Raw genomic sequence first — 115343 nt, 5'->3', positions numbered from 1 at the left:
GCCCTTGCCGATGAAGGGATAGACAATGGCGACGATGAAATCCTCGAGCCCGTCAGGTAGGAAAGCAAACCAGCTGTGCAGGATGTCGCTGTTGATCTTGGAAATGATGTTTTCCATGTATTTGATCATACCAGCGCCCAGGACCGGGCCGATCAGTGTACCTGCACCGCCAAGGATGGTCATCAGAACAACCTCACCAGACGCGGTCCAGAACATGCGCTCGGCGCCGGCGAGTGGATCCATGGAGGCCATCAGACCACCGGCCAGACCGGCATACATGCCCGAGATTACAAAGGCCGCAAGCGTATAAGGACGCGGATTGAGGCCCGTATAGTTCAGGCGGGTTTGGTTCGATTTGATCGCACGCAGCATCATGCCAAAGGGCGAGCGGAAGATGCGGATCGCCAGATAAAAGGCAGCAATCAGGATCAGCGCACAAAAGTAGTAGCCGACATTGAAAGTGAACACCCAGGAACTGATTGCCAGATCAAAGCTGTTGCGCATCTCCATCCCAAACAGGCCGGGCACCGGAATGTTGCCGCCTGCGGTCTGGCTCGCGCCGAGGACACGCGGATCGTCGAGCGCCAGTTGCAAGCCGGTTTCACCGCCTGTGATCGGTGTCAGAACCGAATAGGCCAGCGCAAACATCATCTGCGCAAAGGCGAGCGTCAGGATCGAGAAGTAGATACCTGAGCGGCGCAACGAGATAAAGCCGATCAACAGGGCGAACAGGCCCGACATGACCATGGCCAAAAGGATGGCTGGTATGACGTTCATGCTGAGCAGTTTGAACATCCACACGGCAGAGTACGAGCCAATCCCGAGGAAGGCGGCGTGACCGAATGACAGGTAGCCGGTCAAACCAAACAGGATGTTAAAGCCAATGGCAAAGATGCCAAAGATCACAAATCGCTGCATCAGGTCGGGATAGCCCGCGTTAAACTGCGCCATGGCCGATCCGTCAGGGAACGGGTTCAGGATGAACGGGGCAAACATGGTTAGCCCGATTACGATCAGCAGGAGGGTGGCGTCTTTTTTCTTGAGACCCAGCATGATTAGTCCTCCATCACGCCTTTGCGACCCATAAGGCCACGGGGACGTGTCAGCAGAATGATAATGGCGACCAGATAGATGATGATCTGGTTGATGCCCGGAATAAGGTCGATGACCTGGCGCATAGAGGCAAAGCTCTCAAGGATGCCCAGCAGGAAGCCCGCCAGAACCGCACCCGGAAGGCTGCCCATGCCGCCAACAACCACCACGACGAAGGACAATACGAGGAAATCCATACCCATGTGATAATTTGGCGGGTTGATTGGCACGTACATCACCCCGGCAAGCCCCGCCACCGCGGCGGCGATGCCGAACATGATGGTGAACCGCTTGTCGATGTTGATACCCAACAGGCCAACGGTTTCGCGATCCGCCATTCCGGCGCGCACAACCATGCCAAAAGTGGTGAATTGCAAAAAGGCAAACACGGCCCCGATGATCAGCGCGGCAAACATGAAGTAGACCAGACGCCAGTAGGGGTAGATGATGGTGTTTTCCGCAAAGCCAATCATCGCTCCGAAATCAAACGAGCCTTTGAAGGCTTCGGGTGCGGGGGTCGGGATCGGGTTGGCACCATAGTAATATTTGATGATTTCCTGAAGCACGATGGCCAGACCAAAGGTCACGAGGATCTGGTCGGCGTGGGGGCGCTTGTAGAAATGCTTGATCAGGCCACGCTCCATGATGACGCCAACGGCGATCATGATTGGTATGGCAAACAGGATCGACAGCGGCACGGACCAGTCAATGATCGCGGCACCTGTTGCCTCGCCGAACCAGTCGTAGATATAGGGCACATCCACCTTGAGCGGATTGCCGAGAAAATCGGTGCGGGTTTCGTCGATCACTTCGTGGCTGAAGGAAATGATACGGCTCAGCGTGACCGCGCAGAAGGCGCCGATCATAAACAGGGCGCCGTGCGCAAAGTTTACAACACCCAGCGTGCCGAAGATGAGTGTAAGACCCAGCGCAATCAGCGCATAGGCAGAGCCCTTGTCGAGCCCGTTCAGAATTTGGAGAATGATTGCGTCCATGGTTCCCACCCGTAGGGTTTGTCAGCGGTCGCTCCGCATGTGTGGCGGAATGAATATATCGGTGCCGGTTTGCGCCTGTCTGAATGCGGGCCGAGTGCGGGGAGCAATCGTGTGCAAAATGCGCGCAAGTGACGGGCCGAAAAGCGTGGCCGCGCGCGGGATGCACGCGCGGCCTTGGTGCCTAAATTAGGCGCCCGGGTTACAGGTACCCAGATCGCCGCCAAAGATGGAGGCGTCATACGTGACCTGATCAACCGGAGTGACTTCGACGATTTCCAGAAGGTCGAACTCGGAGGTCGGGTTCTCTTTCCCGCGCACAACAAGTACGTCCTTGAAGCACTGGTGGTCTTCGGCGCGATAGAGCGTCTTGCCGTTGCCCATGCCGTCGAACTCAAACCCTTCGAGCGCTTCTGCAACACCACAGGGGTTGAACGTGCCAGCACGCTCACACGCATCTGCATAAAGCAGCGCCTGTACATAAGTGGTGTGTGCCGCCTGGCTTGGCGGGAAGCCGTATTTGGTGCCGAAGGATTTCACAAAGGCTTTGGTGCCTTCATCCTGCAGCGACCAGTGCCAGTTGGTCGAACCGTAGATGCCCTTAACGTTTGCGCCAGCACCACGTGCCATCAGGCGCGAGTAGAGCGGAACAACGATTTCGAAGTTCTTGTTGTTGACCAGCTTGTCACGCAGGCCGAACTGAACCGCGTTGGTCAGCGAGTTCACCATGTTACCGCCGTAGTGGTTCAGAACCAGAACGTCCGCACCCGATTGCAGAACCGGTGCGATGTAGGATGAGAAGTCGGTCTGTGTCAGCGGTGTGCGCACAGCGGCAACTGTTTCCCAACCCATGGCTTCGGTCGATGTCTTGACCGCTTCTTCGGTGGTGTAACCCCAGTTATAGTCTGCGGTCAGGTGGTAAGCTTTACGATCCGTGCCATAGTTTGCGGCGAGGATCGGCGCGAGGGCTGCACCGGACATATACGAGTTGAAGAAGTGGCGGAAACCGTTGGCCCGCTTGTCCTTACCCGTGGTGTCGTTGGAGTGGGTCAGACCGGCCATGAAGATCACGCCTGCTTCCTGACACAGGGCCTGAACGGCCACGGCCACACCAGAAGACGAACCGCCAGTGATCATCACTGCGCCGTCTTTTTCGATCATCGACTTGGCAGATGCGCGCGCTGCGTCAGACTTGGTCTGCGTATCGCCCGTGACATACTCAACCTTCTTGCCAAGGATACCGTTCCCCTTGAGCGCCTTGGAGCTGAATGTGTTCATCATGCCGCCGTCGCCGCCACCGTTCAGGTGCTCAACTGCCAGCTCATAGGCGCGCAGTTCGTCCGCACCCTCGTCAGCATAGGGGCCGGTTTGCGGTACGTTGAAGCCCAGTGTCACGCTCGAACCGGTGGGCTCGTTGGTGTAGGCCGCTGCGGACGACGCCGTAAAGATAGTTGGTAGTGCAACGCCAGCACCGGCAACTGCGCCAGACTTAAGCACGCCACGACGTGTCAGATTGGTTTTGGACATGTAATCCTCCCGTTTTTTGAAAGGCGTGAAAGGTCTCCTCTTACCCCGCACGCAATGCACCATTGTGCAAAACCATTATCGGGGCGTTATGTAAAAACCCGCAACAACTGCTTTCATTGAAACGATTTTTTTGTAAAGTAATTGGCAGTGCAATTGCAACATTTGTAAAGAAGTTTTTCCGCAGTGCAGAAAGGCTTTGAAATTGGGGGAGAATTGCCCATGGCGCGCGACACTTTAACAGGTAGCCGAATCCGCGAACGGCGGGTGATTGTCGGTATGCGTCAAGCCGAGCTTGCACGCGAGGTGGGTATTTCCGCTTCGTATCTCAACCTGATCGAACATAACCGGCGTAGAATCGGCGGTAAGTTGCTTGTTGATATAGCGCAGGTTCTCAATGTCGAAGCCTCGCTGCTTTCGGAAGGCGCTGAGGCAGCGCTGATAGCCACACTGCGCGAGGCGGCGGCGGACGCAAATGCAAGCGGGCAGGAGCTGGACCGGATTGACGAATTTGCCGGGCGCTTTCCCGGCTGGGCGGCATTGATTGCCGACCAGCATCGCCGTTTGCAAAGTCTAGAGCACACCGCTGCAACGTTGACCGATCGCTTGACGCATGATCCGCATCTGGCTACGTCGATGCACGAAATGCTGACCATGGTCACGGCAATCCGTTCGACTGCGGGTATTTTGGCCGACACCAAAGAGATTGAGCCGGAATGGCGCAACAGGTTTCACCGCAATATCAACGAAGACAGCCAGCGCCTTGCCGAAAGTTCACAGCGCCTTGTGGCGTATCTGGACGGGGCCGGTGATGCAGGTGCCAGCCTGACCTTGCCGCAAGAAGAGGTCGAAGCAATGCTCACGGCGAACGCGTTCCGTTTTGAGGCGTTGGAAGCCGCGTCAGATGACGGCGTACGGGACTTTGTCGAGGCGCAAGAGGCGCTGACGTCAAATGCATCGCGTGATTTGGCCAGCTCTGCGTTGCGCCAGTTTCGCGATGATGCACAAGTGATGCCAGTCAATGCCTTGCGTGCGGCGCTGGGCGCTGGACCATTGGATCCGGTGGCGTTGTCGCGCAGCTTTGGCGCCAGCCTGCCGGCAGTGTTGCGCCGTCTTGCGGTGGTCTCGGACGAGGTGATGCCAATGCCATTCGGGTTGGTAATGTGCGACGGGTCGGGCACCCTGATGTTGCGCAAACCGGTCGAAGGGTTCCCGGTGCCAAGGTTTTCGGCGGCCTGTCCGAAATGGCCTTTGTTTCAGGCTCTGTCTCGCCCCATGCGCCCTCTGCATCAGCGGGTGACGGTTACCGGTCGGGATGCGCGCCAGTTTGACTGCTTTGCCGTGACTGAGGCGGTGGGGATGATCGAAGTCAATGTGGATCCGCTCTATCACAGCTACATGTTGATCGTGCCGGTTGACGGGCCATCCGCACCGGGCCGCGAGGTTGGGTCAAGTTGCCGGGTCTGTCCAAGTTTGAGTTGCGAGGGGCGGCGAGAGCCATCCCTGTTGGTCGACGGTATTTGACCTTGGCATTTCGCAGCGCGGCGCTAAGAATAGCACAAGTCGAATATGACGGGCGTGCAGGAAAGGGAGACTGCATGGAGAAGAACGTTCTTCTGATAGAAGACGAACCAAACATTATCGAAGCGATCAGTTTTATTCTGTCGCGCGATGGATGGTCGGTTGCGACACATTCAAATGGGCACGACGCGGTTGGCGTGGTGCAGACCCAATTGCCGGATCTGGTGATCCTTGATGTAATGCTGCCTGGCAAAAGCGGGTATGACATTCTGCGTGAACTGCGCGAAGGTGATCAGACCCGGTCATTGCCGGTTCTAATGCTGACCGCGCGAGGGCAGGTAAAAGATCGCGAAATGGCCGAACGGGCGGGCGCAAGCCGGTTCATGACCAAGCCTTTCTCGAATGCCGAAGTGCTGGAGGTGGTGCGAGAGCTGGTGACAGAGTGAACGAACGCCGCACCTCTTTATTCCTTGAGCGCCAGAGCTATCGCCGGCGCCGTTTGGTGGACGTGGTTCGCGTACTGCCCCTGATTGGTGCGGTGCTTTGGGCGGTGCCGCTCTTGTGGCCCAGCGGCACGGAAGACGTGGTTTCAACGTCAAATGCTATCGTCTATGTGTTTACCGTATGGCTGGTCATGGTTGTACTGGGCGCTGTTTTGGCACGCATCCTGTCGCGGGCGGGTTTGGGTGAGGAACAGGAGGACCGGTAATGGCCACGTTCAACGTGCTTGTCGCGGTCTGTCTGATTTACGTGGCTTTTCTGTTTGTTGTCGCCTTTGCGGCAGAGCGGGCCGCAATCCGTGGACGATCAAACTGGCTGCGATCGCCCCTGATCTACACCTTGTCACTGTCTATCTATTGCACCGCGTGGACGTTTTACGGCGCGGTTGGCTATGCCGCGCGCTCAGGGCTTGAGTATCTGACGATCTATCTTGGCCCTTCGCTGGTGATGGTGGGCTGGTGGTGGATATTACGCAAACTGGTTCGTATCGGGCGCAGCCAGCGGGTGACATCCATTGCTGACCTAATTTCCTCGCGTTATGGAAAATCCAACTTGCTGGCAATTGGTGTCACCATCCTCGCCGTGATCGGAACCACGCCCTATATCGCGCTTCAGTTGCAATCGGTCACGGTCAGTTTTAGTGTGTTTTCAGATGCTTATGATGTGAACTCTCATGTGCAAAGTCATGAGAGCAATGCGCTGTTGATCGCGGCAGGGCTGGCCTTGTTCACCATTGTGTTTGGTACACGAAATCTGGACGCAAACGAACGCCATCACGGGGTGGTCATGGCCATCGCCGTTGAGGCCGTGGTCAAATTGTTCGCGCTGCTCGCGGTTGGTGCGTTTGTGGTCTGGGGGCTGGGTGGCGGTGTTTCCGACATCCTGAACCGTATTGATTCATCCGAGATTGGCGACTGGGAAATGCGCGGGGACCGCTGGGCCGGGCTGATCTTTTTGTCAGCGGCGGCCTTTTTGTGCCTGCCAAGGATGTTTCAGGTGATGGTGGTCGAGAATGAAGACGAAGGCCATTTGCGCACAGCGGCGTGGGCCTTTCCAGCGTATCTGATGTTGATCAGCCTGTTTGTCGTGCCGATTGCGGTGGTTGGTCTTGATCTGTTGCCCGCCGGGTCGAACCCGGACTTTTTTGTGCTGACCATCCCCTTGGCGACCGGTAATGATGGGTTGGCGATGCTGTCCTTCATCGGCGGCTTTTCCAGTGCCACATCAATGGTGATTGTTGCGGCGCTGGCGTTGTCGACGATGGTGTCCAACCATATCGTTATGCCGATCTGGCTGAGCGCATCCGGGGGCGGGGCCAGCGTGTCGGGCGATGTACGCCATGTCGTGCTGCTTTCACGCCGGATTTCCATCGCGGGTGTCGTTACGCTGGGCTATCTCTATTACCGACTGTCGGGTGGAGGAACGGCGCTGGCCTCGATCGGGTTGATCTCGTTTGCTGGGGTGGCACAGTTCCTTCCGGTGTTGCTGGGCGGTATCTTCTGGCGCGGGGCGACCCGGCTGGGGGCATTTGCGGGATTGACCGTCGGGTTTGTCATTTGGGCGTACGCGTTGCTTCTGCCCAGTTTTGGCACTGGGGTTTTCATTTCCGAAAGCGTCATGGCACAGGGGCCTTTGGGCTTGTCATGGCTGCGTCCGCAGGCGTTTTTCGGGATTGATGGGATGGACCCGCTTGTGCATGCGATCTTGTGGTCGATCTCGCTCAATGCGCTGGCGTTTTTTGTTGCCTCACTAATCGGCTTTCCGTCTCCGCTGGAACGGTTGCAGGGCGCTCAGTTTGTGAATGTCTACGAACACAGCTCGACCCCGCAAAGCTGGAGCGGGAGCCTTGCACAGAGCGAAGATCTGATGGTGATGGCCCAGCGTATTCTGGGCGCACGTGAGGCACAGCGATTGTTTGAGCGCGAGGCGCGCCGGCAAGGTGTCAGTGGGCTGTTGCCTGAGCCAAGCCCGGATTTCCTGCAAGTGCTGGAGCGCGAATTGGCCGGTTCGGTGGGGGCGGCAACTGCGCATGCCATGATCGGGCAGATCGTCGGCGGTGCATCTGTGTCGGTCGAAGACCTGATGGCGGTGGCCGATGAAACCGCGCAGATGATGGAATATTCCTCACAGCTTGAGGCACAGTCAGACGAACTAAGCCGCACCGCGCGCCAGTTGCGACAGGCCAACGAAAAACTGACCCGGATATCGGAGCAGAAAGACGCATTTCTGAGCCAGATCAGTCACGAGCTGCGCACACCCATGACATCTATCCGCGCGTTTTCGGAAATCCTGCGGGATAGTGAAAAGCTGAGTGAAGATGACAAGATCAAGTATTCTTCGATCATTCATAACGAAGCTATACGTCTGACACGCCTGTTGGATGACCTGTTGGATCTGAGCGTGTTGGAAAATGGTCAAGTGACGCTGAATGTGCAAACCGGGCAATTGGCTGCGATTTTGGATCATGCGCTGGCGGCGGCACTGACGGGCAATGGCAGCGAGCGTCTCCATGTGACGCGACACCGCACGCAAGAGCATATCGCACTCACAACCGATCTGGATCGCCTGAGCCAGGTTTTTATCAACCTGATTGGAAACGCGCAAAAATATTGCGATGCAGATTATCCGTCGTTGACCATTGATGTTGGTGTGCACGAAGGCGCTTTGGTCGTGGATTTCGTTGATAATGGCACCGGGATTTCCAAAGATGATCAGGCAGTGATATTTGAGAAATTCTCGCGTGTTGGCGAACAGCGTGCCAATGGGGCCGGTTTGGGCTTGGCGATCTGTCGCGAGATTATGTCGCGCCTTGGCGGGGACATCGCCTATTTACCGGGGCAGGGCGGGGGTGCGTTCCGCGTGACACTGCCCGAGACTCGCGTCACTTTGGCCTCGTAATCGCTCCACATAAATCCTCTGGTAACCTTCTGCTTGATAAAGTGAGAGGGACGGGCCGTGGTGATTGCGGTGCGCACAATGGTGACGCGAAGAATGAGCGATACAGGACAGGGTTCTATTCTCAGGCGCAAGGCCAGCGACTGGCGCCAGGACTATATGGCGCGCACAATGCCGCCTGAAAAGGCGTTGCGCCTTGCGATTGAGAAGGCCGGTGAAACCGGTTTGGGCATGGTGCTCGACGTACGCGAAGTGCGCCGTCGCGTGGTTCAGCACGAAAACCTGTCGCAGAACCTGAACGCTGAGGCGCTGTTGGCCGTGTTGGAGGGCGACGACGGAGAGCCAAGCGCGCTTTCGGTTGACGCACAGGTGCTGGCGGGCATGGTCGAGTTCCAGACCATCGGCAAGGTGGTCGCGCGTGAAGCGACGGGCAGGTTGCCAACGCGTGTGGATGCGGCGCTGATTACCCCATTTATCAACGATCTTCTCAGCCGGTTTCGCGCGGCGTTGCTGGACCAGCCCGATACGCCGGATTGGTTGCAGACATATCGGATGGGCGCCATGACGGCCGGGCCGCGCACGTTGTCATTGTCGCTGACATCCCATGAATATCACCTGTTTGAGCTGCATATCGCACTTGAGGGCGGGGCTAAGTCCGGGGTCATGCTGTTTGGGTTTCCGGAATGCAAAGTCGCCCCGGAAGAGGCTGCGGACGGGCGGAGCGTTGAAGCCGATCCCAAGGCTTTTGCCGACAACCTGAAACTGGCAACTTCGGATCTAAAGGCCATATTGGCGCGTGTGAATGTGCCGATAACCACGCTTCAGACTCTGGCTGTGGGGGACGTGTTGCACATCCCCAAAGGGGCGCTGCATGACACACGGCTGGAAACCGCATCGGGCCACGAAATCGCGCGTGCTCAGGTTGGGCAGGTCGACGGGACGCGCGCGATCCGTTTGCGTGGTAAGGGGCTGCCCAAGGCGCGCGTGACAGAAGAAGAGCCAAATTTTGTCGAAGAAACACTTACTGTCTCGAGTGAACAGGAACTGGAGGAGTTGCTGGCGGCTGAAACTGCGCTAGATGCGGTGTTGCCACCCGTCGAAGAAATGGATGACCCGACCGGCTTGGCCGACGATGATTTCAGCGATCTCGATGATCTCATTCAGCTGAGCGCCGACGACATTGGCGACCCAACTGCTTTGGCCAATCTGGGTGCGCCCCCATCCGAGGAGGCGCCGCCAAATTCAGTCGCGCTCGGCGATGGCGCGTAGGGTGGGGGCAAGACCGTTCAGGTCATACCCACCATTGGCCGCCGCCTCGACAATATCATTGGTGTCCATGTCAGGTGCCACGGACAACGCCCAGCAGATTGTGCTGCGCGTGCCAGAGCGGCAATAAGCCAGGACCTTGTCCTCGCACGTGTCCAGCGTCTCGCGCTGAAGTGCCTGTCGGTCGGGGGTCATGGAGTCCATGGTCAGCGGGTTGACGACGTATTTCAAGCCGGCGGCTTCGGCGGCCTGACGCATGACATCACTGTGATGGTCCGGCCCAATCTCGGTGTCGGGGCGGTTGTTGATGACCGCAGTGAAACCGGCTTCGGCTAGGGCGGACATGTCCGACGCCTCGATCTGAGGCGCGACGAAATAGCGGGGGGTGATCTGGCGAATATCCATAGGTATTGATTACTCGGCGGGCACGGCGCTGTCCAGTTGTGTCCGCACGAAAGGCGCGGCGGCGAACCCTAGTAGCATTGCCGCCAGAAATAACCAATGCGGCCAGCCCCCATAGCTGAGAGACGCGACCGCCGGACCGGGACACAAGCCCGCAAGCCCCCATCCCATGCCAAACAGGATCGATCCAAGCACAAGGTTGCGGCCAACTTTTGGTTCGGCCGGCGCGGGAAATGTACCGCCCATGATGGGTTTGCGCCCACGTGCGTAGGCCCAGGCCGCCGCCATCGGCATGATGCCCCCCCCCATCACAAAGGCGAGCGTTGGATCCCAATTGCCAAACACATCCAACCAACCCTGAACCTTGCTGGTGTCGGTCATACCCGAAATCATCAAGCCTGCGCCAAATAAGCCACCAGCGAGAAAGGCAAAAAACAGGCGCTTCATCAGATCACCCCCAGAATATGACGGAACAATACGACAGTCAGACCACCCGCCATGATGTAAAAAATTGTAGCCACAAAACCGCGCAGCGACAGGCGCGACATGCCGCACACGCCATGCCCGGATGTACATCCATTGGCCAGCCGCGTGCCCACGCCAACGAGCAGACCGGCAGCGATCAGCACAATCACGTTTTGGCTGGCATGGGTGGTGTCAATGCGAAAGACTGGCGTCAGCAAAACGGGCAGCAGAAAGACACCCAAAAGAAAAACCACGCGCTCGGCAGTGTTCCCGCGCCCGGTGCCATCCACCAGCCCGCCAATTAGGCCGCTGGCGCCCATGATGCGCCCATTGGCCAACAGAAAAACCGCGCCGCCCAGGCCAATCATCAGCCCGCCGCACAGCCCCAGGATCCAATCAATCGGGATTGCATTCATATTCGTGTTTCCTTGTGGTTTTTTGAGACGACGCGCGCCTTCAGAGCTTGTTGAGAGGCACCTTAAGAAAGACATCGCCTTCGTCGTCCGGTTCCGGCATCTGACCCGCGCGCATATTGACCTGAAGGGATGGGATGATCAGCTTGGGCATGGCCAGCGTCGCGTCACGCGCATCGCGCATTTCAACAAACTCATCCTTGTTCGCACCGCCACCCACATGCACATTGCGCGCCTTTTGCTCGCCAACGGTGGTTTCCCATGCGTATTCATCGCGTCCGGGCGCCTTGTAATCATGTCCCACAAAAATGCGGGTTTCGTCGGGCAGTGAAAGGATCTTCTGGATCGAAATGTACAGCATTTCAGACGAGCCACCGGGAAAGTCACAGCGCGCTGTGCCAAAATCAGGCATGAACAGTGTGTCACCTACAAAGGCCGCATCCCCGATGACATAAGTCAGGCAGGCTGGTGTATGGCCCGGCGTGTGCAGTACATCGCAACGCATTTGCCCAATCATCAGGCTGTCCCCTTCGGTAAACAGCTGGTCAAATTGCGAGCCGTCACGCTGAAATTCGGTGCCTTCGTTAAAGACCTTGCCAAATGTGTCCTGAATGACGGTGATTTTTTCTCCGATACCGATCTTGCCACCTAGTCGCTCTTGCAGATAGGGGGCCGCCGACAGGTGATCAGCATGCACGTGGCTTTCGAGCAGCCATTCTACCTTGAGCTCCTTGGCGCGTACAAATTCGACGACTTCGTCGGCGGATTTTGTATCTGTACGTCCGGATGCATAGTCAAAGTCCAGTACCGAGTCGATGATCGCACAGGACGATCCGCCCGGATCCTGAACCACAAAAGAGATCGTGTTCGTAGAACTGTCAAAAAAGGCGGTTACAACTGGTGTCATGGCAAGTGCTCCTCGTATGGGAAACATATATTGAAAATCGCATATGTTTCAAGACCCTCATTTTCAGCCGTGCGTCACGGTCGATTGATATGCGTCAAAGCAGATTTGCTGTGTTTGTGACACTATATCGACACAGAGCATGGAGCACATGATGACCGATTTCAGCGTTGAGAAAAGAGCTTTGTTAAAACGGCTCGGTGAGTTGGACAGGCGTTTGCACGACATCGAGGCCGAGTTGGATCAGCCGCGGTCGAAAGACTGGGAAGAGTCCGCGGTTGAACGAGAGGGCGACGAGGTATTGGAGACGCTTGGGCAAAGCGGGCAGAACGAGATTGTGCGTATTCAAGCGGCACTAGCTCGGTTGCGTGCGTCAGAATACGGCATTTGCACCATTTGCGCGGAACCGATAGCGCGTGAAAGGTTGCGGGTTCTGCCAGATACACCGTTTTGTAAAAAGTGCGCGGCGCACCATTGAGTGGTCGCAGAAGCGTTGCGTCGGGTGTTTTGCACCATTTAGGGAGGAGAAATCATGACTGTTGAGCAACTTTTGGAAAAGGCGGAAACGCTGGCGAAATCCATTGAAGGGGCTAGCGGCGATGCGCGTTATGAGTTGCATCAGCAATTGCATCGCACACTAGAGATGATCCGTGTGTTTGGCGGCGCCATTCCGGCGCAGCTCAAGAGGCTGGACCTTGATTTGTTGGATGAAGAGATCGAGGACAGCTTTGACAACATGCCGATTTAGGCGTTCCTTCAGCGCGAGGTGATAAGAGGGCCCTGACAATCTGTTGGGGCTCTTATGATATGTGGGCTTGTTTCACTACGAGGGGGCGTTACAGTTAACAGGGAGTAAATGCTTTTCTTTTGAACGATGTAAGAGACCTTAATGAGCAACACGGTCGGTTTTCAGACTGAGCAGGGTATTGCAGTCTTGACCATGGGGCAGGCGCCCACCAACGCATTGACCGCTGAAATGCGTGGCAATTTGCTGAGTTGTTTTTCGCGCGCCCTTGCTGACAGCGACATTCACGCGATTGTTGTGACGGGGTCAGGCAAGGTGTTTTCCACCGGGTTGAACCTTACAGAAATTGAGGCCGAAGCGACGGCCCCTTCCATTACAGAACTTTTTCGAACCATTGAGAACAGCCCAAAACCGGTGATTGCGGTTTTGAACGGCGGCGCGCTGGGTCCGGGGTTTGGTCTGGCGCTGGCGTGTCATTACCGGGTGGCGCGCGCGGGCGTGCATGTTGGGTTTCCGGAAGTGACCATCGGGTTGTTGCCTGAAGGCGGCACGATACAACGTGTCGCGCGCATCGGTGGTGCGCAAACCGCAATGGATCTTGTGGCGACAGGGCGCAGAATTGCCGTCGAGGCCGACGTGTTGCAGCCGTTTGTCGATCAGGCCACAACGTCTGATGAGATTGATGTGGCGCGGAAATTTGCCAGCCATTTGGTTAAGGCAGGCAAAACTCCGCGCCGGTCTTGTGATCGCATTGAGGGCGTGGTCGATGGCACAGCCTTTCAGGGCGCGCTGGGCGGCTGGCGTTCCAAGGTTGGCGTGCGCGCCGAAGTTGCGCCGCGCGAAATTCTGCGCTGTGTCGAGGCGGCGGGGCTGTTGCCGTTTGATGTAGGGATCGAATTTGAAGCAGCCGCGTTGGATGTGTTGCGCGCATCGGATCAGTCAAAGGCACTGCGCCATTTGTTCAAGGCAGAGCGTCGGGCGGTGCGGTTTCCGGAACTTGCCACCGGGAAAGTCAAACGGTTGGATCACGTCGGGATCATTGGTGCAGACGTTCGTGGGTGCGGGATGGCGCTCATGTGCCTGTTGTCGGGACGCAAAGTAACGCTTGTCGACAAGGACACGGCCCATGCCGAGCAAGCCGCGGCCCGCGTTGCAAGCATGCTGCGGCGCGCTATCTCGCAGGCGCAACTTCCGGATGACAGGCTCGCCCCTGTCTTGGCCAATCTAACCACCTCGTCCGAGTTGGCCGCGCTCGCGCATGCGGATTTGGTTATTGAAATGGCAGGGCAGGACGCGATTGTCAGAGCGGATCTGTTCAAGGCACTTGCGGATCACCTGTCGCCCGACGCGATTATGACAACGGCGTCTTCGCTGGCTGATATTACCCATTTGGCCTCTGGAACGCAGCACCCCGAGCGTGTGGCGGGCATTCACATACCTTTGCCCATCCGCACGACAAGGCTGGCCGAAATTGCCGTGCATCGGGGGTGCGACGGTGACGTTGTGGCCTCGCTTCATGGCTTTGTGCAGTCGCTGGGAAAGGTGCCGGTGCGGTCCGGCGCCGTGCCGGGTTTGATAGGGGATCGGGTCGCGGCGGCTTGTCTATATGCGGCCGATGAGTTGGTTGTGTCTGGTATCACCCCCGACAGGGTGGACCGAGCGATGCGCATGTGGGGCATGGCGCGCGGGCCATTTCAGGCGGCGGATGCCATTGGGCTTGACCGGATCAAAGTGCGCCAACAGATGTTTGGATATACGGCGGGACAGCCGGTTTTGGACAAGCTGTTGCAGCTGGGCCGACTGGGGCGCAAAGCCCGCGCCGGGTTTTTCGAATACGCCCCGGATCAGGCAAATAACATGGCACCGCCCGAATTGCAGAATGTTCTGGCCGAAATTTGGCAGTCAAACGATATTCAGCCGCGCGAGTTGGACGCCGCAACCATCCAGACACGTTGTCTGGCGGCGATGGCCAATGAGGGCGCGCGATTGCTCAAGCTGGGAGTGGCGCAGCGCCCGTCTGACATTGACGTTGTCATGACACTTGGCCATGGATTTCCAAACTGGCGGGGTGGGCCGATGCAGGCCGCCGACGCATTTGGCTTATTGGCCTTGCGGGGCAAACTGCGCGACTATACGGAGCACGACGCCGAATTCTGGGCGCCGGAAACGCATTTTGATCTGTTGATCAAAAACGGGGCAGGGTTCGCATCTTTGAACGACTGAACACGCCTGAGTGCATGTTAGCTTAGCGAAATGCCAACGATCACAACCATCAGCCCGATCACTGACAGAAACAGCGCGCCCATGTTCAGGGGCATGATTTTCTGAATCGCCGCGCGCAGTTCTTCGTCACTCAATCCGGCACGGCGCGCCTTGTTGGCCTTGATGATCGACGCTACCAGACCAACCAGCCCGATTACCGACAAAAGGGCGCCCGCCCAGACCAACCATTCCATGGTGCACCTCGAATTCAACGTTGCGCACTGCCCGTAACCGAAGCGGCGGCGCATCGCAAGGGGACAAGCTGCGCGAAATCACGCAACAGCGCTTCAAGAGCGCTTGCGGGGCGCGAAAAGCGGCGCTAGTTTGCGGCTCCAGATTTCTTTGATCCCCTCAGGAGCCCCCATGAACGACGAGACCTCGATCGATTCCAGCTACCGTGTCACGGCCAATGAACTGCGCCAGTTCGTTGAGCGTTATGAGCGCCTTGAGCAGGAGAAAAAGGACATTGCCGAGCAGCAAAAAGAGGTCATGGGAGAGGCCAAGTCGCGTGGCTATGACACTAAGGTGCTGCGCAAGATAGTGGCTTTGCGCAAGCGTGACAAAGACGATATCGCCGAAGAAGAAGCGGTGTTGGAAATGTACAAAGAAGCTCTGGGCATGTCCTGAGCTATTTCAGGTAGCTCAGACGCTCAGGTTCTCTTTGATCAGGATTTCAATCCTGATCACTTCCTGAGATTTCACCACAGACCGGTTGTCGCAATGCGCCCTGAGAAGCCTCACGGCGCTGCGCACCAGATGGCCGGGGTTTTGCGCAATCAGGGCATCAGCCTCGCCCGACATTAATGCATCGCGGGTGCGCGACGTGAGTTCATGGGCCACAACAATAAGCGATTGTGGATCGCTTTCTGCGGCCAACGCGTCAAGCGCGGGCTTGGCCTCAGAACTCATGATATAGACGCCCACAACATCGGCATTATTGCGCAACACGTTGGCGATTACGTCGCGCGTGCGCCGAGGATCACCGTAGGTCTCAAGCGAGGGCAGGGCGGACAGGTGCGGGTAATCCCTGGTCAGAACCATGTCGAAACCCTTGCGCCGTTCAAGGCTGTCTCGCGCGTTCATGGTTTCGGCAATGACGACAACTTTGCCCTCCTTTCTACAATTGAACCGCCCCAACAAGCGCGCCGCAGTTGCGCCCGCCGATTGGTTGTCGATCCCGACAAAATCGAAATCCCCGGCCTGCTGTTTGCCCGAAATCAGGTGAACAACATGCACACCGCGCTCTTTCAGGCGCAGGGCTGCGTCGCGTACCTGAGGTGATTCCGGCGCCATCAGGGCCACCCCATCCACCTTGTCCGGGCCAATCTGGCTTAGCGTTTCGGCGATCAGGTGCGGGTCGGAATGTGAAACCTCCTGATGGGACAGGACCATGCCCTCAACACCCAGCCCTTGGTTGGCCTCGTCAATACGGGCGCGCAGCTCTCCGAGAAACTGATCACCATGAGCGGGCAGCATGAATCGAAAGCGATATTGTTTGCCCTTGGCCAGATTGGCGGCAGATAGGTTTCGCACGAACCCGATCTTTTCAATGGCGGCGTTCACGGCCTCGACCGTCTTATTTCTGACGCCGGGGCGGCCGTTCAAAACACGGTCAACCGTGGCAAGGCTGACCCCTGCTTCTTTGGCTAAGTCTTTGGTGGTTGGGCGCATTTTGCCTCGGCTTTGGTCGTTAGTTAAGTTGCGGTCTTTTGGAACTATTGCATATATTTCAATCGGTTGCAATCAAAATGAGGTACGTACCTCAGAAATGTCTTGAAATGAGGTACGTGCCTCATTTATCAATCTTGCAGTCAAGCGAGTCGACGGCAAGCAGGCCGCGACCAACAGATGGGAGGAACTTTCTGATGAAAAACAGTCTCAAATATAGCGTGGCGGCGGCGGCCCTCATGACGATGGCAGGCACGGCCAGCGCCGATGACCTGACCCTATGCTGGGCGTCCTGGGATCCGGCAAATGCGCTGATCGAGCTGAGCAAGGATTTTGAGGCGGCGTCCGGCCACTCGATGAACTTCGAATTTGTGCCATGGCCAAACTTTGCCGACCGGATGCTGAACGAGCTGAACTCGGGTGGAAAGCTGTGCGACCTGATGATTGGTGACAGCCAGTGGATCGGCGGCGGTGCCGAGAATGGCCACTACGTTAAGCTGAACGACTTTTTTGATGCCGAGGGCATCACCATGGACGATTTCATTCCCGCGACCGTGACGGGCTATGCCGAATGGCCCAAGAACACGCCAAACTATTGGGCATTGCCCGCCTTTGGCGATGTGGTGGGGTGGACCTATCGCAAGGATTGGTTTGACCGCCCGGACCTTCAGGCTGAGTTCAAGGAAACCTATGGGCGCGATCTGGGTGTGCCGGCGTCATTGGACGAACTGAAAGACATCGCTCAGTTCTTTCAGGGCCGCGACATTGATGGCACCACCGTTTATGGCGCCGCGATCTATACCGAGCGTGGCTCGGAAGGGATCACCATGGGTGTGACCAACGCGCTTTATAACTATGGCTTTGAGTACAATAATCCAGACACCCCATATGAGCTGGAAGGGTTTGTGAACTCAGAGAGCGCTGTTGCCGGGCTTGAGTTCTACAAAGAGCTGTATGACACCGCGACACCTCCGGGGTCGTCAAACTGGTACATGGGCGAGAATATCGACGCCTACAAGTCAGGGCAGGTGGCGTTGCAGATGAACTTTGCGTTTATCTGGCCGGGCGTTGAGGCCGACCCCAATGTGGGCGGCGGCAAATCCGGGTACTTCCCGAACCCTGCTGGTCCGAATGGCCATTTTGCCCAGCTGGGCGGTCAAGGGATTTCGGTTGTTTCATACTCAGACAAACAGGACGCGGCGCTTGAGTATATCAAGTGGTTCGCCCAGCCCGAAATTCAGGCCCGTTGGTGGGAGCTTGGCGGCTATTCGGCGCTCAAGGCGGTGGTCGAAGACCCCGGTTTTGCAACCAGCCAGCCTTATGCGCAAACCTTCCTCGACTCGATGGCAATCGTAAAAGATTTCTGGGCGGAACCGGCCTATGCTGAGCTGCTTTTGGCAATGCAGCAGCGGGTGCATGATTACGTCATCGCAGGAAATGGCACGGCGCAGCAGGCGCTGGATGGGCTTGTTAAAGACTGGACAGAAACCTTCGAAGACGAAGGAAAGATCTAAGCCTCTCTCCCCGTCGGGCGCTAAATAAGTGCCTGACATATTCCGTCCCGGCGGGTCTGGCCATTGGCTCGGGCGCGCCGGGATTTTTCGAACACCTTCGGACCCTTCGGGTGAAACCCTTGTCCGACTGCGCTCCGACGAAGGACTAAGTATATGTCACATACTCCGATGGAAAGGATAGCGCGGGCAACCCCGGCGCCCATGGCCCGAAAGGTACGCGGGCTGTCGGACCGGGCCATCGCCTGGATATTCGTTGCCCCCTCCATTTTCCTGCTTCTGGCCGTTAATATCTTTCCGCTGATCTGGACGATCCGGTTGAGCTTTACCAACTACAAGGTCAACCGGCCAAATCGCGATGTCGAATTTATTGGCCTGCGCAACTATGAACGCATCCTGACTGATCCCGATGTTTGGGCCACGATGCAGGCCACCGCGCATTTCCTGATCTGGACCATCGTGTTTCAGGTGCTGATCGGGTTCACGCTGGCGTTTCTGATCAACAAGAAATTCAAGGGCAATGATATGTGGACCACGATCATCGTGTTTCCCATGATGCTAAGCCCGGCTGTGGTGGGGAATTTCTGGACCTTTCTTTATCAGCCGCAAATCGGTTTGTTCAATTACGCGATTGGGTTCCTGACCGGCGCCGATCCGTCCAGCTTTTCAATGATCGGGGATGTGAACCTTGCCCCATGGGCCATTGTGATTGCCGACACTTGGATGTGGACGCCGTTTGTGATGCTGATCTGTTTGGCTGGGCTGAGATCGATCCCCGACAGCATCTATGAGGCCGCAGAATGTGATCGTGCCAGTAAATGGCGCCAGTTCTGGACCATCACAATCCCCATGGCGCTGCCGTTTTTGATGCTGGCTGTGCTGTTCCGCGGCATTGAGAACTTTAAGATGTTTGACCTGGTCGTGCAGCTGACTGGCGGCGGGCCGGGCAACACAACCACTTTGACCTCGATCGACCTCAAACGCGAGGCGTTTGAAAAATGGCGCACCGGGTATTCGTCGGCCTATGCGGTCATCCTGTTTGTCACTGTCTTTGGCCTTGCCTCGATCTACGTCAAAGCCCTGAACAAGGTAAAAGAAAGATGAGCTTTTCCGTTACAGAACCGTCCAACCGGACGAAGTGGTTCGCGGGCACGGCTGTTGTGCTCTATGCCATCATAACCCTGCTGCCGTTGATGTGGATTATCGCCACGGGGTTCAAGTCACCGGCGGATTCAATCTCTTACCCGCCCAAGGTGGTGTTTGAACCAACGCTGGAAGGGTATGTAAACTTGTTTACCCAACGCACGCGGATGAGCGAGGACGATTTGGCTGCACTGCCACCTGCCCAAACCTGGTACGAAGAAATGGTGCGCGAACAGGGGCAGGTGATTTCGGGGCCGTCACGCTATGGCGAACGTTTCCTGAACTCGGTCATTATCGGTTTTGGCTCAACGATCCTGTGTATGGTACTGGGCACCGCTGCGGCTTATGCGTTCAGCCGGTTTCGGGTGCCGCTGAAAGACGATCTGCTGTTCTTTATCCTGTCAACGCGGATGATGCCGCCGATTGCCGTGGCGATCCCGATTTTCCTGATGTTTCGCCAGCTGGGTCTGAACGACACGCATCTGGGTATGATCCTGCTGTATACGGCGGTGAACCTGTCATTGTCGGTTTGGCTGCTCAAAGGGTTCATCGACGAGATCCCGATTGAGTATGAAGAGGCCGCGCTGATTGATGGCTACACCCGGTTTCAGGCGTTTTACAAAGTGGTGCTGCCGCAGGCAGCCACCGGCATCGCCTCAACCGCGATCTTTTGCCTGATCTTTGCGTGGAACGAGTACGCCTTTGCGGTGTTGCTGACCTCTGGAACGGCCCAGACGGCGCCGCCCTTTATCCCCACCATTATCGGGGTGGGCGGCAAGGACTGGCCTGCGGTTGCGGCTGGCGCGACCATCTTTCTGGTGCCGGTCATGGTGTTCACAATCCTGCTGCGCAAGCACCTGTTGCGCGGGATCACATTCGGAGCGGTTCGCAAATGAGTATGTTTATCAATGGCTTGTTGCGGCTACGCCGCGGTCCATGGGAAATGGTCGCCTCGATCCTTATCGCGTTGGGTGTGGTCATGCTGATGCAGCCGTTCCTGCTGGGAATGTTCACCTATTCCTTCATTGTCACCCTGATTGGCACGGTGATGTTTATCATCGTCAGCCACTTTCCGGAGTAATCCCAAATGGCACAGATATGTATTGAAAACGTGCGCAAGGACTTCGGGTCGTTTACGGCAGTGCAGTCTTCGAGTTTCACAATTGAGGATGGTGAGTTCTTTATGCTACTGGGCCCGTCGGGCTGTGGTAAAACCACCACCTTGCGCATGATGGCGGGGTTGGAGCTGCCGACAAGCGGCGAGATCTTTATCGACGGCGAGGAAGTGGGCATGAAGCCCGCCAGCCAGCGCGATATCGCCTTTGTGTTCCAAATGTTTGCGCTTTATCCGCATATGAATGTGGGCAAGAACATCAGTTATCCTTTGCTCAGCCAGGGGATGCCAAAACCTCAGGTAAAACGGAAGGTTGACGAGGTGGCCCAGATCCTTGGGATCACCGATATCCTGAAGAAACCGGTGGGTGGTTTGTCCGGAGGGGATCGTCAACGCGTGGCGCTGGGGCGCGCGATTGTGCGCGATCCCAAGGCGTTCTTCATGGATGAACCGCTGGGCGCGCTGGACGCAGAGTTTCGCGAACACATGTCCGAAGAACTGCGCGCGTTGCACGACCGGATGGGCGCAACCACGGTTTATGTGACCCATGATCAGCTTGAGGCGATGCAGATGGGCGACAAGATCGTGGTGATGAACCACGGGGTGGTCGAACAGTTTGGCGTGCCACAGGATATCTATGACTGGCCCGCAACCATGTTTGTCGCCAGCTTTATTGGATCCCCTTCAATGAACTTCCTTAATTTCCACGGGATCGTGGGCAGCGGGACCACCTCGGTGGCGCTTGGCGAGAGTGAGATAAGAGTGCCCGAACAACACGCAGGCGGGCGGGGCGATCTGGCGCTGGGTGTGCGGCCCGAGCATGTGCATCTTGATGACGCCTCTGATTATCGCGCAGAGGTCGTCGCCACCGAGTATCTGGGCACAACCCAGATCGTGACGCTGAACACCCCCCACGGAGATATCAAGGCGCGGATCGCGTCCAGCGACCGTGCGGTTGTGGGCGAAAAAACCGGGCTGCGTTTTGATGAACGCACGATCACCGTGTTTGAAACAGAAAAGGGCAGGGCGTTGCTCTCTGCCGGAAATGAGGGGGTTCTGAACCATGGCTGAGGTTGAGCTTCGCAATGTAACGAAACGCTATGGCGACACAGTTGCGTTGGACAATGTGTCAATGACAGTGCCTGATGGTGCCTTTGTTGTTCTCTTGGGGCCGACAGGTGCTGGCAAAACAACGACACTGCGCATGGTGTCTGGGTTGGATCAGCCAGATGATGGCGAGGTGCTGATGAATGGTCAGTTGCTTAACGGGCTGACCCCCGCACAACGCAATGTGACAATGGTGTTCCAGCAGTACTCGCTTTATCCACATCTGACCGTCTATGAGAACCTTGCCTTTCCGCTGCGCTCACCGCTGTTGAAAACACATGAGGATCAGATCAAGCAGACGGTCCACCGTGTGGCCGAAACGCTCCAGATCAGCCACAAGCTTGAGAATAAGGCCACCGCCCTGTCGGGCGGAGAGATGCAGCGCGTCTCGATTGGGCGGGCCTTGGTGCGCAATCCCGAAGTGTACCTTATGGATGAACCACTCAGCTCGCTGGATGCCAAGCTGCGCGCTGATCTGCGGGTCGAACTTAAGAGCATTCAGGCCGATAGCGGTGCCACGCTGCTTTACGTGACCCATGATCAGATCGAAGCCATGACCATGGCCACCCATGTGGGTGTTCTGGATCAGGGCAAATTGGTTCAGTTTGGCGCACCGCGTGAAATCTACGAGGATCCGGTGAGCATCTATGCCGCCAGCCGCCTTGGGCAACCTCGGATCAACATCCTACCTGCGGACCTGTTTGGTCATGCGCCCAGCGGTGCCAAGTCAATTGGCCTGCGCCCCGAACAAATCGGGCAGGGTGATGGTCAGGACAGCCTCGTGACCCGTGTCGAGCATCTGGGCGATCAGACCCGATTACACTTGTCTTTTCGTGACCATGACCTGATCACTGTTACAGATGCCCACACCCCGCTGAAATCAGGCGATATCGTCAAAATCGCCCCAAATAACCCGTTTTTCTTTGACGCCGCTGGCGCTCGGATTCAGTGAAAGAGACCAATATGACCCATTTCATAAACAAGAAAGAAGACATCGTGGCCGAAGCGGTGGACGGTGTGATTGCAACGTCGGGCGGGCGGCTGGCGCGGTTGGATGGCTATCCACATATCCGTGTCGTGGTGCGTACTGATTGGGACAAGTCCAAGGTGGCGCTGGTGTCGGGCGGTGGTTCAGGACATGAACCGGCCCATGCCGGGTTCGTGGGCGAAGGGATGCTGACGGCGGCGGTTTGCGGTGATGTGTTCGCCTCTCCTTCGGTGGACGGCGTGCTGGCCGGCATTCTGGCGGTCACGGGCCCTGCGGGCTGTCTGTTGATCGTCAAGAACTACACAGGTGATCGGCTCAACTTTGGACTTGCAGCCGAGCGCGCGCGGGCCTTTGGGCTGAACGTGAACATTGTGATCGTCGATGATGACGTGGCCTTGCCGGATCTGCCTCAGGCGCGTGGGGTGGCGGGCACGTTGTTCGTGCACAAGGTCGTTGGTGCAATGGCTGAAAATGGCGCGGATCTGTCAGCTGTTACAAAAGCGGCCGAGCGTGTGATTGCTGGGACCGCGTCAATTGGCATGTCGCTGGATACCTGCACCGTACCGGGGGCGCCAAAGGAAGAACGCATCCCGGCGGGCAAGGCCGAGCTGGGGCTGGGCATTCATGGCGAGGCGGGTATTGAACAGGTGGATTATTCCAACGCCAAAACCGCGATTGCAATGGTGGTGGACAAGCTTGGCGCGTCGATGGATCCGGACAAGCGCTATGTGGCGTTGCTCAACAATCTGGGGGGGGCGTCTGTATTGGAAATGTCGATCCTTGCTCATGAGCTGACCAATTCTCCGATTGGCGCACAGCTTAGTCATATGGTTGGTCCTGCCGCCATGATGACATCACTTGAGATGCATGGGTTTTCAGTGTCGATCTATCCTGCACCCACCGAAGATCTGATGGCGTTGCAGTCCAAAACACCGCTCGTTGCGTGGCCGGGTGTGAACCGGGTTGTGGACGTGCCGGTGCTTGATCTGCCGGACGGGTTGAAACCGATCAAGCCGCTGGCCTCTGATCACAAAGAGACGCGATCATTTCTGACCCGTTGCTGTGAAATCCTGATTGCCGCCGAAACGGACCTGAACGCGCTGGATGCAAAATCCGGGGATGGTGACACCGGCTCGACACTGGCGGGGGCGTCGCGGGCGCTGATTGCGGCGATGGACCGATTGCCGCTGGCCGACCACACACAGCTTTACCGCGCGATTGGTCAGGAACTCAGTCAGACCATGGGGGGATCGTCTGGGGTGTTGCTTGCAATATTCTTTGCGGCGGCAGGGGATGCGGCCTCGAGCGGCATGTCGATGCGTGACGCGCTGCATGTTGGTCTGAAGCGGATGCAAGAGATTGGCGGCGCCCAATTGGGGGACCGGACAATGATCGACGCGCTCAAACCCGCGCTGGACCAGTTGGAAGGCGGGCTGCCGGATGCGGCGATGGCGGCGCGCGAAGGGGCCAACAAAACGGCCAATATGCTGCGCGCCCGCGCTGGGCGTGCATCCTACATCAACTCTGAACAACTGCGCGGCCATATCGATCCCGGTGCCGAGGCGGTGGCACGGCTGTTTGAGCGGCTGGCCAGTTAATTGAGATCTTCGAGCAGGCGCCCATGTTTGCGTGTCTGCTCGATCACTTTTCCAAACGTGTCATGGCCCATGCTGATCAACATCGGCAACATGTGACACAGCACCTCGGCAGTGGCCTGCGCATCGCCTAGAGCGGTGTGGCGTAAATCGGGTGGGATGGTTACATTTAACCGGTCGCACAGCGCATCCAGCGTATGTGTTTCAGACGCGCCAAACAGCACCGCAGACAGCAACACAGTATCCAGAATGGGGTGATCCCATGTAATCTCCATCGACTTGGCCTGCCGATGCAGAAACGCCATGTCGAACGGCGCGTTATGGGCGACAATCACCGAACCGCGCGCAAAATGATGGAATTCATCAGCCACCGGCTTGATCGACGGCGCGTTGGCCACCATTTCGTTGGTGATGTGGTGCACCTTGGTCGAGGCTGCCGGGATGGTCATGCCCGGATTTACCAGTTGATCAATTTGCTCGCCTGCAACAATGCGACCATTCAGGACTCGCACCGCCCCCAACTGAACAATCTCGTCTTTGTGCGGCAGCAACCCGGTGGTTTCGCTGTCAAACACAACAAATGTCATGTCCATCAGCGGCGTGTTCATCACATCGCTGGGCTGGACCGCGTCAACCAAGTCGAAATCATACGTCAGCGGGCGCGCGTCCTCGGGGGAAATGTCGATATGGGCGTCGTCAATCAGGATCATATAGCCCGGCGCGTGGCCCAGCGGCTTTAGACGCGCTTCAAAGTGATATGCGCCCCCGGCGCCCACCGCATCAAACGCCACCTCGGTCAGCCCGTCGTCAAGACGCGCATGGGCACGCATCAGCGCGTCTTCCTCAAGATAGTCGAATACAGACGCATTCAGGCGCGGAGGGGCCACCTGCGCCAGCGCTTCGGCGGCTTGACCATCATAGAGCACAATCTTGTGCGCAGGGCTGACCAGCACCATGGCCACGGGTATTTCGCTGAGCAAAGCTGTCAGGCGGCGCTTTTCGTCCAACAGGCGCTCGGTCTCGGTTGCAACGGTTTGGGCAGTGTCCATCGTGGACTGGCTGAGCTGGGTCGACACGGCCGCCGCCGCCGGGGCCAGATCGCCAAGATAGCGCGCCGCATGTGTGTCTACATTTGTGTCAACGCGAGCATGGGCGTGGGTGCGCATGGTGGCTGCAATTCGCTCAATCGGTTTGGCAACGTTTTCGTCAAACAAAAGCCAGATCCCCGCTGCCAATCCCATCAGGCCAAAGCCTGAGAGGACACCGGCCAGTACAAAGCCTGCGCCCACACCGTCGTTCAGCGCATTGCGATACCCAAGATAGAGCGCCAAAGAGACGATCGCCGCACCGCCAATCGCAATCAGTGCAAAGAACAGCAGGATGCGAACCCGCAGGGACAGCCCGGTCAACATCACGCCACCTTGCAGATCGCCGCCAGAACCGGGTCAGAGGCAGGGACGCGCACCCAGTCAGCTCCGCTCACATTGCCTTGTCCGTCAAATTCGACCGCATCCACCAGCGCGGCACGGCGATTGTCGACGCAATCGGCCATCACCGTCATTCGGTTGAGCGGTGACCAGCGGCCATAGAAGAACAGATCACCCATGCGCATGTCGGGCAATGACTGGTTAGTGCGCACCGATGCCTGATCCAGCGCCACAAACCGCTCAACAAACGGTTTGGCAAAAGTCCACGGGCGATAGAACACCTGGCTTTCCACGGTTTGCACCACCTCGAACCCGTCGGGCAGGGTATCGCGGGTGCGGTCATACCAACCATATTCGCTGGTGATCGTGGCGGTAATCATTGCACCTCCGGCAACAACGGGCGTCAGCCATCGGGGCAGGCGGCGTCCCGTAGCGCGGTTGATCAGCATCACAATGCCTGCTGCGGCAATTCCGGCGATGAATGTGGCGACGAGTTCAAGGAACATGGTCGTCCTCCCTTTGATTGTGTCTGCCTGCCCGGATGTCTCCTCCGCCCGGGCGGGCGTCCTCGAGTTACCCCAACATACCCCGGCCATGACCGATTGCCGATTGCAGCGATTTGACCACCACAAAGGCATCGCGCAAATGACTTCGCTCAAAGTCCGAAAGGTCTGCCGGGCTCAGATAATTGTCGGGCTTTTGTCCCTGTTTTATGCGGGCAACCTGATGTTCCAACCGCGTTTCGGCGATCAGGTCATAGGCGTCCAGCAGATCCGCCGCACCGGACGCGCTCAACACGCCTGCTGCCGCTGCCGCTTCAAGACGCGCGCGGGTGTTGACGGGGCGCAGCCGCCCTTGCAAGGCATAGACCCGGCCCAGATCAACCACCGGGACCACACCGTTGGCCTTCATATCCAATTGGTTCTTATGCTCGCCCGAGCGGATCGTGGCAAAGCCGCGTAACAGCCCCAATGGTGGATGATGTTTCAATGAGTTCGACACCATGTGCGCCACAAAGATCGAGTTATTTGAGGCTGCGTCCAGTGTGTTGTCCTGAAGATCGTCAAACAAGGCCATATGCCCGCCAATCGGGCGTAGATCGAACATTACGCTGGCCAGCATCTGCGCCTCTGGATCGGGGGTGTTGACCCATCCGCTGAAATACCCCTTCCACACGCTCAGCGGCTGGCACCAGCGCGGATTGGTCGCCATCATGTCGCCGGGGCAATAAAAATACCCACAGGCATCCAGCCCGTCGGACACAAACTTGGCCAGCTCTGCAAAGTAGCCTGTCCGCATATCTTCGGTCGCAGCGTTGTCAAGGATCAGGCAATTGTCCTGATCACTGACGCCGGTCTGTTCCTGCCGTCCCTGACTGCCGCAGGCAAGCCATAGATAGGGCACCGGTGCCGGGCCCAGATGATCCTCGGCCATCGCCAAAAGTCGCCGCGTAACCGTATCGGCAATATCTGTGATCAGGCGTGTGACAATCTCATGCCGATTGCCCCCGGCGACCAGTTGCACCAGCAACTGGGGGATGCGGGCGGTGACCTCGGCCATCTGAGCAACAGTTTCAGCGCGCGCCGCCTCGGACACCAGCTCGGCAGAGCTGATCGCCTGAAAACGGGTCAAGTCGGTTTGCGTGACCATGCCAACAAGGCGTCCGGCATCGACGATCGGGATATGCCCGATCCGGTGCTCCATCATCGCGTGCAACACGTCCGAGCCAATCGCGGTAGAGGGCAGGGTCAGGGGCGCGCGGGTCATAATCGTTCCGACAGGCGTTTCATGGGACAGGGCCTGTGCCAGCAGCTTTGACACCAGATCACGGTTGGTCACGATGCCTTCCAGGCCGTGCGTCGCCGTGATGCAGAGCGATGAAATCCCGTGATCACGCATCATCTGCGCCGCACGCAATGCGGTGTCTGAGGCGGAAACCGTCAATGGATCACGCGCCATCAACGTATCGACCCGGCTCGTGGCGAGATCGTTCGGGCGGGCCTTGCGACCACCACGTGAGCGGTCAAAAAATCGCTCGGCGGCGGGATAGGTTTCAAGCAATTGCGCAAACTTGGCCCGCGGCAGCATCAAAAGGAGCGAGGGTTCCTCGGCGCGCGCGCTGGTCACGGCGACCCCGTCGCGCATCAGGCCCCGTTCGCCAAACGAGTTTCGCAGGCCCAGATGGGACACAACGATATCGTGTTCGTCGCGCACTTCGACCTGGCCCTGGTAAATCAGATAAAGCCCCGCAAGCGTATCACCCAGCGTGTACACTTGTTCGCCACTTTGAACATGGGTCGCGTAAAACTGTTCCGCGATCTCGGGCAGGGCCTCGGGGGGGAGGGCGTCATAGGGGTGGACCGATTGCAAAAACCGGATTTTCTGATCCATTGTCAGCGCCATGATGCACCTCAAAAAACAAGGATGTCCCGACCGAAAATACGGGCGGGACGGTGTTAAGAAACGCGGTGGCCCAAAAAGGGAGGGAACGGGCCACCGCGTCTTTGGGGATCAGTGATCCTGAGCTGCGCCTGCGCCTTTGGGGATACGCACGCTTTCAACAAGATCCTTGATCTCCTGCGGGGTCTCTTTTGTCGCGCTGGCCACGATGTAAGCCACCGCAAAGTTCACCAGAGCACCGATCGCACCAAACGAGGTCGACTTGATCGTGCCCAACAGCGGATCAGCATCCGTAAAGCTGTTGGTGCCCGGAACAAAGAACCAGCCTTTGTGCAGGAAGATGTAGAGCAACGTCACCGACAGACCGGCCAGCATCCCTGCGACGGCGCCCGTGTTGTTGATCTTGGTCGAGAAGATACCCATCATCAGCGCCGGGAAGATCGACGCCGCTGCCAGACCAAAGGCCAGCGCCACGGTTTGCGCCGCAAAGCCCGGAGGGTTGAGGCCCAGATAGGTGGCAACTGCGATGGCTACGGCCATGGCGATCCGTGCCGACAACAGCTCGTTCTTTTCCGAGATGGCCGGATTGATCGCGCCTTTGATGAGGTCGTGAGACACCGCCGAAGAGATCGCCAGCAACAGACCAGCAGCGGTCGACAGCGCAGCAGCCAAACCACCAGCAGCAACCAGACCGATCACCCAAGAGGGCAGGTTAGCGATTTCAGGGTTGGCCAGAACAAGGATGTCACGGTTGAACTTGACCAGTTCGTTACCTTCCCAGCCTTTTTCCTCAGCAACAGCCTGAAGATCGGCATTCTTGTCGTTGTAGTACTGGATTTTGCCGTCGCCGTTCTTGTCTTCCCAATTCAGAAGACCGGTTTTCTGCCAAGTCGCCATCCAGTCATAACGCGGTTCTTCTTCGATCTGTTGCACCGTCACAGCGCCACCATCAATTCCGCCATTGGGCCACATCATTTCGGTGATGTTGAGACGCGCCATCGCACCCACAGCCGGAGCCGTCAGATAGAGCAGCGCGATAAAGATCAGTGTCCAACCCGCAGACCAGCGTGCGTCAGCAACGCGCGGCACGGTAAAGAAGCGCATGATCACGTGTGGCAGACCCGCAGTACCGATCATCAGGGACAGCGTGAACAGAACCATGTTGAGCGTGTCGGCGTGGTGTGCCGTGTACTCATTAAAGCCAAGCTCTTTCACCAGCGCGTCCAGCTTCATCAACAGTGGCTCGCCCGAGGCGGCGTGGTCGCCAAACAGACCCAGCGCCGGGATCGGCGTTCCGGTCAGTTGCAGCGAGATAAAGATCGCCGGAATGGTGTAGGCGGTGATCAGAACACAGTACTGTGCCACCTGCGTATAGGTCACACCCTTCATGCCACCAAAAACAGCATAGGCAAAGACCACACAGGCGCCGATCAACAGACCCGAAGTGTTAGAAACTTCGAGGAAGCGACCAAAGGCAACACCAACACCGGTCATCTGACCGATCACGTATGTGGTGGATGCCACGATCAGACAGATAACGGCCACGATGCGGGCGGTCTGGCTGTAGAAACGGTCGCCAATGAACTCGGACACTGTGAATTTGCCAAACTTGCGCAGATATGGCGCAAGCAACAGCGCAAGCAGCACGTAGCCGCCGGTCCAGCCCATCAGGAAGGACGAGTTGTCATAGCCGGTAAAGGCGATGAGGCCCGCCATCGAAATGAACGAGGCCGCAGACATCCAGTCTGCCGCTGTCGCCATACCGTTGGTGACGGGATGAACGCCGCGTCCGGCAGCGTAAAACTCAGATGTGGAACCCGCGCGGGCCCAGATCGCGATACCGATGTAGAGCGCAAAGGACGCACCCACAAACATCAGGTTGATTGCAAACTGACTCATTGTTTTTGTGCCCCTTTACTCTTCAACGCCATGTTCAGCGTCGAGCTTGTTCATCTTCCAGGCGTAAAAGAAAATCAGCGCCAGAAAGACCAGGATCGAACCTTGTTGAGCGAACCAAAAGCCCAGATCGGTGCCGCCGACGGCAATGCCGCTCAGCATAGGGCGCAGCAGAATGCCAAACCCGAAACTGACCACGGCCCAGATAACCAGGCTGATCAGGATGATCCGCACGTTCGCGGACCAGTATTCACTATTGGATGAGTTCTCGGCCATGAATGCCTCCTCCCTCTTTTCCAGTTTCCTCTACAGGGACGCCCTGGGATGGGCGCCCTGCGCTTCCCCTTTACGCAACCGCCGCTTTGACGATTGCGCTCAGATTGCTTGCGATCGCATCAATATCGCCCATGGCGTCGACCGATTGCAGGCTGCCCTTGCCGTTGTAATAAGCAATGAGCGGTGCCGTCTGCGCGTGGTAAGCCTCAAGACGGCTGGCCACGGTTTCGGCGTTGTCGTCAGCACGTCGTTTCATGTCCGTACTTCCGCATTTGTCGCAGGCACCGTTTTTCACGGGCTGCTTGAATGTGTCGTGATAGCCTTCGCCGCAATTGCCACAGGTGTAACGACCCGAAATACGCGTCACCATTGCGGCATCTTCCACTTCTAGGCTGATCGCGGCGTTGATCTTTTGGCCGCTTTCGGCCAACAGCGCGTCCAGCGCTTCGGCCTGAACGGTGGTGCGCGGGAAACCGTCAAGGATCACTCCCTTGGCGCAATCCTCGTCGCCCAGCCGATCCCGCAAGATGGCAATCACGATCTCATCGCTGACCAGATCCCCGGCCTCCATGACTGCTTTGGCAGCTTTACCCGCGTCGGTGCCTGCCGCGACCGCAGCGCGCAGCAAATCACCGGTGGAAAGCTGGACAAGCCCGTAAGTGTCTTCGAGCATACGAGCCTGTGTACCTTTGCCGGCCCCCGGAGGGCCCAGCAGGATCAGAACGGGCGCGGCGGTGTTTGCTGTGTCCAACATCGCGCTCACACCTTGTTCATGCGGTTTTCGATGAGGTCATCGACCACAGCTGGTTCCGCAAGCGTGGATGTATCGCCCAACGCACCATAGTCGTTCTCGGCGATCTTACGCAGGATACGGCGCATGATCTTGCCTGACCGGGTCTTTGGCAGACCGGGGGCCCATTGGATCAGGTCGGGCGAAGCGATCGGGCCGATTTCAGTGCGCACCCATGTGCGCAGCTCTTTGCGCAGCTCGTCTGATGGTTCGGCATTGTTCATCAGCGTGACGTAGCAGTAAATGCCCTGTCCCTTGATGTCGTGCGGATAGCCAACAACAGCGGCCTCGGCGACGGAAGCGTGAGCGACCAACGCGCTTTCAACCTCGGCAGTGCCCATGCGGTGGCCCGACACGTTGATCACGTCGTCGACGCGGCCAGTGATCCAGTAATCGCCGTCTGCATCGCGGCGGCAGCCGTCACCGGCAAAGTAGTAGCCTTTGTAATCCGAAAAATAGGTTTTCTCGAACCGCTCATGATCGCCCCAAACAGTGCGCATTTGCGCGGGCCAGCTCTGATCGATACACAACACGCCTTCGACGTCATTGCCCTCGATCACCTCACCCGATTGCGGGTCGAGTACCACGGGGTGAACGCCAAAAAACGGCTTCATCGCAGATCCGGGCTTGGTCGCATGTGCGCCGGGCAGGGGGGTCATCATGTGGCCGCCGGTTTCGGTCTGCCACCAGGTGTCCACAATCGGACAACGCCCACCGCCCACAACGTCGTTGTACCAGTTCCACGCCTCGGGGTTGATGGGCTCGCCCACGGTGCCAAGAATACGCAGAGAACTCAGATCGCAGCTCTCCACAAAGCTGTCGCCCTGACCCATCAAGGCGCGCAGCGCGGTTGGGGCGGTATAAAACTGATTTACCTTATGCTTTTCGCAGACCTGCCAGAAACGGCTGGCATCTGGATAGGTTGGCACACCCTCGAACATCACCGTGGTCGCGCCATTGGCCAGTGGGCCATAAACAATATAGCTGTGCCCCGTGACCCAGCCGACATCGGCGGTGCACCAGAACACGTCACCTTCGTGATAATCGAACGTGTATTGATGGGTCATGCTGGCATAAACCAGATACCCGCCCGAGCAATGCACCACACCCTTGGGCTGGCCGGTAGATCCAGAGGTATAAAGAATAAACAGCGGATCTTCTGCGTTCATCTCGGCGGGCTTGCAATAATCAGACGCCTCAAGCGCCATCTCGTTGTAATCAAAATCGCGCCCGTCAATCCAAGTTGTCTGATCGCCGGTTCGTTTCACAACAAGGCATTTCACACTGTCCTTACAGTGCAAAAGTGCGGCGTCGACATTGGATTTCAGCGCCGTCTTGCGGCCACCACGCGGTGCGGTGTCGGCGGTGATCACAACCTTGGCGTCGCTGCCATTAACGCGCGCGCCCAATGCGTCTGAGGAGAAGCCGGCAAACACAATCGAATGTATCGCGCCAATACGCGCGCAGGCCAGCATGGCATAGGCGGCTTCGGGGATCATGGGCAGATAAATCACCACCCGGTCGCCTTTGCGCACACCCAACTCTTCGAGGATATTGGCCATGCGGCAAACCGCACCATGCAGCTGAGTGTAGGTGATGTGCTGCGCAGCTTCGTTCGGGTCATCCGGCTCAAAAATAATTGCCGTCTGATCGCCGCGGGTTTCCAAATGCCGGTCGATACAATTTGCGCTGACATTTAGCGTTCCATCTTCGAACCACTTGATGTCAACATTGCCCGGTTGAAATGAGGCGTTGGACACTTTGGTATAAGGTTTGATCCAATCAATCCGCTTGCCGTGCTCGCCCCAAAAGGCATCCGGATCAGACACAGACGCGGCGTACATCGCGTCATAACGCGCGGCATCAATATGTGCTGAGGCAGCAAGGTCTGCTGACGGTGGATAGCTGCGGGTTTCGGTGGCTTCAGTCGACATAGAGGCTCCTCCCTCGGTCAGATTTATCGTGCCGGATCCGCCTGAGAGGCGACGCAGTACTGCATTATCCAGTTGACGATGGAGCATAAGTCATTGTGAAAATTTTGAAATAAGATGCAGAAATGAAAGAAAAATACTGTAAATATTTTTCCTCCTGGTGAGAAAAATCTGTAAACAAATTTCTAAACTCGTAAAAACTCAAGCATTTGCAACATGTTGCCAGAACTGCGCCGTGCCTTTGGCTGGGGCTTGATCACGGATCCGTGAGGATGTTAGCGCCAATACCCAGTTTTACGGAGGTGTGACATTTTGCACCATGCCTCTGCGCAGGATGGCAAATCGCAAAACCGAAGCGCGACTCGGGGGCAAAACGAGGGCGGAGCCGCTAATTTGTCACATTCTTTTCCCCTTTCGACCTAAAGATATCCGAATTTACCCGGCAGTATGCCCTTACGTCAGCCCATGAATTGGGGCGTTAACTAGAAATCCGGAGGCAAAAGACCCGCCTTCTTCTGTCCTGGAGGACAGCAGATGAACATGCCGCGCACCGCACGCGCCATCACGTCCGAGCCGCACCACACTCAGTGGCACGGCCTCGTCAAAAGCCAGCTTTCAGGGCGGTTTGACGCCATCGCACGGCTAGTGTCGGGGCGTAAGCCCGGCGCGAGGTTGGACTTTGATCTGATCAAGTACGGACATTCGGCCATTTCGCTACAAGTTCATGCTGGTGGGCGTTGCGCCTACATGAAGCTGTTTGACATGTCTCAGCCCGACAGTGCCTATCAGCGCGAGAAGGCATCGCTTTGTGCTTTGCGTGATAGTGGTTTGGTTCCCCGCATCCTCGGGTTTTCGGATTCTCCGCGCTTTATTGTGTGTGAATGGTCTGACCTTGCCCGTCACGCCTATGCACCGCTGACCGAAACACCTGACGAATTTGCATATAGCCTTGGTAAATGGCTCGCAGAACTGGACAGCGCTGTGCCGGGCGAAACTGCCGTTGGCAATTGGTACGGCTATCTGACCAAGTTCGGAACAGCCTTGGACCTGGAGCGGATTTCCATCGCGCGTGAGGTCTTGTCTGAAATTCCCCTGTGTGGTCGCGCCCTGTCGCGCAATGACGCAGCACTCCATAATTTCCTGGTCAATGCCGAAGGGCATCTTTTAGGCTGCGATTTCGAAAACGCGCGGATGCGCCCACGGGGGTGGGATTATGTATTGGGCCATATTGGTCTTGTTGAGCGCTTCCCCGAAAAAATTGACACTGTCATAAGAGCATATTCCGACGGTTTTTCTAATGCCCATCGCGGTGCACTGATTGTTGAAGAGTTGAATGTGGTATCACGTATCCTGTTTTGTGCCCGAGCGATGGCTGGTGACAACACAGAGAACGTGGTCCCATGGCGATAGAAACCCTCACAATCCCGCTCGGCGCGGATGAAGATGAGTATGAAGGCCCCGAGATCAGCGGCAAAGATATTCTCGAGGAATTTGATGATGATGGCGATTGGGATCTAGATGACCGCCATATCGTCGAAGTCACAGATGGCGGCGATATCAGCGGCACAATTGTCTTTGCATTCTGGGGCAAGGACAGATCGACCGAGGCCGGTGACGGCGACGGTGGTAACGACAGGTTCACCTTTGATCTCTCTGGCTTTGATGATGATTTTCATATTGAGATCAAAAGTTTTGATGCCTTGGACAAGTTCATTTTCACTGGGTTTGACAGCGTTCAGGAAGTGGGCGATGTCTATCGCTTCAGTTATACAGGCACAGATGGCCAGCCACATACTGTGACTATTGACCCGGTGTCCAAGAACGGTACCGGCACAGTCTCGGTTTTGTGTTTTACTGATGGAACACTCATTCGCACGCCCATGGGAGACGTGCCGATCGAAGACCTGAGTGTTGGTGACATGGTCATGTGTGGTGATGGCGAAGCGCGCGCGATCAAATGGATTGGTGAACGTAAACTAAGCCACGCCGATCTCATTGCGCATCCAAACCTGAAACCTGTCTTCCTTGAGGCCAACGCAATGGCACCTGACCAACCTGCAACTCCTTTACGCCTGTCTCCGCAGCACCGTGTAATGCTGCGCGACTGGCGGGCCGAGCTGCTCATGGGAGAGGAAGAGGTTTTGGTTCCGGCCAAATCGTTGATCAACGATCAGAGCATACGGACCTGCGTTCCAAAGCAGGGGGTTACCTATTTTCACATCCTTTTGCGCGGACATCATACCTTGTTTGCTAACAACCTCGAATGCGAGACGTTGTTGCCAGCTGATATGGCAAAGACGGCCCTCAGCGGCGAGGCGCGGCAGGAAATCCTGACAGTGTTTCCAGAGCTGGTGACAGATTTTGGAGCATTTGGTCCGGCTTGCGGCCAGATCCTCAAATCCTATGAAGCGCGCGCAGTTAAAGAGTTGTGCTGTGCGTATGACGCCTGAACTAACGCAAACGGGCGCCCGTTTTAAGGGGCGCCCGCGCATGATTGGTTGGTATTAATCAGATCATGATGATGTCATCAACACCGTCATCGCCAGCCGAGGCAGTGCCGCTTCCGGTGGTGTTCTCGTCGACATCCTGATTCATCAAGTTCAAGATATCGTCGAGGTTGACGTCGTTTTTGTCTTCGGCATGTGGGACAAACTGAGGCAACCCTGCAGCGGCCGCCTTGGACGATGTGCCCATCGTGCCCGATCCCTTGGTCCCGGTCCCTTTGGTTCCAGTTCCTTTGGTGCCTGTCCCCTTGGTTCCAGTTCCCTTGGTGCCAGTCCCTTTGGTGCCGGTCCCCTTGGTTCCAGTTCCCTTGGTGCCAGTCCCTTTGGTGCCTGTCCCCTTGGTTCCAGTTCCCTTGGTGCCAGTCCCTTTGGTGCCGGTCCCTTTGGTGCCAGTTCCCTTGGTGCCAGTTCCCTTGGTGCCAGTTCCCTTGGTGCCAGTCCCTTTGGTGCCTGTCCCCTTGGTTCCAGTTCCCTTGGTGCCCGATCCTTTAGTGCCAGACCCTTTGGTGCCCGATCCCTTAGTGCCCGATCCCTTAGTGCCAGACCCCTTGGTGCCCGATCCCTTGGTGCCCGATCCCTTAGTGCCAGACCCCTTGGTGCCCGATCCCTTAGTGCCAGACCCTTTGGTGCCCGAACCCTTGGTGCCAGACCCCTTAGTACCTGATCCCTTGGTGCCAGACCCTTTGGTGCCTGATCCCTTGGTGCCAGACCCCTTGGTACCTGATCCCTTGGTGCCGGTCCCTTTGGTACCTGATCCCTTAGTGCCGGTCCCTTTGGTTCCGGATCCTTTAGTTCCTGACCCGTTGTCGTCGTCATCGTCGTCGCAGTCATGCTCTTCACCGTCCGGATCGACAGTTTCCTCGACGAGATACTTATCCAGCGACACTTTCGGAGGCAGACCCGGCCCGTGGCCCTCCAGATCGATGACCTCGAGATCGTTGATCGTGTAAGTTGGGCTGGTTGGATCCTCAGGATAGCGAATTTCGTCCACGTTGCGGAAATGGCCCCACGCCACACGCTCGCCATCTGCGCCGCGGAACTCAACCGAGCCAGAGAACAAACCGGTGCCTGGGTTTTCCGTCACATTGATCGTAAACGCTGCGCCCGCTTGCGAAAGATCAAGCACAGTAATCTGTTCTGGTTCGCTGGCGGTCGTGTCGACCTTCGCCGCGAGCTTATCTTCATACCAATCAGCGAACCCGTCGCCTTCGACGCCGCCATTGTGATAAGACTTGCTGGTGCTGGCGCAATCATGCCCCGACCCGCCGGTGCCGCTACCCTTGGTTCCAGTCCCTTTGGTTCCGGTCCCCTTGGTGCCCGATCCCTTGGTTCCTGACCCTTTAGTACCCGAACCTTTAGTGCCAGACCCTTTAGTGCCAGACCCTTTAGTGCCGGAACCTTTAGTGCCGGAACCTTTGGTGCCGGATCCTTTAGTGCCAGACCCTTTGGTGCCAGACCCTTTGGTGCCCCAGCCACCAGAATCGGAACTTTCGTAAACAACCTTGTCCCAATTCCAATTCGAATTCCAACTCCTAGACATCCTGATGCCTCCATTTCTACCATCACCCGAGGAGGCCCCCACCCACACGGGTATGCATGGCCACCTCGGCGTGGCGCGTGCACACATACTTCCCAATACGGCGACGTTAGGGATGTGCCCCAAAAATGACAAATTTTCGTTGGTTTTTAGACACTTGCCGCTAAAAATGTGCTGCATCTGGAAACAGTGCTGTGTTCTCACACCATGATTGGAGAGAGATCGGAACCAATCGAGCGCCACAAAAAAGACGCACACTTGCGAATCAAGCCATTGGCGCGGCTTTGCCCCAGCTTGTCCTCATTCTCGACCGAATTGCGATTTACTAACCAATGTCGACACGTACCGCGACACCCCCGTGATGAGCGGGGACCGCGTTGTAAGAGAGGTAAAGGTTGCCATGGCCGATAGTAAGAGAAACGCCCGGATGGACCGTATCGCCGCCAGCGCAGAGACTGTGTTTGGACAAAAGGTTGTCCGCATTGCAGCGCCCGGTGGAGAAGGGCGAGCGAGTTTCCGTGTGCATCTGACCGATCGTGTTGTCATAGCGACGTTGCGCCCCAACTTTCGACGTACCCACCTTGAGGCGTTTGTGCTCAGAGAGCTATCGCCGCACAGCGACCTGCAACCTGAATGCCTTGGCTTGCACGACGAAGTCATGTTTCAGTCCGACGTCGGTGGACGCCGCCTGAACCTAGAAATCGCGGCCGTGCCAACTGAAAAGCGCGTTGATCTCGCAGCCGAGGCGGTAACGTCGATCTTGCGCATTCAATCTGCGGGGCGTGCTGCTGATCTGCATAACAATGTGCCTCACCTTGGGCAGAACCGCGGCTGGATCGAAAACTTTGCCACCGGCCCGCAAATGCTCGAAGATTATTCAAGCGGTCGGGTCATGGGGCTCGACGTGGATGAATTGTGCACCGCGCTGGACCATCCCGGACAGCAATTTGTGAAATGGGACTGTCGTTCTGGCAATGCCGCAATCGGTGGCGATGAAGTGTTGCGCTGGTTTGATTTTGAATATTGTGGTGCCCGCCATGGCGCCGAAGATCTGGCTTGGCTCATTGGTGACGAGGCATGGTGTGTGACGCCCGAAGACATGGAGCGGATCGTCATCGATTGTTTCGATCCTACCTGTGGACATGATCTGGATGACTACCTCAGCTATCTTTCGCTTTATGTCACGTTTCATTGTGCCCAGCGTCTGGGTCTGATCGTGAAAGAGGCCAAGAAGCGAGGCTGGCTGTCAAAAGCCAAGGTTCGTAAATATGACGATGCCGGGGTGCATCCCGAATTTGCCGCGCAAATCTGCCGGGTTGGGCGTCACTTTGGCGACCGCAACAGCCTTACCGCGCCGATTGCGCGTGATTTCGAAGAGGCAGAGTCACTCTTTAAAGACATTTTGCGGGAAGGATACTTGCAGTCAGGTGTCGTTGCAGAAGGAATGCGCGCATGAAGCTGGATGCATCAAACGTGACCGGCAGTGCCCTGCATGTCGACGTGGTCGACACTTGGGCCGAGTTCGAGGCCCTCAAACCTGCATGGGAGACGCTTCAGTCCAAGGATCCCGACGGGACTATGTTCCTGAACTGGGACTGGATGGCAGAGGCGTTTCGCGACAATGCATTTCGTTGGAGCGTTCTGGTTGTCCGCGCGGAACCGGGCGCACAGGACATACTGTGTTTGTTGCCGCTGAAATACCGTGTCCACTGGAGCCGGAGCAAAGGTGAGTTTCACTCGGAAATAGAAGCGGGTGGTCGCCTGCTCTGGAGCGAGTATACCGGCTTTCTCTGCGACCCCCGTTTTGAGGCGCAGGGTATTGATGCGGTCGCGGCCAAATTGGTGCAATTGCCTTGGACCTATCTGACTATGCGTTATGTGGTTCAGGAAAACCGGGCGCGCCGTTTCCTGAACGCGCTGGATGCAAATGGCTGTTCCGGTCGGTTCAAGGACTACATGATCAATGACGGCACCATAAATAACCTGTTGTGCCCTCAGGTGCCGTTGCCCGATGATTTTGAGGACTTTCTGACCAAACAGATCAGCGCCAACCGCCGTCAGAAATGGCGCCGGTTCATGCGAATGCGCGTCGAAAGCAACGAGACACATTTTGCAGTGTCGACACCCGAAACAGCCGAACAGGACATCGATACCCTATTGACCAACTGGATGGGTAAAAGGGGCGAAATCCGAGGCGAGGCGACGGCAACTAAAGTGTCTTCCAACTACCGCGATGTGCTGATGACAGCCCATAAACAGGGCAACCTGTTCCTGTCTTCGCTGTGTCTCGGGGATCGAACATTGGGCGCGCTGGGCCATGTTGTGGACCGTGAAAGAGGACGCGTGCACTTTATCGTGGCCGGGCGCGACGTAGACGCCAAAGACCCGTTCATCGGCGCGGCGCTGCACTTTTTCTCGATCCAGTGGGCCATTGAAAATGGCTTCACGCTCTATGATTTCTGCCATGGCAATGAAGAGTATAAATACTCCTTCGGCGCGCAGGATCATGAGGTGTATTATTTCTCGGCCCGCCGTGATGCCTACAACCCGCACTTCGCCTTTGACTCGATCAGTACGGGCGAGGCGCTTCAGCGTATTCAGGAATTCATCAAGGATGGCAAAACCGACCGCGCCATGCGGGCTTGCAATCAGCTTTCTGCTTTGCTGTCATAAATTGGAACCCGCTGGCTTCCACGCGGAAGAACTAATGGTCGCCTGTTAGAGAAAGTCGATCAGCGCGCGCAAAGGTTTGTAGTTTCGGTATTCCGTAGGAAAATACAAAAACAACCCCGCCGTATGGGTTGCATGGTCATCCAGAACAACCTGCAATTTGCCTGTGTCGATTTCTTCTTTGATGTAGTCACGCAACAGAAACACCAGCCCACACTCCTCAATCGCGGCATTCACCGCGACAGGCAGGGAATTCACGATCGTGCTGCCGGTCACGGCAATCGTGTAATCCGCATCCTCGCCAGAAAACACCCAAGGCGCAAACTGACCTGAACTGATAAACCTGTATCGAATGCAATTGTGGTTTTGCAAATCCTGAGGGGATTGCGGTATGCCATTTATTGAAAAATACCCCGGAGCCCCCGCAACAGCGAGCCTGAGAGGGGGGGTCAATCGGATGGCGACCATGTTTTCCGATATGATTTCACCCGATCTGATTCCAGCGTGGCGCCCGTCTTTGAGAATGTCGACAAGCCCGTCACCAATCGACAATTCAAGTTCAATGTCGGGGTGTTCTGTCTGGAACCGCCTCAAAGCTTCGGCCAGAACTGCATGATAGGCCAGTTCGGGCATGGCGACATTTAGGGGGCCACGCGGGCGTTGACCGGCCATACGCGCGTTTCCGAATCCCTGTGCAATCTGGGAGAAACCCGGCGCCGTCCCCTCAAACAGTGCCTTTCCTGCTTCTGTAAGGCTAAGCGACCGCGAGGTGCGCACGACCAATTTAGTCCCAATCTGAGTTTCCAGGTTTTTCAACTGATGGCTAACAGTTGACGGTGTCAGGCCCAGAGATTCTGCTGCGCCTCGCAAGCTGCCGTGCTCCGCTATGGCAGTAAATATTTCAAGCATCACAAGCGGCAGGCGCATCGTTCCGATCCCTTTAAGGTTGGATTTCATACATGTTAACAGTGGAAAATTGCCCCATTAACTGCGGAAAAATCCACCCTTAAATTAGGGCAGCTCGGTCTTTAGGGGAATGCGAGCAACCTAACAAGGAGATTACCATGAACAGGTCAACACTCGCAGCGGCAGCCATCGCGGCGTCAACAATTGTATCTGGCGGCGCCGTAGCAGCAGATCAGGCGGCTAACATTCAGACAATTAAAGATTTTTATCAATTCCTTGAAAACAAGGATGTGCCCTCATTTGCGGAGCTTCTGGCTGATGAAGCTGTACAGGACATGCCTTATGCGCCCAGCAACTTTATGAACCGTGTCGAAACACGCGAGGGCATTCACGAGTTGTTCGCTGGCTTTCCCGACGCGACCAACCACGTACGCTTCGACATTCTGGCGATTTACCCCACAAACGACGCAAACGTGGTTTTGGCGGAAATCGACGGGATGATCGATTTTAAGGGCGCTGAGAAGCCCTATTTGCAGCAATACATGACAGTGTTCAATTTCGATGACGAGGGAAAGATCACCCTTTTCCGCGAGTATTTTAACCCAATTCCGTTTGCCGAAGCGGTTGGGCTGGGAAAGTATGTGCCAGCGGTTGAGTAAGCCCACCTCCCATCACCTGACTTAGGTGCAACGCGATCAGGTGCGCAGTTTTGCGCGCCTGATTGTCTCAACAAAGGCGCCTTCATCTTCACGGCGCATGTCTTCCAGCACATAGTGTAACGTCACAAAACACCGGCTTCGTTGCCACGCGAACCGCGCCACAAAACTGCCATCTGATGGTCGGGGCCAAACCCGAGATACCGCACGCATACGCAACGGTTTGTGTCGCGGCTCTCAAACGCCTATATGTCCCGAACGCGCAAAGCGATTTTGTTTACTCTAAGATGAGTTCAGACCACTGTGGCACAAGTATCTCTAAAACCGAAAATGCCAGACGTCCAACATAGCGCGCGTTTAAGCGTGGCACCCATGATGGATTGGACTGATCGTCATTGCCGGTACCTGCATCGTTTAATGTCGTCGCAAACGCTTCTCTATACAGAGATGGTCACAGCGCCGGCATTGGTACGGGGGGGGGCGTTGCATCTGCTGAAGTATTCCGTTGCTGAACACCCGGTCGCGCTGCAACTTGGCGGTAGTGACCCAAAGGAGCTGGCTGAAGCGACGCGACTTGGCGCGCAAGCGGGGTATGATGAGATCAACCTCAATGTGGGTTGCCCGTCTGATCGTGTTCAATCAGGGACTTTCGGCGCTGTGCTGATGAAATCCTCCGATCTGGTTGCCGAATGTGTGGCCGCCATGATCGCGGCGTCGCCTGTCGAAGTAACGGTGAAATGCCGGATTGGTGTGGACGATCAGGAACCGCGCGATGTTTTGCCCGATTTCCTGACCAAGGTACGGAACGCCGGGGTGACGCGCGTGTCCATCCATGCCCGCAAGGCGTGGTTGCAGGGGCTCAGCCCCAAGGAAAACCGCGACATTCCGCCGTTGGACTACCCGTTGGTACACGCGATGAAATCGGCATTTTCCGATATGCACATTTCGATCAATGGCGGCATCACCACGCTGGACGAGGCGATGTTGCACCTTGATCAGGGGCTTGACGGCGTCATGATCGGGCGCAGCGCATATCACACGCCCGCCGATATTCTGTTGGATGCGGATCGCCGCATCTACGGTCTGGAACGTGTCAGTGATGCCCATTCTGTTACCTTGGCGATGCTGCCTTATATCGAGGCGCACCTGTCTGATGGCGGCAAACTCAACCAGATCACCCGGCATATGCTTGGGCTGTTTGCCGGACGCCCCGGCGCGCGCGGCTGGCGGCGGTATATCTCGGAAAACGCCACGCGTCCCGGTGCAGGGCCGGAAGTGGTTGAAAAGGCGCTGGAGCAGGTGCAGGTTCAATCAGCGGCCTGATCAATCTTGAAACAAGGCATACTACATGAGCGCGCAGTTTTTTGAACGTGGCTGGATGCCCATTGGGTTTGATCAAACAGGTCTCGACTGGGCGCGCCATGCGCATTCGCAGGCGGATCAGGCAATGCGTGATCCCGCTCTGGCGCAATGGTGGGACTGCGAAGACACATGGTTCATAGGTGTCGACGCTTTGCGTAACGATGACCACGGCGTCTTGCCCGGCGGGCCGCCGCTTCACGCGCGCGCGCGCGCAGTGATTATGGAATTGTTTGGCGAGGTGTTGCCGTTGCACCGCGCTCAGCTGTCTGTCATGCGCCCGGGCTATCCGCGCCCGCGCCGTGGCGAGGGCCAAGGCGCGTTTCGCTATCGTCTGAACCGGGATGCCGCGCATGTTGATGGCCTCAAACCCTTTGGCCCGAACAGGGAACGTCGCATCGACGAATGCCATGAATGGATTCTGGGGTTACCACTGACCCAGAACACCCCAGAGCAATCGCCGATGGTGGTCTGGGAGGGCAGCCACCACATAATCCGCGATGCGTTAAAAACAGCGCTGGCCCCGGTGCCGCGCACCGATTGGGGGCGGGTCGACATCACAGCCGCCTATCAGGCCGCCCGCCGTATTGTGTTTGAGACCTGTCCTCGGGTGCCGGTGCTCGCCGCGCCGGGCGAAGGGTACTTGGTGCACCGTCTGGCATTGCACGGCGTTGCCCCATGGGGTGCAGTATCAGGTGACCAGCAACAAGATCGTATGGTTGCATTTTTTCGTCCGGACACGCCCAAGGGGGTAGTGCACTGGCTTTTGTCCGCGTAACGAACGCTCTATTGTTGTAAGCGGGGAAACAATCGCGCTGAAACAACCAAATTGGTTCCTAAAGTTTAACAAAATCAATATTTTGCCTCAATTTGGTACCAAATGTGTTAACTTTTGGGCCTGCTTTTTCTGCTGCCGGATTTTTCAAAATGTTAACAATACTGACGATACTCGGATCTGCCCTTTTGATTGGTGCCGTGGTGCACTGGATTGATGACGACGATGACGACACTCAAAACGAAGAACCAACGAGTGATGAGGATCTGACCGTTGATGATCTGACCGTTGATGAAGAGCTGATGCCGACAGACGGACCTGACGAGCTTATTGGCACCGAAGGCAACGATACGATCAACGGGCTGCCCGGTAATGACTCTATCAGCGGCGGTTCAGGTGACGACAGCCTGTCAGGCGGAAATGGCGCCGATCTGGTCGAGGGGCGCTCGGGCAACGATCTGGTGGATGGCGGTAATGGTCCGGATGATCTTCGTGGTGGACCGGGTGATGATACTGTATCGGGTAGCGCCGACAATGACGGTCTCAGAGGCGGAGACGGCGCCGATACGCTGGACGGGGGCGAGGGCAACGATACGCTCGATGGCGGCGAGGGTGACGATACCCTGATTGGTCAGATTGGTGATGACCTGATGCTAGGCGGAGCTGGCAACGATGTCCTCTATGGCGGGGCCGAAGGCACTGCCGGTGGCGACACATTGGGGTCTGACACGCTTTTGGGTGGGGCCGGAAATGACCAGATCTGGCTGACAGAGAACGACGTTGGCACCGGTGGCGAAGGCGAAGACATCTTTGCCGTCGCCGAGCGCACAGTTTTTAGTACTCTACCGACAATTACGGATTATGACGGAGAAGATGATCAAATCGTGATTTTTGTCCCCGAAGGCGACACCGGGGAGGTCGAAGTGACAGGCGTGCCCGACACTGAAACGGATGCTTGGGTTTGGTACGACGGCGCAATCGTCGCGGCTGTCGACGACGCTTTACCTGAACTAACGGCCGAAGACATACAGGTCGTCGAAACCGCAGCCACCACGGCGGCGGCTGGCAACACCACCACTGATCAATCTACGGCGCAAACGGCCTGAGTGTGACCCGAGGATAATATCGATGGACTTGTTATTTGTGTTTTCCCTGATCGCGGTTTTGCTCGCACTTCGTGGGTCGGTCGCCATCCAACAACTACAATTGCTTAACGCACGTCACAAAGACGTTTAGTGCGTCTGCACTTTTCAAGGCGCTCCGAAGCGTGAACGCGCTTTCCAAGCGGTGCGCCTTGAAAAAGCAACAACGCCCATGATGTTTTAGGGGTGCCGCCGTAAAGGTGGCACTTCGTATACATGAGGGAAGGGCGCATGACAGGTATTTTTTCGAGCCAGACCATAGCGCTGTTGTGAACCATATTGTGCGCCTTACCTGTTCAGGCGCGTGATACCGGTGTTCCCGACGCTTTGTGGTGATGTGCCGACGTCGAATTTACGAAGTATCAGAAAAAACTTGCAAGTTTTGATTACGCGCTCGCACATGATCTGGCGGGCGATTTTTCAATTCTGCATGGAACTATAGGTTGGCATCCAACATGAGCTGTTCTGCTAGAGGTCACTCCGGACGGAATCGTCGGATACGAAACCTTCAACCCTGACGACGGTGCGCGCCCCACTGGCCGCACATTCGTTTCGCGAGGGCTAATATTGGCCTTCAGATCATGCGGTGTAACATGGGATGGCGCGTGGCAAGGCGATATTCCTGCCAAAAAGAAAACGCTGCCAAGAATGCCTGCCAAACCAATCCAATAATTGCAGGCTACAATAAGTCAGTCGCTGTGAAGGCTCGACTCAGCGCGTCATACGCGCGGCGCGCCCACCACGGCGCTTTTTCAGGCGCGGCGCGCGTTCTGGCAGTTCTGCCATAATGGTGCTGCGTTCTTCGGGGTCCATTTTGGACCACCGTGTGATCTCGTCAATCGAGCGCAGACAGCCAGTACAGATCCGCTCTTGGGGATGCACCACGCAAATCTGAATACAGGGGCTCTCAACCTCGTTGCGTGTCCACACGGTGTCTTTGCTCATCGCGTCCTCGTTCATCCCGTTTTGGCGCTTATCCGGCATTGCGCAAATGCCCCAGCCGGTCCAGCACTCCCTGCAGGATATAGGAAGCCGCGACATGGTCGATAACCTCTGCGCGACGTTTTCGTGTCGTATCCGCCTCTAGCAGCGCTCTTTCTGCCGCAACTGTCGACAATCGCTCGTCCCAAAACCCGATGGGGCAGGTCACCAGCGGGGCCAGATTGCGGGCAAAAGCGCGAGTGGATTGGCACCTTGGCCCTTCGCTTCCGTCCATGTTGCGCGGTAGGCCAAGGATGATCCCGCCAATCGCGCGGTCCTTGACGATCTCGCACAGGCGGGCGGCGTCAACGCCAAATTTCTTGCGTTTGACCGTCTCCAGCGGCGTCGCCACTGACAAAAGCCCGTCTGACACAGCAACCCCAATGGTCTTGGTCCCAAGGTCTAACCCCATAAGTGCCTGCATTCGGGGTAGGGCGCTTGCAAAGGTTTCGATCTCTTCAAATATCTCGGCCATCAGTTTACAATCCCCGCCCGGCGCGCGCCTTCGCGAATGATCTGCATCGCCTGCGGATCCGTGCCAAACACCTCTTGTGCCTCTTCAAATATCGCCTGCGCACGGCCGGTTTCTTCAAGCACGCCATAGGCGCCAATCAACCGTGCCCATTCCTGCGGCGTACCTCCTTCGGTTGCCAGCCGTTCAGACAGGTTTGACACCATGCCGCGGATCATATCGGCGCGATCTGCATCCGTCATGTCACGCACCGCCTCGATGTCTTCTGCCGTCGGGCCGCTGAGGCCATCTGAATGCGGCGGCGCAGGCAAGGTGTATTCAACACCCGCATACCATGCCAAATCGGTGATGCGCGCGCGAATGGCCGGAACCCAAGGCGCATCGGGTGGGCTTTGCAATAGTACCTGATCCCATAGGCGAAACGTCAAATCAGGGCGGTCATTTTGCAAAAACATCAACCCCCAGTAATACTTGGCCAAATTATTTCCGGGGTTAATCTCCAGCGATCTGCGCAGCGACGCTTCTGCTTCGGGCGAAATATAGCCTTCTGTGGCCGCGATCATCATATTCGCTAGGATACTGTAATCACTCGAAGAAGCTTGATCTCCTTTTAGTCGGATTACATTGCGCTGCGCTTCATAAGCTGCCTTGAGGTTGTTCAGCGACGCCTCGTTGCGTGCCAACAATTCTTGCCCTTGCAAATCATCCGGATTTTCCGCGACAGCGGCGCGCAGACGTTCCATCAACGCGGCAAACTGTGCCTCCGGTTCGGGGCTGGGCGTGGGTGGAACACGCGCTTCGGCCTCGGCCTGACTGATCCGGCTGGCCATACGCTCGCTGGCCTCTGCCATGCGCAGCTCCAGCGGCTGATCGCCATAGCCCGGCGTGCCCAGTTGCCAATAGGCCAACAGGCTCGCCCCGACCAGCACAACACCCAGGCTGATCACCAAAGGAGCGGTTGCATGTTTGCCAGCCCGCTCACCTGATTTCTCGGCCTGCAACTGTGCATCTGCCGCCAGAATTCGGCGCGACACTTCGGCCCGGATCCGTTCAGCATCTGCTCCGTCAATCACGCCGCGCGCCAAATCCTTCTCAACTTCTTTCAGCTGATCGCGATACACCCTCAGATCATATTCCGCCGGGTGTTCCCCGGCGTCTCGGCTGCGCCGCACCGAAAGTGCAATGGTTCCGGTCGTGACCAACGCCAGCGCGCCCGCAATAATCCAGAAAATCATGGTGCCTCCAAAGCTTCCCCTCTCATCTATATCTCCGAACGTCCCGGCAAAAGGGCAAAACCCCGTGATCGGCCCACATGTCGCAACTCGGCAGGAAACCGGCGGTTTGAACCGGGTACAACAGAAGGCAACCGGCCATTACAGTGTCATCAGATTTCATCTTCGGAATCACTGACCCCGAATTAACGCCCGTGAGACATGCCCATGAGACGCTATTCTGCATTTGCAATCGCCCGCGAAGCCTTCCGGTTCCACACCGGCTGGGAACGCGCGTGGCGCTCGCCCGAGCCAAAAAAGAAATACGATGTGATCATCGTCGGGGCCGGGGGGCATGGTTTGGCGACGGCCTATTATCTGGGCAAGAACTTCGGCATCACCAATGTTGCGATCATCGAAAAGGGCTGGCTGGGTGGCGGCAACACAGGGCGTAACACCACCATCATCCGCTCCAACTACCTTCAGGATCCATCTGCCGCGCTTTATGAAAAGGCGCGTTCGCTCTACGAGACGATGTCTCAGGATTTGAACTACAACGTGATGTTCAGCCCACGTGGCGTGCTGATGTTGGCCCAGACTGAATCCGAAATTCGTGGCTATCAACGCACCGCCCATGCCAACGCGCTTCAGGGCGTGCAGACCGAATTCATTGGCCCCGAGCGGGTCAAGGAATTGGTGCCGATCATCAATATAGATGGCCCCCGCTATCCGGTGCTGGGCGGTCTCTGGCAGGAACGCGGCGGCACGGGCCGTCACGATGCAGTGGCTTGGGGCTATGCGCGTGCGTGCTCTGACATGGGTATGGACATCATCCAAAAATGCGAAGTCACCGGCGTGCGTCAGGCGGGTGGCAAGGTCACTGGTGTGGACACCACCAAAGGTCCGATTGACTGTGACAAGCTTGGCCTCGTTGTGGCTGGTAACTCGGGCGAACTGGCCAATATGGCGGGCTTCCGTCTGCCGATGGAATCCGTGGCGCTGCAGGCACTCGTCTCAGAGCCGATCAAACCCTGCATGGACATTGTCGTGATGGCCAACACTGTGCATGGCTATATGTCTCAGTCGGACAAAGGCGAAATGGTCATTGGTGGCGGCACCGACGGGTTCAACAACTACACCCAGCGCGGCAGTTTCCACCACATCGAGGAAACCGTTCGCGCCTTGTGCGAAACCTTCCCCATGGTCTCGCGCCTCAAGATGCTTCGTCAATGGGGCGGCATCGTCGATGTGACCGGTGACCGCTCGCCCGTCATTGGCAAAACGCCTTTGGGCAACTGTTTCATCAACGCAGGCTGGGGCACCGGTGGCTTCAAGGCCATCCCCGGCGGCGGCTGGGCCACAGCTGAGCTGATCGCCAAGGGCGAACCCGGCCCGCTCTCTGCCGAATTTGGCATGGAACGGTTTATCGAAGGCCGCTTCATTGATGAGAGTGTTGCAGCGGGGGTGGCTCACTGATGGGACGCATCAAGACTCGTTTCGCAGAAGTTTCAATTCATTCATGGCTTCAATCTGCAAATCACCATTCATCGGATCGTCTGCAATCTCTTGCAAACGGGCTTCTAATTGGTCATCGCTTGGGTGCCAGTACATGTGCTAGATCCCTGATTTTTCTGGTAATCTCCAGCCTACGAAATGTCTCAATAAAAACTGTAACCTCACCGTTCGGAGGTCAGCCATGCTAACCCTTCAATGCCCCTATTGCGGCGTCCACGCCGAAGAAACCGAATTGCACGCCGAAGGCGAAGCGCATCTGAAACGCTTTGGCCCCGGCTCTTCGGATGACGACTTCGAAACCTACCTCTTCATGCGCGAAAACCCCAAGGGCGTGCATTTTGAGCGTTGGCGCCATGTCAACGGCTGCGGCAAATTCTTCCACGCCGCCCGTTCCACCACCACGCTCGAGGTGTTTGGCACCTATCCGGCCCAAACCTATGAACCCCCGCAAGACATCAAAGACAAAATCTCCGCCAAATACCCCGGCTGGTCCTGGAGGGACTTTTCATGAGCACGCGTCTCGCCACCGGAGGCCGTTTGCTGAACAAGGGCAAACAGCTGAAATTCACCTTCAACGGCAAACAGATGACAGGTTACGAGGGCGACACGCTTGCCTCGGCGCTTCTGGCCAATGACCAGATGATGGTAGGCCGGTCGTTCAAATACCACCGTCCACGCGGCATTGTCGCTTCAGGTGCAGAAGAGCCGAACGCGCTTGTGAACATGGGCGAGGGCGGCAAGTTTGAACCCAACCAGCGCGCCACCACGACCGAGCTGTTTGACGGGCTGACCTGCACGTCGCAAAACCACTGGCCGTCGCTGGAATACGATATCGGCGTGCTCAACAACTATGCCGCGCGGTTCTTGCCTGCCGGGTTCTATTACAAGACCTTCATGGCGCCCCGTGCCGCGTGGAAGCATCTCTTTGAACCCATTGTGCGCCACTCCGCAGGTCTTGGCAAAGCGCCCAAGGATCGCGACGCCGATACATACGAACACTTCTACGCCTTTGTTGACGTGGTCGTCGTGGGCGGCGGTATCGCCGGGCTCCAAGCGGCGCGCGCTGCGGCTCTTTCAGGGGCCAAAGTACTTGTCATGGAACAGACCGCCCATTGGGGCGGTCGTGCACCGGTCGATGGCGGGCAGATCAATGACAAACCCGTTTCCGAACACATCGCGGATCTCGTGGCCGAGCTTGAAGGTATGGACAACGTCACACTGCGCACCCGCACCATGGGGGCAGGGGTCTATGATCACGGCTATGTGCTGGGCTATGAACGTGTCACCGATCACGCGCCCACCGCCCAGGGGCCGCGTCATCGCCTTTGGCGCATCCGTGCCAAGCAGATCATAACTGCAACCGGGGCCATCGAACGTCCGCTCTCTTTTGCAGGCAACGACATACCCGGCGTCATGCTGGCCAGCGCTGTGCGCGATTACGTGGCGGATTTTGGCGTTTCGGTCGGCGACCGCACCGTGGTTGTCACCAATAATGACGACGCCTATCGTACCGCAATCACACTCAAGAAAGCCGGTCTCGACATCCCCGCCATTATCGATGCGCGCCCCATGGGCGGCGGCGCACTCGCGACCGAGGCGCGCGAGCTGGGCATCCGCATTGAAAACGGCAAAGGCATCGCCAAGGTCAAAGGCACCAAGCGTGTGACCGGCGTTGGCATCTGTGTGCAGGCGGGTGAAGGCGGCGCGATTGAGGAAATCAAATGCGACGCCGTGGCGATGTCCGGCGGCTGGTCTCCGGTGGTGCACCTCTGGTCCCATTGCGGCGGCAAGCTGATCTGGGACGACGAACAGTCACACTTCCGCCCCGACGCATCGCGCCCGCCCACCAATCAGGACGGGATCGGCTTTGTCGTTACCGCAGGCGCGGCAAACGGTCCGCTCGACCTGTTGAATGTGGCCTCTGACGCCCATAACGCAGGCAAAGCCGCCGCCAAGGCCGCTGGCTTTACCGCCACCCGCAAAGCTGGCCCCAAGGGCGAAGCCATGGACGAATCCCCCATGCAACCGGTTTGGCTCATGCCTCAGGGCGCTGGCCCGGATCTGCGCATGAAGGCGTGGCTCGATTATCAGAACGACGTCAAGGTCTCCGACGTGCGACTGGCCGCGCAAGAGGGGTATGAATCGGTCGAACATACCAAGCGGTACACCACGCTTGGCATGGCCACGGATCAGGGGAAGCTTAGCAATATCAACGGTCTGGCCACTTTGGCCGGTCAGTTGAACGCGCCAATCCCGGCTGTTGGCACCACCACCTTCCGTCCGCCATACACGCCGATCTCGATGGGCTCCATCGGGGGCGAGGCGCGCGACGCCGTGTTCCAACCGCTGCGCCGCACCACCATCCACCAGTATCACGAAGACCAGAACGCCTATTTCGAACCTGTCGGCCACTGGCGTCGCCCGTACTGCTTCCCACGCAATGGCGAAAGCCACAGCGATGCCGTCAAACGCGAGATAAACCAAACCCGCCAGTCCGTCGGCCTGCTTGATGCATCAACCTTGGGCAAGATCATCGTCAAGGGCCCGGATGCGGGCAAGTTCCTGGACATGCTCTACACCAACATGATGAGCACCTTGAAAGTGGGCAAATGCCGATATGGCCTGATGTGCTCTGAAAACGGCTTCCTCTCGGATGACGGCGTGGTTGCCCGCATCGACGAAGACACGTTCCTGTGCCACACGACCACCGGCGGTGCGGACCGTATTCACGGCTGGATGGAGGACTGGTTGCAATGCGAATGGTGGGACTGGAAAGTCTACACCGCCAACGTGACCGAGCAATTCGCCCAGATCGCCGTGGTCGGCCCCAATGCGCGTAAAGTGATCGAAAAACTCGGCGGCGACATGGATGTCTCCAAAGAGGGGCTGGCCTTTATGGAGTGGAAAGACGGCAAGATCGGCGACTTTGACGCACGCGCCTACCGCATCTCTTTCTCCGGTGAATTGTCCTATGAAATCGCTGTTCCAGCCAGTCAGGGCCGCGCCTTCTGGGATGCGCTGATGCGGGCAGGGGCAGAGTTCAACATCATGCCATACGGCACCGAGGCGCTGCACGTGATGCGTGCAGAAAAGGGCTTTATCATGATTGGCGACGAAACCGACGGCACAATCATACCTCAGGATCTCGGCCTCAATTGGGCCATTTCGAAAAAGAAAGAGGATTTCCTTGGAAAACGCGCGCAACAGCGTTCGCATATGACCGATCCAAGCCGCTGGAAACTGGTTGGACTCTTGACCGAGGACAAATCTGTTATCCCCGATGGATCGTATTGCATTGCCGAAGGCATTAACGCCAATGGCCAGCGCAATACCCAAGGGCGCGTGACGTCGACCTATTATTCGCCAACTCTGGATCGCGGCATTGCCATGGGCCTCGTGCTCAACGGCCCCGATCGTACGGGCGAGGTGGTCGAGTTCAACAAGGTCGACGGCACCACCGTGGCCGCCAAAATCGTAGACCCTGTCTTCTATGACAAGGAAGGGGAGAAACAGAATGTCTGATGCTGTCAGCGCCCTGAATGGCGCCCGTTTCACCGGGTTTGCCCAGATCGAGGAGGCCAGCCTGTGCGGCATGATCACCGTGCGCGGCGATTTGGCCTCTGCTGCGATGGTCAAGGCGATTAGCACCGAACTGGGTGCAGAGATGCCAGCGGTGAACAAGGTTTCCTTTGGGACCAAAGGCCATGTAGCGTGGATGTCGCCAGACGAATTGCTGGTTGTCGTCGCCTATGAGGACGCCAACGCCACCTGTGCGGCGCTCAACACCGCGCTGGCTGATCAGCACGTGTTGGTCGTGAACGTGTCCGACGCCCGCGCCGTGTTTCGCATATCGGGCGATGGCGCGCGCGAGGTGCTGGCCAAGCTGGCACCGGTTGACCTGTCCAAAGATGCCTTTGGTACGGGCGATTTCCGCCGAACCCGCCTGGCACAGGTCGCAGGCGCGTTTTGGATGAATACGGATGAAAGCCTTGAAATCGTCTGTTTTCGCTCTGTCGCGCAATACGTGTTTGATCTTTTCCGCGTGTCTGCGGAAACAGGCGGCGAGGTAGGGTATATCTGAGGAGGCTATGCCCTCCAAAGTTGATTATGATTTCTTTAACTCGGGTATCGAATCTCCTATTCGTAATATTATGAAATAGGAGATTCTTTCGCGTGAATACTAAAACACTTACTTTGGCGCTATTGGTCGGGCTCGCGACTACTGGAACAGCAAACGCACAGCGTTACCTTTGAGAGTTTCGTGAATATGCGGCTCGTGGTGTTATCCCGGATCAAGTCATGATCGATATTCAAAAAGATGGAACAGCGCTCGTTGTTGATCCGTTTCTTTTGTACATGAAGCAAGCCCCCAAGACGGCGAAGTTCTTCAAAGAAGACGCCAAACGTATGCGCGTGCGCTGGCGCATCGATGATATGAAATACGCCCGTGGTCACACGTCAGATACAGATTTTTCGCTGGTATTTGATAAACGCCGGAACAAAGCCTCGATTACGATTAATATTTCAAATGCGAGCAACACGGACAACGGCACTGGATCTTGCGCATTGCAGGCCAGCTGACGTGACTTAACGGGCTTGTCCCAAGAAATGGGTTGATCTGTCTCTGGTGGCGCAGCTGTAGTCTGCGCCGCCTTTTTTCATATGACCCTCAGCCAAACGCCACTGTAGCGCGTCGCATTGCGCTTTTTCCACCGCTTTTGCCTTGACCTTGCACCCCAAACGCCCACATCTGTCACCACAGAACAAACGCCCGGACCACGAGAGGATTTCCACAATGGCTTTTCAACTTCCTGATCTTCCCTATGCCCACGACGCCCTTGCTTCCAAAGGCATGAGCGCAGAGACACTGGAATACCACCACGACCTGCACCACAACGCCTATGTCACCAACGGCAACGCGGCGATTGCGGGCACCGAATGGGACGGCAAGTCGCTCGAAGAGATCATCGTCGGCACCTATGACGCCAACGCGGTTGCCCAGAACGGCATCTTCAACAACATCAGCCAGCTGTGGAACCACAATCAGTTCTGGGAAATGATGGGCCCGGGCGCAAACGCAATGCCGGGTGATCTGGAAAAGGCTCTGGTCGAGAGCTTTGGTTCGGTTGACGAATTCAAATCGCAGTTCTCCGCCGCAGGTGCAGGTCAGTTCGGCTCCGGTTGGGCGTGGCTGGTCAAAAATGCAGACGGCTCGCTGGCTGTAACCAAAACCGAAAACGGCGTGAACCCACTGTGCTTTAACCAGACCGCATTGTTGGGCTGTGATGTGTGGGAACACTCCTACTACATCGACTTCCGCAATAAACGCCCTGCCTACCTGTCGAACTTCCTCGACAATCTGGTGAACTGGGAAAACGTTGCTTCGCGCATGTAAGTCCGGCTCATCGCCACAGATCGGAAAGCCTGCGAGACACGCTCTCGCAGGCTTTTTCTTTTTTCAGCGGCAAAATAATACTTGATTAATTTACTCAACAACCAATATGACACCGTGACACCCATTAACAGGTTAAGGTCCGCCCATGCCCGCACGCAGAAAACTCCGCCTTGCCACGGTCCGCAGTGTCCGCAACATCACACCCAACATGCGCCGTATCGTGCTGGGGGGCGCGGATTTTGCCGATTTCCCGACGGGGCGGGAAGGGGGTTATATCAAACTGGCCTTTCCTGATGCCCCCCATGCCACACCCGATGACCCGGCCATGCGCACCTATTCCGTGCGCGCCCATGATCCGGCGTCTTGTGAAATCACCGTTGATTTTGCCTTGCATGGCGACGCGGGCGGCCTTGCTACGGATTGGGCTTTGACAGTGGCCCCCGGCGACCAGATCGCCCTTGGCGGCCCCGGATCCGTCAAGATGGTCGACTCCACCGCCGATTGGATCCTGCTCGCCGCCGATATGACAGGGCTGCCTGCGCTGGCCTGCAATGTCGAACAACTGCCGCGCGACGCCATCGGTTACGTGGTGGTCGAGATCACGTCAGAGGCTGACAAACAACCGTTTGACCTGCCTGATGGCGTGGCCTTGCACTGGGTGATCAACCCGCATCCCGAAACGGACAAAGACAAGCTGCTTTCGCAAATCCGCGCGCTTGCTTGGCGCGCAGGGCGCCCTTTTGTCTGGACCGCCTGTGAATTTGACACCATGCGCGCCTTGCGCAGCTATTATCGCACCGACCGCCAGATCGGCCGCAATGAGTTTTACCTCTCCAGCTATTGGCGCGCGGGGCGCACCGAGGACCAACACAAAGTGGACAAGGCCAAAGACAACGCTGATACTGTGCCTGCAACCACCTAAAGGCCCAAACCCACGGGAAATTTATGCAAACTCTGCGTGCGTTTCTCAGGGGGATTGTCGGTCTCGTTCTGACTGGCCTGTTGGCCGGGCTCTATGCGTTCTTCATTGAACCGGCACTGCGCCTGCGCGTACGGCGTTGACGTGTCAGTCCGCACAACTGGACCGCAGCGCCACTGCAAATTGCGGTGATTTCCGAGCTGCATGTGGGCGACCCATATGTCGGCCTGCGAAGGGTCGAACAGGTCGTTAAACGCACCAACGCGCTAGGCGCTGACCTGATTGTCCTGCTCGGCGATTACGTCGCCGGGCATTGTTTCATCACCCACCCGGTGGAATTCAAAGATGTCGCCCAGATCCCGCCCCAACTCACGGCACCTCAGGGCGCATTTTCTATTCTGCGTAACAATGATTGGTGGGATGATCTGTTCGTCTAGAAATGCGGACGGATGCCCATCATCTAAACATGTTCCGGATCACATGACTTATTCTGTGTGGGTATATTCAGGGCACAGAAGTGCGCCTGTATGGCTGGTGCTCATCGCACCTATGCGCTTTGGCGTCGTGCCGGAAATCACCTTGATCGAGCTCTCTGCCGAACACACCTGAAACTTCGCTTGCCAAACGGGCCACTGCGCGCCAACACTTGCGCCTTGCAACGCGAAAGGCACCCAAAATGGGCGAGACACAGCGCGCGATACTCGCCATTCTGGGCGCATGTGTGATCTGGGGCCTGTCGCCGCTGTTCTACCGTCTGCTTGCCCATATCCCCCCGATCGAGGTGCTCGCCCATCGCACACTCTGGTCGGCGGTGCTGTTTACGCTCCTGATTGCAATACAATCTCGCCTATCAGAACTAACCGGCGTTTTGCGTCCGCAACGACAGGCGCTTAGGGTGCTTTTGGCCGCGCTGCTCGTGTCCTTCAACTGGTTCGTGTTCATCTGGTCCATCGGGCAGGAGCGCGCCATTGATGCCAGCATGGGGTATTTTCTCTTTCCGCTGGCCACGGTCCTTTTGGGACGCATGGTGCTGGGCGAGCGTCAGTCGCCTGCGCAATGGTTTTCGGTGGTTTTGGCCGCCATAGCAGTGCTGACGCTCTTTGTCGGGTTGGGTGTGCCGCCTTGGATCGCGGTGTCGCTGGCTGGCACGTTCAGCGCTTATGGGCTGATCAAGAAAACCCTGCCGCTTGGGCCCGTCATTTCTGTCACCGCCGAGGTGTTGATGCTAAGCCCGGTCGCGCTGATCGTTCTTTGGCAGATACACGGTTCGGGGCAGGGGTATTTCGCGACCAACCTCCAAGACAGCCTGCTGCTGATCTGCTCGGGCCTGCTGACCGCCACGCCACTGATCCTGTTCAGCCGTGCCACGCGTCACCTGCCACTCTCAACCGTTGGGTTGCTGCAATACACCAACCCGTCACTGCAATTCCTCTGCGCCGTGCTGATCCTGTCCGAGCCGCTCTTGCCCGTGCACATGGTCGCCTTTCCGCTGATCTGGATCGCGCTGGCGGTTTATTCCATCGCCCTGTGGCGTCAGGAAAAGGCCGCATCCAGCACTGCTTCTGCACCGGGCAAATCATCGACCACGTGAATGAAATCACGCAAGGACGCATCCGCAAACCCCTGATCAATCACGTGATCCACCAGATCCACCAGCGGCTGCCAGTATCCTTTGGTGTTCATCAACAGGATCGGTTTGTCATGCAGACCCAGCTGACGCCATGTCAGCACCTCAAAAAACTCATCCAGCGACCCTGCGCCGCCGGGCAGCACTACAATGGCTTCGCAATTCATAAACATGACTTTTTTACGCTCATGCATGTTCTCGGTCACGATAAAGCGCCCCAGGTCCACCTTGCCCACTTCCATCTCCAACAGATGGGTCGGGATCACCCCAAACGTGTTGCCACCCGCATCCTGACAGGCATTGGCAACGGCACCCATCAAGCCGATGTCCCCCGCACCATAAACCAGCCGCCAGCCGCGCTGTGCAATCATTGCCCCCAAACTCTGGGCGATTGCCAAATAAGACGGGTCCTGACCCGTACGTGAGCCGCAAAAGACACAGATTGACCGCTCTGTCATGAAATTCCCCAATAGGTTCAATGCTCTTTTGACCATTGTTAACCGCGTTGATAAGGTCCGGCAACTGACGATAGCCGTATTCTGGGGGATGATCGGCGATGAGCAAATCTGCATCTATTCTCGGCGGAAACGCTGTTCTTGTGGGCGGCGTGGCCGCTGCTGGCATTGCGACCGTGGTCGCTATGTGGGCAGGTGGCGTATTCGAGCCCACAGAGGTGGTCAAAGCCCCCGAAACACCTGCGACAACCGCACCCGCACCGAAGACGCCCGACAGGGCGGAGGAGGGCACCCCCTCCGACACGGCACCCGAAACAACTGAACCCGCGCCCGTGCCCGAGGTTACAGAAACCCCATCCGACCCGGAGCCTGCGCCGGAACCTGCACCCGCGCCAATCCTACCTGCCTTTGACGTGGTGCGCATCGATGCAGAGGGCAACACCGTGGTCGCTGGCACAGCCGCGTCAAACGCCCGTGTTGGCATCCTTCTGGACAGTGCCGAAATCGCTCAGTCAGATGCTGATGCAAGTGGCAAATTCGCCGCGATCCTTGTGATCGAACCCAGCACGCAACCCCGCGTGCTCTCGCTGGTCCACCGTCAGGACAGCGGTGATCTGTTCTCAGATGCCACCTTTATCATAGCACCTGTAATTGCACCCGAGCCTGCTCCGGTTGTTATCGCCAAAGCTGACCCGGCTGTCGAAGAAACGCCAGCCGTGAAACCGGACCCAGTTGAACCTGACACAACCACAAGCGACACAGGCACAAGCGACACAGGCACAAGCGAGACAGGCGCAAGCGAGACAGGCGCAAGCGAGCCCGCCGCTGCCGAACCCGCACCCGAAACAGCGCCGCAACCAGCGCCCACCGAATTGGCCGAGGCCGAAACGCCTGATCCAGCCCCGGTTGCTGATCAGGAAACGCCGCCCACGCCAGCGATCGCACCTGAGGTCAGGCCAGAAACCAGCGCCTCGGTTGTCATCGCAGAGCAGCCAGACCCCTCCTCAGAAGCGGTGCCGGAGCAAGAGTCTGAAAAGGTCACAGAGCTTGCCCAAAACCAGACAGAAGCCGCCGCTTCTGATCCCGCCATCAATTCACAACCTGAAACACCGGCACCCGCGCAAGAGGAGGTTGAAACCTCCGAAACGACACAGCCTGCGCCAATTCAGCCAGCTCCGAAGCAGCCCGAAACAGCAGAACCGGTAGAAACAGCCAAAGCAGCACCGGCGCCGCAACAACCCGCACCACTGCCCACAAAAGAGCCCACTCCACAGCCTGCCGCTCAGACGCCCGCGCAAGTGGCCGAGGCAACGCCCGATCCAGAGCCTACGCCCGATCCAGAGCCTACGCCTGAACCAGCACCCGCGCCCAAGCCTGAACCCGCCGCTGCACCCGCTCCAGCTGCAGAACCCGAACCCAAGGCACCCGCCGTTCTGGTCTCTGACGCAGATGGCGTGCGTGTTGTGCAACCAGCTGCACCGGCAGACACCGCGCCCGAAGTGCTCTCTGCTATCGCTATCGACTCGATCAGCTATTCAGAAACAGGCGACGTTGAAATCGCCGGGCGGGGCAGGGCGGATGCCTTTGTGCGCGTCTATCTTGACAATACGTTGGTGATTTCGTCGCGAATCTCGTCAGAGGGCGCATGGATCGCCGCGCTGCCGGATGTCGATACCGGTGTTTACACGCTGCGCGTCGATGAAGTGGACGCCGACGGCAAGGTCACATCCCGTGTGGAAACCCCCTTCAAACGCGAAGAACCCGCCCGCGTCGCCGCAGCTCAAGAAGCCTCCGGGGCAGCATCCGACACCACCGGCGAACCGCCGGTGCGCGTCGTCACGGTCCAACCGGGCTTTACCCTCTGGGCTATCGCGCGGCGCAACTACGGCGAGGGTACTCTTTTTGTGCGCGTCTACGAGGCCAATCGCGACAAAATACGCGACCCCGATCTGATCTATCCCGGTCAGGTATTTACGATCCCAGAGTGATCTTTTTTGCCTTGGGGGTGGTGAATGCCGCGCCGGAGGCATAGATCACGGGCTGGTGAACTCACGCCCGCACGCGGGCCAGCAACCGAGAAGGCAGCATGGCGAGTTGGTATACCGCGTCCGAAGAAGAGCTTGAACGCAACGAAAAACGCTCTGGTTGGCGCACGATACGTCGCGTCGCCCCCTATCTCTGGCCCGAAGGTCAGAATTGGGTAAAATACCGTGTGGTGCTGGCTATGGTGGCGCTGGTTGCCTCCAAACTGATCGCTGTTTTCACGCCCATGCTCTACAAACGCGCCGTTGATGCGCTGGCAGGCGAAGGTGTGCCCGATCTGGTTCTGGGCGCGGTTGGACTGACCGTTGCCTACGGCATGGCCCGCCTGATGACCAACGGGTTTCAGCAGCTGCGCGATGCAATATTTGCCAAGGTCGCCCAACGCGCCTTGCGCTCTCTGGCGCTGGAGACATTCGAACATATTCACCGTCTGTCGATGCGCTATCACATCACACGCAAAACAGGTGGCCTGTCGCGCATCATCGAGCGCGGGGTGAAGGGCGTCGAATTCCTTCTGCGCTTCCTGCTGTTTTCCATCGGCCCGCTGGTGCTCGAACTCTTGATGATCGCCATCATCCTGTTCTGGCTGTTTGACGTCTGGTATCTGGTCGTCGTCGCCGGCACGATTGCCATCTATATCTGGTTCACCTTCAAAGTCACCGAATGGCGCGTGAAACTGCGCCGCGAAATGAATGATCAGGATACCGACGCCAATCAAAAGGCGATCGACAGTATGTTGAACTTTGAGACCGTCAAGTATTTCGGCGCCGAAAAACGCGAAGCCGCCCGTTATGATGCCGCGATGAAAGGCTATGAACGCGCCGCGCTCAAAACCGCTTATTCGCTGGCGTTCCTCAATTTTGGCCAGTCTTTCCTGATAACGTCCGGCCTTGTAGGTGTGATGGTGCTCGCCGCACTTGGGGTGCAGAACGGCACTCTGACCGTGGGCGATTTTGTCATGGTCAACGCCTACATGATCCAGATCACCATGCCGCTTAACTTCCTCGGTACGGTCTACCGCGAAATCCGTCAAAGCCTTGTGGACATGGGCGAAATGTTCGACCTGCTTGAACAACCCGCCGAAGTTTCCGACAAGGCCAACGCCAAACCGCTAACCGTCTCAGACGGTAAAATCGAACTCGACAACGTGTTCTTTGGCTACGAAACCGAACGCCCCATCCTGCAAGGTGTCTCGCTCGCCGTGTCGGGGGGACAAACGGTCGCCATTGTCGGCGCGTCCGGGTCTGGGAAATCCACCATCGGTCGGCTCTTGTTCCGGTTCTATGACGTGAATGACGGTGCCTTGCGCATCGACGGCCAGGACGTGCGCGACATCACTCAAGAAAGCCTGCACGACGCCATCGGAGTCGTTCCACAGGATACCGTGCTCTTCAATGACACGATCCGCTACAATATCGCCTATGGCCGCGACGGCGCGTCCCATTCCGATATCACCGGCGCCGCGCAGGCCGCTCAGATACACGATTTCATCATGTCCCTGCCCGAAGGCTATGACACGATGGTGGGCGAACGCGGCCTCAAGCTCTCAGGTGGCGAAAAGCAACGTGTTGGCATCGCCCGTACTTTGCTCAAAAACCCACCACTGCTGCTCTTGGACGAGGCCACCTCAGCGCTGGACACCGAGACTGAGCAAGGTATCAAAGACGCGCTCGCGCGGGCTGGACAGGGGCGCACCGTGATCACCATCGCGCACCGTCTCTCAACCATCTCCGAGGCGGATCAGATCATAGTTCTGGAAAAAGGTGTGATCGTTGAACAGGGCAGCCATGCCGACCTTCTGGATCGCGATGGCCGCTATGCCCAGCTTTGGCGGCGTCAGCTCTCAGAAGAAGACGAAGCCGCCGCCTGATCCTTGGCTCAGCTGCCCGGACCAAACCGTCTGGGCAGTGTGCGTACAACCTCTTCTTCTTCCTCTTGCGGCAACAAGCTGGCAAATTTGTCCAAGGCATAGGCTTGGACCTGCGGCGCATATGGCGACTGCCAGACAGCCACCGCACCCACCTGCGCGGTCAGGATAAACAATAGCGCAAAGGTTAGTCCCGCACTCTGGCTGGCATGGCCAAAGCGGATACGCCCCCAAAGCGCGCCCAGGCTCCCCCCAATCAGCGCCAAACCCAGAAATGCGCCACCAGACACGCGCCGTTTGTCGGCGTCCGCCTGATGACTGTCCACCGCAAACAGAATGCAGGCGAGCGTGTTCATCAGCAGAAAAAATATCAGTACAGCTCCAACAACAATCAGGGGGCCGTGGTCTTGAAACAGGCGGGGCAGAAGGTCGGCCATGTCAGGTCCATTCGATCAATTAAAGTTGCTTCAACGCTAATGCGCAATTGCGGCTGTTCTTTGAAACCGCTTCGACGAATTTGTGCGCAGAAATCAGGCCCGGACTCTAGCCAAACGCCGCTGCAAGCGTTTCTTGCGCGGCCTGAACAATACGATTGTCGGTCCAGCCCGCCAGCTCCTTTGCGGGCGATCCACCGTTAAAGGCGCACAGCAACGGCGCGCCAACATAAGGCTCAAGGTTCATAAATAGGTTCATCTGCCCTCGCGCCAAACCGTTTTCCGGCGTGACCAGCCACGTGACATCCCGGTCCCAAAAAGGGGCCTCATACATCAGATACAGCTTGTCCAGCACCCCCATCCCAAGGCGCGATATTGCGTCTGTCTTGCTCGCAGGCAGGGCGGGTTCAAACTGGATTTCACCGCGTTTCAGCACGCCCAGCGGCACAGTTACGACAACCGCCTCAAACCGGACTTCAGCATCTCCAACGGACAATGAAACCCCATTGTCATCATAATGAACACTGTTCAGTTTTTGACTTAGCTTTACCGTGTAATTATCCGATAATGATCGGAAAACATCACTATACCCGTCTGGAAAAATGACCTCTTTTCCACCATATCCAGGTTCGTTCTCATAGGCCGACAGATCAATCTGACCGGGGTCGGCACCTGCCTCGCTCTGCATCTCGACACTGGCCAGCCAGTCCGGCGCGTCCCGGTCCGCAATTGGGCGACCATCGCGGCCGCGAATGACGTAGCTGTCATCCGTGGCTATGGTCTTCTGCCCAGCCGCACGGGCCAGCTTGGCAACCGGGTTGCGCCGTGTGCCATGGATCCAGCTCGCGCCCAGATCTAACGCCGGGCCGAGGCGCGCGTCGGTCCAGATGCGCCCACCAATGCGATCACGTGCTTCAAACACCGTGACTTCATGACCCGTCTTGGTCAAGGCGTGTGCGGCAGTCAACCCGCTCATCCCAGCGCCAATAATGGCCACTTTGCGATAGCGCCGCTTGGCAACCTCCTTGGCAGTAAACAGGCCAGACTCATGCGCGGCATGAACAGTGCTGTTAAATTTGGGAAACACGGCTTCCCCGGCAAAGAACAGCCGCTCTGCCACGGGGCGTTGCAGCGCCTCCCGATGGCTTCGGCGGCTGCCCTTAGCAAAATAAGAGTAGCTCCCATACGAATAGGGATCGCGGCTCCAATTGGTCCGCAGATACCCTTTGAGCGGCGCTGGTGCGGCTTGCGCGCCGCGCCACGGCATGAACCCCGCAATCGCGCCCGCGGCGAAAACTGCCATCGCATGTCGCCTATCCATCACGGGGCCTCCTTCCACCAGTCTTTGGGTTTCATCCGCTTGCCACGATCGCTGCGCTTGTCCCACCACAGGGCCCATTTTCGCCAGCGCGACAGCGCCACACGCAGCCAAAGCCGGTCTTTCCATGTGGTGAATTCCCGATTGAACGGACACACGCGCATACAGATCGCGCAATCTGATTGCAGCTTGGCCCAATACCCGAAACACGCCTTGGCGTCCGAGGTCCATTTGCGCACGCCTTTGACCGCTGACGCATCATCTGGCGCGCTCACCTCTGGCGGGCCAAACGGCAGCGCCTTTGCCGGACAGGCGTCGGCGCATTCCGTGCAGATGTCGCAAAACGCCGCCACACCCAGCTTGCCCGGCGCGTCATGCGCCAACGGCAGGTTGGTGAAAATCTTGGAAAACCGCAGGCGCGGGCCAAATTCCGGCGTGATCACCAACTGGTTGCGCGCATATTCCCCCAAGCCTGCCTTGACTGCATAGGGGATTACCAGCCCGGTGTCGTTCATCGACGGCACCGCCTCGTAGCCAAGGTTGCGGATGTAAGCGGCAAGTTGAATGACAATCGCCGCCTCGTGGCTATATTCCCGCCCCGTGGCCGCCCCAGCCAACGCCGAAGGATAGGTGGCGACCAGCTCGCGATCCATTTGGTGGCCCAACACAATCACGCTGCTCAATCCCTCGGGCAACGCGTTTTCAGCCTCCGAGAAATCACGCGTGTCCACCCGCGCGGCATAAAGCCAACGTTCATCCATATCCGTGATCCCGGCCAGATCCGCGCCAAAAAACCGCGCGATGCGCTTGACCTCTGCCGCCATCATTGCTGGGTCGTCAATCTCTTCTCGGGCCTCTGCTACCGGCGTGTCGCAGGCAATGGGGGCCTGAAACCCTTCACGCTCGCCCTTGTCTGCGCCCCGGTTCGAGATAATGTCCGAGATCAACCAGCTCGCATTGCGAAGCGCAAAATCCTTTTGCCGAAATCCATCCCCTTTGCGATAGCTCGCCTTCATCCGATAGCTCGAGAAAAACCCATCCGTTTGCTTGCTGCGCACCGACGGGTCCCAAAACGCCCGTGTGAACACGTCATTGCGCTGCGAAAACGGCTCAAAATCTTCGGTGGTCTCAATGCCGGCGGCGGCGTCACTGTCTTGATACCGCTCGACCCAGTTGGCGCGCGTCTCGTCGCTCACTGCTTTGTTGGATGGCCAGGCCATGGGCTTTCCTTCGGTCGTTGCCGATCAGAGAGCCCGGATTTACCTGTCATGTCAATGTGCTACTGCCCCAAGACACATGCCTTGGGGCAGGGGCATTATTCTGCTGCGCGCAGGTTACCGCCACCCGGTGGCAGATCCGGCTCATTGTCGGCTTCAACCTTGGCAACCGCTTTTACCGCAGGGACTTCATCCTGTTCTGGCGTGTCGTCCATTTCCGTTTCAGAAACCGCGTCCGCCTCAACGTCATCTTCCCACAGGATCACAGGCGCCTTCACCTTGCGGGCTGCGCGCCGCAGCGCCCAGTCCTGACCGGCGCGGCTGGTCCGACCCAGCGACATACGTGCCAACAGGCGCATCATCCAGCTGAAATATGTGCTCGCCCAAACCCGCAGCGCCAACATGGATGGCGTAAACACCAGCGTCAGCACCGTCGCAATACCCAGGCCAAACACCACCGCCGTCGCCAGCTGTTTCCACCAAAGCGCGGTGGGTGAGTCGATTGAATAGCCCCCGTTGACAAAGTCGAGCGACAGCCCGAACATCATCGGCGCAAGCCCCGCCATTGTCGTGATCGTGGTCAACAGAACCGGGCGAATCCGACTTTGCGCCGTGCGCACAATCGCCTCAACCCGCGGCATGTATCGCGAATACTCCTGATATGTATCAATAAGAACAATGTTGTTGTTCACCACGATCCCTGCCAAGGCGACAATCCCAGTCCCTGTCATAATGATCGAGAAGGACTGATCCATCACCAACATGCCCACCAGCACACCCGCCGTGGACAGGATCACCGCCAACAACACCAGCACCGAGTTGTAAAAGCTGTTAAACTGCGCCAACAGGATCACAAACATCAGGCCCAACGCCGCGGAAAAGGCGCTCATCAAAAAGGCCCCGGATTCTGCCTGCTCTTCCTGATCCCCGGTCCATTCCCAGTTCACCGAGCGGTCAAACGATGCTTCGTTCAGCCATTCGGTCAGAACTTCGATGCGCTCGGTTGGCGTCACCGGAACCCGGCGCGCACCGTCTTCGACAGCGTCGCGTACATCCTGAGCGTTCTGTGCGTCCAGCAGGGTGTGAATGGTAAACGTGTCACCGGTCGCAATGGTCACGACCTCACCAGTCGCTGTTTCGCCCTCAGGCACGGCCTTCAACAGCGCCACAGATGTTGTCTCTTCGCCTTCGCCAGTCACAAGCTTGACCAAACCCGGCTCAACATCCGCCTTTACGTCGTAAAACCGTTCCTGATCAATACGGCTGATCGAGGCCAGTTTTGGAACCGGCGTGCGGGTCACAAAGTTTGACAGCGGGACAAGCCCCTCATTTGTACGCACCTTGATACTGTCAAGCGTCGACAACACCCGGTCATTCTCCGGCAATCGCAGGCGAATTTCGATCTCTTCGTCCGAACTGTCGACCCGCATGGTATCCAGCAGAATACCGCGTGTGACCAGCTGTACCATACCGCCCACGGTGGCCACATCGGCGCCATACCGTCCGGCCTTGGCCACATCGACGTTGATCTGCCAGTCAATACCGGGCAGGGGCATCGTGTCTTCAACGAGGATCAGACCCGGCGTTTCAAGAAACGCGTCACGTGCCATCTCTGTGGCCGTGTCCAGGCTGTCCCACCCATCTCCGCGAATGCGCAGATGAATTGGCTTGCCTGATCCCGGTCCCTGTTCAATCGGTTTGGTCTCGACATAAAATCCCGGCAGTTTGGCCAGCTCTACGTTGAGCTCGTCCAGCACCCGGTTTCCGTCAAAGGCAGGTGCCGTGACTTCGCGTTCAAGCAGGTCAAAGAACCACTTTTCACGCACCGTCGGGCGCTCGTCCCACGGAATAATCTCAAACTGCACTTGTCCAACCGTGTCCGCAGGCGCGTCCCCGCCACCGGGGCCGCCCGTGTCCAGACCGCCTTCACCGGCGAACGAGAACACATTCACAACGGCCGGGTGAGCCATGATAATCTCTTCCGCCGCGCGCACCATTGCGTCTTTTTCAGGCAAAGACAGATTGCCGCGCGCCCGCACAAATGCAGAGGCCTGTTCCGGTTCGGTTTCGACAAAGAAATCGACGCCATTATTGTTCTCGCCAAAGTAGGTCATGACCTGCATGACGAACATTACAACGGCGACAACAGTGACGATCGGCATGATTGGATTGCCCACAATCAGGCGCATGAAAAAGCCAAATGGCGTGTGGCGGAACCCGCTTTTCACCTTGCGCCGGCGGCGCGTAATCTTCGCAGCACTCAAAGTCACAGACGCCCCAAAGGCCGAGAGCACGAACAGCAGACCACCCACCAAAAGCGGCCCCATGCCTGTGCTGCCCTCCGGCAGAATATAGGCCGGGTTCAGCATCTGCATCGCGCTGACAAACATACCATAGAGCGGAATAGGGACCAGAATGGCGCGCACAAACCACGGCAGGCGTTTTTTCAGCGCGCCAGCAGCCCTATCAAACGAACGGCTCAACCGCCCGGAAATACCACCGACAACCGGCAGGTAGATCAGCGCCACCAACAGCGACGCGGATAGAACAAAGATCATCGTCACCGGCAACATGCCCATGAACTCACCCGGTACACCGGGCCAAAACAGCATCGGCAAAAATGCACACAGCGTCGTCGCGGTCGAGCTGACGATGGGCCAGAACATGCGCTGCGCCGCCTCTACATAGGCGTGCATCGGTCCGACACCTTCTTTGATGCGCTTGTCGGCGTATTCTACCACCACAATCGCACCATCCACCAACATCCCAACAGCCAGAATCAGGCCGAACATCACCATGTTCGAAATGGTCACGCCCATCACAGCCAGGAATGCAAAACACAGGAGGAACGAAGCGGGGATTGCAAAGCCCACCAGCATTGCGGCCCGGCTGCCCAATGCCGACAGCACCACGATCATCACCAGCGCCACCGCCGTCAGAACCGAGCCTTCAAGCTGGCTGACCATCGAGCCAACGGTGCGGCTCTGATCGTTCGAGGTGCCCACATGCACCGCCGCCTTCAACTCGTCGGGCCAGTTTTCCTGTGCCTTGGCCAGCGTGGTTTTGATCTCCTCGACGGTGTCGATAATGTTGTATCCCTTGCCTTTGACGATCTGCAAAGCAACGGTTTTCTCACCATCAAACCGCGCTGTTCCGGCGCGGTCCTCAAAGGTAAAGTTAATTTCTGCAAGGTCACCCAATGTGACGATACGGTCGCCATTGGTTTTGACGGGCAGGGCGTAAATGTCGCTCGCATCATCAAACGATGACGGGATCTTGACCGAGAACGTGCCCTGCGCGCTGTCTACCTCGCCCGCCGCGATCAACTGGTTGTTGTTCTGAACAACCGAGATCACCTCGCCAGCAGTGACATTGTAGGATTCCAGTCGCAGCGGATCGATAATCACTTCAACCATCTCGTCCCGGTTGCCCGCAATCGGCGCTTCCAGCACGGCGTCAATGGCCTCAAACTGGTCCTGCAAGTCCTTGGCCAGTCGCGCCATGGTGCGCTCTGGCACATCGCCACTCAGGTTGACGATGACAATTGGAAATTCGGAAAAGTTGATCTCGTTGATCGTGTATTGCTCGGCCCCATCGGGAAAATTGGCCGAGGCTGAGTTCATGGCATCGCGCACATCCGCGATTGTCGCGCTCTTGTCCCAGCCAAAGTCAAACTCCAAGAGCAACGAAGCGTGGTTTTCGGCGGCAATGCCGGTCATTTTGTCCAGCCCGTCCAGATCGACGGACTCCGTTTCCATCGGTTTGACAAGCAGGCTTTCGGCATCTTCCGCCGAAATACCGGGGAAACTCACCGAAACATATAGGATCGGGATATCAATATCCGGCTCGCCCTCTTTGGGCAGGCTGGCATATGCAAACGCGCCCGCCACAAGCGAGATCGCAATAAACGCAAGGATCATTCGGGCCCGTTCAGAGGCCCAGGTAATGGCGCCGGTCATTGCACGGCCTCCCGGAATGTCGGATCAACTTTCACACCAGCAATTACGTATTCCTGGCCAACAACGATCACATTTGCAGTCTCGGGCAGGCCGCCAACCCAGATTCCCTCGGGGCTGTCTTGCAGCACTTGAACTGGCGCAAAGACAACCGTTTGCATATCATCCACCAGCCGCACGCCCAGCGTGCCTTCGTCATTCAGCGTCAACGCCGATTGTGGAATCAGATGCGCGTTTGCACCTTCTGCTGAAATCAGGATCTCCGCCGTTTGCCCGTCGCGAATGCTCAGATCCTCGTTTGGTACGTTCAGCTCCACCCGGAACGTCCGTGTCAAAGGATCGGCCGAGCGGGACAGGAACGTGACCTGACCGGTCACTTGTTGTCCGGTGGTCAGCTTCGCCCCGGCAGGCGCGCCCAGACGAATCTTGTTCACTTCTGTTTCCGGCACAAAGCCGACAATCTTGATCGGGTCCAACCGCAGCACCGTCGCGCACAGGCTTCCTTGTTGCATCAGGCTTCCCAGCTCGGCGGTGTCGCTCTCCAACAATCCGTCAAAAGGTGCCGTGATAATCAGACGATCCATCTCGCGCTCTGCTGCGGCCACTAGCGCCTCGGCCGACTCAATTCCGGCCAGTGTGGACTCAAGATTGGACGCCGCCGCCTGCACGGCGGCTTCTGATGCTTTCACCGTCGCTGCCGTAGATGCCACGCGTGTCTCAGAAGCAAATCCACCCTCAGACAGTTTTTTGGCTGCATTGTCGTTGATCAGTGCTTCTTCCAAACGGGCATTTGCCTCGATCTGGGCGGCTTGCGACGATGGCACACGTGCGATCGCTTCGGCCAGTCGCGCCTTGGCCTCCGCCAAAACCGCCTCTCGCGTGCCCACGTTCAAACGGCACAGCTCCTGTCCCGCCGTCACATGTGACCCGCGGCGCAGCGGCTCAGATATCACCAGCGCCGCTGTCTCGCCGCGCACTTCAACCTGACGATCCGCCTCTGTCTGGCCGCGCAACACCACCGCATTGTCAATCGTCGACGCGCTGGACTGGATCGCCACAACCCGCACCAGTGACTGCTCCGCCGCAATCTCTTCGGCCACCGCCAGCTCAGTGGTCGCATCCGCAACCACGTCTTCGCCCGCCGCCGCGACATCCCCGCGATCTCCGCCCGAGGCAAAAGCCAACAGCCGATCACGCTCTGTGACAATCATAAACAGGAACACAGTTACCAGAACCGCAGTCACTACCGGAATCAAACGCATGCCAGACGTCCTTGCAAAAAAAAGCATTTCAATTGAGGCGACATATTGGGTCGCTGAGCGGTGGAAACAACCTCAATTGGAATATTTCTGAACCGACCTGTTCAGATTATGGGGTAAACGCGGCAATCGCAAGCGCTCTTGGCGCAGTTCTGCCCGCAAAGTCAGCAACCCTTGGCACTTTAGAAACAAAGCGATAAGAGAGGTGCAAATCGTTTCGGCAAACCTGAACGACAGCCGCACATACAGGAGAGTACGCGTGAGCAATACAGACAGTTTCATCGAAGAAGTGACCGAAGAAGTCCGCCGCGACCGTCTTTTTGCAACCCTGCGGCGCTATGGCTGGATTGCTGTGGCCCTTGTGGTGCTGATCGTTGGGGGTGCTGCCTGGAACGAGGTGAACAAGGCCAACATTCGCGCCGGGGCGCAGGCCACCGGCGACGCGCTGATTGCCGCGGTCGAGGCTGATGACGACGCCGCGCGCATTGCGGCTCTGGCCGAAGTGGAAGTTGCAGAGCCCCAGGCCCAGATCATCACTGATTTCCTGCTGGCCACACATCAGATTTCCGCTGGCGACGCAGCGGCCGCAGCCACAGTCCTTGACGGCATCGCAACGTCCTCGGCAGATGTGCGGGAAATCTACCGTCAGGTTGCCGCGTTCAAGTCTATCGTCGCTCAGGGCGACGCTATGCCAGCCGCAGATCGCCGGATCGCGCTGGAATCATTGGCTGCACCGGGTATGCCTTTGGCATTGCTGGCACAGGAACAGCTGGCGTTGGTTGACGTTGAACAGGGGGATGTTGACGCAGCATTGGCGAAACTTGACGCCATTCTTCAGGATGCAAATGTGTCAGCAGGCTTGCGTCAACGCGCTTCTCAGTTGATTGTAGCACTTGGCGGGACACCACCCAGCGCCCTTGGCGCGGTTCCCGGCCAATAACGATAATCTGGTGGAGACCGGAGCAGTGAACAACAAGACTTGGATCATGGCATTTGTGGGCATGTCCCTTGTGGCGTCCTGCGCCGAAAAGGAACGTATCCTGCCGGGCCCGCGCGAAGACCTCGTTGGCGCCGCGACCACCGAACGTGTGGAGAACGCGGCACCTGCCATTTCTCTTCCGGCGCAAACCCGCAATAACGAATGGACGCACCGTATCGGAACGCCGAAATATCGCGTTGCCAATGCCGCGTTGTCACCAACACCGTCGCTGGTTTGGGAGACTTCCATCGGCAAGGGCGAGTCGCGCAAATCACGCATCACGGCTGACCCGGTTGTTGCCCAAGGGCGAATCTATACGGTTGATTCCGAATCTACCCTGACGGCCACGTCGCTCAACGGGGCCGAGCTCTGGACTCGCGATTTGGCAACTTCACGCGACAAAGCAGGCGAGGCATCGACCGGCGGTATCGCCTATGATGGTGGCAAGCTGTTTGTTACAACCGGCTTCGGCAGCCTGCGCGCCTTTGACGCGACCACCGGTGCTGATCTATGGGAGCAGCGTTTTCAGGCCGTCGGTAGCGGCACTCCAACCGTATATGGCGACCTTGTTTATGCCGTTTCGGGGGACGCCACCGCATGGGCTATGAACACAACAACCGGCAAGGTTGACTGGCAACTGCTCTCGATTCCCGATGTGCAAAATGTTCAAAGCCCCTCTGCACCGGCAATCAATGACCGTCTTGCAATCATTGCCTATGGTTCCGGCGAGATTCAGGGCGCATTCCGCCGAGGCGGTGTTGGCCGTTGGAACTCCAGCATCTCCGGCCAACGGCTGGGCCGCGCCACCAATACCATCGCTGATATCTCCGGCGACCCGGTCATTGTTGGCAATTCCGTTTATGTCGCCAACCATTCCGGGCGTCTCGTGGCGCTGGATGTAAACACCGGCGCCCGCCTCTGGACTTTGGGCGAAGGCTCGTTCAACCCCGTGTTCCCGGCGGGTGGGTCGCTGTTCATGGTGTCCGATGAAAACAAGCTGATGCGCATCAACGCAAGCGACGGCAAAATCATCTGGCAACAGAATCTGCCGCTGTTTGTAAAGAACAAGCCCACGCGACAAGCGGCAATTTTTGCCCATTACGGGCCAATCCTTGCCGGCGGCCGTTTGTTTGTGGCCTCTTCGGATGAAATGTTGCGGGCGTTTGATCCACAGTCCGGTGCGCTGGTTTATTCCGTCGAATTGCCTGGTGGCGCTGCATCAAACCCCGTTGTTGCCGGGGGCGTTCTCTATGTGGTCAACACCAAGGGCAAATTGCTCGCTTTCCGTTGACGCAAATATGGTGTATCGCCTCCCACTCTGATGTTTCGGAGTCGAAAAAATGAGTTTCACGCTCGCCATCGTGGGCCGCCCCAATGTGGGCAAGTCCACCCTGTTCAATCGCCTTGTTGGCAAAAAACTGGCCTTGGTCGATGACCAGCCGGGTGTGACGCGCGATCTGCGTGAAGGTGAGGCCAGGCTGGCCGACCTGAAATTCACCGTGATCGACACCGCCGGTCTGGAAGACGCCACAGATGACAGCCTCGAGGGCCGCATGCGCCGCCTGACCGAGCGCGCTGTGGGTATGGCTGATATCTGCCTGTTCATGATCGACGCGCGGGCAGGGGTTACACCTGTCGACATGATCTTTGCCGAGATTCTTCGCAAACGCTCGGCTCATGTGATTCTTGCTGCCAACAAGGGCGAAGGGTCTGCTGCGGACGCTGGCGTGATCGACGCATGGTCGCTGGGCCTTGGCGAACCCATCCGCCTCTCTGCTGAGCATGGCGAGGGTCTCAACGATCTCTATACCCACCTGATGCCGATTGCCGACACCTTTGCCGAACGTGCCCAAGAGGCGCAAGACGAGGTGGCGATTGATGTTGATATCTCCGAAGAAGACGACAGCGACGATGTCGATTTGGCCGAAGACTTGCGCCCGTCGCGTAATATTTCGCCCAATCGGCCCATGCAGATCGCCGTTGTGGGCCGCCCCAACGCGGGCAAATCAACCCTGATCAATAAGATCATCGGCGAAGACCGCCTGCTGACCGGCCCAGAGGCCGGGATCACTCGCGATGCCATTTCGCTGCGCACCACGTGGTCCGACACGCCGATCCGCATCTTTGACACCGCCGGAATGCGCAAAAAAGCCAAAGTGCAGGACAAGCTGGAAAAGCTGTCCGTTTCTGATGGGTTGCGCGCGGTCAAGTTTGCCGAAGTTGTGGTTGTTCTGCTCGACGCCGCAATCCCGTTTGAGCAACAAGACCTGCGCATTGCCGATCTTGCCGAACGCGAAGGCCGCGCCGTTGTTGTCGCCGTGAACAAATGGGACATCGAGGACGAAAAACAACAGAAACTCAAAGACTTGAAAGAGTCTTTTGAACGTCTTCTGCCGCAATTGCGCGGCGCCCCTCTGATTACGGTGTCTGCCAAAACCGGCCGCGGGTTGGATCGCCTGCACGGCGCCATTCTGCGCGCCTACGATGTGTGGAACCGCCGCGTGTCCACTGCCCAGCTGAACCGCTGGCTGACGGGTATGCTCGAACAGCACCCGCCGCCCGCGCCCCAAGGCAAGCGCATTAAGCTGCGCTATATGACCCAAGCCAAAACCCGCCCGCCGGGATTCGTGGTCATGTGTTCGCATCCCGATAAAATGCCGGAAAGCTATTCCCGTTATCTCGTGAACGGGTTGCGCACGGACTTTGACATGCCCGGTGCGCCGATCCGCCTAACAATGCGCGGGCAGGGCGACAAAAACCCTTATAAAGGGCGCAAAAAGTCGACACCCAGCCGTCTGCGCAAGCATATCAAGGGCCGCGCGCCCGACTAAAGGCACAGGCCCCCCTTTGGCACCTGCATTTTCCGCGTTATAGTCTTGCCAGATTAAAACATTGTGTGATCTTGTCACCGTGTTGTTACGTATCTGTTTGAAAAGCCTTTCCTTTGGAAACGGCGCAATCAATTGACTGGAACCGGGGGTGTTTGCGATGGAAATTCGCGAGCGTTTAAAAACATACACGGCACAAGATGACCGCATCGGCGCACTCAGTTTCTTTGGGACTTTTGCCGTTTATTTCCTCACGCTTTATCTGGCGATCACCAATGTGACTACGTGGTACGTCCTGCTGCCCATGATGGTGTTGAACGGCTTTTCCGCTGTGCGCCTTTATGTGATCCAGCACGATACGGGCCACGCAACGCTGTTCAAGTCCCGCAAACACAATGATTGGGCGGGCGAGGCGCTGTCGGTTGTGACCTTCGCGCCTTATGCTGCCATGCGCCACAATCACAATATGCACCATTCGCATCTCGGTAATCTCGATCACCGCGATACAGGTGAAATTCACACCATGACCCTACGGGAATGGAATGCGGCCGGTTTCTGGCAACGTTTGCAGTATCGCCTCTATCGCAATCCGTTTGTCCTGATTCCCGCGGGTAGCCTGTTCACCTATTTCATCCGCTATCGATGGCCAAAGAATGCCGGTGACATGGTTGGGTCTGTGTTGCGTCACAACATCATGATTGCCGCTTATATGATTGGTATTTATGCGCTATTTGGCTGGACGGGCGTGCTGATATGGTTCCTGGCGTCATTCTTTGGCGGTATGATTGGCGTGTTCATGGTTTATCTACAACACAACTTTGAGGACACCTACTGGGACCGTCGCCCTGACCTTGATCCGCGACTTGCCGCACTTCAAGGCTCCTCGGCGCTGGATTTGGGATGGTGGATGGATCTTGGGTCGGCCAATATCGCCTATCACGACATCCATCACTACAACGCCCGCATCCCACACTACAATCTGCGCAAATGTCATCAAGCGATCCGTGCGGATTATGATTTGCCGGTGATCAAATGGCCCGAGGCGATCCGGTCGTTTTCGCTCAAATTATGGGACGAGGATCAAGAGCGGCTGGTGCCGTTCCCAAAAGAACGTAGCAGCGACGCACGGATGAGCCCGGCTGAATAGAAAAAAGGGGAGGGGGCGCTGCCCCCGTCACTGCGGTGCAGTGACTCCCCCGAAGTATTTTTGGCAAGATGAAGAGGGCTGGACAGTGGCTTAGGCCAGCGCGCCCTCTGCCGTGAGGGTGGTTTTGCCGCCGAGATAGGGGGCGAGAACGTCCGGCAGGACGACGGAGCCATCTGCCTGTTGGCCGTTTTCCAGAACCGCGATCAGGCAGCGCCCGACGGCGAGGCCCGAGCCATTCAGCGTATGCACAAATTGCGGGCGGCCGCCATCGGCGGGTTTGAACCGCGCGTTCATGCGACGTGCCTGAAACGCGCCGGTGGTCGAGACCGAGCTGATTTCCCGGTACGTATTCTGCCCAGGTATCCATGCCTCGATATCAAAGGTGCGGCGCGCGCCAAATCCCATGTCTCCCGTGCATAGCACCACGGTGCGATAGGGTATGCCAAGCTTTTCCAGCAGCCCTTCGGCGCAGCGCAACATGCGTTTTTGTTCTGTGTCGCTCTCGTCCGGGTGGGTCACAGACACCATTTCGACCTTTTCGAACTGGTGCTGGCGCAACATGCCCGACGTGTCCTTTCCCGCACTGCCCGCCTCGGACCGGAAACAGAGCGTATGCGCGGTCATGCGGATCGGCAGATCGGCCTCGGCCAATGTGTCGCCCGCCACGGAATAGGTCAGCGGCACTTCGGATGTGGGCACCAGCCACCAGCCATTGGTAGTCTGATAGCTGTCTTCGCCAAATTTTGGCAGTTTATCAGTGCCATACATGGCTTCGTCGCGCACCAAAACCGGGCTGTTCACCTCGGTCAGGCCATTTTCGTCCACATGTGTGTTGATCATGAGCTGCGCCAATGCGCGGTGGATACGGGCCACGGCACCCTTGAGCATCACGAAACGTGCACCCGAGATTTTGGCCGCAGTGCTAAAGTCCATCGATGCCGCCACGCCCTGAATGTCAAAATGCTCAACGGGTGTAAAATCCATCTCGCGCGGGGTGCCCCAGCGGGCCACTTCGACATTGTCGTCTTCATCGGCACCTTGGGGGACATCTTCGGCGGGCAGGTTGGCGATCCGCGCCAACGCGTCGGTCAGCTCAGCGTCCAGCGCTTTGGCCTCGGTCTGCATGGCCGCCACTTCGGCCTTTTTCTCGCCGACCAGTGCGCGCAGCCGTTCAAACTCGGCCTCATCGCCCTTGGCTTTGGCTGCACCCACCTCTTTGGCGGCGCGTTTCTGATCGGCCTGAGCGGTTTCGCTGGCAGCAATCTTGGCGCGGCGCGCCTCGTCCAGTGCCAACAGGGATGACGACATCGGCGCATCCCCACGCAGGGCCAGGGCGGCGTCGAACGCTTCCGGGTTCTCGCGGATTGCTTTTATGTCGTGCATCTGTGGTGTCCTTCTTCAGACGTGGTGATTCATCTTGTGTGCGCAGCTTATGACGGATTTTTTGCCGGATCGTAAGCGCCCACAATCCCATGTTGTGTATTAGTGTGGCACTGGGTGGTTAATCGGACGTTTCCCGCCTTGCAACCGGTGACAATGCCCCATAGGTTCCCAGCGACTTTCGCGGGGCCACTCCCGCCAACAAAGAGGACATGCCCCATGGAAGCCATTGGCCAGTTTCTGCCCCTTATCCTGATCTTTGCGATCATGTATTTCCTGCTGATCCGCCCGCAGCAGAAGAAAGTGAAAGAACACCAGGCGATGGTTGATGCCATCCGTCGCGGCGATCAGGTGGTCACCCAAGGTGGCCTGATCGGCAAGGTGGTCAAGGTCAAGGACGACAACGAGATCGAAGTTGAGCTTGGCGAAGGCGTCAAGGTGCGTGTGGTTCAGTCCACCATCGCTCAGGTCGTGACCAAGACCGAACCCGCTGCCAATAGCTGATCTCACGAATAGGGCCGCCTGATGCTGCAAATCGACCTTTGGAAACGCGTCCTTATTTGGGCCGTCTGTGCGTTGGGGCTGCTTTTGGCAATGCCCAACGCATTCTATCAGAAGGTCGAGGTCCGCAATGATGCGGTCGCCGCGATCGAAATGGGCCAGTCCGGCAATGAGCTTGAGGAACAGGCGGCGTCGTGGCCGTCTTTCCTGCCCTCAGGGCTTGTGAACCTTGGGCTTGACCTGCGTGGCGGTGCGCATCTTTTGGCCGAGGTACAGGTTGCCGACGTCTATGAGGCGCGGATCAAGTCGCTCTGGCCGGAAATCCGCGATCTGTTGCGTCAGGAACGGGCCACCATTGGCACCATCCGTCTGCAACCTTCCCCAGCGGACGAGCTGCGCGTGAAGATCTCTGAGCCGGCCCAGATCCAACAGGCGGCGACGCTTGTGCGTGGCCTTGCCCGTCCGGTCACATCACTCTCAGGTGCGTTGCAAAACGATATTGATGTTGCGACAGAAGGCGACACCATCGTCGTGCAGCTTTCTGAGGCGGAAAAGCTCGCCACGGATGAGCGCACAGTGCAGCAGGCACTGGAAATCATCCGCCGCCGGATTGACGAGGTTGGCACCCGCGAACCCACGATCCAGCGTCAGGGGTCCGATCGTATCCTGATCCAGGTGCCTGGCATCGGTTCGGCGGCTGAGCTCAAGGATATCATCGGCACCACCGCCCAGCTGACCTTCCACCCTGTTGTGGGTCGCGGATCTGACGCCGAACAAAGCCCCGGCGCAGGCAATGACATCTTCCCGTCGCTGGACGAAGAGGGCGTTTATTACATCGTCGAAAGCGCTCCGGTTGTCACCGGCGAAGAGCTGGTCGATGCACAGCCCAGCTTTGACCAAAACGGTCAGCCCGCTGTATCTTTCCGCTTCAACCCCACCGGTGCGCGTAAATTTGGCGACTATACAGCCGAAAACATCGGCTCGCCTTTTGCCATCGTGCTCGATAACGAGGTTGTCTCGGCCCCGGTCATTCAGGCCCATATCTCGGGTGGCTCCGGCATCATCACTGGCCGCTTCTCGGTTGAGGAAACCACCAACCTCGCCGTGCTCCTGCGTGCGGGCGCGCTGCCTGCCGGTCTGACCTTCCTCGAAGAGCGCACCATTGGCCCCGAGTTGGGGCAGGACAGCATTGATGCAGGGCGCATCGCCTGTATCGTCGCCTTTGGCGCGGTGCTGGTGTTCATGTTCCTCAGCTATGGCATGTTTGGCCTTTTTGCCAATATCGCGCTGATCCTGAATGTCGGCCTGATCTTTGGCTTGCTCTCCATGATCGGCGGTACGCTGACATTGCCGGGGATTGCCGGGATCGTACTGACCATCGGTATGGCCGTTGATGCCAACGTGCTGGTCTTTGAACGTATCCGCGAGGAACTCAAAACCTCCAAAGGTCCGGCCCGCGCCATCGACCTTGGCTATGAAAAGGCCCTCTCGGCCATTCTGGACGCCAATATCACCACATTCATCACCGCCGTGATCCTCTTTGCCGTTGGCTCAGGCCCGGTACGCGGCTTTGCCATCACGTTGGGGCTCGGCATCCTCACATCCGTCTTCACCGCGATCTTTGTGACGCGCCTGATGATCGTCATGTGGTTCGAACGCCGCCGTCCCAAGACAATCGAGGTATAAGCCATGCGTCGTCTGAGACTCGTCCCACAGGACACCAAATGGGATTTCTTTTCCCGTCCCGCCCTCTGGCTTGGCATTTCTGGTGCGCTGATGGTCGCCGCCATGGTCAGCTTCTTTATTCAGGGGCTGAACTTTGGCATCGATTTCCGTGGCGGTACCACGATCCGGACCGACAGCGCCCAAGAGGTGGTGGTCTCTGATTATCGTGCCGCGATCGATCCGCTGGGCCTTGGTGATGTTACCATCACCGAAGTGTTCGATCCCACGTTTGACGAAGATCAGCACGTCACCATGATCCGTATTCAGGCTCAGGAAGGGTCAGAATCGGTTTCGGCTGACCTGATCCGCGATGTCGAGGCGGCGCTGAAAACAGTTGTTCCCGACATCAGCTTTGTGTCCGTCGAATCCGTTGGCCCCAAAGTATCGGGCGAACTGATCAAGACCGCCGCGATTGCCGTTCTGCTCGCCATTGGAGCGGTTCTGATCTACATCTGGCTACGCTTTGAATGGCAGTTTGCACTGGGGGCTGTAGCAGCTCTGATCCACGATGTGGTGCTCACCATTGGTGTCTTCTCTGAGCTGCAAATCCGTTTTGACCTCGCCATTATCGCGGCATTGCTGACCATCGTCGGCTATTCGCTCAACGATACCGTGGTGGTGTTTGACCGGGTGCGTGAAAACCTGCGCAAATACAAAAAGCTTGATCTCAAGGAGGTGCTGAACCTCTCGATCAACGAAACCCTCAGCCGCACGGTTATGACCTCTGTCACCACGCTGCTTGCGCTGATCTCGTTGTTTGTTCTGGGCGGCGACGTGATCCGGGGCTTTGTCTTTGCCATGATCTGGGGCGTGATTGTCGGCACCTATTCGTCCGTCTTCATCGCCTCTGCGGTGCTTTTGAAACTGGGCGTCAAACGCGACTGGTCCAAGCCGTCAAATACCGGCGGGAACCAATTCGCAAATATCGATGCCTGAGGCATTCCTCGACATCTGGGCTCAGGTCCAGACTGTCGAGGGTCTTCCTTACATTATCGCAATCGCCTTTGTCGCGGGCCTTGTGCGTGGCTTTTCGGGCTTTGGCACCGCCATGATCTATCTGCCTGTGGCGGGGCAATTCCTGCCGCCGGTCTGGGCGATCATCACTCTTGTCATGATGGACTTGCTGGGGCCGCTGCCCAATGTGCCCCGCGTGTGGCGCGATGCGCATAAACGCGATCTGGCGCGGCTTTTTGCCGGTGTGGTAGTGATCATGCCCCTTGGTATTGCGGTTTTGCTAGTCGTTGATCCAGCGGTGTTCCGCTATATCGTTTCGGTCTTTGCTCTGATCCTGCTGGTGATCCTGATTTCCGGGTTTCGCTATCGCGGCACTGTACGCGCGCCAGCGCTCTATGGCATTGGTGGGGTGTCGGGTTTTCTGGGTGGTGTCGCCGGTATGCCCGGCCCACCCGTTATTCTCTTTTACATGGCCAGCCCACATGGTCCGGCTGTGATCCGTGCTAACACCATGCTGTTCCTGATCGGCTATGACATCATCCTGTCGGTGATGTTTGGCTTTCAGGGCCTGTTGGCGGCGGTGCCGGTTGTACTGGGTCTGTCGCTCACCGTTCCGAATCTGTTAGGAAATTATCTGGGCGGCAAAATTTTCCGCCCGGAGCACGAAAAAACCTATCGCATGGTCGCCTACGCCATCATCGCCGCTTCGGCCATTTCCGGCCTGCCATTTCTCAGCTGAGGAGCTGCAAATGCAAATCACCGAAATCACCTACCCCGAGGCGCTGCCCATCGAAAGCTATGGTCCCGGCTTTTTCCGCATTAATGCCAAGGTGATCGAGGGCGGTGCCCTGATCCATGCCACCGGCGCGTCCGGGTGGGGCGGCTACGCCGATACCGAAACAGTTCTGGCAATGAAAGACGACGTGGATTTTATCCTATTGGGCACCGGCGCCCAGATGGCCCCGGTTGACGCGGCCTTTCGTGCTGTGCTGGACGAGGCCGAAATTGGCATTGAGCCGATGGCCTCTCCAACGGCTTGTCGCACCTACAATGTATTGGTGTCCGAAGGGCGGCGCGTAGCGGCAGTTCTGCTGCCCGTCTAGGACGGTTTTTGTTGCGGTTTTGGTGATCGGGCGCGCGGGGCGTTAAGGCCCATAGGCCACTGGGCTTTGCATAACGACACCGACGCTATACCGACGTAAAACCGACGTTTTGCCGACACGGGATCTGGGGCTCGGTATGCCATTAACACTTTCCCTCGCCAACACTGCGCAAACCATTGTAAACCTACCCGGAATTTGTTGATGTACCTCAAGGCGGATGGGCCGTTCAGGGCGTTACATTCGCATATGGCAAATCAGATTTTGCCAATCTTTCCATCGCATTAAGGCGACTGCATGACTTTGAAAGTTCAAGACCTGACAATCACGCGCGGCGGCATTCCCGTGCTCGAAGGTCTCAACTTCGCACTGGAACCGGGCAGGGCACTGATATTGCGTGGTCCCAACGGTGTAGGAAAGACCACCCTATTGCGCACAATCGCCGGCCTCCAGCCCCCCTTGTCCGGCACCGTGGATTGCCCCTCAGAAAGCTTCGCCTACGCCGCTCACAGCGATGGTCTCAAGGCGATGTTGACGGTTTCTGAAAACTTGAACTACTGGGCGCAAGTATTTGGACAAAAAGACATTAATCGCGCTGTTAGCACCTTCAACCTCGATGCGCTTGTCGACCGTATGGCCGGCACATTATCCGCCGGTCAAAAGCGTCGATTGGGCCTCGCGCGCCTGCTTGTTACGGGCCGCCCGATCTGGGTTCTGGACGAGCCTACCGTGTCCCTCGATACCGCCTCTGTCGCCCTGTTCGCTGATGCGGTTCGTGCCCATCTCAAAACTGGTGGCAGCGCTCTGATGGCGACCCATATCGACCTCGGACTAGAGGAAGCTGATGTGCTTGATGTTGGCCCTTTCCGCGCCAAGGCAGACACCGTCGCGGCGGGCGGATTTGATGAGGGGTTCTTATGATTGCGCTCCTGATCCGCGACCTGAAACTGGCCTTTCGCGCCGGTGGTGGCTTTGGTCTCGGTCTCGCTTTTTTCCTTATTGTTACGGTACTTGTACCCTTTGGTGTCGGCCCGGAAAGCGCGCTCTTGGCCCGTATCGCCCCCGGCATTCTCTGGCTTGGCGCTTTGCTCGCTTGTCTCCTGTCGCTCGACCGTATCCTCGCGCTCGATTGGGAAGACGGGTCACTCGATCTACTCGCCACATCGCCCCTTCCACTCGAAGGAGTGGTTTCGGTTAAGGCGCTGGCCCACTGGCTCACCACCGGCCTGCCGCTCACCCTTGCCGCACCCTTTCTGGGCCTACTACTCAGCTTACCCACACAAGGCTACGCATGGCTTGTGGTCTCACTCGCGCTCGGCACACCAGCGCTCTCTGTCATCGGCACATTCGGGGCCGCTCTGACGGTGGGGATCAAGCGTGGTGGATTGCTGCTTTCTTTATTAGTTCTGCCTCTTTACGTGCCAACCCTCATCTTCGGTGCTGAGCTCGCGCGGCGTGGCGCAGAAGGGCTCGCAACCACGACGCCGCTCTTGATGCTGGCCGGGATCAGCTTTGGCGTCATTGCTCTTTTGCCTTTCGCCAGTGCCTTGGTACTGCGGGTCAATTTGAGGTAGGAACGCGCGGATGTTGAACTATATCAAAGACAACCAAGGCCACTCTCGGCGATGTGATGTGCATCACACCGGTCAAGGCAGTTAGGAAGACGACATGGGATCCATCTGGGAATATGCCAATCCGGTCAAGTTCAACCACACAGCAGGCAAGGTTTTGCCGTGGGTGTCCATCGGTGCGACCGCGACCCTTGTTATCGGCCTGATCTGGGGTTTTTTCTTCACGCCTGATGACTACCGTCAGGGATCCACTGTCAAGATTATCTACCTGCACGTACCCGCCGCGCTGATGGCGATCAATGTGTGGTTCATGATGCTCGTCACGTCGCTGATCTGGTTGATCCGTCGCCACCACGTCAGCGCACTTGCTGCCAAAGCCGCGGCGCCTGTGGGGGTCATCATGACCGTTATCGCCTTGATAACCGGGGCAATATGGGGCCAGCCGATGTGGGGTACATGGTGGGCCTGGGATCCTCGCCTGACCTCGTTCCTGATCCTGTTCTTGTTTTATCTTGGCTACATCGCGCTCTGGGAGGCGATCGACAATCCTGACACCGCCGCTGATTTGACGGCTGTTCTGTGCATCGTTGGGTCTGTCTTTGCCGTGCTTAGCCGCTATGCGGTGAATTTCTGGAACCAGGGTTTGCATCAGGGAGCGTCGCTCAGCCTCGATAAGGAAGAAAACGTCGCTGACGTTTTCTCGACCCCGCTATACATCTGCATTGCCGGGTTCATATTGTTGTTTATCGCGTTGGTGTTTCTTCGCACCCGAACCGAAATCCAAAAACGCCGGACCAAGGCGCTCATCGCTCGGGAGAGACTGGGATGATACCTGACTTGGGAAAATACGCCGACACAGTCCTCAGCGCTTATGGCGCCTCAATCGTGCTGCTGGTTGCACTGGTTTGGTGGAGCCTGAGAGCGGCCCGTAAGGCACGGATTGAATTGGAAAAAGTGGAGGACCGCCGCAATGGCTAAGGTATCCCCCCTGATGATTGCGCCACCCGTAACCTTTGCGGCACTGGCCGTACTGTTCTACGTCGGTATGAACCGCGAAAACCCCAACGAATTGCCCACGGCCCTCGCCGGGGAACAGGCCCCGGCGGTGGTGGTATCAGAACTGGGTGAAAAGACGATTTTTACAGACGAGACTTTGCGCGACGGCAATATCAAACTAGTGAATTTCTGGGCCAGCTGGTGCGGCCCGTGTCGGGTGGAGCATCCCAACCTTGAACAGCTCAAAGTCGAGGGCGTGCCGATCTATGGCGTCAATTACAAGGATCCAGCGCGTAACGCGTTGAGTTTCCTTGACGAACTGGGTGACCCCTATGTCGGGGTCGGTGCGGACCCTAAGGGGCGCATGGGGCTTGATTGGGGTGTCTACGGTGTGCCTGAAACCTATCTGATTGATGGCGACGGCAAAGTAATTCTTCGGATCGCTGGCCCATTGACCCAGCGCGAGATGACCGAACGCTTGCGCCCGGCCATGGCCGAGCTGGAATAGCACTGGCACCTTCTGAAAATGCAAAAGCCCCGGCATCGTGCCGGGGCTTTTACGTTTGTTAAGCGATTTTGTGTTACGACTTGGACAGGTTACGCAGAACATAGTGCAGCACGCCGCCATGTTCGACATATTCAATCTCGGGCGCGGTATCGATCCGGCACTTGAGTGTGACGCTCTTGGTTGTGCCGTCGGCATAGGTGATGTCACATGGAACCTCTTGCAGAGGTTCCACGCTGTCGAGGCCGGAGATGGACACAGTTTCGTTCCCGGTTAAACCCAGCGATTTTCGCGAATCGTCGCCTGTGAACTCCAGCGGGATGACACCCATGCCAACAAGGTTGGAGCGGTGAATGCGTTCAAAGCTCTCTGCGATCACGGCTTTGACCCCCAACAGCGCCGTGCCTTTGGCCGCCCAGTCACGCGACGACCCGGCGCCGTACTGTTCGCCGCCAAACACCACAAGCGGCGTACCCTGTTCCTGATAGGCCATTGCAGCGTCAAACACGCTTGTCTGTTCGCCATCCGGGCCTTTGGTATATCCGCCCTCAACCCCGTCCAGCATCTCGTTCTTGATGCGGATATTGGCAAATGTACCGCGCATCATGATCTCGTGGTTGCCACGTCGCGAGCCGTAAGAGTTAAACTCACGTGGAGCGACTTGCCGCTCAATCAGGTACTGACCCGCCGGAGAAGATTGCGCAAATGATCCGGCCGGGCTTATGTGGTCGGTGGTGATCATGTCGCCCAGCATCAGCAGCACCTTGGCGCCCTTGATGTTTGAAATCGTGCCCGGCTCTGGCCCCATTCCCTGAAAATAGGGCGGGTTCTGAATGTAGGTCGAGGTGGCGGGCCAGTCATAGGTTTCTTGCTGAGGCACCTCAACACCCTGCCATTTCTCGTCGCCTTTGAATACATCAGCATACTTTGCCAGAAACGCTTCGCGGGTGACAGTTTGTTGAACAAGTTCAGCCACTTCCTCGGTGCTGGGCCAGATGTCTTTGAGGTAGACGTCCTTGCCATCTTTGTCCTGCGCGATCGGGTCAGAGGCCAGGTTAATGTCCAGCGTTCCGGCCAGCGCATAGGCCACCACCAGTGGCGGTGATGCGAGATAGTTGGCGCGTACATCTGGACTGATACGCCCTTCAAAATTGCGGTTGCCTGACAGGACCGAGGTTGCCACAAGATCGCCTTTGGAAATCGCGTCCGAGATCTCTTTTTGGATGGGGCCAGAGTTACCGATACAGGTGGTGCAGCCATAGCCAACAAGGTTGAAGCCGATCTTGTCGAGGTCTTCTTGCAATCCTGCAGCCTCAAGATAAGCGGACACAACCTGTGAACCGGGCGCAAGCGAGGTCTTGACCCATGGCTTACGGTCAAGGCCCAGAGCAGCGGCCTTGCGCGCGACAAGGCCAGCGCCGATCATCACGTAAGGGTTGGACGTGTTGGTGCACGAGGTGATCGAGGCGATCACAACCTTACCGCTTTCCATTGTATAGTCTTCGCCCGCGACGGCGACTTCCTTACCCATGGGGCGCTTAAAGGTTTCCTCCATCTCCTTTCGGAACGCAATTTGGCCTTCTGTCAGGGCGACATAATCCTGTGGTCGTTTGGGGCCCGAAATGGCCGGAACAATTGTGCCCATGTCCAAATGCAATGTGTCAGTGTAGATCGGTCTATAGTCCGCATCGCGCCAGAACCCGTTCTCTTTGGCATAGGTTTCGACCAGCGCGATCCGGTCTTCGTCTCGGCCCGTGTTGGTCAGATAGCGAATAGTTTCGCCGTCAATCGGGAAGAAGCCGCAGGTGGCGCCATATTCGGGCGCCATGTTGGCGATGGTGGCGCGGTCAGCCAACGGCAGACGGTCAAGCCCGTCGCCGAAGAACTCGACAAATTTGCCAACAACACCTTTTTCCCGAAGCATTTCAACAACTTTCAGGACAAGGTCAGTACCAGTTGTGCCTTCCAGCATTGCACCGGTCAGCTCAAACCCAACCACTTCGGGGATCAGCATTGAGATTGGTTGACCGAGCATCGCGGCCTCGGCCTCGATCCCGCCAACGCCCCAGCCCAGCACGGCGGCGCCGTTAACCATGGTCGTGTGGCTATCGGTGCCAACTAGCGTATCTGGATAGGCAACTTCATCCCCGTTCTGGTCGGTGTCGGTCCAAACGGTCTGGGACAGGTATTCAAGGTTCACCTGATGGCAAATGCCGGTACCGGGTGGAACAACGCGGAAATTGTCAAAAGCGTTCTGGCCCCATTTCAGGAATGTGTAGCGCTCCATGTTGCGTTCATATTCGCGGTCCACATTCATCTGGAACGCACGCGGATTGCCGAACTCATCGATCATGACTGAATGGTCGATGACAAGGTCAACCGGCACCAACGGGTTGATCTTGGCCGCAGAGCCGTTCAGCCCCACAATCCCGTCGCGCATCGCGGCAAGGTCAACAACAGCGGGAACACCGGTGAAATCCTGCATCAGCACGCGGGCAGGGCGATAGGCAATCTCGCGCGGGTTTTTACCACCGTTTTCGCCCCAAACGCCAAAGGCGCGAATGTCATCTGTAGAGACTGAAAAACCGCCATCTTCAAAGCGCAAAAGGTTTTCCAGCACCACTTTCAATGCGGCGGGCAGTTTAGAAAAATCTCCCATCCCAGCGGCCTGCGCAGCAGGGATTGAATAATAGGAAAGGGTTTTGCCATTCACCGACAGTGTCTTGCGGGTTTTGGCTGAATCGAGTCCGACTTTGATAGGCATGTTGGCCTCCCTCGGGGTCACTGGTCACGGAAATTCGCTGCCTTTGTTGTGGCCCATCAGGGTGACGCGATCAAGTGAAAGGCCTAATTTCCAGTGCGTCGCGCTCAGCCAGAGCATGACGATAAACCTAATTCCGAAACGCCAATCAAGTCCGTCTCGCAAATCGTTGATTGGCCAATCGGAGCAACTACGCCTAAGAATACGTGATACAAGGCACCGAACAGGCAAACTTATGATCAGAAATATCTTCATCGCCGTAACCTTATGGCTCTCCCTGTTGAGCGCTGTGCAGGCACAAAATAACCCGGTTGTGATCGAACTTTACACATCTCAGGGCTGTTCATCGTGCCCTCCGGCGGATGCTTACCTGCATCAAAACTTAGCCAAGCGTGATGACGTGATCGCGTTGGCGCTGCATGTGGATTATTGGGATTACATAGGATGGAAGGATGAATTTGCCGATCCGGCAAATACCGCCCGACAAAAGCAATATGCCAACGCGGCAGGGCATCGCACTGTCTATACTCCACAAATGATTATCAACGGACAGGATCATGTCGTGGGTGCCCATCCTGATAAGGTGGAAAAGCTGATCAGTGTCCATAAAGACCGAGCAACGCCTGTCACATTGGACGTCAAAAAGGCGGGAAAAATGGTGATTATTCAGGCCCAAACCCAAACACCCGGAGCGATGCAGGTGCATTTGGTGCAATATACGCCTGAAAGACATGTCTCGATCAAACGAGGTGAAAACGCGGGCAAAATGCTCACCTACGGCAATATCGTGAATCTTTGGGAAACAGTTGCCACATGGAATGGCCAATCTGCGCTTTCGATGAAGGCTGAGACAGATGGGGAAGGGCCAATTGTTGTTCTGATCCAGTCCGTCAAAGGCGGTCCTATTCTGGCGGCGGCGCGCTTAGACTAATCAAGAGGTGGCCCCTGTTTCACGGACATTTCGCGATACCAGACATAGATCCCAGCGCCCGCGATCATGCAGGCGCCAATGATGGAATAGACATCTGGCAACTCGTCAAAGAACCAATATCCCCAGAACGTTGCAAATATCAGCCCGCTGTAGGCAAAGGGTGCCAGCATTCCAGCTTCGCCAAGTGATAAAGCACGGATCAGGCAAAGCTGGCCCAACGTGCCCGCGCCAGCAACCACCAGCATTAGCATCAATGCGTAAGCCGTTGGGGTTTGCCAGACGGGTATGACAACGACGGTCAGAATTCCAGCCCCCACAAGGCCTGTATAAACGAGCGATGTCCGGACATCCTCGTCGCGCCCAACGAAACGCGTTGCAAGCGCATAAACCGAATAACACAAAGCCGCTCCAAGTGGGAAAATCGAGTAGATTGAAAACACATCACCGCCGGGTCGGATCACAATCAATGCGCCAAACAGAGCGACTGCGATCCCAATCAAGCGGCGAATTCCCAAGGTTTCACCGAGAAATGCCGCAGCTCCAAGCGTGATCAACACAGGGTTAACGTTCATGACCGCCGCCGCCTGCGTCAGCCCGATATTGGAGATACCTACAAAATAGAATGCAGTGGCCAGCAAAAGAAACAACGATCGCGCAAATTGAAGTTGCGGGTAGCGGGTCCTGAGAATTTGAGGAATGCGGTTGGCAACCAGCAGCAATACAAGAACCGTTTGTCCAGTATAACGAGCCCAAATGGTCATCGTGACACCAACTTCGCGCGAAAGCGCCTTGGCCGTCATATCCATGATCGAAAACATGAATATTGCGCCAATCATAAGAGCTATCGCGCGGCTACTAGTCCCCTTGAGAGGCATGTCAGGCATGTGTCAGATCCGGTACGAGGTACCTTAACTTGTTAAGCCTATCCATACGCCCTGTCTATCGCTAGAGCGCTGCGATCTTGGTTAGTCTTCAGGCTCTGTCTGGATAATCAGCGTGAATTCGCCTTGATCGGCCAAGTCGCGAACCACTGCGGTGATCTGTGACAGGGCTGCTTCACCATCTTTAGAGGTAACCTTTCCGCGCTCCTCAATAAGTTCGCGAATTCCGTCGGCAAGGCGTGCGGATATACTGGCGAGAATAAACTCCGACGTTGCGCCAGCATCTCCTTCGGTCGCATAGGTCAGTGCTGTGACGAGGGTGTTTTCTTCGATATCCTTCACAAAGCGCGGTACGTCTCGCGCTTCGACACGCTCGGAAATATGGGCGTAAGTGAAGATGGTTTTCTTCACCTGCGAGGCAAACCCCTCATCAGTTTCTTCGAGTGCTGTGAGCAAATCGTCGCGGGTGGCGGCCGTAGATGAGTTCAAAATCGCGCCAACCCGGTCCACGGGCGGATCGTCAAAGGCGCGCGGGGGAACATCATCTAGTTGCATCGCCAATGTTTGCCCAATGCGCGCAACCGCAGCGGGGGTGATGCCACCGGTCATCGAGACCGCATATGTGATGCGACGGGCCTTTTCGCCAGGTAGCATGCTCAGCAATTCAGCCGCCTTGCCTACATCCAACTTGGAAATAGTAACCGCAGCAACCTCGTAACTTTCTGCATCGATCAGATCGACAAGTTCACTACACTCCAGCCCGCGGATGCGATCCCATGGGTCATTTGCGCCCACGCCCGCCTCTTTGCGCAGTCGCGCCGCCATCTCCGGGCTCAGCCGACCTTCGAGAGAAGCCAGCGCCTCTGACATGCCGCCGGGAAAGGACAAGCCGATGGTTTCAAGTTCATGCGCAAATTCCATAAGAACCGCACCCAACGTGTCACGGTCAACATAGCCCATGCGCCCAATTTGGTAGGTTAGTTCAGCCTGCTGCGATTCGGGCAATTGGCTGATCGCCACATCGGCCCCTTCGTTGAGCAGAAAGCGGACGATAATGGCCGCCTTTTGGCGTTTGTCCAGCCTAATCGCTGGCTTCGTGGCCGGTTTTACGCGCGCCGGTTCGCCATTAGGTGGCGACAGGCGCGCGAGCTGCGTTTGGCTGCTCATTTTGGGCTCCTTGGTGTTGCTGCCAGTAAAAGCACCCAACACTAAAGAAACCCTGAAGGAAGATTAGAACGTGTAGGTATTTCCGGTCCGAATGGCTTCTTCCAGAGACGTTTCGGCCCAGGTGTCTGTTCCACCACGCTTGCGGATCTCAAGAAGCTGGGCACGCGCCAGAACCAGATCCCCAGCTTCGACATGTGCTTGCCCCATGTAAGAGCGGGCCAACAGGTTGTCAGGGTTTAACGCGAGCGCCTTAGAATAATACTCCATCCCGAGCTCAACCTGGCCCATTTTACGCGTGGTAAAGCCCCAATAGGTCATCACACGGTCATCAGCTTGATCTGGCATTGCGGCCAGCACGCGCTGAGCATCCTCAAAGCGACCGGCATGGGACAGTTCGCGTACAGCGCCGTATAGGGTGTCTACATCAAGGCTGGAATTCTCAGGGTTTACGCAGCGGTTTTTGTTGTCGCTCCAAACCTTGCCGTTCTTGCATTCCTTGGTGGTGTTGGTTGTGGTTGGCGAACTGCTGTCATCGCTTCCGGCCGCAAACAGGGGCAGGGGAGAGAATGCAGCGATCATGGCACCTGTCACGGTTCCGCTAACAATGGCTTTGATGTTCATGGGCGTAGCTCCTTTGGGTCCGCACAAAAAAACTGGAGGCGGGTCAATTGTTACTTTGGTGTTGCGTTGTATCAGCTCGAGGCCAGTTTGATGCAGCTTTGGCTGGCCTGATCCCAAGCCATGCCCTCGGCGCAAGAGAACGTTTGCGCCTCATTGTGCTGGCACCCAATGGCCGAAGCCAGTCCGGGTGCCATCACGAGTGATGTGACTGCAAGTAGCTTAAAGAAATACATCGTGTCCTCCCGACTTATCTACACAGACCATAACACAAATACATGCTTGCAGAAATCACGCCCTCGTTAGTCGGAACACAAGTTTAATGCTAAAAAGGCGCGTTCTCTGAACCGGTCTAATACGGGGTTGCGTGCAAAGTGGATGAATTCCAATTGATGTTTGGCAAAATTGAACAAAAAAAGGCCGCGCCAAGTGTTTTGGCGCGGCCCCTCTATTCCCTAGCTACGGCGGTTATTCGCCGAAAACCCGTTTGAAAATCGTGTCGACGTGCTTGGTATGATAGCCCATGTCGAACTTCTCGTTGATGCCATCTACCCCTAGTGCATCGACAACTTCTGTATCTGCCAAAAGTAACTCGCGGAAATCCAGACGTTCTTCCCAGACTTTCAGCGCGTTGCGCTGGACCATGGAATAGGCGTCTTCGCGGCTCACGCCGGCTTGGGTCAGGGCCAGCAGAACACGTTGAGACATCACAAGGCCGGGGAACTTATTCATGTTGTCCAGCATGTTATCTGGGAAAATCAGCATCTTCTCGATCACACCAGCCAAACGGTTCAGCGCAAAGTCGAGCGTAACAGTTGCGTCGGGGCCGATGCCGCGTTCCACGGACGAATGCGAAATATCGCGTTCGTGCCAGAGCGCAACGTTTTCCATCGCGGGAATCACGGTCATACGGACAAGGCGCGCAAGGCCTGTTAGATTTTCAGTCAGGACCGGGTTCTTCTTGTGCGGCATCGCGGATGATCCCTTTTGGCCCATAGAGAAAAACTCGGCACCTTCCAGCACCTCGGTGCGCTGCATGTGGCGAATTTCGACGGCTATGTTCTCGATTGAGCTGGCGATCACACCCAGCGTGGCAAAGAACATTGCGTGGCGGTCGCGCGGGATCACTTGCGTGCTGATCGGTTCGGGGCGCAGACCCAACTGCTCGCAGACGTGCTCTTCTACTTGGGGGTCGATATTGGCAAATGTTCCAACCGCCCCGGAAATTGCTCCCGTGGCCACTTCCCAACGTGCTTTTTCGAGACGGTTTTTGTTCCGATCCATTTCAGCGTAGAACCGGGCAAAGGTCAGGCCCATGGTGGTTGGTTCGGCATGAATACCGTGGCTGCGGCCAACGCGCACCGTGTTTTTGTGCTCCAGTGCGCGCGTCTTTAGCGCAGCAAGCACCTTGTCCATACCCACCAACAGGATGTCAGCGGCGCGAACCAGTTGCACATTCAGGCATGTGTCCAGAACATCAGAAGAGGTCATGCCTTGATGCACAAAACGCGCTTCCTCACTGCCGACATGTTCGGCGAGATGGGTCAGAAATGCGATCACGTCGTGTTTTGTCACGGCTTCGATCTCGTCAATGCGAGCCACGTCGAACTCCACATCTTTGGCTTTCCAGACGGCGTCAGCGTTTTCCTGTGGGATCACGCCCAGCTTGGCCATCGCGTCGCAAGCATGCGCCTCGATTTCGTACCAGATGCGGAACTTGGTTTCGGGCGACCAGATGGCAACCATCTCGGGGCGGGCATAGCGAGGGATCATGTCACGACCTTGTGTATTGGGAGCATTCGCGCGCGGTTTAGACTGTAGCAGACGTGGCGGCAAGGCAGGAGGCGGGATATGAGACGGTTTGCCCTTATTTTGGGAGTACTGGCTGGGTCGGCGGGCGCCCAAGAGTGGCAAAAGGCGACTGGGGAAGATGCGCACGCATTCCTTAAGGATCAGATTGTAGACTATGGCTCGGCCTGGCAGCGCTTTTATGCCTCGGGGCGCACTCTCTATAACGCAGGTCATGACAGCTGGGGCACATGGCGTGTTCAGGGCGATCAGTATTGCAGCCAATGGCCGCCAAGTGGATTGTGGGATTGCTACGACGTGATGTTGCACAGCGGTACAGATATTCGGTTTGTCGGCTCCGATGGCTCGACAACAGACGGTCGCCGCAGACCCTGAAGATGAAAAAGCTGGACAAGAGGCTTTGCTCACATAGGATTACCCTATTGGAAAGAGGAAGTTTCAAGTGTCTCAGATATCTCGATTTGTGAGAGGCAGTATTGCGGCCTGCGCTTTGGCGGTCGCGACTGCAAACGTTGCGTTGGCGGATACACCGGTCACATATATGGACGGTTCCGACGCTGTTTTTAACATGGCAATCCCGGATTTCTGGACGGCGCGTGTTGGCGGCCCCCGCGTTTTGAGCGCGCCGGGTGAAGACGCGCCGCGCGGTGTTGATCGAGTGATTGGGCTGGAACCCGAAAGCAACTCCGGCGTCTGGGTTGGCTTTGTGTCGCCACGCGGACTTAGTACGCTGGACGAAGCGACGGAATACGCGCGTTCTCTGGCGCCGCAAATTGCCAAGGAAGCAGAAGTTACCGAGTTCGAAGAGCGCCGCATTGCGGGATACCCTGCACGGGTTTATCGCGGCAATGGTCGGCGCGACGGGCGCACGGTTTACTTTACGGTGTCACTGATCGATCTGCCCAACGGACGGGTGGTGTTCAGTCTAACCGCCTTTGAGGCCGGATATGATCCAGCTGCGATTGAGGATATCAACGCCATCTACAATTCAATTCGGTCACGGTAAGGGAGCGGAACATGAAACGATCTGTAAAAAACCTGCTCCGCGCCGTGAGCTTAATCACAGTTGGAGGCTTTGTGCTGGCAGGGTGCGATTCCACCGGTGGGTCGGTTTATACTGGAGCCTATTATGACTCGATGATGTGGAACGATTACTATCGTCCGTATCCTCCGCCCAATAATCGGCCGCCGCGCCCGGAGCATCCGATAGAGCGCCCGCCGGAACGCCCTGTGCATCCTATCGCGCCAAGGCCGCCCGTGTCGCGCCCCACGCCACGCCCATCGCCACCGTCAAGACCGGCGCCACGTCCGTCGCCACGCCGGTAAGGGTGATCAACTTGCTGGAGCCAGTTCCGTCACAACGTGACTGGACTGTTCCAGCGTCCGATGCACGGGGCATTTATCGGCTATTTCCAACAATTTGGCCCGTTGATCCTGATCCAGCGGACCGCACAGGTGCAAGACCCGCTTAAAGGTGTCGATCTTGGATTGACTACCTGTCTCAGCATCGCGCGCGTGGACCTTATCATGGCTCACGTCCACCCAGATATGTTCAAGCGGCCAATTCCTGCGGCGGGCGTACATTCGTACTGTCATAGAGGTGCACGCACCAAGGCCGGCAGCGAGAAATCCATAAGGGGTCATGCCGCGATTGGTGCCACCATAGGCCAAAGGCTCGTCCGCCAATGTGTGATGTTTGGGCCCTGCATTCACATCCTGCAAGAAACCTTCCGCATCAGCCTCGGAGACACGCACCACTCCTTCGGGTGCGCCGGGTGGCGGGGCAGGGTGGCAGAGCGTCAGGTAACGCGCGGCCCACGTGGTAATCACGTCTGCTGCATATTCAGCATCTTCAGCACGCGTTATCAGATGGTCGGCATTGTCTAGTGTCACAAAGCTTTTGGGATGCTTGGCTGCGGCAAAAATCTCGGCAGCATTTTCAATACCAACAACATCGTCTTTCGGCGCATGCATGACCAAAAGCGCGCGTTTGAGCTTGCCTATGGCTGGTCCCAGCTTTGATGCCGATACATCATCAACGAAGGATTGCCGGATTAGAAATGGACGCCCGCCAAGCGAGACCTCGGCGCTGCCGTCCTGTTTGATCTGGTCCAATTGGGCGCCAAAATTATGCGTGACGTGTTCTGGATCAAACGGGGCGCCAATCGTTGCGACGGCTTTAACACTTGCGATGTCGTTGGCGGCGCGCAAGACAGCAGCCCCGCCAAGGCTGTGGCCGATCAGAAGCGAAGGTGACATATTTCGCGCGCTGAGATGCGCAGCAGCTGCGGCCAGGTCCGCCACATTGGATGAGAAATTCGTATTCTCAAATTCGCCGTCGCTATGTCCCAACCCGGTAAAATCAAACCGCAAAACAGCAATTCCCATCGCTGCCAGCCGCGCCGAAATTCGGCGTGCGGCCGGAATGTCCTTGGAGCAGGTAAAGCAATGGGCAAACAGCGCCGTCGCCAAATGCGGCCCGTCTGGCAAATCCAGCCGCGCAGCAAGTGATTGACCATCATGGCCGGGAAAGGTCAGGCGTTCTGTGGGCATGGGCACTCCTTTTCGTGGCGTACCCTTAACCTGCGTTGCAATTGCCTCGACTCCAAGGCGTGAATCCGTTTCTCACGCCAAGGTGACGAAAGGCGAGGATTGTTACATCAGATTTCGCCCATCAATGCCGGATCAAATGGATATTTTGTCAGATTTTCGTAACCGTCCTCGGTAATCAGGACCTGATCTTCGATTTTGATCGAGAAATCGCCACCTTCTTCGCCAACCAACGCTTCGACACACAGAACCATACCCGGTTCCAGCGCATAGTCGAAAGCCCCCGGAACCGCCTTGTCCGAATATGCTACCAGAGGCCATTCATCACACAGCCCAACCCCATGCATCAAACAACCATATTTCTGGTTCCAGAATTTGTCGTCAAGTTTGTGTGCATTTGCAGTCAGCTCCGGAATGGTTACGCCGGGTTTGAGCATTTCCATATTGGTCATGATGTGTTCATGCGCATGGCGCATAGCGTACACCATGGAATTTGTGGGCTTCTGATCACCCACCCACCAAGTGCGCGAAATATCGATACAGATGCCGTATGAACCGATCAAATCGGTATCAAAGGCAACAATCTCGTTGTTCTGTACAATCCGCGGGCCGCATTCCTGGAACCAAGGGTTTGTGCGCGGACCAGAGGCGAGCAGACGGGTTTCGATCCATTCGCCGCCCCGACGGATATTTTCGGCATGGAGTACGGCCCAGATATCGTCTTCGCTGATATTGCCGTTTGGAACATTCTCGCGAGCAAACCGCTCCATCGCGGCGACCGAGGTTTCGCAGGCGTGGTTGGCGCAGCGCATGGCCAAAATCTCATCTGGGCCTTTTACCGAACGGGATTTCTCGGTGACTTCTTCACCTTCCATGACCTCAAAGCCAACCCGCTCCAGCGCGCGCAGGCCGGCCACCATGATTTTGTCCACCGCCAAACGTTTGTTGTCACCAGCATGTTCACGCATGACATCCGCAACTTCATCGGCAAAATCATGGGCGACATTGTCGCCACCGTCTCCAGCCGAGAAGTAAAACATCGAAGCACCAGAGCGCACTTCACGTACCAAGGGGTTGAATTCGCTTAGGAAAGGCGCGTTTTTGTAATCCCAGATCACCATGTATCCGTCAGCGCACAACAATACCGCACGAAACGGGTTATGTGTGTTCCACAACTGCATGTTTGTAGTGTCCGTCGCGTAACGAATGTTGAGCGGATCAAACATCAACAGGCCGCCGAGGTCGCGATCAACGATGTGTTGCGTCAGACGCTTCCAGCGATAGCGGCGCATCGCTTGCAAGTCTGGGAGCTGTAATCCAGCATCTTCCCATTCCTGAAAGGCCAACTGAGTTGGCCCAATCTCAATGCGGTTGGCATTATTTGGGGTATTGTCGCCAAGAGTCGCGCCTCGGTTCGGGTCAATTTTGCGTGTATCTCTGTGGTGCGTATTCATTCTGGCCTCCCGCTTGGTCGTTGGCAAATAATTGACTGACGAATCGCGTGGCGTCGTGTCTGTTACCGACGTGTATGTGTCTGTTTTGAATGCTTAAGAAAACGGGAAGCCTAGCGAAATGGAGAATGTGGTCTTGCAGAAAGCTATCCCGTATGACCCATTGGTCGAAGTTTCACTGCCCGGAATTGCGCCTTTGCCCGCAAACGAATGGATCACTGTGGACGAGGCATATGAAGGCCAGATGGCCTTGCGAGAAAGTCTTTTGCACACTCGTTTGCAAGATGTGCACGCGATTTTGCCCGCCGCGTTTGCAGCGGCACACGAATTGCTTGAGCAGGTATTGAAGGTAATCGCTGACATGGGCGGATTTGAGCTAACGCGCGACCAAGTGACTTGTCCTGACGGCCGAGTGGTCAACCTGAACTGGGATGCGCCCCTAGTTACAGTCGCGCAACTCGTGCAAGAAGACATGTGCATTCTGGAACGCCGCGGCGATGAACATGTGCTCACCGGGGCCGTTTTGTGCTTTCCGGCCAGTTGGAGCTTGTCTGAGAAGTTTGATAAGCCGTTGACGGGTATTCACAGTCCGGTCGTTGATTATGACCAAAATATCGCGCGCCGCGTGCAACGTCTGTTTGATGGTGTGCGCGCAGGGCGTCCGATCTGGCGCAAAAACGTTTTGTGGTATGATGACCCCAGCCTTTTTCAACCGCGCAAAGAAGCTGACCGCCGCGCACCGGTATCAAGCGAAGGAGGTGCGTTTTTGCGGTCAGAAAAGCAGAGTATTTTGCGACTTCCTAATTCGGATGCGGTTGTGTTTTCTATACATACCTATGTCCTGGCCCGCGCAGATGTTGCCCAATTCATCCGTCCGAAAGCAATTGAACCATAGCGTTTGTCATCCCCTTGGCAGGCCCCTCTTTATTTGCGAGACAGAGCACACCTTGCCCAAGCGCACAGCCATCGACGGACCTGATCATGAGCATTAAAGAGCAGTACGACACTTATCCCTATCCGTCGCGCGACCCCAAGGATGAGCGCAAAAGGTTGGTAACAGGATCGCCGTCGTTCCCAGCTGAGATTGACCATTATGTCTTTGGTGGCAAACGCAAATGGCGGGATGGAACACGTATTTTGGTCGCAGGAGGCGGAACCGGTGATGCGCTGGTCCAAATGGCTCAGATTCTGACGTCTGCGAAACGGCCTTACGAGATCACCTATATCGATCTATCTGTAACTGCTCGAGAAATTGCCGAAGCCCGCATTGCCGAGCGCAAGTTGGGGAATGTGACATTCCACACAGGCAGCCTGTTGGACGCGCCTGAATTTGGAGAGTTTGACTATATTGATTGTTGCGGAGTGCTGCATCATTTACCGGAGCCGGATGCCGGGTTTGACGCGTTATCGCGGGCGTTGGCACCGGATGGTGGCATTGGTTTGATGGTTTATGCGCCTTATGGCCGGTCTGGCGTTTACCCGCTGCAATCGGCGTTTGGTGCATTGTCAAAAGGTATGAGCGCCAAGGACAGGCTGGCCATTGGGCGCGCAACAATCAAAGAGGTTCCTGGCGCGCATCCTTTCAAGCGAAACACGCGTGTGGTTGATCACAAAACCAGCGATGCCGAGTTTTACGACCTGTTACTGCATTCTCAGGACCGCCCCTATACCGTGGGTGAATTGAACAGCGCGCTGACCAGCGCGGGCCTGCAAACCGCGGGCTTTATGCCCATGGCCCAATACGATCTGAATCGATTTTTGCCAAAGGGTGTACAGCGCCCTGAGGGGATGAGCGATTTAGAATCGATGGAGGTTGCTGAAAAGCTAAGCGGTAGTATCAAAACCCATGTGGCGTATGCAGTGAAGCCTGATCGCGAACTGCGACTTCCTGATCCGACTGACCCTTGGCAAGTGCCGCATCTGCGCAGCGCGGATGGCCCCCGACTTGCCAATCTTGTGTCACGCAAAGGCAAGATCGTGATGGATTTCCCCGGAGAAAGTGTCGAGATCAAGATCGCAAAAGAGGCCGCCGCTGTGATTGCCCATGTCGATGGACGCACACCGCTCAAAGTGATTTGTGAACGGGCGGGGCTTGATCAGGTTGCGTTTAACATCATGTGGCGCAGTGTTCATGATGCGCTGGTGCCGTGGAATGAGCTGAGTTATTCCAAGCTGTACGTGTAACGGATCAGAATATTCCGAGAGACAAACCTGCACCCATGGCCTGACCCAATTCGCGACATGGCGCAAGTTGCTGTTGTGTAAGTGTTTTCTCTGCGAGGATGGCCACGGGAGATTGCGCGTTAGTGTTAACAATAATGGCTGGTTGTACCTCTCGCATACGCCAACCGGTTGCGATGCGCGCTATCTGGCGCGCGGCGTTTTCACCGTCTGACCCGGCGCAGATCATCGTGGCATAAGGCTTGCCCTCGATCTGTCCCAGTAGCGGATAGTAGCAGGTATCAAAGAACTCTTTCATCGCGCCTGAAATCGCAGCGAGGTTTTCTGGACAGCAGAAAATGACCCCCTTCGCCCATAAGACATCGTCTGGATTTGCTTCTGACGCAGGCAACATTGCCACGGAGTGTTCTGGCGTGGCGGCTTCATACGCAGCTTGGGCCATCTGGCGACTTCCGCCAGTGCGCGAGTGGTAAATAATCAACAAATTCGACATGGTCCGCCCTTTTCCTCAAGGCGAACTTGCCACTGATCGCCCTGTTCGAAAACCCGGTTTCTGGTGAACAAAAAAGAGGCGCCTCGAAAGGCGCCTCTCTCAATCACTGTCCCAGTTGCAGATTAGCAGCTGTAGTACATACCAAATTCGACAGGGTGGGGTGTGTGCTCATAAAGCTCAACCTCTTCCATCTTCAGTTCGATATAGCCTTCGACCTGGTCTTTGGTGAACACGTCACCGGCCAGCAAGAAGTCCATGTCAGCTTGCAGTTCGTCGAGCGCTTCGCGCAGCGAACCACATACGGTTGGGATACCGGCCAGTTCTTCGGCAGGAAGATCGTACAGGTTCTTGTCCATGGCTTCGCCAGGATCGATCTTGTTTGTGATACCGTCCAAACCGGCCATCAGCAGAGCTGCAAAGCACAGGTAGGGGTTCGCCGATGGATCGGGGAAACGAGCTTCGACGCGCTTGGCTTTTGGCGATTCAGTCCATGGAATACGGACACAACCCGAACGGTTGCGAGCCGAATAGGCGCGTAGAACAGGTGCTTCAAAGCCCGGGATCAAGCGCTTGTAAGAGTTGGTCGCTGGGTTGGTAAAGGCATTCAACGCTTTGGCGTGCTTAAGGATGCCGCCGATGAAATACAGCGCTTCCTGAGACAGGTCAGCGTATTTGTCGCCTGCGAACAGAGGCTTGCCGTCTTTCCAGATCGACATATTGACGTGCATACCGGTGCCGTTGTCGCCATAAATCGGCTTGGGCATAAAGGTTGCAGATTTGCCGTAGGACTGTGCCACATTGTGGATCACGTACTTGTATTTCTGCAGCTCGTCGGCCTGTTTGGTCAGGCTGTCAAAGATCAGGCCCAGCTCGTGCTGACAGGATGCAACCTCGTGGTGGTGCTTGTCGGTTTTCATGCCCAAACGTTTCATCGTCGAGAGCATTTCGGAGCGCAGATCCTGTGCATCGTCAGTGGGGTTTACCGGGAAGTAACCACCCTTAACACCTGGACGGTGTCCGGTGTTGCCCATCTCATACTCGGTATCCGTGTTCCACGATGCGTCGATTGCATCAACTTCGTAGGACACTTTGTTGATCGAGTTCGAGAAACGCACGTCGTCAAACAGGAAGAATTCTGCTTCGGGGCCCATGTAGGCCACGTCGCCGATGCCGGATGCTTTCAGGTAAGCTTCGGCTTTTTCGGCGGTTCCGCGCGGGTCGCGCTCATAAGCTTCGCCGGTGTCGGGCTCAACGATCGAGCAGTGAATGCAGATTGTTTTCTCCGCGTAGAACGGATCCACATAGGCCGACTTGGTGTCGGGGATCAGTTTCATGTCGGAATCTTCGATCGACTTCCAGCCCGCAATCGACGATCCGTCGAACATGAAGCCCTCTTCGAGGAAGTCTTCATCGACAAGATCCACGTCGACGGTCACGTGCTGTAGTTTACCACGTGTGTCGGTAAAGCGGATGTCGACATATGCCGCATCCTCGTCTTTGATCAGCTGGAGAACTGCGTCTGCGCTCATTCCCTATATCCTTCTGATTTGCTAGAATTGATAATTGTGTGTCTTACAGCGCGTCCGGGCCGGATTCACCGGTACGGATACGAATGGCTTGTTCAACCGGGCTGACAAAGATTTTGCCGTCACCGATTTTGTCTGTCTTGGCGGCGTCTACGATAGCCTCGATGGCTCCGTCAACCTGATCGTCGTCCAAAACAACTTCGATCTTCACCTTGGGGAGAAAGTCGACAACGTATTCTGCGCCACGATAAAGCTCGGTATGACCTTTTTGGCGGCCAAAGCCTTTGACTTCGATAACGCTGAGACCCTGAATACCAAAGTCCTGAAGCGCCTCTTTGACCTCATCAAGTTTGAACGGCTTGATGATCGCCTCGATCTTTTTCATTTGGAGCTTCTCCCTAATTCAAATTCTTGGGAAAAGCTCAGATCACTTTAAGTGTGGCGTCACAATTGGGTATGGTGAGTGTAAGGGGGCACATTCGTCAGATATTGTGGATGTGATTAAAAATTAGGCATAATGGTGCAAAAATGCGCGAAATTGAATCTCAAGAGATTACAACGTGACCGAAATACTGACAGCTGCACAAATGCGCGCCATAGAGTTGGCCGCCATCGAGTCGGGTGAAGTGACTGGCCTTGAGCTGATGGAGCGGGCAGGGCGCGGGGTCGTTGACGCCATTTTTGATGCATGGCCAGATTTCAAGACGGCACGGGGGCCAGCCCCCGAACCCCCGAAGTATTTTTGGCAAGATGAAGACGCTTACAAAGCCATTGTTTTGTGCGGCCCGGGCAATAACGGCGGTGATGGGTTTGTTGTAGCGCGTTTGTTGCGCGATGCTGGGTGGGTTGTGGAGGTGTTTTTGTATGGTGACGCCGGGCAATTGCCACCTGATGCCAAGACCAACTATCAGCGATGGAGCGAGATTGGCGCGATCCGTGCTTTCGCGGACATTTCGGAGGAAATCTTGAACGGGGCGTCGCTCACAATTGATGCGATCTTTGGGACTGGGTTGACGCGCCCATTGCCAGACGAAATAGGCAATGTTCTGCAATTCGTAAGTGTGCAAGCGAACTCTCGCTCTAAGGTTCGTCCGCCGATCGTCGCCGTTGATGTGCCATCTGGTATAGACGCGGACAGTGGTCGACCGATTTCCCACAGCGTGATTGAGAATGATGAAGGGTATTACACACCAGCGTTAACGGTGACGTTTGGTGCAGCGAAAGTTGGACATTTCCTCGATACTTGTACGAGTGATTATTCATGTAATTCAGTGTCGGATCGGCGCGGTCCTTCGCTTGTGGTCAAGCCAATAGGCGTTGAACATCGCATAGAAGTTGCGGCTGGAAATTCGCGGATCGTTGATCTTTTTGAGCCAGACAAGGCGCGCCATATCGACTTGTTGGGGCGGAGCTCGGTTGGGCTGAACTTGCTGTTTTTGTCCAAAGACAGAGGAGGCCACAAATTCTCGCACGGCCATGCTCTTGTATTAACGGGCGGATTTGGCAAAACCGGCGCTGCGCGGCTGGCGGCTCGTGGTGCGCTGCGGGTTGGGGCCGGGCTGGTAACGCTGGGGGTTCCACCGAATGCACAGATGGAAGTCGCCAGCCAAATCGCCGGGTTGATGATGACGCGGGTACAGGGCGGTGAAGCGCTGGCTGAGACATTGACAGATGCGCGATTGAACGCGGTTTGTGTCGGGCCCGGCTTTGGGCATGAACGTGCGAGGGCGCTAGTGCCGGTCGTGCTGAGTAACAAACGGGCAACGGTTTTGGACGCAGATGCTTTGTCGGCGTTTGCGAACGCACCTGAGGAACTGTTTGAAACCCTTCATGAAAACTGCATTTTGACGCCTCACAAGGGTGAGTTTGCGCGGCTGTTTCCTGATCTGGCAAATAGACTTGCCGAAGTTCCGACCCGTGGTCCGGCTTATTCGAAGGTGGACGCAACACGAGAAGCCGCAGCGCGGGCCGGATGTGTTGTTTTGTTCAAAGGGCCTGATACAGTAATTGCAGCGCCGGATGGGAAATGTTCCATTAATTCAGCGCATTACGAACGCTCTGCACCGTGGCTTGCGACCGCAGGGTCGGGTGATGTGTTGGCAGGGTTCATTACCGGGCTTTTGGCACGTGGGTTTTCTGCGATGGATGCGGCTGAAACTGGCGCGTGGCTGCATGTTGAATGCGCAATAGCCTTTGGACCGGGCTTGATCGCCGAAGACTTGCCAGAGATCTTGCCAAAGGTTTTTTGTGAACTGGGCCTTTGAATCACTACGCTATTCCAGAATGATGAAGGCAGAGTGAAATTAGCGCTCGCATCCGATTTGAAGCTTTGCTAAGACGCGCAGACATTGCGGGTGTGGCGGAATTGGTAGACGCACCAGATTTAGGTTCTGGCGCCGCGAGGCGTGGGGGTTCGAGTCCCTTCACCCGCACCATCAAAATCCAATAACCGTATGAAAATAGTAAATTTTATTGTCGTTTGGATTTAGGCATCCACCTATAAGCCCACCTTTTCTTCCATGACGGGCGAGAGCCTAAACTACCCGTTGTGAAATTGCGTCGCATTGCAAGACGGCGTATTCCCTTGAAAACTCGACTTTGATCGAAACCGAAGTTGCTAGGGCCCGTGGACAATTAGGATTCCCACCCACCGCAAACACCAGCGAGACTACGACAAGGAGGTCTACAAATGGCGGCACCTTGTCGAGAATTACTTCGCAAAGATCAAAGAGTTCAGAGGCATCGCCACGCGATATGACAAGACAGATTGCAGCTATGCCGCCTGCTGGAACCTCGCCGCAACGCTGATTGCATCACGTTGATTGTCCACGGGCCCTAATTCAAACTCCATAAAATGGGGTGATGAGCGATGATGACATCGAGGCAGGAAGCGCAGGTGCCGCAGTTCTATGAGTTCTCGTTGGGAAATCACTCGCCTCGGATCAATTGCTGCAGTCGATTGGCCCAATTGTCGAACTGAGCTGCATCGGCGGCTAAACGACACGACACGATTAACGCCGAAGTTGTCCAAGGGACGCCATAGGGGACTAGGCAAGCATCTGATGACCGACCATTCGCCCCACATCACGTTCGCGTGGCCCGGAGTGTTGCCACCAAGGTATTTACCGATGGGGTCGAAACCTTTCGTGTTAGTCCCGGCTATCTGCATGACCCGGACGTCAAGTTACTTGCCGAGATGAATGCCAGGCCTGAACCCGTGCCATGGTCGTCAACCAGGGAGAGACAGAGCAATCGAGGCTGTCGAGAAGCGAAGGAACTTTGGCAAAGTAACCCTCGCTCAATTGCTCGATTGGACTTGCAGCCTCGCCATACTTTGAAGGCACATGAGCCCCTTTACTATGCCTTATTCCGTATTCGCCGCAGATGATGGTCTCTAAAATATTGAGGTTTACATGATTTTTTAGAATTCGCGTGCTGACATTCAGTTAATGGCTGTTGACAACACAGGACAACTGACGCGTGCTGCCTGAGTGGCAAGTTTAAGGCAGGATGTTTCATGAAACTGTTTTTGGGAGCTATCAACGGCAACTATCTTCGGAACATCACCGAAAACGCGGCCAAAGATACAGAAGAAGTCTTGGCCGCTGTAGCTTATGCCACCGACAATTCCCTTTTGTTTGATTGGTGCATCAAGCATGACATCCCCTTGAAATTCTACGGGCGGTTGGACCCACAGGTTGCGGTCAATACAAACGTTCTGTCCAAATTCCTGAACAGGAAGTCGGCCAAATTCACATGCAAGCTTGTCAAAAATCACCACGCAAAAGTAATCTGGTGGCGGGGTTACGGCATTTATGTTGGTTCCGCAAATCTAACGGACAGCGCGTGGAACAGAAATGTGGAGGCCGGTTTCTTTATCAAAGAGCTGGACATCGACGACAAATTGGCCAGCGACATTTTGCAAATGTTCTCCGTTCTCGACAAAAATGCTACGCCTTTAACGCAGGAGCTATTCGATCTAATGGTCAAACGCCAAAAAGATCTGGCTAGCAAAAAGGCTGATGACAAGGCGTTTTGGGATGACTCTAGCGTTAACAACTGGAGTGGTTTGGTCACCACATCGCCAATAAAGGCCAAGGATGCACAGAGGGATAGCTTTCTTGCCGAATGGTTCTCGACCCTTCAGATACTTAGGGACATTAGCAGCCAGGTAATTCTACCAGAAAACCGTCCTACTTGGATCACCGACGAAGCTCCATCCGGAGCGCAGGCAGACCAGTTTCTGCATGCATTCTATTACCAAAAAACCTTCGAAGAACAGAAGGCACGTTATCTGGATTTCTTCGATCGAAACAAATCCAATCCTGACAAAGCCAGAGCCGATGCACTCAGGTGGTGGGCTGGCCTTAAGGCTGCCCCGCAAGGAGAAGACGTCATGCTCAACACCACTGCGCCATTCCTCAGAAATGCATTGGCTCAAGAGAACCTAGCGGGCTTGAAGTACGATGACTTTCGGGAAGTTTGCTCCGCAGTTCATTCGATCAAGGATTATGCTCGGCGAGTACGGAATAACTCTGTTGGATTGCCGTCTATTGGCGCGGCATACAATATTCCCGAAAAGGTCGCTGCGCTCTCAAACACAATCTGGGAACAAAGAACAGAAGCCGGTCTGAATGTTAAAGAGGTGCTTTCGTATATCTTCTATGGTGGCAAACAGGATGAACTGCCAAACCGACTTTGGCAGGCGATAAATGACCCCAAGTTCAAGATTGACGGTCTCGGCATCAGCGCTTTAGGTGAACTAGTTGGTTGGGCACTGCCTGACATTTATCCGCCCAGAAATGGCAGAACGTCTAAGGCGCTGAAAGCCCTTGGCTATGATGTGACCGTTCACGTTCAATAGCTTGTGTCGGTCAGCGATCTCCGCCGACACTGTACTCCACTTGGCACTACGTCAATTGGATTGCCTCCACGTCATGGAAAACAACCGAATGAAGTCCTACAGTCCTGTCTTTGTGGTAAGGGACGAATGGCAGGCAGCGTTGGACGAATTGCAAGCGTCACACGGGCGCGAAACCTGAGAAGGAGGTTTTCCATCGCAATCTTTTGTAATCGGCTTCCAGAAAACGGCGGCACCAAAGTCGCGGTGCTTCCGGCTAGTTGTTGCCGCAGTGATTGCACCGCTTTGCATCGAACACGCACAGGTTTTGCGGAAAACGGTACATAAACAGCCTGATGCTGGTCTTTGGGGGGGGGGGAGCCGCCAAACTTAGGCTAGCGGCGTCCTACCGTTCAAATCTTGGCTCACACCGATCATTCTAGCTCTATCTATGCGACATCTCTGAAGTGTGGTGCATTTCTTGCAATCAATTGTAACCTCACGCCCCACCATCGGCTTCTGTGCTGCGTAAATAGTAACCCTTCTTACAATTGCGATTTATCACCCGCACGAATGTTCATCCAGACAATATGGAAAACAGCCTAGATCGAAAATAGTCGTTTACTTCTTCTATTTCATCAACAATAGGATAACCGAAGTGTTCATCCAATTCATCTTTTGTGAGGCTAAAAGGCTTCTTTATCGAACATTGCCCGTAGTAAAAAATAATATGGGCTCTCGCCCCTAATATGTCGAAACCTTTGCCTTCGCCATATGACTTGAGAAGTGTTTGAAGACAAAGAAGGTCTCGCAAAATGGAGCGGCGCTTTCCTGCATCATGTAAACCAGACCCGCGCTTTATTTCATACGCAAAAATTTGTTTGGTTTTGGGTTTGTATAAAATAGCGTCCACCTGAAGTTTTCGATGACCTTCTCTATATGAAGTTTCAGAACCAAAAACGTCTTCCGGGTTCTGTATTGCGCTGTCAACAATATGGTCAGCAGTCGATGGGACTTGAAATTTTTGATCTTCCCAAACAACAAAATCCGGGTTTTGCTTTAGGCGTTCCAAAATCGCTTTCTCAAGTATGTATCCGTGCCGCTTGTATGCAGAACTCATCACACTAACAATTTTTGAAAAATGTTCTCCGGCAATAGGGTCCGGACGAAACTTCTTTGAGTGCAACCGCTCGATCGTAGCTTCAACTTCGGGTTTCAGAATTTCGATCAGTTCTGGCACGCAGGTTCCCCTAAATCAGAAGTTCACTTTGGTTTTCTCGTACCACTTCAAATTTTGTTTGGACATCCGAAGATATTTTCTCATCGTAATCTGTGGCCCGCTCGAGTGCCTTTCGGCAGGGAGGAACCCATAGGAGCTGCGTACCACGGTTGCAGCCTTTCTCCCAAACAACCCACGCATACCCAGTCGCAGTTGATGCTTTCTTGTCCAGTCTGCCCTTCACCATCGGAACTCTCTCTACGAATTGGGCTACGGTGCTTGGCGGAGTAGTTGAGAAAATTCGATCGTATCGACCAACACTTTCCAAAAACACTGTTCGCACCAATACAGCAACGCCCCGTCGCGCGACACTGAGCCCATGTAAGATGAACTCCTCCGCCAACCGGAATGGTGGATTAGTAATCACCCAGTCGTAAGTTCCCGGAGCTACATCAGAAGAGAGAAAGTCAGATACTTCTCCATAACCGTAGTCGTATACATCGGATGCAGCTACATTTCCAAAATACTCGCCCAATGCCTTGGCCATGTGCCCTGCGCCACAGGCTGGTTCAAGGCAGGTCAAATGATCGGTATGGCCACCTTGCTCAATAATGTGTTCGAGCAACGCGCGAGTAGCCCAGGGTGGAGTTGGAAAGTTGTCGAGGCTATCTCGAGCCTCTGTTCGCTGCGCCATGACTGCATGAGAAGTGTTCTGCATTCTGCTACCCCCTATATTTTGTGGTTTTCGCCGAGAGTACCACAGTAGCTGGGAAACGGAAGCTAAAATCGATCTTGTGGATAACTGCGTTCAATCGGTCGTGTTCGCGCAATGTTCCACATCCGCGAGCCTTAAGCAAGCCCGAGGACCTTCACGATGAAATCCAGAAACTGCTGGACAGCCGGGTTTGCTTGAGCGGTTTTCAGGAATTCTGCCACAACCCCATAATGTGACTTCAAAAATTCGAACAAGGCCGTAGCGTGCGGCGAAGCTATTCCGATTGCCGTTAGTGTAACTGCTTCTGCCGTTTTGTCTTTCACGGTAGTCCACACAGCTGAAACCGTTGCCTTGAGGCCAGTGCGAACCAAACGATATGCTTTGACAATGATGGTAGTGAAAAAGTTGGTGACACTTCGACCAGCGAAAGAAACTTGCCGGTCGCCTGCCGGAGAAGCGTCCGCACTTTGAGCGTCTTCCACTTCTTCAATCAGCGCGTTTTGTGCTTCACCAGTCGATATGGCACCAGCTTCCTTGACCACCTCTTCTATCTCGGGAAGGCTTTCGGTGATTACCTTTCGGTCATCTGGTCCCAAGCTCAACTGGTCGAGCAGTCTAGCCTTAGCGCTGTTCGCAGCGAAAACGTTGAAAGCTTGCACAACCGTCCGGAGCGCTTCCGAGCAAGCAACATCCAACTTGGCAGGATGCATATCTGGAATATCGGAGACACGATCATGTGCACCCAGCAACATGCGAAGCTTGTTGCCTCGCATCCAAATCACATTGATCGTGGTATCGCGACAGTCTTCGGGAAGTGCAGACGCAAAGTCCTCGGCTTTCGGCGCGAGTTCCCCCAAAGTGTTATGACCCATACTGAAGAACTCGAGCGCGGTGGCCCTAAGCTCTTGGTAAAATGCCCCTAGTTCAGGGTCTTCGTTGATGTCATCAGAAAGGGGGGCGAGCCTTATGTCTACTTGGTCTTCTTCGTTGACAAGGAACTGAGTTGCTTCTGAAATTTGTTGCGGCGTTTCCGGTTCGTCAGCTCCAAGGCGGGCCAGTGTAAGGGGATGGTGGTCAAGAAACTCTTCTAGTTCGTATTTTGTCGCGACTGGTACTTCCTGACCACGATCGCCGCCCTTGATTTCGCTTATGCGCCCATTGTTGACTGGTCTTTCAGGGGTATTGAAATAGAACTGGATCGCACTGTTTTTCCAGCCGAGTTCCAACATTTTCTTGATTAGGCCAATCTCAACGTCGGTTAATGTAGAAGCCAAATGAAATATTCCTATCCGTATCCGCGCAGGAAAACTAACCGTACACTATGAGGATATCAACTATTTGAGAGGAAAAGGCAATTTCTCCTTTCGTCGCTGCGCTCGAGTTGGATTGGCCGCGCTGTACAGGTTTTTTTTGTCGACGCTAGCTCGGGCAGGTATTCCATTCTCGAACAAATCCCAACTTATGCATCCCAGAAGTGACCATTCTTGCGTGCCCTATTTGCGTCCTGATCAGTGTTGCGACACTAAAAAGGCTTAGCAATTTCTTGCTAAGCCTTTGAATTCTTTGGCTCCGGCGGTAGGGAACCTTGCCAACCTAGAGAAATCATCGGCTTACGGGAAAACCCTCCCAAACTGGGGCGGTTACTGGGGCATTTCTTACACCGGTGGAGGGACGTTGGCGGGTGTGGGTGAGCTCTGGAGGCTTGTAGACCGCGATTGTGTTTCCCACCTCCAGAGCACGACCTTCTTAGAAAACCGTGTCGTCGAACCAGCCGGAGTTCGCGGTGAAGTCCGCGACTGTGTGACCTTCGATGATCACAGTCGTGCCTCCCGCAGAAAGATGAACGTTGCCGTCAACGTCGGTCATGGCGGCCAGCGCCTCAGATTCAGACGACAGCCCCAAGCCCAGAACATTGAGAAGGTCCAACTCAGCAAAGCTGAAGTCGGTGATCGCATCTGTTCCGTTGTTCTGGACGAAGGCGAACGTGTCAGCATCGTCTCCCCCGGTGAACTGATCGTCTCCGCCCGCACCCCAAATGGTGTCAGATCCAGACCCACCCGAGACCGTATCAGTTCCTGCACCGTTAAAGATCAGGTCGTTACCCTCGCCGCCATTGATAAGGTCATCCCCGCCGCCAGCGAAAATTGTATCGTTACCGTCGGCGCCTCCAGCCGTGTCATTACCTGCGCCACCATAAATTATGTCCTCGCCGTCAAAGGCATAGATTGAGTCATTACCTGATCCGCCGCCAAGCGTATCTCCACCGTCGCTACCAAATACTGTATCGTTGCCAGTTCCCGCCCAAGCCTCGTCACTATCAATAGTATTTGAGAGGCTGGTTGCTATCTGATCGTTCCCGTCTCCACCAAATACCGTGTCATTCCCTTGACCACCGCTAAGCGTATCGTTTCCCCTTCCCCCGCCAATTACGTCTCTTCCATCGTCTCCAAAGAACCTGTCATTTCCATTATCGGTTGGACCAGCGAACAACTTGTCGTTGCCAGAGCCACCTCTTACATAGTCATCCCCAGCATCGCCCCGTAAGAAGTCATTTCCGTCGCCGCCATCTAAATTGTCGTCCCCAGGTCCGCCAATTACCCTGTCATTGCCGCCAAATGTAAACGCGATGTCATCTCCGCCTTTGAGATCCCAATTCTCGTTTATAGATGAGCTTCCTGTTTCGACATCGTCGCCCTCGGTGCCAACACCTCCACCTTGGGACCCGCTAAAATCCACGCCGAGACCCTCAAAATATGTGGTCACTTTCCTGTTTAAGCTGGGATGGGCACCAGCAGTAGCGAACACATAGTCCAAGGGATTTCTGATGTTTAAACCTGTGATTTCATAATGTTTTACGTTGCCAGGTCCGAAAAGAGTGATCTTATTTATTGTCCCTGAAATCGAACCGATCCCATACTGAAAACTCCCGGCAAGCTCGACATAGTACCCACTAAAGAATGAGTTATTGATTTCTGCTCGAGAGTAGGCTCTGGGTCCGCTGAGCGAGAAGTTAAAGTCATTAAAAGAGTTCTTTATCAGAGGAACATCAACTTGGTGGTTTATGTCTATTGGATCAAATCCATTAAAAAATCTCACTTCAGGCACGAACAATTCTCCAAACTAAAATAGGTTTGCGACGAGTAAAATGCAGGCCCAGTCAATGAGTCAATGCGCTTGTCGTTGTGTGGCAGGTCCGACCGGCGTTACTTGTGTGTATCTAGCGATTGGGCGCGGCGTCAGTCTGAGGGTCTGCTTACTCAAGCGATGGATCGCGCCAATGCGGCAAGAAAAAAGCAAAGTACGTCTCCCCCGGCCAGCACGAAGCCAGCCGAGGGAGTGGTTTATGCGGGGATCTTCTTGGTGGTGACATAGTCCGCCAACCACTGCCAGTAATCGTCGGCATCAGCGAACCCCTGAGCTCGAGCAGCAAGGTTCTCAGCTTCCCGACGAGAAAGACCGCCATCGTATTCAGCGATAGCGGCCCTCTCCTCGAACGCATCGATGTCAGGTATTCGGCTCATCGGACGAGCTCCGGCAGTCGGATCTGATCCACGATCGACCGCTTCTGCTCGTTACTGATGCCCGCCGAGTAGATGCCGTAGGTCAACCCGTTCTCTGATCGGGCCGACTTGTGGCCCACCAGAGACGCCGTCCAGTGCTCAGGGACGCCCGTGCGCTCACACTGGGTGATGAACCACTTGCGGGTCGAGTGGAACACCAGACCGGGCCGCTCCAACCCGAGACGACGCCGATCCGGCATCGGTGTCACAACCGGCGCTGCATCAACCCGGAGCATCTGGAGACGGGGTCGCGAGCGGATAACCTCAGAGATGAGTGGGATCGACGCGCTAACGGGATCAACTGGCGGTGGGTGTAGCTGTGGCCAAGCCTAAATCTCGAACCTGAAACAACTAACCCGCCTCTCCCGCAATGTGGGAGGGGCACACCCTCTACACCCGCGAGGGTTGATTTAGAGTGCTGCGGGTCGGCATTCTAGTAGTGGGGCATTTCCGACGACACTGGCCACCGCGACACCATGGAACACTAGAACTGGGCTTAGCTGGCTGGGGTGGTAGGAATCGAACCTACGACCAATTGATTAACAGTCAAATAATGATTTCTCAAAGCACACTGAAGTTGCGCGGGAACCACACGTTTCTTCAGGTATTTGTAAAGTACAGTTTGTTGGAACGATTACGCGCCCATCAATGGGTCCTCTCAGGCGATAATGCGGTGCGGGTAACGCGCCACCTCAACTATCTTCTAGCGACAAGATTTCACAAACTTCTGTTGTATTGGGACGCAAGGGACGGGAATTCTGAACTATAGGCTCCAAGAAACTCAAAGAGTTCTCTAGGAAAGTATAGATAGAAATACCTGTCCCTTTTGTCCCAATCCATCAAGGAGAGAGACCCGGCATCATCGCCACCTGTGGGGTGATTTTTGGTTTAAGGCCTCTCCAGCCGCGTTTGCTTCCGGACTTGCATGACACAAAGCCTCGTTTGCGCATTTCTTCACTGATGTGATGCTGTTTCCAAGAGTGACCTCCACGCTCATCCATGAAGTAAGTGTGTTGTTCTCTGAGTGTGGCGTTGTCGACCCATTCTTTGGGGTCGAGGTCAAAACGCTCATCCAAGAATTGTCTGAATTCATCTTGTTGATCGAGATATGAACTCGTTGTGTTGGTGACGCACTTCGGGATACGCAAGCCGGACGAACACCATTTGGCGGCGCCCTCAACAATCCAAGCCAAGATCATGGGAGCTTCCCGACGTAACTTGGCAGGAAGGTCAGGATCTACCCTATTGGGAGAGATCGTCACGTCGAACGGGATGATTTGAATACGTCGGCGAAACGCTTCATCGATACCACGCACATGTGGAGCATTGTTGGCATCAATGATCAATGTGCACTGAGGCGTGAACACAAACGGGTCCTGACGCATGTGACGTGCGGTCAAGGGGTCGCCCCCAGTGATCTGCTTGAGGGTGGCTTCAGCCCAAGCTTTGGCAACAGGTATTTCAGAGACCCTTGCAAGTCGTTTGCCCACCAGAGCTGCCAATTCAGTGGGATGACGGTCGAACTTCTGCTCCGTCACCACAGCATTGGACAGCATCACGGTGTAGTCATTTCCCAGGATTTCCCCAATTGTATTCAGAAACGTCCCTTTTCCGTTGCGTCCGGTTCCGAGTGCGAAGAACAGCATTTGCTCTTTGGTTGAGCCCGTTGCGGCATACCCAGCTAAGCGCTGCAAGAACTCAATGAGTTCTGGATCATTTTTCGTGATCTCAGACAAGAACCGGAACCAATTCGTTGGCTCGAACCCTGGCATCCCTGGATCGCAACTTGTGGAGTTGAGCAGGAAGTCTTCGCGTTTGCGTGGCCGCGCTTGGCCCGTCCGAAGATCTATGACTGAACTCGGCGTGCCGAGCTCCAATGGGTCCGCGTCCCACTCTGCCAGAGGTTTGGATGCACCCGGTGTGGACTTCATGAGCGCAGCGATATCGTCGATCGATTTCTTTTGACCAAGGCGCTTGCGTTGTTGCGCAACTTTTTCAATACCGATTGTTCTAACCTGCGCCAACTGGGTGCGCACGCGCGTCAGAGCTTCTTGCTTGTTTGATGACAGTTGCCAACGACCTTCCTTCCAAAATGCCCAGCGATCCCGCTCCGGAATGTAGAAGCCTCTTCCCCGCCAGTGTTGCTCGAACAGCGTCAATGCGAGTTGGTGGTCCGGCATCAAAGCATGGGGCTCAGCATTTGCCTCGGAACCCTGATTGCCTCCTTGGTAGACCTGTTCGCAGCTTCGAATTGCATATTGGATAGTATTGATGTGGTAGTCTGCGCGCAGCTCGTATTTGTCTCGCATCAGCCCGGACCGTCGAAACAACCGGTCCATGCGGCGACGGTCCTTGCCAGTCCAAAACGCGAGGTGGTTCATGAGTGCAAGATCAGCACTACTGTGATCGAAGCCATCGTCTGTTGGGCTAGGATAGTGCTTTCGAAGGGTTTCTTCACGAGCCTCCCACAAATCTCGAAAGCAAGCCTTCATTCCGAATTTCGCTGCGGCACCGCCGCCACTTTGTAGTGCGAGATCGATGAGTTCTTCGTCGTTCTCTGGGCCTGAATAGTTGGGATCGGCACCCTCGGGTAATCCAGAGTTTTGTAGTGATGTCGATGCCAAAAGACCTGTCGAGGCCATGGCAGCTTTTGGATCGTTTCTAAAGGGAACCAAAGCTTTCAGAGCTTCTGTGCAGTCTGTGAGGCCGTCACCCTTGTCGCCGATCACGGACAGCCCATTGTCTGACAAAGCCACAAATCGCTTGTCTGAGTAGAATTCAAGCCAACCATCCCACTTGTTCCTCCGGTTCTGTAACATTTGCGGATCAAAGCGCCCGATTACGTGCAGCCCCATACCGCTAACTGATACTTCACCCAAAGCGCCCTTGAACGCTGTAAACACAGACTGAGCTTCCGGCGTCCATTCGCCGCTTTGGCGGCACTTATCCAAATCCAGAAAGAACCAACCGTCATTGGGACCGTAGAGCCTTGTGTCATCCTTGCGGCTCAAGACCCAGCCAATGCGAAGACCTTTGCTTGTTCCTGACTTGGATGTAGCGGCCTCGAAGGTCATCCAACGCAAAGGATCATAAGGGTTTATCGCGACGCCTCTCTCATCACATGGGACTTTTCTTCTATCATTGGTCAGTTTCCAAAGGATATATCTTTCGGGGAGTTTCATTTCGAACTTCCCTCCGACTGTTGATGAAATCCCTCATCAAAGGCATCGAGGTCTGCCGACCGCCACAGACACCTGTGTCCAATCCTGAATGGGCGCGGGAAGCGCGCGACGGGGTCACTTAACCATCTGTAAATCGTCGATCTGCTGGTGTGGTACCGGCTCGCGACTTCCGCGAACGTGCGATACTTCTCTGTCTTCTCTACCATGGTGCACTCCTATGTGTTGTGGTGCACTACAAATGGAGAAGAAACTCGGATTGGTCGCCGGAACACAACTCGTGCAGAATTGTTTACCCACGGAACCTTTCCGGACGACTTTTCCAGACCTTTCTAACCGCCTCGTATTCGATCATACCCGTGGCTTCTGCAACGATGTCGCAGACCGAGTTTCGATCAGGCTTACGCTTGCGTTTAACACCGCGCTCTGTGCTACGGGTCGCTGAAATGTCGCTGCGCTTGGCAACTATCTGAAAGATGCAGTCGCAGATCTGCAGATCTCGAAAGAACTCCCGTTTGCGCCCTACCTTTGCGCCCGGTTGCAACAATTGACCGGTCGTGACGTCGGCGATGTAGCTCTCAAGAAATGGCGACGGTTCAACTCCTGCATCACGACACTCTTTGCGTGCGAAAAGCAGCTGCTCATACATCCACTTGTCGATGGGCTGATTATTGGTAACGAAGCTCTCTATTCGGCCAGCTGTGATTTCAGCCATAAGGAGCAGTGTAAAATCTGGGGTCGGAGCTTCTCTTGAGCGCTCAATGCGTCGCCTTGACCAGTCTACGAGCTCCCGGCGCGACATCGAACTCAAGTCATCGTTGCAAAGTCTTTCGCCCCACTCATCATTACACAAAGTGTCTATCCCCTACCTATATGGCACTTGAAACATAATCTGCCCACCGCTGCATGAGCTCTCGACGCCGGTCCAAGAAATCCGTCCGCTTGTAGGACCGCTCGACCCTGTTGCCGGTATTGTGGGCAAGGCAAGCTTCGGCAACCTCCCAAGGCGCATCCGTAGCTTCTGAGCACCAGGTTCGGAAGCTAGAGCGGAAACCATGTGGACGGGCCTCAAGACCCCTCCGCTCCATGAGCCGCGCCATGGTCGCGTCAGAGATCACGCCTTTTCGCACATTTGGAAACAGAAACCCGTCTCGTTCATAGGGTAGCGCGTCGGCAATTACTGCTTGAGCCTGCTCGGAGAGTGGAACACGAAAGTCCTGCTCTGCGTTCTGGCGCCCCTTCATTAGATCTGCCGGTACAGTCCAAAGATCGCCCTCAATCTGCTCCATCCTTATGTATCGAACGGGTCGAGACCTTGTGCCTACCGTCAATATCAGCAGCCGAAGGGCAAAATGCGTGACCGTGCCTTCGTTCAGCGAGGCGTAGAATGCAGGGACGTCCTCCCAAGGCATGAAGGGCGTGTGCTGCACCTTGTGGCGTTGCGCGCCCAGCAGCGCTTTCGCTTTCTCTGGAGCTTGCAAGTCTACATTGAGATCTAGAGCCGCGGCGTGGCGGAAGCAGACTTTGAGACGTTCGTACGCCTTCTTCGCAGTTGCGGCCTTCGCATGCCAAATTGGTGCAAGAGTATTCCTAATATCGTGCTGGTCTATCTCTGCAATCGGCACCTTACCTAGTTTTGGCAATACGTGGAGCTCCAAGGGAGAGAACCATCGACCCGCCTTACCATCACCCTTTAGCTCCGCCTTACGGCTTTCAAAACAATCTCTCGCAACATCTTGTAGGATGTGCAGGTCACGTTCCGCTTCTCGTCTCTGGCGTTGCCGGACCTTGATTGGGTCTTTTCCCTCCCTAGCCACTGCGCGCCACATGTCTGCGTGCAGCCGTGCCTCCTTCAAGGAAACATGAGGCAACGACCCAAGCCCCATCTCTCTGCGTCGGCCATGAACAGTCACACGCAAGAACCACTGGGCGCCGCCGTCAGGGCGCTTGTGAAGCCACAAACCACCACCATCTGCGTGTTTGCCAACCGGCGCTGACTTTACGAAAGCCGCCGACAATCTGTTCAATTCCCTAGCCAAACTGATCCACCTGATTATCCACCTTCAAGTTTACCACACAGTGGTACACCATGGAACATCATGATACAGACATTTGGGCTAAAAGTCTGAATTCATTCATTTATTGATACGTCATGGGGCATTGTGGCACGAGAGTTCGCGGCACTTCACCCGCACCAAAAAATCATTTAAAATCAACGATAACTGGACATGGGTTGATGTGACTGGTGTGCAGTTAGGTTGTGGTGTTGTCCGTGGTGTTTTTCCGCTGGGAATCGGGTAGCTTGGGGGTGTTTTTGCCTCTATTGCGTGCGATGGCATTATGAATCTCGAAACGCGTTTGTTATGGCGGTGGGCGTTACGACGCGCGAAAACGGAACGTCGGTATTGCGTCGGTATTACATCGGTATCGCGTCGGTCTGAAATTCAGGATTTGCGCCGAAAGATCGACTGAAACAAGCCAATTGGTAAATACCTGCCCATCAGGAAAAGCCATGAGAATGGCGCAGGAAAGGATGTGGAAAACCGGTTGCTGCGCATCGCTTGCATACAATGGTTCGCCGCATCTTCTGGGCTCATCAACATGGGCATGTCGAACGCGTTTTTGTCGGTCAGTCGGGTCTGGATGAACCCCGGATTGAGACATTGCACCTTGACGCCGGTGCTGCGCAGGTCGGCACGCAGGTTTTCACCGAGATGCATAAGCGCCGCT

At 56.3% G+C, this 115343-nt stretch carries 107 protein-coding genes, 1 tRNA gene and 1 pseudogene (2 of these 109 running past the window's edge); 59 read left to right on the top strand and 50 right to left on the bottom strand.

Annotated features, from left to right (window positions below; translation table 11 throughout):
* The 3 genes from CLV88_RS00830 to CLV88_RS00820 all read right to left on the bottom strand — a co-directional run.
* A protein-coding gene (locus CLV88_RS00830; protein ID WP_106606473.1) for a branched-chain amino acid ABC transporter permease crosses the window boundary here: on the bottom strand, positions 1-1053 show its 5' portion. The gene continues 150 nt to the left of window position 1, outside the view; only the first 1053 of its 1203 coding nucleotides appear in the window; its start codon is at positions 1051-1053; its stop codon lies off the left edge, out of view.
* 2 nt (positions 1054-1055) lie between these two features.
* Positions 1056-2087, bottom strand: a complete 1032-nt coding sequence (locus CLV88_RS00825) for a branched-chain amino acid ABC transporter permease (protein WP_106606472.1) — start codon at positions 2085-2087, stop codon at positions 1056-1058.
* A gap of 186 nt (positions 2088-2273) precedes the next feature.
* Complete coding sequence (locus CLV88_RS00820) at positions 2274-3611, bottom strand: substrate-binding protein (RefSeq protein WP_106606471.1); 1338 nt, start codon at positions 3609-3611, stop codon at positions 2274-2276.
* Positions 3612-3830: 219 nt separating this feature from the next.
* Here CLV88_RS00820 and CLV88_RS00815 point away from each other — a divergent pair, with 219 nt between their 5' ends.
* The 5 genes from CLV88_RS00815 to CLV88_RS00795 all read left to right on the top strand — a co-directional run bounded on the left by CLV88_RS00815 (position 3831) and on the right by CLV88_RS00795 (position 9794).
* A complete protein-coding gene (locus CLV88_RS00815; protein ID WP_106606470.1) occupies positions 3831-5132 on the top strand; it encodes a helix-turn-helix domain-containing protein in 1302 nt (433 codons plus the stop codon).
* A 74-nt stretch (positions 5133-5206) separates the two neighbouring features.
* Positions 5207-5575, top strand: coding sequence for a response regulator transcription factor (locus tag CLV88_RS00810; RefSeq protein WP_106606469.1), 369 nt, complete (start codon positions 5207-5209; stop codon positions 5573-5575).
* On the top strand, positions 5572-5838 hold the full coding sequence (locus CLV88_RS00805; RefSeq protein ID WP_106606468.1) for a hypothetical protein: 267 nt from the start codon (positions 5572-5574) through the stop codon (positions 5836-5838). Before CLV88_RS00810 ends, CLV88_RS00805 begins: the two co-directional genes overlap by 4 nt.
* Entirely contained in the window at positions 5838-8528 is a 2691-nt protein-coding gene (locus tag CLV88_RS00800; protein ID WP_106606467.1) for an ATP-binding protein, read from the top strand. Before CLV88_RS00805 ends, CLV88_RS00800 begins: the two co-directional genes overlap by 1 nt.
* Positions 8529-8621: 93 nt before the next feature.
* Positions 8622-9794 (top strand): FliM/FliN family flagellar motor C-terminal domain-containing protein, encoded by a 1173-nt coding sequence (locus tag CLV88_RS00795; RefSeq protein ID WP_165798780.1) that lies wholly within the window; start codon positions 8622-8624, stop codon positions 9792-9794.
* Here the strand turns inward: CLV88_RS00795 and CLV88_RS00790 are convergent.
* Genes CLV88_RS00790 through CLV88_RS00775 form a run of 4 tightly spaced genes read right to left on the bottom strand, consistent with a single transcriptional unit; the run spans position 9768 to position 11978 of the window.
* Complete coding sequence (locus CLV88_RS00790; protein WP_106606465.1) at positions 9768-10196, bottom strand: protein tyrosine phosphatase family protein; 429 nt, start codon at positions 10194-10196, stop codon at positions 9768-9770. The genes CLV88_RS00795 and CLV88_RS00790 overlap by 27 nt on opposite strands.
* Positions 10197-10205: 9 nt before the next feature.
* Positions 10206-10640, bottom strand: coding sequence for a DUF6691 family protein (locus CLV88_RS00785; RefSeq protein ID WP_106606464.1), 435 nt, complete (start codon positions 10638-10640; stop codon positions 10206-10208).
* Positions 10640-11065 (bottom strand): YeeE/YedE family protein, encoded by a 426-nt coding sequence (locus tag CLV88_RS00780; protein ID WP_106607039.1) that lies wholly within the window; start codon positions 11063-11065, stop codon positions 10640-10642. The genes CLV88_RS00785 and CLV88_RS00780 overlap by 1 nt, the downstream gene beginning before the upstream one ends.
* A 49-nt stretch (positions 11066-11114) precedes the next feature.
* Positions 11115-11978 carry an MBL fold metallo-hydrolase gene (locus tag CLV88_RS00775; RefSeq protein ID WP_106606463.1) on the bottom strand — a complete coding sequence of 288 codons (864 nt, stop codon included), beginning with the start codon at positions 11976-11978 and terminating at the stop codon, positions 11115-11117.
* 151 nt (positions 11979-12129) lie between these two features.
* Between CLV88_RS00775 and CLV88_RS00770 the strand changes: the two genes are divergently transcribed.
* From CLV88_RS00770 to CLV88_RS00760, 3 genes are all read left to right on the top strand, one after another.
* Positions 12130-12453, top strand: a complete 324-nt coding sequence (locus tag CLV88_RS00770) for a TraR/DksA family transcriptional regulator (protein ID WP_106606462.1) — start codon at positions 12130-12132, stop codon at positions 12451-12453.
* 54 nt (positions 12454-12507) lie between these two features.
* The gene (locus CLV88_RS00765) at positions 12508-12723 is read left to right on the top strand and encodes a hypothetical protein (protein WP_106606461.1); all 216 of its coding nucleotides are present in this window, start codon (positions 12508-12510) and stop codon (positions 12721-12723) included.
* Between the two features lie 141 nt (positions 12724-12864).
* On the top strand, positions 12865-14943 hold the full coding sequence (locus CLV88_RS00760) for a 3-hydroxyacyl-CoA dehydrogenase NAD-binding domain-containing protein (protein WP_106606460.1): 2079 nt from the start codon (positions 12865-12867) through the stop codon (positions 14941-14943).
* A 17-nt stretch (positions 14944-14960) separates the two neighbouring features.
* On the opposite strand, the gene CLV88_RS00755 is transcribed toward CLV88_RS00760, so the two are convergent.
* Complete coding sequence (locus tag CLV88_RS00755) at positions 14961-15176, bottom strand: hypothetical protein (protein ID WP_106606459.1); 216 nt, start codon at positions 15174-15176, stop codon at positions 14961-14963.
* A gap of 169 nt (positions 15177-15345) precedes the next feature.
* Between CLV88_RS00755 and CLV88_RS00750 the strand changes: the two genes are divergently transcribed.
* A complete protein-coding gene (locus CLV88_RS00750) occupies positions 15346-15609 on the top strand; it encodes a DUF2312 domain-containing protein (RefSeq protein ID WP_106606458.1) in 264 nt (87 codons plus the stop codon).
* Positions 15610-15624: 15 nt separating this feature from the next.
* On the opposite strand, the gene CLV88_RS00745 is transcribed toward CLV88_RS00750, so the two are convergent.
* The gene (locus tag CLV88_RS00745) at positions 15625-16653 is read right to left on the bottom strand and encodes a LacI family DNA-binding transcriptional regulator (RefSeq protein WP_106606457.1); all 1029 of its coding nucleotides are present in this window, start codon (positions 16651-16653) and stop codon (positions 15625-15627) included.
* Between the two features lie 194 nt (positions 16654-16847).
* On the opposite strand from CLV88_RS00745, the gene CLV88_RS00740 reads away from it, so the two are divergent.
* The 7 genes from CLV88_RS00740 (at position 16848) to CLV88_RS00710 (ending at position 24111) form a co-directional block, all read left to right on the top strand.
* Positions 16848-18164 (top strand): ABC transporter substrate-binding protein, encoded by a 1317-nt coding sequence (locus CLV88_RS00740; protein ID WP_106606456.1) that lies wholly within the window; start codon positions 16848-16850, stop codon positions 18162-18164.
* Positions 18165-18317: 153 nt separating this feature from the next.
* Positions 18318-19265, top strand: coding sequence for a carbohydrate ABC transporter permease (locus tag CLV88_RS00735; protein ID WP_106606455.1), 948 nt, complete (start codon positions 18318-18320; stop codon positions 19263-19265).
* Positions 19262-20200, top strand: coding sequence for a carbohydrate ABC transporter permease (locus CLV88_RS00730; protein WP_106606454.1), 939 nt, complete (start codon positions 19262-19264; stop codon positions 20198-20200). The genes CLV88_RS00735 and CLV88_RS00730 overlap by 4 nt, the downstream gene beginning before the upstream one ends.
* Positions 20197-20385: a hypothetical protein gene (locus tag CLV88_RS00725; protein WP_106606453.1), complete on the top strand. Its 189-nt coding sequence runs from the start codon at positions 20197-20199 to the stop codon at positions 20383-20385. Before CLV88_RS00730 ends, CLV88_RS00725 begins: the two co-directional genes overlap by 4 nt.
* 6 nt (positions 20386-20391) lie before the next feature.
* Positions 20392-21489, top strand: coding sequence for an ABC transporter ATP-binding protein (locus CLV88_RS00720; protein WP_106606452.1), 1098 nt, complete (start codon positions 20392-20394; stop codon positions 21487-21489).
* Complete coding sequence (locus tag CLV88_RS00715) at positions 21482-22477, top strand: ABC transporter ATP-binding protein (RefSeq protein ID WP_106606451.1); 996 nt, start codon at positions 21482-21484, stop codon at positions 22475-22477. The genes CLV88_RS00720 and CLV88_RS00715 overlap by 8 nt, the downstream gene beginning before the upstream one ends.
* Positions 22478-22488: 11 nt before the next feature.
* A complete protein-coding gene (locus CLV88_RS00710) occupies positions 22489-24111 on the top strand; it encodes a dihydroxyacetone kinase subunit DhaK (RefSeq protein ID WP_106606450.1) in 1623 nt (540 codons plus the stop codon).
* Here the strand turns inward: CLV88_RS00710 and CLV88_RS00705 are convergent.
* The 7 genes from CLV88_RS00705 to acs form a co-directional block, all read right to left on the bottom strand.
* Positions 24108-25520, bottom strand: a complete 1413-nt coding sequence (locus tag CLV88_RS00705) for a 3'-5' exonuclease (RefSeq protein ID WP_106606449.1) — start codon at positions 25518-25520, stop codon at positions 24108-24110. The two genes, CLV88_RS00710 and CLV88_RS00705, sit on opposite strands and share 4 nt — an antisense overlap.
* Complete coding sequence (locus CLV88_RS00700; RefSeq protein ID WP_106606448.1) at positions 25520-26041, bottom strand: hypothetical protein; 522 nt, start codon at positions 26039-26041, stop codon at positions 25520-25522. The genes CLV88_RS00705 and CLV88_RS00700 overlap by 1 nt, the downstream gene beginning before the upstream one ends.
* Before the next feature lie 67 nt (positions 26042-26108).
* Positions 26109-27938, bottom strand: coding sequence for a DUF294 nucleotidyltransferase-like domain-containing protein (locus tag CLV88_RS00695; protein ID WP_106606447.1), 1830 nt, complete (start codon positions 27936-27938; stop codon positions 26109-26111).
* Between the two features lie 108 nt (positions 27939-28046).
* Complete coding sequence (locus CLV88_RS00690; RefSeq protein ID WP_106606446.1) at positions 28047-29834, bottom strand: sodium:solute symporter family protein; 1788 nt, start codon at positions 29832-29834, stop codon at positions 28047-28049.
* A gap of 15 nt (positions 29835-29849) precedes the next feature.
* Positions 29850-30107 (bottom strand): DUF4212 domain-containing protein, encoded by a 258-nt coding sequence (locus CLV88_RS00685; RefSeq protein ID WP_106606445.1) that lies wholly within the window; start codon positions 30105-30107, stop codon positions 29850-29852.
* Between the two features lie 70 nt (positions 30108-30177).
* Positions 30178-30861: an adenylate kinase gene (locus tag CLV88_RS00680; protein WP_106607038.1), complete on the bottom strand. Its 684-nt coding sequence runs from the start codon at positions 30859-30861 to the stop codon at positions 30178-30180.
* A 5-nt stretch (positions 30862-30866) separates the two neighbouring features.
* Positions 30867-32831, bottom strand: coding sequence for an acetate--CoA ligase (gene acs / locus CLV88_RS00675; RefSeq protein ID WP_106606444.1), 1965 nt, complete (start codon positions 32829-32831; stop codon positions 30867-30869).
* 531 nt (positions 32832-33362) lie between these two features.
* Between acs and CLV88_RS00670 the strand changes: the two genes are divergently transcribed.
* Positions 33363-34238: a hypothetical protein gene (locus CLV88_RS00670; RefSeq protein ID WP_106606443.1), complete on the top strand. Its 876-nt coding sequence runs from the start codon at positions 33363-33365 to the stop codon at positions 34236-34238.
* A complete protein-coding gene (locus CLV88_RS00665) occupies positions 34229-35278 on the top strand; it encodes a Hint domain-containing protein (RefSeq protein WP_106606442.1) in 1050 nt (349 codons plus the stop codon). The genes CLV88_RS00670 and CLV88_RS00665 overlap by 10 nt, the downstream gene beginning before the upstream one ends.
* Before the next feature lie 58 nt (positions 35279-35336).
* On the opposite strand, the gene CLV88_RS22915 is transcribed toward CLV88_RS00665, so the two are convergent.
* A complete protein-coding gene (locus CLV88_RS22915; protein ID WP_165798779.1) occupies positions 35337-36872 on the bottom strand; it encodes a hypothetical protein in 1536 nt (511 codons plus the stop codon).
* A 397-nt stretch (positions 36873-37269) separates the two neighbouring features.
* On the opposite strand from CLV88_RS22915, the gene CLV88_RS00650 reads away from it, so the two are divergent.
* Entirely contained in the window at positions 37270-38325 is a 1056-nt protein-coding gene (locus CLV88_RS00650; RefSeq protein WP_243403528.1) for a phosphotransferase family protein, read from the top strand.
* On the top strand, positions 38322-39542 hold the full coding sequence (locus CLV88_RS00645; RefSeq protein WP_106606439.1) for a GNAT family N-acetyltransferase: 1221 nt from the start codon (positions 38322-38324) through the stop codon (positions 39540-39542). Before CLV88_RS00650 ends, CLV88_RS00645 begins: the two co-directional genes overlap by 4 nt.
* Before the next feature lie 45 nt (positions 39543-39587).
* Here the strand turns inward: CLV88_RS00645 and CLV88_RS00640 are convergent, their stop codons facing one another.
* On the bottom strand, positions 39588-40466 hold the full coding sequence (locus tag CLV88_RS00640; RefSeq protein WP_165798778.1) for a LysR family transcriptional regulator: 879 nt from the start codon (positions 40464-40466) through the stop codon (positions 39588-39590).
* Between the two features lie 137 nt (positions 40467-40603).
* On the opposite strand from CLV88_RS00640, the gene CLV88_RS00635 reads away from it, so the two are divergent.
* From CLV88_RS00635 to CLV88_RS23550, 4 genes are all read left to right on the top strand, one after another.
* Positions 40604-41104, top strand: a complete 501-nt coding sequence (locus tag CLV88_RS00635; RefSeq protein ID WP_106606437.1) for a nuclear transport factor 2 family protein — start codon at positions 40604-40606, stop codon at positions 41102-41104.
* Positions 41105-41431: 327 nt separating this feature from the next.
* The gene (gene dusA / locus CLV88_RS00630; RefSeq protein ID WP_106606436.1) at positions 41432-42424 is read left to right on the top strand and encodes a tRNA dihydrouridine(20/20a) synthase DusA; all 993 of its coding nucleotides are present in this window, start codon (positions 41432-41434) and stop codon (positions 42422-42424) included.
* 25 nt (positions 42425-42449) lie between these two features.
* The gene (locus tag CLV88_RS00625) at positions 42450-43238 is read left to right on the top strand and encodes a hypothetical protein (RefSeq protein ID WP_106606435.1); all 789 of its coding nucleotides are present in this window, start codon (positions 42450-42452) and stop codon (positions 43236-43238) included.
* A gap of 149 nt (positions 43239-43387) precedes the next feature.
* Entirely contained in the window at positions 43388-44341 is a 954-nt protein-coding gene (locus tag CLV88_RS23550; RefSeq protein ID WP_106606434.1) for a calcium-binding protein, read from the top strand.
* 747 nt (positions 44342-45088) lie between these two features.
* Here CLV88_RS23550 and CLV88_RS00615 read toward each other — a convergent pair.
* Genes CLV88_RS00615 through ccmI form a run of 3 tightly spaced genes read right to left on the bottom strand, consistent with a single transcriptional unit; the run spans position 45089 to position 47065 of the window.
* A complete protein-coding gene (locus CLV88_RS00615; protein WP_106607037.1) occupies positions 45089-45322 on the bottom strand; it encodes a DUF1289 domain-containing protein in 234 nt (77 codons plus the stop codon).
* Positions 45323-45350: 28 nt separating this feature from the next.
* Entirely contained in the window at positions 45351-45833 is a 483-nt protein-coding gene (ruvX, locus tag CLV88_RS00610) for a Holliday junction resolvase RuvX (protein WP_207796999.1), read from the bottom strand.
* Entirely contained in the window at positions 45833-47065 is a 1233-nt protein-coding gene (gene ccmI, locus CLV88_RS00605; protein WP_106606432.1) for a c-type cytochrome biogenesis protein CcmI, read from the bottom strand. The genes ruvX and ccmI overlap by 1 nt, the downstream gene beginning before the upstream one ends.
* A gap of 204 nt (positions 47066-47269) precedes the next feature.
* Between ccmI and CLV88_RS00600 the strand changes: the two genes are divergently transcribed.
* On the top strand, positions 47270-48517 hold the full coding sequence (locus CLV88_RS00600; protein WP_106606431.1) for a sarcosine oxidase subunit beta family protein: 1248 nt from the start codon (positions 47270-47272) through the stop codon (positions 48515-48517).
* A gap of 9 nt (positions 48518-48526) precedes the next feature.
* Here CLV88_RS00600 and CLV88_RS23545 read toward each other — a convergent pair whose 3' ends face one another.
* Positions 48527-48652, bottom strand: a complete 126-nt coding sequence (locus tag CLV88_RS23545; protein WP_279338340.1) for a hypothetical protein — start codon at positions 48650-48652, stop codon at positions 48527-48529.
* A gap of 85 nt (positions 48653-48737) precedes the next feature.
* Between CLV88_RS23545 and CLV88_RS00595 the strand changes: the two genes are divergently transcribed.
* The 8 genes from CLV88_RS00595 to rarD all read left to right on the top strand — a co-directional run bounded on the left by CLV88_RS00595 (position 48738) and on the right by rarD (position 56461).
* Positions 48738-49067 (top strand): sarcosine oxidase subunit delta, encoded by a 330-nt coding sequence (locus CLV88_RS00595; RefSeq protein WP_106606430.1) that lies wholly within the window; start codon positions 48738-48740, stop codon positions 49065-49067.
* On the top strand, positions 49064-52078 hold the full coding sequence (locus CLV88_RS00590) for a sarcosine oxidase subunit alpha family protein (RefSeq protein WP_106606429.1): 3015 nt from the start codon (positions 49064-49066) through the stop codon (positions 52076-52078). Before CLV88_RS00595 ends, CLV88_RS00590 begins: the two co-directional genes overlap by 4 nt.
* Positions 52071-52637 carry a sarcosine oxidase subunit gamma gene (locus CLV88_RS00585; protein ID WP_106606428.1) on the top strand — a complete coding sequence of 189 codons (567 nt, stop codon included), beginning with the start codon at positions 52071-52073 and terminating at the stop codon, positions 52635-52637. The genes CLV88_RS00590 and CLV88_RS00585 overlap by 8 nt, the downstream gene beginning before the upstream one ends.
* A gap of 218 nt (positions 52638-52855) precedes the next feature.
* Positions 52856-53137, top strand: coding sequence for a hypothetical protein (locus CLV88_RS00580; protein ID WP_106606427.1), 282 nt, complete (start codon positions 52856-52858; stop codon positions 53135-53137).
* A gap of 214 nt (positions 53138-53351) precedes the next feature.
* The gene (locus tag CLV88_RS00570; RefSeq protein ID WP_106606425.1) at positions 53352-53951 is read left to right on the top strand and encodes a superoxide dismutase; all 600 of its coding nucleotides are present in this window, start codon (positions 53352-53354) and stop codon (positions 53949-53951) included.
* A 145-nt stretch (positions 53952-54096) separates the two neighbouring features.
* Positions 54097-54873, top strand: coding sequence for a siderophore-interacting protein (locus CLV88_RS00565; RefSeq protein ID WP_106606424.1), 777 nt, complete (start codon positions 54097-54099; stop codon positions 54871-54873).
* A 185-nt stretch (positions 54874-55058) separates the two neighbouring features.
* Positions 55059-55307: a metallophosphoesterase family protein gene (locus tag CLV88_RS00560; RefSeq protein WP_106606423.1), complete on the top strand. Its 249-nt coding sequence runs from the start codon at positions 55059-55061 to the stop codon at positions 55305-55307.
* 239 nt (positions 55308-55546) lie between these two features.
* Positions 55547-56461 (top strand): EamA family transporter RarD, encoded by a 915-nt coding sequence (gene rarD / locus CLV88_RS00555; protein WP_106606422.1) that lies wholly within the window; start codon positions 55547-55549, stop codon positions 56459-56461.
* Here rarD and CLV88_RS00550 read toward each other — a convergent pair.
* Complete coding sequence (locus CLV88_RS00550) at positions 56404-56955, bottom strand: LOG family protein (protein ID WP_106606421.1); 552 nt, start codon at positions 56953-56955, stop codon at positions 56404-56406. The two genes, rarD and CLV88_RS00550, sit on opposite strands and share 58 nt — an antisense overlap.
* 98 nt (positions 56956-57053) lie before the next feature.
* Here CLV88_RS00550 and CLV88_RS23130 point away from each other — a divergent pair, with 98 nt between their 5' ends.
* Together CLV88_RS23130 and CLV88_RS00540 are read left to right on the top strand one after the other, a co-directional pair.
* A complete protein-coding gene (locus CLV88_RS23130; RefSeq protein ID WP_243403527.1) occupies positions 57054-58940 on the top strand; it encodes a LysM peptidoglycan-binding domain-containing protein in 1887 nt (628 codons plus the stop codon).
* A gap of 98 nt (positions 58941-59038) precedes the next feature.
* Positions 59039-60865, top strand: coding sequence for an ABCB family ABC transporter ATP-binding protein/permease (locus tag CLV88_RS00540; protein WP_106606420.1), 1827 nt, complete (start codon positions 59039-59041; stop codon positions 60863-60865).
* 8 nt (positions 60866-60873) lie between these two features.
* Here CLV88_RS00540 and CLV88_RS00535 read toward each other — a convergent pair whose 3' ends face one another.
* The 5 genes from CLV88_RS00535 to CLV88_RS00515 all read right to left on the bottom strand — a co-directional run bounded on the left by CLV88_RS00535 (position 60874) and on the right by CLV88_RS00515 (position 69049).
* Complete coding sequence (locus CLV88_RS00535) at positions 60874-61299, bottom strand: DUF1294 domain-containing protein (protein ID WP_106606419.1); 426 nt, start codon at positions 61297-61299, stop codon at positions 60874-60876.
* A gap of 106 nt (positions 61300-61405) precedes the next feature.
* Complete coding sequence (locus CLV88_RS00530) at positions 61406-62599, bottom strand: flavin monoamine oxidase family protein (protein WP_165798777.1); 1194 nt, start codon at positions 62597-62599, stop codon at positions 61406-61408.
* A 17-nt stretch (positions 62600-62616) separates the two neighbouring features.
* Positions 62617-63834, bottom strand: a complete 1218-nt coding sequence (locus tag CLV88_RS00525; protein ID WP_106606418.1) for a 4Fe-4S double cluster binding domain-containing protein — start codon at positions 63832-63834, stop codon at positions 62617-62619.
* A gap of 95 nt (positions 63835-63929) precedes the next feature.
* Positions 63930-67790, bottom strand: a complete 3861-nt coding sequence (locus CLV88_RS00520; RefSeq protein ID WP_106606417.1) for an efflux RND transporter permease subunit — start codon at positions 67788-67790, stop codon at positions 63930-63932.
* The gene (locus tag CLV88_RS00515) at positions 67787-69049 is read right to left on the bottom strand and encodes an efflux RND transporter periplasmic adaptor subunit (protein ID WP_106606416.1); all 1263 of its coding nucleotides are present in this window, start codon (positions 69047-69049) and stop codon (positions 67787-67789) included. Before CLV88_RS00515 ends, CLV88_RS00520 begins: the two co-directional genes overlap by 4 nt.
* Positions 69050-69305: 256 nt before the next feature.
* Here CLV88_RS00515 and CLV88_RS00510 point away from each other — a divergent pair, with 256 nt between their 5' ends.
* The 4 genes from CLV88_RS00510 to CLV88_RS00495 all read left to right on the top strand — a co-directional run bounded on the left by CLV88_RS00510 (position 69306) and on the right by CLV88_RS00495 (position 74000).
* The gene (locus CLV88_RS00510) at positions 69306-69986 is read left to right on the top strand and encodes a hypothetical protein (RefSeq protein ID WP_106606415.1); all 681 of its coding nucleotides are present in this window, start codon (positions 69306-69308) and stop codon (positions 69984-69986) included.
* A 25-nt stretch (positions 69987-70011) separates the two neighbouring features.
* Positions 70012-71316 carry a PQQ-binding-like beta-propeller repeat protein gene (locus CLV88_RS00505; protein WP_243403526.1) on the top strand — a complete coding sequence of 435 codons (1305 nt, stop codon included), beginning with the start codon at positions 70012-70014 and terminating at the stop codon, positions 71314-71316.
* A gap of 49 nt (positions 71317-71365) precedes the next feature.
* Positions 71366-72856, top strand: coding sequence for a ribosome biogenesis GTPase Der (gene der / locus CLV88_RS00500; RefSeq protein WP_106606414.1), 1491 nt, complete (start codon positions 71366-71368; stop codon positions 72854-72856).
* A 157-nt stretch (positions 72857-73013) separates the two neighbouring features.
* Positions 73014-74000: a fatty acid desaturase gene (locus CLV88_RS00495; protein ID WP_106607033.1), complete on the top strand. Its 987-nt coding sequence runs from the start codon at positions 73014-73016 to the stop codon at positions 73998-74000.
* Between the two features lie 90 nt (positions 74001-74090).
* Here the strand turns inward: CLV88_RS00495 and serS are convergent, their stop codons facing one another.
* A complete protein-coding gene (gene serS / locus CLV88_RS00490) occupies positions 74091-75383 on the bottom strand; it encodes a serine--tRNA ligase (RefSeq protein WP_106606413.1) in 1293 nt (430 codons plus the stop codon).
* Positions 75384-75599: 216 nt separating this feature from the next.
* On the opposite strand from serS, the gene yajC reads away from it, so the two are divergent.
* The 10 genes from yajC (at position 75600) to CLV88_RS00445 (ending at position 82735) form a co-directional block, all read left to right on the top strand.
* Positions 75600-75884 carry a preprotein translocase subunit YajC gene (gene yajC / locus CLV88_RS00485; RefSeq protein ID WP_106606412.1) on the top strand — a complete coding sequence of 95 codons (285 nt, stop codon included), beginning with the start codon at positions 75600-75602 and terminating at the stop codon, positions 75882-75884.
* A 21-nt stretch (positions 75885-75905) separates the two neighbouring features.
* Entirely contained in the window at positions 75906-77567 is a 1662-nt protein-coding gene (gene secD / locus CLV88_RS23250) for a protein translocase subunit SecD (RefSeq protein WP_243403525.1), read from the top strand.
* Positions 77568-77570: 3 nt separating this feature from the next.
* On the top strand, positions 77571-78542 hold the full coding sequence (gene secF / locus CLV88_RS23245; RefSeq protein ID WP_243403524.1) for a protein translocase subunit SecF: 972 nt from the start codon (positions 77571-77573) through the stop codon (positions 78540-78542).
* Complete coding sequence (locus CLV88_RS00475; protein WP_106606411.1) at positions 78535-79299, top strand: sulfite exporter TauE/SafE family protein; 765 nt, start codon at positions 78535-78537, stop codon at positions 79297-79299. Before secF ends, CLV88_RS00475 begins: the two co-directional genes overlap by 8 nt.
* 10 nt (positions 79300-79309) lie before the next feature.
* Positions 79310-79663 (top strand): Mth938-like domain-containing protein, encoded by a 354-nt coding sequence (locus tag CLV88_RS00470; RefSeq protein ID WP_106606410.1) that lies wholly within the window; start codon positions 79310-79312, stop codon positions 79661-79663.
* A 294-nt stretch (positions 79664-79957) separates the two neighbouring features.
* On the top strand, positions 79958-80581 hold the full coding sequence (gene ccmA / locus CLV88_RS00465; RefSeq protein ID WP_106606409.1) for a heme ABC exporter ATP-binding protein CcmA: 624 nt from the start codon (positions 79958-79960) through the stop codon (positions 80579-80581).
* The gene (ccmB, locus tag CLV88_RS00460; RefSeq protein ID WP_106606408.1) at positions 80578-81234 is read left to right on the top strand and encodes a heme exporter protein CcmB; all 657 of its coding nucleotides are present in this window, start codon (positions 80578-80580) and stop codon (positions 81232-81234) included. Before ccmA ends, ccmB begins: the two co-directional genes overlap by 4 nt.
* A gap of 94 nt (positions 81235-81328) precedes the next feature.
* The gene (locus CLV88_RS00455) at positions 81329-82060 is read left to right on the top strand and encodes a heme ABC transporter permease (protein ID WP_106606407.1); all 732 of its coding nucleotides are present in this window, start codon (positions 81329-81331) and stop codon (positions 82058-82060) included.
* A complete protein-coding gene (gene ccmD, locus CLV88_RS00450) occupies positions 82057-82209 on the top strand; it encodes a heme exporter protein CcmD (RefSeq protein ID WP_207796998.1) in 153 nt (50 codons plus the stop codon). Before CLV88_RS00455 ends, ccmD begins: the two co-directional genes overlap by 4 nt.
* Entirely contained in the window at positions 82202-82735 is a 534-nt protein-coding gene (locus CLV88_RS00445) for a DsbE family thiol:disulfide interchange protein (protein ID WP_106606406.1), read from the top strand. Before ccmD ends, CLV88_RS00445 begins: the two co-directional genes overlap by 8 nt.
* A 73-nt stretch (positions 82736-82808) precedes the next feature.
* Here CLV88_RS00445 and acnA read toward each other — a convergent pair whose 3' ends face one another.
* Positions 82809-85496 (bottom strand): aconitate hydratase AcnA, encoded by a 2688-nt coding sequence (gene acnA, locus CLV88_RS00440; RefSeq protein WP_106606405.1) that lies wholly within the window; start codon positions 85494-85496, stop codon positions 82809-82811.
* Positions 85497-85728: 232 nt separating this feature from the next.
* On the opposite strand from acnA, the gene CLV88_RS00435 reads away from it, so the two are divergent.
* A complete protein-coding gene (locus CLV88_RS00435; protein ID WP_106606404.1) occupies positions 85729-86424 on the top strand; it encodes a DUF1223 domain-containing protein in 696 nt (231 codons plus the stop codon).
* Here CLV88_RS00435 and CLV88_RS00430 read toward each other — a convergent pair.
* The 5 genes from CLV88_RS00430 to purB all read right to left on the bottom strand — a co-directional run bounded on the left by CLV88_RS00430 (position 86421) and on the right by purB (position 90863).
* Positions 86421-87308 carry a DMT family transporter gene (locus CLV88_RS00430; protein ID WP_243403523.1) on the bottom strand — a complete coding sequence of 296 codons (888 nt, stop codon included), beginning with the start codon at positions 87306-87308 and terminating at the stop codon, positions 86421-86423. The two genes, CLV88_RS00435 and CLV88_RS00430, sit on opposite strands and share 4 nt — an antisense overlap.
* An 81-nt stretch (positions 87309-87389) precedes the next feature.
* The gene (locus CLV88_RS00425) at positions 87390-88472 is read right to left on the bottom strand and encodes a flagellar motor switch protein FliG (protein WP_106606402.1); all 1083 of its coding nucleotides are present in this window, start codon (positions 88470-88472) and stop codon (positions 87390-87392) included.
* 63 nt (positions 88473-88535) lie between these two features.
* Positions 88536-89093 (bottom strand): tetratricopeptide repeat protein, encoded by a 558-nt coding sequence (locus CLV88_RS00420; protein ID WP_243403522.1) that lies wholly within the window; start codon positions 89091-89093, stop codon positions 88536-88538.
* Between the two features lie 71 nt (positions 89094-89164).
* Positions 89165-89326 carry a carbohydrate-binding module family 14 protein gene (locus CLV88_RS00415; RefSeq protein ID WP_106606401.1) on the bottom strand — a complete coding sequence of 54 codons (162 nt, stop codon included), beginning with the start codon at positions 89324-89326 and terminating at the stop codon, positions 89165-89167.
* A gap of 232 nt (positions 89327-89558) precedes the next feature.
* A complete protein-coding gene (gene purB, locus CLV88_RS00410; RefSeq protein ID WP_106606400.1) occupies positions 89559-90863 on the bottom strand; it encodes an adenylosuccinate lyase in 1305 nt (434 codons plus the stop codon).
* A 78-nt stretch (positions 90864-90941) separates the two neighbouring features.
* On the opposite strand from purB, the gene CLV88_RS00405 reads away from it, so the two are divergent.
* Positions 90942-91274 (top strand): hypothetical protein, encoded by a 333-nt coding sequence (locus tag CLV88_RS00405; RefSeq protein WP_106606399.1) that lies wholly within the window; start codon positions 90942-90944, stop codon positions 91272-91274.
* A gap of 67 nt (positions 91275-91341) precedes the next feature.
* Positions 91342-91905: a hypothetical protein gene (locus tag CLV88_RS00400; protein ID WP_133169896.1), complete on the top strand. Its 564-nt coding sequence runs from the start codon at positions 91342-91344 to the stop codon at positions 91903-91905.
* Positions 91906-92231: 326 nt separating this feature from the next.
* On the opposite strand, the gene CLV88_RS00395 is transcribed toward CLV88_RS00400, so the two are convergent.
* Entirely contained in the window at positions 92232-93452 is a 1221-nt protein-coding gene (locus tag CLV88_RS00395) for a bifunctional alpha/beta hydrolase/OsmC family protein (RefSeq protein WP_106606397.1), read from the bottom strand.
* Positions 93453-93559: 107 nt separating this feature from the next.
* Positions 93560-94903 carry a dimethylsulfonioproprionate lyase DddP gene (gene dddP, locus CLV88_RS00390; protein WP_106606396.1) on the bottom strand — a complete coding sequence of 448 codons (1344 nt, stop codon included), beginning with the start codon at positions 94901-94903 and terminating at the stop codon, positions 93560-93562.
* A gap of 127 nt (positions 94904-95030) precedes the next feature.
* Between dddP and CLV88_RS00385 the strand changes: the two genes are divergently transcribed.
* Entirely contained in the window at positions 95031-95795 is a 765-nt protein-coding gene (locus tag CLV88_RS00385; protein ID WP_243403562.1) for a heme-dependent oxidative N-demethylase family protein, read from the top strand.
* An 86-nt stretch (positions 95796-95881) separates the two neighbouring features.
* The gene (locus CLV88_RS00380) at positions 95882-97084 is read left to right on the top strand and encodes a class I SAM-dependent methyltransferase (RefSeq protein ID WP_243403521.1); all 1203 of its coding nucleotides are present in this window, start codon (positions 95882-95884) and stop codon (positions 97082-97084) included.
* 4 nt (positions 97085-97088) lie between these two features.
* Here CLV88_RS00380 and CLV88_RS00375 read toward each other — a convergent pair whose 3' ends face one another.
* The 3 genes from CLV88_RS00375 to CLV88_RS00365 form a co-directional block, all read right to left on the bottom strand.
* Positions 97089-97574 (bottom strand): flavodoxin family protein, encoded by a 486-nt coding sequence (locus CLV88_RS00375; protein WP_106606394.1) that lies wholly within the window; start codon positions 97572-97574, stop codon positions 97089-97091.
* A gap of 122 nt (positions 97575-97696) precedes the next feature.
* Positions 97697-99103, bottom strand: coding sequence for a type I glutamate--ammonia ligase (glnA, locus tag CLV88_RS00370; protein ID WP_106606393.1), 1407 nt, complete (start codon positions 99101-99103; stop codon positions 97697-97699).
* Positions 99104-99146: 43 nt separating this feature from the next.
* On the bottom strand, positions 99147-99485 hold the full coding sequence (locus CLV88_RS00365) for a P-II family nitrogen regulator (protein WP_093093975.1): 339 nt from the start codon (positions 99483-99485) through the stop codon (positions 99147-99149).
* Positions 99486-99660: 175 nt separating this feature from the next.
* On the opposite strand from CLV88_RS00365, the gene CLV88_RS00360 reads away from it, so the two are divergent.
* From CLV88_RS00360 to CLV88_RS00345, 4 genes and pseudogenes are all read left to right on the top strand, one after another.
* Positions 99661-101364: an NAD(P)H-hydrate dehydratase gene (locus CLV88_RS00360; RefSeq protein WP_106606392.1), complete on the top strand. Its 1704-nt coding sequence runs from the start codon at positions 99661-99663 to the stop codon at positions 101362-101364.
* Between the two features lie 86 nt (positions 101365-101450).
* Positions 101451-101535, top strand: a tRNA-Leu gene (locus CLV88_RS00355).
* A gap of 237 nt (positions 101536-101772) precedes the next feature.
* Positions 101773-101922: pseudogene (locus CLV88_RS00350) on the top strand (IS5/IS1182 family transposase); the annotation flags it as partial.
* Positions 101923-102617: 695 nt separating this feature from the next.
* Positions 102618-103964 carry a phospholipase D family protein gene (locus tag CLV88_RS00345; RefSeq protein ID WP_106606391.1) on the top strand — a complete coding sequence of 449 codons (1347 nt, stop codon included), beginning with the start codon at positions 102618-102620 and terminating at the stop codon, positions 103962-103964.
* Between the two features lie 553 nt (positions 103965-104517).
* On the opposite strand, the gene CLV88_RS00340 is transcribed toward CLV88_RS00345, so the two are convergent.
* The 5 genes from CLV88_RS00340 to CLV88_RS00320 all read right to left on the bottom strand — a co-directional run bounded on the left by CLV88_RS00340 (position 104518) and on the right by CLV88_RS00320 (position 109395).
* On the bottom strand, positions 104518-105180 hold the full coding sequence (locus CLV88_RS00340) for a hypothetical protein (protein WP_106606390.1): 663 nt from the start codon (positions 105178-105180) through the stop codon (positions 104518-104520).
* 10 nt (positions 105181-105190) lie between these two features.
* The gene (locus CLV88_RS00335; RefSeq protein WP_106606389.1) at positions 105191-105877 is read right to left on the bottom strand and encodes a class I SAM-dependent methyltransferase; all 687 of its coding nucleotides are present in this window, start codon (positions 105875-105877) and stop codon (positions 105191-105193) included.
* A gap of 131 nt (positions 105878-106008) precedes the next feature.
* Complete coding sequence (locus CLV88_RS00330) at positions 106009-107148, bottom strand: hypothetical protein (protein WP_133169895.1); 1140 nt, start codon at positions 107146-107148, stop codon at positions 106009-106011.
* Positions 107149-107620: 472 nt separating this feature from the next.
* Complete coding sequence (locus CLV88_RS23540; protein ID WP_165798776.1) at positions 107621-108637, bottom strand: calcium-binding protein; 1017 nt, start codon at positions 108635-108637, stop codon at positions 107621-107623.
* A gap of 578 nt (positions 108638-109215) precedes the next feature.
* Positions 109216-109395, bottom strand: coding sequence for a hypothetical protein (locus CLV88_RS00320; RefSeq protein ID WP_106606386.1), 180 nt, complete (start codon positions 109393-109395; stop codon positions 109216-109218).
* 110 nt (positions 109396-109505) lie between these two features.
* On the opposite strand from CLV88_RS00320, the gene CLV88_RS23710 reads away from it, so the two are divergent.
* A complete protein-coding gene (locus CLV88_RS23710; protein WP_106607029.1) occupies positions 109506-109751 on the top strand; it encodes an HNH endonuclease in 246 nt (81 codons plus the stop codon).
* Positions 109752-110273: 522 nt separating this feature from the next.
* Here CLV88_RS23710 and CLV88_RS00305 read toward each other — a convergent pair.
* The 5 genes from CLV88_RS00305 to CLV88_RS00285 all read right to left on the bottom strand — a co-directional run.
* On the bottom strand, positions 110274-112616 hold the full coding sequence (locus CLV88_RS00305) for a phage/plasmid primase, P4 family (protein ID WP_106606385.1): 2343 nt from the start codon (positions 112614-112616) through the stop codon (positions 110274-110276).
* On the bottom strand, positions 112613-112822 hold the full coding sequence (locus tag CLV88_RS23705; protein ID WP_106606384.1) for a helix-turn-helix transcriptional regulator: 210 nt from the start codon (positions 112820-112822) through the stop codon (positions 112613-112615). The genes CLV88_RS00305 and CLV88_RS23705 overlap by 4 nt, the downstream gene beginning before the upstream one ends.
* Before the next feature lie 83 nt (positions 112823-112905).
* On the bottom strand, positions 112906-113328 hold the full coding sequence (locus CLV88_RS00295) for a hypothetical protein (protein WP_133169894.1): 423 nt from the start codon (positions 113326-113328) through the stop codon (positions 112906-112908).
* 154 nt (positions 113329-113482) lie between these two features.
* Positions 113483-114640, bottom strand: a complete 1158-nt coding sequence (locus CLV88_RS00290; RefSeq protein WP_243403520.1) for a tyrosine-type recombinase/integrase — start codon at positions 114638-114640, stop codon at positions 113483-113485.
* A 417-nt stretch (positions 114641-115057) separates the two neighbouring features.
* Positions 115058-115343 carry the final stretch of an SDR family NAD(P)-dependent oxidoreductase gene (locus CLV88_RS00285; RefSeq protein WP_106606381.1) on the bottom strand. It continues 461 nt past the right edge of the window, so the window shows 286 of its 747 coding nt (coding positions 462-747); the start codon falls outside the window, past its right edge; it ends in the stop codon at positions 115058-115060.

The organism is Shimia abyssi (assembly GCF_003014475.1).
GTDB classification, from domain to species: Bacteria; Pseudomonadota; Alphaproteobacteria; order Rhodobacterales; family Rhodobacteraceae; genus Shimia; species Shimia abyssi.
This window is presented reverse-complemented; position numbering and strand designations above follow the sequence as displayed.

Excerpts from the sequence above, each read along its gene's own strand:
- ccmA (WP_106606409.1), top strand. The coding sequence starts at position 79,958 with ATGACTTTGAAAGTTCAAGACCTGACAATCACGCGCGGCGGCATTCCC.
- CLV88_RS00615 (WP_106607037.1), bottom strand. The coding sequence starts at position 45,322 with ATGAGCAAAGACACCGTGTGGACACGCAACGAGGTTGAGAGCCCCTGT.
- CLV88_RS00595 (WP_106606430.1), top strand. The coding sequence starts at position 48,738 with ATGCTAACCCTTCAATGCCCCTATTGCGGCGTCCACGCCGAAGAAACC.
- CLV88_RS00420 (WP_243403522.1), bottom strand. The coding sequence starts at position 89,093 with ATGAACATCAAAGCCATTGTTAGCGGAACCGTGACAGGTGCCATGATC.
- CLV88_RS00825 (WP_106606472.1), bottom strand. The coding sequence starts at position 2,087 with ATGGACGCAATCATTCTCCAAATTCTGAACGGGCTCGACAAGGGCTCT.
- CLV88_RS00530 (WP_165798777.1), bottom strand. The coding sequence starts at position 62,599 with ATGGCAGTTTTCGCCGCGGGCGCGATTGCGGGGTTCATGCCGTGGCGC.
- CLV88_RS00535 (WP_106606419.1), bottom strand. The coding sequence starts at position 61,299 with ATGGCCGACCTTCTGCCCCGCCTGTTTCAAGACCACGGCCCCCTGATT.
- CLV88_RS00750 (WP_106606458.1), top strand. The coding sequence starts at position 15,346 with ATGAACGACGAGACCTCGATCGATTCCAGCTACCGTGTCACGGCCAAT.
- secD (WP_243403525.1), top strand. The coding sequence starts at position 75,906 with ATGCTGCAAATCGACCTTTGGAAACGCGTCCTTATTTGGGCCGTCTGT.
- yajC (WP_106606412.1), top strand. The coding sequence starts at position 75,600 with ATGGAAGCCATTGGCCAGTTTCTGCCCCTTATCCTGATCTTTGCGATC.
- rarD (WP_106606422.1), top strand. The coding sequence starts at position 55,547 with ATGGGCGAGACACAGCGCGCGATACTCGCCATTCTGGGCGCATGTGTG.
- CLV88_RS00515 (WP_106606416.1), bottom strand. The coding sequence starts at position 69,049 with ATGCGTTTGATTCCGGTAGTGACTGCGGTTCTGGTAACTGTGTTCCTG.
- CLV88_RS00495 (WP_106607033.1), top strand. The coding sequence starts at position 73,014 with ATGGAAATTCGCGAGCGTTTAAAAACATACACGGCACAAGATGACCGC.
- CLV88_RS00705 (WP_106606449.1), bottom strand. The coding sequence starts at position 25,520 with ATGTTGACCGGGCTGTCCCTGCGGGTTCGCATCCTGCTGTTCTTTGCA.
- CLV88_RS00685 (WP_106606445.1), bottom strand. The coding sequence starts at position 30,107 with ATGGCCGAGAACTCATCCAATAGTGAATACTGGTCCGCGAACGTGCGG.
- CLV88_RS00735 (WP_106606455.1), top strand. The coding sequence starts at position 18,318 with ATGTCACATACTCCGATGGAAAGGATAGCGCGGGCAACCCCGGCGCCC.
- CLV88_RS00815 (WP_106606470.1), top strand. The coding sequence starts at position 3,831 with ATGGCGCGCGACACTTTAACAGGTAGCCGAATCCGCGAACGGCGGGTG.
- CLV88_RS00790 (WP_106606465.1), bottom strand. The coding sequence starts at position 10,196 with ATGGATATTCGCCAGATCACCCCCCGCTATTTCGTCGCGCCTCAGATC.
- CLV88_RS00760 (WP_106606460.1), top strand. The coding sequence starts at position 12,865 with ATGAGCAACACGGTCGGTTTTCAGACTGAGCAGGGTATTGCAGTCTTG.
- der (WP_106606414.1), top strand. The coding sequence starts at position 71,366 with ATGAGTTTCACGCTCGCCATCGTGGGCCGCCCCAATGTGGGCAAGTCC.
- CLV88_RS00335 (WP_106606389.1), bottom strand. The coding sequence starts at position 105,877 with ATGCAGAACACTTCTCATGCAGTCATGGCGCAGCGAACAGAGGCTCGA.
- CLV88_RS00755 (WP_106606459.1), bottom strand. The coding sequence starts at position 15,176 with ATGGAATGGTTGGTCTGGGCGGGCGCCCTTTTGTCGGTAATCGGGCTG.
- CLV88_RS00720 (WP_106606452.1), top strand. The coding sequence starts at position 20,392 with ATGGCACAGATATGTATTGAAAACGTGCGCAAGGACTTCGGGTCGTTT.
- CLV88_RS23130 (WP_243403527.1), top strand. The coding sequence starts at position 57,054 with ATGAGCAAATCTGCATCTATTCTCGGCGGAAACGCTGTTCTTGTGGGC.
- CLV88_RS00425 (WP_106606402.1), bottom strand. The coding sequence starts at position 88,472 with ATGAGCAGCCAAACGCAGCTCGCGCGCCTGTCGCCACCTAATGGCGAA.
- CLV88_RS00320 (WP_106606386.1), bottom strand. The coding sequence starts at position 109,395 with ATGAGCCGAATACCTGACATCGATGCGTTCGAGGAGAGGGCCGCTATC.
- CLV88_RS00820 (WP_106606471.1), bottom strand. The coding sequence starts at position 3,611 with ATGTCCAAAACCAATCTGACACGTCGTGGCGTGCTTAAGTCTGGCGCA.
- CLV88_RS00670 (WP_106606443.1), top strand. The coding sequence starts at position 33,363 with ATGAACATGCCGCGCACCGCACGCGCCATCACGTCCGAGCCGCACCAC.
- CLV88_RS00540 (WP_106606420.1), top strand. The coding sequence starts at position 59,039 with ATGGCGAGTTGGTATACCGCGTCCGAAGAAGAGCTTGAACGCAACGAA.
- ccmB (WP_106606408.1), top strand. The coding sequence starts at position 80,578 with ATGATTGCGCTCCTGATCCGCGACCTGAAACTGGCCTTTCGCGCCGGT.
- CLV88_RS00700 (WP_106606448.1), bottom strand. The coding sequence starts at position 26,041 with ATGTTCCTTGAACTCGTCGCCACATTCATCGCCGGAATTGCCGCAGCA.
- CLV88_RS00470 (WP_106606410.1), top strand. The coding sequence starts at position 79,310 with ATGCAAATCACCGAAATCACCTACCCCGAGGCGCTGCCCATCGAAAGC.
- CLV88_RS00395 (WP_106606397.1), bottom strand. The coding sequence starts at position 93,452 with ATGCCCACAGAACGCCTGACCTTTCCCGGCCATGATGGTCAATCACTT.
- CLV88_RS00430 (WP_243403523.1), bottom strand. The coding sequence starts at position 87,308 with ATGCCTGACATGCCTCTCAAGGGGACTAGTAGCCGCGCGATAGCTCTT.
- dusA (WP_106606436.1), top strand. The coding sequence starts at position 41,432 with ATGCCAGACGTCCAACATAGCGCGCGTTTAAGCGTGGCACCCATGATG.
- CLV88_RS00650 (WP_243403528.1), top strand. The coding sequence starts at position 37,270 with ATGGCCGATAGTAAGAGAAACGCCCGGATGGACCGTATCGCCGCCAGC.
- ccmI (WP_106606432.1), bottom strand. The coding sequence starts at position 47,065 with ATGATTTTCTGGATTATTGCGGGCGCGCTGGCGTTGGTCACGACCGGA.
- CLV88_RS00455 (WP_106606407.1), top strand. The coding sequence starts at position 81,329 with ATGGGATCCATCTGGGAATATGCCAATCCGGTCAAGTTCAACCACACA.
- CLV88_RS00745 (WP_106606457.1), bottom strand. The coding sequence starts at position 16,653 with ATGCGCCCAACCACCAAAGACTTAGCCAAAGAAGCAGGGGTCAGCCTT.
- CLV88_RS00795 (WP_165798780.1), top strand. The coding sequence starts at position 8,622 with ATGAGCGATACAGGACAGGGTTCTATTCTCAGGCGCAAGGCCAGCGAC.
- CLV88_RS00550 (WP_106606421.1), bottom strand. The coding sequence starts at position 56,955 with ATGACAGAGCGGTCAATCTGTGTCTTTTGCGGCTCACGTACGGGTCAG.
- CLV88_RS00665 (WP_106606442.1), top strand. The coding sequence starts at position 34,229 with ATGGCGATAGAAACCCTCACAATCCCGCTCGGCGCGGATGAAGATGAG.
- CLV88_RS00365 (WP_093093975.1), bottom strand. The coding sequence starts at position 99,485 with ATGAAAAAGATCGAGGCGATCATCAAGCCGTTCAAACTTGATGAGGTC.
- CLV88_RS00295 (WP_133169894.1), bottom strand. The coding sequence starts at position 113,328 with ATGGCTGAAATCACAGCTGGCCGAATAGAGAGCTTCGTTACCAATAAT.
- CLV88_RS00635 (WP_106606437.1), top strand. The coding sequence starts at position 40,604 with ATGAACAGGTCAACACTCGCAGCGGCAGCCATCGCGGCGTCAACAATT.
- acnA (WP_106606405.1), bottom strand. The coding sequence starts at position 85,496 with ATGCCTATCAAAGTCGGACTCGATTCAGCCAAAACCCGCAAGACACTG.
- CLV88_RS00740 (WP_106606456.1), top strand. The coding sequence starts at position 16,848 with ATGAAAAACAGTCTCAAATATAGCGTGGCGGCGGCGGCCCTCATGACG.
- CLV88_RS00785 (WP_106606464.1), bottom strand. The coding sequence starts at position 10,640 with ATGAAGCGCCTGTTTTTTGCCTTTCTCGCTGGTGGCTTATTTGGCGCA.
- CLV88_RS00765 (WP_106606461.1), top strand. The coding sequence starts at position 12,508 with ATGACTGTTGAGCAACTTTTGGAAAAGGCGGAAACGCTGGCGAAATCC.
- CLV88_RS00565 (WP_106606424.1), top strand. The coding sequence starts at position 54,097 with ATGCCCGCACGCAGAAAACTCCGCCTTGCCACGGTCCGCAGTGTCCGC.
- CLV88_RS00525 (WP_106606418.1), bottom strand. The coding sequence starts at position 63,834 with ATGGCCTGGCCATCCAACAAAGCAGTGAGCGACGAGACGCGCGCCAAC.
- CLV88_RS00690 (WP_106606446.1), bottom strand. The coding sequence starts at position 29,834 with ATGAGTCAGTTTGCAATCAACCTGATGTTTGTGGGTGCGTCCTTTGCG.
- CLV88_RS00710 (WP_106606450.1), top strand. The coding sequence starts at position 22,489 with ATGACCCATTTCATAAACAAGAAAGAAGACATCGTGGCCGAAGCGGTG.
- CLV88_RS00375 (WP_106606394.1), bottom strand. The coding sequence starts at position 97,574 with ATGTCGAATTTGTTGATTATTTACCACTCGCGCACTGGCGGAAGTCGC.
- CLV88_RS00585 (WP_106606428.1), top strand. The coding sequence starts at position 52,071 with ATGTCTGATGCTGTCAGCGCCCTGAATGGCGCCCGTTTCACCGGGTTT.
- CLV88_RS22915 (WP_165798779.1), bottom strand. The coding sequence starts at position 36,872 with ATGTCTAGGAGTTGGAATTCGAATTGGAATTGGGACAAGGTTGTTTAC.
- CLV88_RS00570 (WP_106606425.1), top strand. The coding sequence starts at position 53,352 with ATGGCTTTTCAACTTCCTGATCTTCCCTATGCCCACGACGCCCTTGCT.
- purB (WP_106606400.1), bottom strand. The coding sequence starts at position 90,863 with ATGATCCCTCGCTATGCCCGCCCCGAGATGGTTGCCATCTGGTCGCCC.
- glnA (WP_106606393.1), bottom strand. The coding sequence starts at position 99,103 with ATGAGCGCAGACGCAGTTCTCCAGCTGATCAAAGACGAGGATGCGGCA.
- CLV88_RS00475 (WP_106606411.1), top strand. The coding sequence starts at position 78,535 with ATGCCTGAGGCATTCCTCGACATCTGGGCTCAGGTCCAGACTGTCGAG.
- CLV88_RS00725 (WP_106606453.1), top strand. The coding sequence starts at position 20,197 with ATGAGTATGTTTATCAATGGCTTGTTGCGGCTACGCCGCGGTCCATGG.
- CLV88_RS00730 (WP_106606454.1), top strand. The coding sequence starts at position 19,262 with ATGAGCTTTTCCGTTACAGAACCGTCCAACCGGACGAAGTGGTTCGCG.
- dddP (WP_106606396.1), bottom strand. The coding sequence starts at position 94,903 with ATGAATACGCACCACAGAGATACACGCAAAATTGACCCGAACCGAGGC.
- CLV88_RS00645 (WP_106606439.1), top strand. The coding sequence starts at position 38,322 with ATGAAGCTGGATGCATCAAACGTGACCGGCAGTGCCCTGCATGTCGAC.
- CLV88_RS00715 (WP_106606451.1), top strand. The coding sequence starts at position 21,482 with ATGGCTGAGGTTGAGCTTCGCAATGTAACGAAACGCTATGGCGACACA.
- ccmD (WP_207796998.1), top strand. The coding sequence starts at position 82,057 with ATGATACCTGACTTGGGAAAATACGCCGACACAGTCCTCAGCGCTTAT.
- CLV88_RS00625 (WP_106606435.1), top strand. The coding sequence starts at position 42,450 with ATGAGCGCGCAGTTTTTTGAACGTGGCTGGATGCCCATTGGGTTTGAT.
- CLV88_RS23705 (WP_106606384.1), bottom strand. The coding sequence starts at position 112,822 with ATGGTAGAGAAGACAGAGAAGTATCGCACGTTCGCGGAAGTCGCGAGC.
- CLV88_RS00405 (WP_106606399.1), top strand. The coding sequence starts at position 90,942 with ATGAGACGGTTTGCCCTTATTTTGGGAGTACTGGCTGGGTCGGCGGGC.
- CLV88_RS00775 (WP_106606463.1), bottom strand. The coding sequence starts at position 11,978 with ATGACACCAGTTGTAACCGCCTTTTTTGACAGTTCTACGAACACGATC.
- CLV88_RS00520 (WP_106606417.1), bottom strand. The coding sequence starts at position 67,790 with ATGACCGGCGCCATTACCTGGGCCTCTGAACGGGCCCGAATGATCCTT.
- CLV88_RS23545 (WP_279338340.1), bottom strand. The coding sequence starts at position 48,652 with ATGTACTGGCACCCAAGCGATGACCAATTAGAAGCCCGTTTGCAAGAG.
- CLV88_RS00800 (WP_106606467.1), top strand. The coding sequence starts at position 5,838 with ATGGCCACGTTCAACGTGCTTGTCGCGGTCTGTCTGATTTACGTGGCT.
- CLV88_RS00810 (WP_106606469.1), top strand. The coding sequence starts at position 5,207 with ATGGAGAAGAACGTTCTTCTGATAGAAGACGAACCAAACATTATCGAA.
- CLV88_RS00345 (WP_106606391.1), top strand. The coding sequence starts at position 102,618 with ATGAAACTGTTTTTGGGAGCTATCAACGGCAACTATCTTCGGAACATC.
- CLV88_RS00380 (WP_243403521.1), top strand. The coding sequence starts at position 95,882 with ATGAGCATTAAAGAGCAGTACGACACTTATCCCTATCCGTCGCGCGAC.
- ruvX (WP_207796999.1), bottom strand. The coding sequence starts at position 45,833 with ATGGCCGAGATATTTGAAGAGATCGAAACCTTTGCAAGCGCCCTACCC.
- CLV88_RS00695 (WP_106606447.1), bottom strand. The coding sequence starts at position 27,938 with ATGGCGCTGACAATGGATCAGAAAATCCGGTTTTTGCAATCGGTCCAC.
- CLV88_RS00305 (WP_106606385.1), bottom strand. The coding sequence starts at position 112,616 with ATGAAACTCCCCGAAAGATATATCCTTTGGAAACTGACCAATGATAGA.
- CLV88_RS23550 (WP_106606434.1), top strand. The coding sequence starts at position 43,388 with ATGTTAACAATACTGACGATACTCGGATCTGCCCTTTTGATTGGTGCC.
- CLV88_RS00435 (WP_106606404.1), top strand. The coding sequence starts at position 85,729 with ATGATCAGAAATATCTTCATCGCCGTAACCTTATGGCTCTCCCTGTTG.
- CLV88_RS00445 (WP_106606406.1), top strand. The coding sequence starts at position 82,202 with ATGGCTAAGGTATCCCCCCTGATGATTGCGCCACCCGTAACCTTTGCG.
- CLV88_RS00770 (WP_106606462.1), top strand. The coding sequence starts at position 12,130 with ATGACCGATTTCAGCGTTGAGAAAAGAGCTTTGTTAAAACGGCTCGGT.
- CLV88_RS00415 (WP_106606401.1), bottom strand. The coding sequence starts at position 89,326 with ATGTATTTCTTTAAGCTACTTGCAGTCACATCACTCGTGATGGCACCC.
- CLV88_RS00590 (WP_106606429.1), top strand. The coding sequence starts at position 49,064 with ATGAGCACGCGTCTCGCCACCGGAGGCCGTTTGCTGAACAAGGGCAAA.
- CLV88_RS00640 (WP_165798778.1), bottom strand. The coding sequence starts at position 40,466 with ATGCGCCTGCCGCTTGTGATGCTTGAAATATTTACTGCCATAGCGGAG.
- CLV88_RS00600 (WP_106606431.1), top strand. The coding sequence starts at position 47,270 with ATGAGACGCTATTCTGCATTTGCAATCGCCCGCGAAGCCTTCCGGTTC.
- serS (WP_106606413.1), bottom strand. The coding sequence starts at position 75,383 with ATGCACGACATAAAAGCAATCCGCGAGAACCCGGAAGCGTTCGACGCC.
- secF (WP_243403524.1), top strand. The coding sequence starts at position 77,571 with ATGCGTCGTCTGAGACTCGTCCCACAGGACACCAAATGGGATTTCTTT.
- CLV88_RS00680 (WP_106607038.1), bottom strand. The coding sequence starts at position 30,861 with ATGTTGGACACAGCAAACACCGCCGCGCCCGTTCTGATCCTGCTGGGC.
- acs (WP_106606444.1), bottom strand. The coding sequence starts at position 32,831 with ATGTCGACTGAAGCCACCGAAACCCGCAGCTATCCACCGTCAGCAGAC.
- CLV88_RS00580 (WP_106606427.1), top strand. The coding sequence starts at position 52,856 with ATGATCGATATTCAAAAAGATGGAACAGCGCTCGTTGTTGATCCGTTT.